Source organism: Microbacterium sp. AC026 (assembly GCF_979258475.1).
In genome coordinates, this window is record NZ_OZ409857.1 from 171,370 (window position 1) to 281,277 (window position 109,908).

General features: G+C 68.1%; 119 protein-coding genes, 1 tRNA gene, 1 other RNA gene and 7 pseudogenes (1 of these 128 only partly in view). 84 read left to right on the forward strand and 44 right to left on the reverse strand.

What is annotated here, in order from left to right; all coding sequences use genetic code 11:
- From ACZZ93_RS00875 to ACZZ93_RS00890, 4 genes are all read right to left on the reverse strand, one after another.
- Nucleotides 1-609, reverse strand: partial view of an acyltransferase family protein gene (locus ACZZ93_RS00875; protein ID WP_463510287.1) — the 5' portion only. 708 nt of this gene lie to the left of the window's left edge; only the first 609 of its 1,317 coding nucleotides appear in the window; the start codon lies at nt 607-609; its stop codon lies off the left edge, out of view.
- A 109-nt stretch (nt 610-718) separates the two neighbouring features.
- Nucleotides 719-1,387 (reverse strand): response regulator, encoded by a 669-nt coding sequence (locus ACZZ93_RS00880; RefSeq protein WP_053096436.1) that lies wholly within the window; start codon nt 1,385-1,387, stop codon nt 719-721.
- The gene (locus ACZZ93_RS00885) at nt 1,384-2,649 is read right to left on the reverse strand and encodes a sensor histidine kinase (protein ID WP_463510288.1); all 1,266 of its coding nucleotides are present in this window, start codon (nt 2,647-2,649) and stop codon (nt 1,384-1,386) included. Before ACZZ93_RS00885 ends, ACZZ93_RS00880 begins: the two co-directional genes overlap by 4 nt.
- Nucleotides 2,650-2,654: 5 nt before the next feature.
- Complete coding sequence (locus tag ACZZ93_RS00890) at nt 2,655-3,275, reverse strand: DedA family protein (protein WP_463510289.1); 621 nt, start codon at nt 3,273-3,275, stop codon at nt 2,655-2,657.
- 197 nt (nt 3,276-3,472) lie between these two features.
- On the opposite strand from ACZZ93_RS00890, the gene ACZZ93_RS00895 reads away from it, so the two are divergent.
- From ACZZ93_RS00895 to ACZZ93_RS00910, 4 genes are read left to right on the forward strand one after another with little or no spacing between them, the layout of a single operon-like run.
- Nucleotides 3,473-5,071, forward strand: coding sequence for an ABC-F family ATP-binding cassette domain-containing protein (locus ACZZ93_RS00895; protein ID WP_053096429.1), 1,599 nt, complete (start codon nt 3,473-3,475; stop codon nt 5,069-5,071).
- Nucleotides 5,072-5,118: 47 nt separating this feature from the next.
- Nucleotides 5,119-5,736: a pyridoxamine 5'-phosphate oxidase family protein gene (locus ACZZ93_RS00900; RefSeq protein WP_463510290.1), complete on the forward strand. Its 618-nt coding sequence runs from the start codon at nt 5,119-5,121 to the stop codon at nt 5,734-5,736.
- Nucleotides 5,733-6,173: a cupin domain-containing protein gene (locus ACZZ93_RS00905; protein WP_463510291.1), complete on the forward strand. Its 441-nt coding sequence runs from the start codon at nt 5,733-5,735 to the stop codon at nt 6,171-6,173. The genes ACZZ93_RS00900 and ACZZ93_RS00905 overlap by 4 nt, the downstream gene beginning before the upstream one ends.
- On the forward strand, nt 6,170-6,937 hold the full coding sequence (locus tag ACZZ93_RS00910; protein WP_463510292.1) for a LamG domain-containing protein: 768 nt from the start codon (nt 6,170-6,172) through the stop codon (nt 6,935-6,937). Before ACZZ93_RS00905 ends, ACZZ93_RS00910 begins: the two co-directional genes overlap by 4 nt.
- Nucleotides 6,938-6,943: 6 nt before the next feature.
- Here ACZZ93_RS00910 and ACZZ93_RS00915 read toward each other — a convergent pair whose 3' ends face one another.
- From ACZZ93_RS00915 to ACZZ93_RS00930, 4 genes are read right to left on the reverse strand one after another with little or no spacing between them, the layout of a single operon-like run.
- The gene (locus ACZZ93_RS00915) at nt 6,944-7,744 is read right to left on the reverse strand and encodes an SURF1 family cytochrome oxidase biogenesis protein (protein WP_463510293.1); all 801 of its coding nucleotides are present in this window, start codon (nt 7,742-7,744) and stop codon (nt 6,944-6,946) included.
- A gap of 8 nt (nt 7,745-7,752) precedes the next feature.
- On the reverse strand, nt 7,753-7,947 hold the full coding sequence (locus ACZZ93_RS00920; RefSeq protein WP_187249736.1) for a hypothetical protein: 195 nt from the start codon (nt 7,945-7,947) through the stop codon (nt 7,753-7,755).
- The gene (locus ACZZ93_RS00925; RefSeq protein WP_072591374.1) at nt 7,944-8,300 is read right to left on the reverse strand and encodes a DUF3099 domain-containing protein; all 357 of its coding nucleotides are present in this window, start codon (nt 8,298-8,300) and stop codon (nt 7,944-7,946) included. The genes ACZZ93_RS00920 and ACZZ93_RS00925 overlap by 4 nt, the downstream gene beginning before the upstream one ends.
- 51 nt (nt 8,301-8,351) lie before the next feature.
- Nucleotides 8,352-8,762, reverse strand: a complete 411-nt coding sequence (locus ACZZ93_RS00930; protein WP_463510294.1) for a DUF4190 domain-containing protein — start codon at nt 8,760-8,762, stop codon at nt 8,352-8,354.
- A gap of 349 nt (nt 8,763-9,111) precedes the next feature.
- Here ACZZ93_RS00930 and ACZZ93_RS00935 point away from each other — a divergent pair, with 349 nt between their 5' ends.
- Nucleotides 9,112-9,819 carry a beta-ketoacyl-ACP reductase gene (locus ACZZ93_RS00935; protein ID WP_053096412.1) on the forward strand — a complete coding sequence of 236 codons (708 nt, stop codon included), beginning with the start codon at nt 9,112-9,114 and terminating at the stop codon, nt 9,817-9,819.
- Nucleotides 9,820-9,840: 21 nt separating this feature from the next.
- On the opposite strand, the gene ACZZ93_RS00940 is transcribed toward ACZZ93_RS00935, so the two are convergent.
- The 3 genes and pseudogenes from ACZZ93_RS00940 to glgC form a co-directional block, all read right to left on the reverse strand.
- The gene (locus ACZZ93_RS00940) at nt 9,841-10,539 is read right to left on the reverse strand and encodes an alpha/beta fold hydrolase (protein WP_463510295.1); all 699 of its coding nucleotides are present in this window, start codon (nt 10,537-10,539) and stop codon (nt 9,841-9,843) included.
- Between the two features lie 32 nt (nt 10,540-10,571).
- Nucleotides 10,572-11,206 (reverse strand): annotated as a pseudogene (serB, locus tag ACZZ93_RS00945) (phosphoserine phosphatase SerB).
- Nucleotides 11,207-11,267: 61 nt separating this feature from the next.
- Nucleotides 11,268-12,509, reverse strand: coding sequence for a glucose-1-phosphate adenylyltransferase (gene glgC, locus ACZZ93_RS00950; RefSeq protein WP_053096406.1), 1,242 nt, complete (start codon nt 12,507-12,509; stop codon nt 11,268-11,270).
- A 69-nt stretch (nt 12,510-12,578) separates the two neighbouring features.
- Between glgC and glgA the strand changes: the two genes are divergently transcribed.
- The 3 genes from glgA (at nt 12,579) to ACZZ93_RS00965 (ending at nt 14,915) form a co-directional block, all read left to right on the forward strand.
- Nucleotides 12,579-13,763 (forward strand): glycogen synthase, encoded by a 1,185-nt coding sequence (gene glgA, locus ACZZ93_RS00955; protein ID WP_295101054.1) that lies wholly within the window; start codon nt 12,579-12,581, stop codon nt 13,761-13,763.
- 17 nt (nt 13,764-13,780) lie between these two features.
- Nucleotides 13,781-14,566: an ABC transporter ATP-binding protein gene (locus ACZZ93_RS00960; RefSeq protein WP_463510296.1), complete on the forward strand. Its 786-nt coding sequence runs from the start codon at nt 13,781-13,783 to the stop codon at nt 14,564-14,566.
- Nucleotides 14,567-14,657: 91 nt separating this feature from the next.
- Nucleotides 14,658-14,915, forward strand: a complete 258-nt coding sequence (locus tag ACZZ93_RS00965) for a type B 50S ribosomal protein L31 (protein ID WP_042537536.1) — start codon at nt 14,658-14,660, stop codon at nt 14,913-14,915.
- Nucleotides 14,916-15,011: 96 nt separating this feature from the next.
- Here the strand turns inward: ACZZ93_RS00965 and ACZZ93_RS00970 are convergent, their stop codons facing one another.
- The 3 genes from ACZZ93_RS00970 to ACZZ93_RS00980 are packed head-to-tail and all read right to left on the reverse strand — an operon-like array spanning nt 15,012 to nt 18,599.
- Nucleotides 15,012-15,293: a hypothetical protein gene (locus tag ACZZ93_RS00970; protein WP_056278870.1), complete on the reverse strand. Its 282-nt coding sequence runs from the start codon at nt 15,291-15,293 to the stop codon at nt 15,012-15,014.
- A gap of 53 nt (nt 15,294-15,346) precedes the next feature.
- A complete protein-coding gene (locus ACZZ93_RS00975; protein ID WP_285363208.1) occupies nt 15,347-16,594 on the reverse strand; it encodes an alpha/beta fold hydrolase in 1,248 nt (415 codons plus the stop codon).
- A 1-nt stretch (nt 16,595) separates the two neighbouring features.
- Nucleotides 16,596-18,599 (reverse strand): DUF262 domain-containing protein, encoded by a 2,004-nt coding sequence (locus tag ACZZ93_RS00980; protein WP_463510297.1) that lies wholly within the window; start codon nt 18,597-18,599, stop codon nt 16,596-16,598.
- A 176-nt stretch (nt 18,600-18,775) separates the two neighbouring features.
- Between ACZZ93_RS00980 and ACZZ93_RS00985 the strand changes: the two genes are divergently transcribed.
- Entirely contained in the window at nt 18,776-19,549 is a 774-nt protein-coding gene (locus tag ACZZ93_RS00985; protein ID WP_053096395.1) for a hypothetical protein, read from the forward strand.
- 188 nt (nt 19,550-19,737) lie between these two features.
- Nucleotides 19,738-20,241: a DUF3145 domain-containing protein gene (locus tag ACZZ93_RS00990; protein WP_053096393.1), complete on the forward strand. Its 504-nt coding sequence runs from the start codon at nt 19,738-19,740 to the stop codon at nt 20,239-20,241.
- Nucleotides 20,242-20,380: 139 nt separating this feature from the next.
- Here ACZZ93_RS00990 and yczR read toward each other — a convergent pair whose 3' ends face one another.
- Nucleotides 20,381-21,784, reverse strand: coding sequence for a MocR-like transcription factor YczR (yczR, locus tag ACZZ93_RS00995; RefSeq protein WP_463510298.1), 1,404 nt, complete (start codon nt 21,782-21,784; stop codon nt 20,381-20,383).
- Between the two features lie 95 nt (nt 21,785-21,879).
- On the opposite strand from yczR, the gene yczE reads away from it, so the two are divergent.
- Complete coding sequence (yczE, locus tag ACZZ93_RS01000; protein ID WP_072591365.1) at nt 21,880-22,536, forward strand: membrane protein YczE; 657 nt, start codon at nt 21,880-21,882, stop codon at nt 22,534-22,536.
- A gap of 63 nt (nt 22,537-22,599) precedes the next feature.
- Here yczE and ACZZ93_RS01005 read toward each other — a convergent pair whose 3' ends face one another.
- The 6 genes and pseudogenes from ACZZ93_RS01005 to aceE all read right to left on the reverse strand — a co-directional run bounded on the left by ACZZ93_RS01005 (nt 22,600) and on the right by aceE (nt 30,232).
- Nucleotides 22,600-23,838, reverse strand: coding sequence for a beta-ketoacyl-[acyl-carrier-protein] synthase family protein (locus tag ACZZ93_RS01005; protein ID WP_056278865.1), 1,239 nt, complete (start codon nt 23,836-23,838; stop codon nt 22,600-22,602).
- A gap of 90 nt (nt 23,839-23,928) precedes the next feature.
- Nucleotides 23,929-24,177: an acyl carrier protein gene (locus ACZZ93_RS01010; protein WP_017202249.1), complete on the reverse strand. Its 249-nt coding sequence runs from the start codon at nt 24,175-24,177 to the stop codon at nt 23,929-23,931.
- 68 nt (nt 24,178-24,245) lie between these two features.
- Nucleotides 24,246-25,247 carry a beta-ketoacyl-ACP synthase III gene (locus tag ACZZ93_RS01015; RefSeq protein ID WP_053096388.1) on the reverse strand — a complete coding sequence of 334 codons (1,002 nt, stop codon included), beginning with the start codon at nt 25,245-25,247 and terminating at the stop codon, nt 24,246-24,248.
- A pseudogene (locus tag ACZZ93_RS01020) lies at nt 25,244-26,163 on the reverse strand (ACP S-malonyltransferase). Before ACZZ93_RS01020 ends, ACZZ93_RS01015 begins: the two are co-directional and overlap by 4 nt.
- A 105-nt stretch (nt 26,164-26,268) precedes the next feature.
- Nucleotides 26,269-27,474, reverse strand: a complete 1,206-nt coding sequence (locus tag ACZZ93_RS01025) for a PucR family transcriptional regulator (RefSeq protein WP_056278864.1) — start codon at nt 27,472-27,474, stop codon at nt 26,269-26,271.
- Between the two features lie 31 nt (nt 27,475-27,505).
- Nucleotides 27,506-30,232, reverse strand: a complete 2,727-nt coding sequence (aceE, locus tag ACZZ93_RS01030; protein ID WP_053096386.1) for a pyruvate dehydrogenase (acetyl-transferring), homodimeric type — start codon at nt 30,230-30,232, stop codon at nt 27,506-27,508.
- A 153-nt stretch (nt 30,233-30,385) separates the two neighbouring features.
- Here aceE and ACZZ93_RS01035 point away from each other — a divergent pair.
- Nucleotides 30,386-30,458: transfer RNA gene (locus ACZZ93_RS01035), tRNA-Val, on the forward strand.
- Between the two features lie 221 nt (nt 30,459-30,679).
- Nucleotides 30,680-31,084 carry a hypothetical protein gene (locus tag ACZZ93_RS01040; protein WP_295103555.1) on the forward strand — a complete coding sequence of 135 codons (405 nt, stop codon included), beginning with the start codon at nt 30,680-30,682 and terminating at the stop codon, nt 31,082-31,084.
- Nucleotides 31,085-31,138: 54 nt separating this feature from the next.
- Here the strand turns inward: ACZZ93_RS01040 and ACZZ93_RS01045 are convergent, their stop codons facing one another.
- Nucleotides 31,139-31,975 (reverse strand): alpha/beta fold hydrolase, encoded by an 837-nt coding sequence (locus ACZZ93_RS01045; RefSeq protein ID WP_072591362.1) that lies wholly within the window; start codon nt 31,973-31,975, stop codon nt 31,139-31,141.
- A gap of 330 nt (nt 31,976-32,305) precedes the next feature.
- On the opposite strand from ACZZ93_RS01045, the gene ACZZ93_RS01050 reads away from it, so the two are divergent.
- The 3 genes from ACZZ93_RS01050 to ACZZ93_RS01060 all read left to right on the forward strand — a co-directional run bounded on the left by ACZZ93_RS01050 (nt 32,306) and on the right by ACZZ93_RS01060 (nt 35,777).
- Nucleotides 32,306-33,259, forward strand: a complete 954-nt coding sequence (locus tag ACZZ93_RS01050; protein ID WP_463510299.1) for an MFS transporter — start codon at nt 32,306-32,308, stop codon at nt 33,257-33,259.
- On the forward strand, nt 33,241-33,423 hold the full coding sequence (locus ACZZ93_RS01055) for a hypothetical protein (protein WP_463510300.1): 183 nt from the start codon (nt 33,241-33,243) through the stop codon (nt 33,421-33,423). Before ACZZ93_RS01050 ends, ACZZ93_RS01055 begins: the two co-directional genes overlap by 19 nt.
- Before the next feature lie 62 nt (nt 33,424-33,485).
- A complete protein-coding gene (locus ACZZ93_RS01060; RefSeq protein WP_463510301.1) occupies nt 33,486-35,777 on the forward strand; it encodes a helix-turn-helix domain-containing protein in 2,292 nt (763 codons plus the stop codon).
- A 21-nt stretch (nt 35,778-35,798) separates the two neighbouring features.
- Here ACZZ93_RS01060 and ACZZ93_RS01065 read toward each other — a convergent pair whose 3' ends face one another.
- Nucleotides 35,799-36,869 carry a PucR family transcriptional regulator gene (locus tag ACZZ93_RS01065; protein WP_463510302.1) on the reverse strand — a complete coding sequence of 357 codons (1,071 nt, stop codon included), beginning with the start codon at nt 36,867-36,869 and terminating at the stop codon, nt 35,799-35,801.
- A 233-nt stretch (nt 36,870-37,102) separates the two neighbouring features.
- On the opposite strand from ACZZ93_RS01065, the gene ACZZ93_RS01070 reads away from it, so the two are divergent.
- Genes ACZZ93_RS01070 through ACZZ93_RS01080 form a run of 3 tightly spaced genes read left to right on the forward strand, consistent with a single transcriptional unit; the run spans nt 37,103 to nt 40,749 of the window.
- Nucleotides 37,103-37,825, forward strand: a complete 723-nt coding sequence (locus ACZZ93_RS01070) for an alpha/beta fold hydrolase (protein ID WP_463510303.1) — start codon at nt 37,103-37,105, stop codon at nt 37,823-37,825.
- A complete protein-coding gene (locus ACZZ93_RS01075; protein WP_463510304.1) occupies nt 37,818-39,491 on the forward strand; it encodes an MFS transporter in 1,674 nt (557 codons plus the stop codon). Before ACZZ93_RS01070 ends, ACZZ93_RS01075 begins: the two co-directional genes overlap by 8 nt.
- Entirely contained in the window at nt 39,481-40,749 is a 1,269-nt protein-coding gene (locus ACZZ93_RS01080) for a cupin domain-containing protein (protein ID WP_463510305.1), read from the forward strand. The genes ACZZ93_RS01075 and ACZZ93_RS01080 overlap by 11 nt, the downstream gene beginning before the upstream one ends.
- Here the strand turns inward: ACZZ93_RS01080 and ACZZ93_RS01085 are convergent.
- Both ACZZ93_RS01085 and ACZZ93_RS01090 read right to left on the reverse strand, forming a co-directional pair.
- On the reverse strand, nt 40,712-41,965 hold the full coding sequence (locus ACZZ93_RS01085; RefSeq protein ID WP_463510306.1) for an NAD(P)/FAD-dependent oxidoreductase: 1,254 nt from the start codon (nt 41,963-41,965) through the stop codon (nt 40,712-40,714). The two genes, ACZZ93_RS01080 and ACZZ93_RS01085, sit on opposite strands and share 38 nt — an antisense overlap.
- Complete coding sequence (locus tag ACZZ93_RS01090) at nt 41,962-42,264, reverse strand: UBP-type zinc finger domain-containing protein (protein WP_463508103.1); 303 nt, start codon at nt 42,262-42,264, stop codon at nt 41,962-41,964. The genes ACZZ93_RS01085 and ACZZ93_RS01090 overlap by 4 nt, the downstream gene beginning before the upstream one ends.
- A 227-nt stretch (nt 42,265-42,491) precedes the next feature.
- Between ACZZ93_RS01090 and ACZZ93_RS01095 the strand changes: the two genes are divergently transcribed.
- Together ACZZ93_RS01095 and ACZZ93_RS01100 are read left to right on the forward strand one after the other, a co-directional pair.
- The gene (locus tag ACZZ93_RS01095; protein ID WP_463511714.1) at nt 42,492-43,439 is read left to right on the forward strand and encodes a Dyp-type peroxidase; all 948 of its coding nucleotides are present in this window, start codon (nt 42,492-42,494) and stop codon (nt 43,437-43,439) included.
- A gap of 61 nt (nt 43,440-43,500) precedes the next feature.
- Nucleotides 43,501-43,845 (forward strand): DUF7882 family protein, encoded by a 345-nt coding sequence (locus ACZZ93_RS01100; RefSeq protein WP_463510307.1) that lies wholly within the window; start codon nt 43,501-43,503, stop codon nt 43,843-43,845.
- 9 nt (nt 43,846-43,854) lie between these two features.
- On the opposite strand, the gene ACZZ93_RS01105 is transcribed toward ACZZ93_RS01100, so the two are convergent.
- Entirely contained in the window at nt 43,855-44,583 is a 729-nt protein-coding gene (locus ACZZ93_RS01105; RefSeq protein ID WP_463510308.1) for a GAF and ANTAR domain-containing protein, read from the reverse strand.
- Nucleotides 44,584-44,596: 13 nt separating this feature from the next.
- On the reverse strand, nt 44,597-44,932 hold the full coding sequence (locus ACZZ93_RS01110) for a DUF7882 family protein (protein ID WP_463510309.1): 336 nt from the start codon (nt 44,930-44,932) through the stop codon (nt 44,597-44,599).
- Nucleotides 44,933-45,193: 261 nt separating this feature from the next.
- On the opposite strand from ACZZ93_RS01110, the gene ACZZ93_RS01115 reads away from it, so the two are divergent.
- The 4 genes from ACZZ93_RS01115 (at nt 45,194) to ACZZ93_RS01130 (ending at nt 48,086) form a co-directional block, all read left to right on the forward strand.
- On the forward strand, nt 45,194-45,979 hold the full coding sequence (locus ACZZ93_RS01115; protein ID WP_463510310.1) for a hypothetical protein: 786 nt from the start codon (nt 45,194-45,196) through the stop codon (nt 45,977-45,979).
- Nucleotides 45,957-46,370, forward strand: coding sequence for a phage holin family protein (locus tag ACZZ93_RS01120; RefSeq protein WP_463510311.1), 414 nt, complete (start codon nt 45,957-45,959; stop codon nt 46,368-46,370). Before ACZZ93_RS01115 ends, ACZZ93_RS01120 begins: the two co-directional genes overlap by 23 nt.
- Nucleotides 46,367-46,930, forward strand: a complete 564-nt coding sequence (locus ACZZ93_RS01125) for a DUF3618 domain-containing protein (protein WP_320488465.1) — start codon at nt 46,367-46,369, stop codon at nt 46,928-46,930. Before ACZZ93_RS01120 ends, ACZZ93_RS01125 begins: the two co-directional genes overlap by 4 nt.
- Nucleotides 46,931-46,994: 64 nt before the next feature.
- Nucleotides 46,995-48,086: a YihY/virulence factor BrkB family protein gene (locus ACZZ93_RS01130; protein ID WP_431738229.1), complete on the forward strand. Its 1,092-nt coding sequence runs from the start codon at nt 46,995-46,997 to the stop codon at nt 48,084-48,086.
- A gap of 4 nt (nt 48,087-48,090) precedes the next feature.
- On the opposite strand, the gene ACZZ93_RS01135 is transcribed toward ACZZ93_RS01130, so the two are convergent.
- Complete coding sequence (locus ACZZ93_RS01135; protein ID WP_072591351.1) at nt 48,091-48,297, reverse strand: hypothetical protein; 207 nt, start codon at nt 48,295-48,297, stop codon at nt 48,091-48,093.
- 102 nt (nt 48,298-48,399) lie between these two features.
- Between ACZZ93_RS01135 and ACZZ93_RS01140 the strand changes: the two genes are divergently transcribed.
- The 11 genes from ACZZ93_RS01140 (at nt 48,400) to ACZZ93_RS01190 (ending at nt 56,567) form a co-directional block, all read left to right on the forward strand.
- The gene (locus tag ACZZ93_RS01140; RefSeq protein WP_072591350.1) at nt 48,400-48,774 is read left to right on the forward strand and encodes a thiol-disulfide oxidoreductase DCC family protein; all 375 of its coding nucleotides are present in this window, start codon (nt 48,400-48,402) and stop codon (nt 48,772-48,774) included.
- A 70-nt stretch (nt 48,775-48,844) separates the two neighbouring features.
- A complete protein-coding gene (locus ACZZ93_RS01145) occupies nt 48,845-49,138 on the forward strand; it encodes a DUF7882 family protein (protein WP_463510312.1) in 294 nt (97 codons plus the stop codon).
- Between the two features lie 83 nt (nt 49,139-49,221).
- A complete protein-coding gene (locus tag ACZZ93_RS01150) occupies nt 49,222-49,440 on the forward strand; it encodes a DUF2795 domain-containing protein (RefSeq protein ID WP_187249711.1) in 219 nt (72 codons plus the stop codon).
- Nucleotides 49,441-49,626: 186 nt separating this feature from the next.
- Complete coding sequence (locus tag ACZZ93_RS01155; protein ID WP_072591349.1) at nt 49,627-49,965, forward strand: DUF7882 family protein; 339 nt, start codon at nt 49,627-49,629, stop codon at nt 49,963-49,965.
- 92 nt (nt 49,966-50,057) lie between these two features.
- Nucleotides 50,058-51,062, forward strand: coding sequence for a glycosyltransferase family 2 protein (locus tag ACZZ93_RS01160; RefSeq protein ID WP_463510313.1), 1,005 nt, complete (start codon nt 50,058-50,060; stop codon nt 51,060-51,062).
- Nucleotides 51,063-51,081: 19 nt separating this feature from the next.
- Nucleotides 51,082-52,719, forward strand: a complete 1,638-nt coding sequence (locus ACZZ93_RS01165; protein WP_053099140.1) for a sodium-dependent transporter — start codon at nt 51,082-51,084, stop codon at nt 52,717-52,719.
- Complete coding sequence (locus ACZZ93_RS01170; RefSeq protein WP_072591348.1) at nt 52,716-52,850, forward strand: methionine/alanine import family NSS transporter small subunit; 135 nt, start codon at nt 52,716-52,718, stop codon at nt 52,848-52,850. The genes ACZZ93_RS01165 and ACZZ93_RS01170 overlap by 4 nt, the downstream gene beginning before the upstream one ends.
- A 100-nt stretch (nt 52,851-52,950) precedes the next feature.
- Complete coding sequence (locus ACZZ93_RS01175; protein ID WP_463510314.1) at nt 52,951-53,637, forward strand: hypothetical protein; 687 nt, start codon at nt 52,951-52,953, stop codon at nt 53,635-53,637.
- Nucleotides 53,638-53,707: 70 nt separating this feature from the next.
- Complete coding sequence (locus ACZZ93_RS01180; RefSeq protein WP_463510315.1) at nt 53,708-55,327, forward strand: glycoside hydrolase family 65 protein; 1,620 nt, start codon at nt 53,708-53,710, stop codon at nt 55,325-55,327.
- Nucleotides 55,328-55,469: 142 nt separating this feature from the next.
- Nucleotides 55,470-56,147 (forward strand): DUF6766 family protein, encoded by a 678-nt coding sequence (locus ACZZ93_RS01185; RefSeq protein ID WP_295101365.1) that lies wholly within the window; start codon nt 55,470-55,472, stop codon nt 56,145-56,147.
- A gap of 87 nt (nt 56,148-56,234) precedes the next feature.
- Entirely contained in the window at nt 56,235-56,567 is a 333-nt protein-coding gene (locus ACZZ93_RS01190) for a hypothetical protein (protein ID WP_463510316.1), read from the forward strand.
- 13 nt (nt 56,568-56,580) lie between these two features.
- Here ACZZ93_RS01190 and ACZZ93_RS01195 read toward each other — a convergent pair whose 3' ends face one another.
- From ACZZ93_RS01195 to ACZZ93_RS01210, 4 genes and pseudogenes are all read right to left on the reverse strand, one after another.
- Complete coding sequence (locus tag ACZZ93_RS01195) at nt 56,581-57,387, reverse strand: SDR family oxidoreductase (protein ID WP_320488455.1); 807 nt, start codon at nt 57,385-57,387, stop codon at nt 56,581-56,583.
- Between the two features lie 46 nt (nt 57,388-57,433).
- Nucleotides 57,434-58,810 carry an ABC transporter substrate-binding protein gene (locus tag ACZZ93_RS01200; protein ID WP_463510317.1) on the reverse strand — a complete coding sequence of 459 codons (1,377 nt, stop codon included), beginning with the start codon at nt 58,808-58,810 and terminating at the stop codon, nt 57,434-57,436.
- Nucleotides 58,811-58,843: 33 nt separating this feature from the next.
- Nucleotides 58,844-59,803, reverse strand: a complete 960-nt coding sequence (locus tag ACZZ93_RS01205) for a carbohydrate ABC transporter permease (RefSeq protein WP_431738222.1) — start codon at nt 59,801-59,803, stop codon at nt 58,844-58,846.
- Nucleotides 59,804-59,813: 10 nt separating this feature from the next.
- A pseudogene (locus ACZZ93_RS01210) lies at nt 59,814-60,731 on the reverse strand (carbohydrate ABC transporter permease); the annotation flags it as partial.
- A 131-nt stretch (nt 60,732-60,862) separates the two neighbouring features.
- Here ACZZ93_RS01210 and ACZZ93_RS01215 point away from each other — a divergent pair.
- The 3 genes from ACZZ93_RS01215 to ACZZ93_RS01225 all read left to right on the forward strand — a co-directional run bounded on the left by ACZZ93_RS01215 (nt 60,863) and on the right by ACZZ93_RS01225 (nt 62,745).
- On the forward strand, nt 60,863-61,570 hold the full coding sequence (locus ACZZ93_RS01215) for a GAF and ANTAR domain-containing protein (RefSeq protein WP_400341080.1): 708 nt from the start codon (nt 60,863-60,865) through the stop codon (nt 61,568-61,570).
- Entirely contained in the window at nt 61,567-62,295 is a 729-nt protein-coding gene (locus ACZZ93_RS01220; RefSeq protein ID WP_463510318.1) for an ANTAR domain-containing protein, read from the forward strand. The genes ACZZ93_RS01215 and ACZZ93_RS01220 overlap by 4 nt, the downstream gene beginning before the upstream one ends.
- A 102-nt stretch (nt 62,296-62,397) precedes the next feature.
- Complete coding sequence (locus ACZZ93_RS01225; RefSeq protein WP_463510319.1) at nt 62,398-62,745, forward strand: hypothetical protein; 348 nt, start codon at nt 62,398-62,400, stop codon at nt 62,743-62,745.
- 22 nt (nt 62,746-62,767) lie between these two features.
- Here the strand turns inward: ACZZ93_RS01225 and ACZZ93_RS01230 are convergent, their stop codons facing one another.
- The 4 genes from ACZZ93_RS01230 to ACZZ93_RS01245 all read right to left on the reverse strand — a co-directional run bounded on the left by ACZZ93_RS01230 (nt 62,768) and on the right by ACZZ93_RS01245 (nt 65,250).
- On the reverse strand, nt 62,768-63,055 hold the full coding sequence (locus tag ACZZ93_RS01230) for a DUF6510 family protein (RefSeq protein WP_463507912.1): 288 nt from the start codon (nt 63,053-63,055) through the stop codon (nt 62,768-62,770).
- Entirely contained in the window at nt 63,055-63,780 is a 726-nt protein-coding gene (locus tag ACZZ93_RS01235; RefSeq protein WP_463510320.1) for a ferredoxin reductase, read from the reverse strand. The genes ACZZ93_RS01230 and ACZZ93_RS01235 overlap by 1 nt, the downstream gene beginning before the upstream one ends.
- Nucleotides 63,777-64,277: a molybdopterin-dependent oxidoreductase gene (locus ACZZ93_RS01240; protein ID WP_463507914.1), complete on the reverse strand. Its 501-nt coding sequence runs from the start codon at nt 64,275-64,277 to the stop codon at nt 63,777-63,779. Before ACZZ93_RS01240 ends, ACZZ93_RS01235 begins: the two co-directional genes overlap by 4 nt.
- A gap of 259 nt (nt 64,278-64,536) precedes the next feature.
- Nucleotides 64,537-65,250, reverse strand: coding sequence for an alpha/beta hydrolase (locus ACZZ93_RS01245; RefSeq protein WP_463510321.1), 714 nt, complete (start codon nt 65,248-65,250; stop codon nt 64,537-64,539).
- A gap of 138 nt (nt 65,251-65,388) precedes the next feature.
- On the opposite strand from ACZZ93_RS01245, the gene ACZZ93_RS01250 reads away from it, so the two are divergent.
- Nucleotides 65,389-66,207 carry an MmyB family transcriptional regulator gene (locus tag ACZZ93_RS01250; RefSeq protein WP_463510322.1) on the forward strand — a complete coding sequence of 273 codons (819 nt, stop codon included), beginning with the start codon at nt 65,389-65,391 and terminating at the stop codon, nt 66,205-66,207.
- Here ACZZ93_RS01250 and ACZZ93_RS01255 read toward each other — a convergent pair.
- Nucleotides 66,183-66,719 carry an MmyB family transcriptional regulator gene (locus ACZZ93_RS01255; protein ID WP_372983475.1) on the reverse strand — a complete coding sequence of 179 codons (537 nt, stop codon included), beginning with the start codon at nt 66,717-66,719 and terminating at the stop codon, nt 66,183-66,185. The genes ACZZ93_RS01250 and ACZZ93_RS01255 overlap by 25 nt on opposite strands.
- A 222-nt stretch (nt 66,720-66,941) precedes the next feature.
- Here ACZZ93_RS01255 and ACZZ93_RS01260 point away from each other — a divergent pair, with 222 nt between their 5' ends.
- Nucleotides 66,942-67,685, forward strand: coding sequence for an alpha/beta fold hydrolase (locus ACZZ93_RS01260; protein ID WP_463510323.1), 744 nt, complete (start codon nt 66,942-66,944; stop codon nt 67,683-67,685).
- A 66-nt stretch (nt 67,686-67,751) separates the two neighbouring features.
- Nucleotides 67,752-68,504: an MBL fold metallo-hydrolase gene (locus ACZZ93_RS01265; RefSeq protein WP_463510324.1), complete on the forward strand. Its 753-nt coding sequence runs from the start codon at nt 67,752-67,754 to the stop codon at nt 68,502-68,504.
- A gap of 24 nt (nt 68,505-68,528) precedes the next feature.
- On the opposite strand, the gene ACZZ93_RS01270 is transcribed toward ACZZ93_RS01265, so the two are convergent.
- From ACZZ93_RS01270 to ACZZ93_RS01280, 3 genes are all read right to left on the reverse strand, one after another.
- On the reverse strand, nt 68,529-69,095 hold the full coding sequence (locus ACZZ93_RS01270) for a hypothetical protein (RefSeq protein WP_372983478.1): 567 nt from the start codon (nt 69,093-69,095) through the stop codon (nt 68,529-68,531).
- Nucleotides 69,096-69,097: 2 nt separating this feature from the next.
- On the reverse strand, nt 69,098-70,246 hold the full coding sequence (locus ACZZ93_RS01275) for a zinc-dependent alcohol dehydrogenase (RefSeq protein WP_053096347.1): 1,149 nt from the start codon (nt 70,244-70,246) through the stop codon (nt 69,098-69,100).
- 132 nt (nt 70,247-70,378) lie between these two features.
- Entirely contained in the window at nt 70,379-71,260 is an 882-nt protein-coding gene (locus ACZZ93_RS01280) for a manganese catalase (RefSeq protein WP_215174776.1), read from the reverse strand.
- Nucleotides 71,261-71,477: 217 nt separating this feature from the next.
- Between ACZZ93_RS01280 and ACZZ93_RS01285 the strand changes: the two genes are divergently transcribed.
- From ACZZ93_RS01285 to ACZZ93_RS01450, 34 genes and pseudogenes are all read left to right on the forward strand, one after another.
- Nucleotides 71,478-72,335, forward strand: a complete 858-nt coding sequence (locus ACZZ93_RS01285) for a sigma-70 family RNA polymerase sigma factor (RefSeq protein ID WP_261987778.1) — start codon at nt 71,478-71,480, stop codon at nt 72,333-72,335.
- A 117-nt stretch (nt 72,336-72,452) separates the two neighbouring features.
- Entirely contained in the window at nt 72,453-73,277 is an 825-nt protein-coding gene (locus tag ACZZ93_RS01290; protein WP_053096345.1) for a flagellin N-terminal helical domain-containing protein, read from the forward strand.
- Between the two features lie 102 nt (nt 73,278-73,379).
- Entirely contained in the window at nt 73,380-74,741 is a 1,362-nt protein-coding gene (fliD, locus tag ACZZ93_RS01295) for a flagellar filament capping protein FliD (protein ID WP_463510325.1), read from the forward strand.
- A 41-nt stretch (nt 74,742-74,782) separates the two neighbouring features.
- Nucleotides 74,783-75,196, forward strand: a complete 414-nt coding sequence (gene fliS, locus ACZZ93_RS01300; protein ID WP_053096343.1) for a flagellar export chaperone FliS — start codon at nt 74,783-74,785, stop codon at nt 75,194-75,196.
- Between the two features lie 6 nt (nt 75,197-75,202).
- Nucleotides 75,203-75,481 carry a hypothetical protein gene (locus ACZZ93_RS01305; protein ID WP_463510326.1) on the forward strand — a complete coding sequence of 93 codons (279 nt, stop codon included), beginning with the start codon at nt 75,203-75,205 and terminating at the stop codon, nt 75,479-75,481.
- A 109-nt stretch (nt 75,482-75,590) separates the two neighbouring features.
- Complete coding sequence (gene flgB / locus ACZZ93_RS01310; protein WP_053096341.1) at nt 75,591-75,938, forward strand: flagellar basal body rod protein FlgB; 348 nt, start codon at nt 75,591-75,593, stop codon at nt 75,936-75,938.
- On the forward strand, nt 75,935-76,327 hold the full coding sequence (gene flgC, locus ACZZ93_RS01315) for a flagellar basal body rod protein FlgC (protein ID WP_053096340.1): 393 nt from the start codon (nt 75,935-75,937) through the stop codon (nt 76,325-76,327). Before flgB ends, flgC begins: the two co-directional genes overlap by 4 nt.
- Nucleotides 76,327-76,644 (forward strand): flagellar hook-basal body complex protein FliE, encoded by a 318-nt coding sequence (gene fliE, locus ACZZ93_RS01320; RefSeq protein WP_056278838.1) that lies wholly within the window; start codon nt 76,327-76,329, stop codon nt 76,642-76,644. The genes flgC and fliE overlap by 1 nt, the downstream gene beginning before the upstream one ends.
- Nucleotides 76,645-76,646: 2 nt before the next feature.
- The gene (gene fliF / locus ACZZ93_RS01325; RefSeq protein ID WP_400341068.1) at nt 76,647-78,287 is read left to right on the forward strand and encodes a flagellar basal-body MS-ring/collar protein FliF; all 1,641 of its coding nucleotides are present in this window, start codon (nt 76,647-76,649) and stop codon (nt 78,285-78,287) included.
- Between the two features lie 220 nt (nt 78,288-78,507).
- Nucleotides 78,508-79,365, forward strand: a complete 858-nt coding sequence (locus ACZZ93_RS01330) for a flagellar motor switch protein FliG (RefSeq protein ID WP_463510327.1) — start codon at nt 78,508-78,510, stop codon at nt 79,363-79,365.
- A 134-nt stretch (nt 79,366-79,499) separates the two neighbouring features.
- Entirely contained in the window at nt 79,500-80,138 is a 639-nt protein-coding gene (locus ACZZ93_RS01335) for a FliH/SctL family protein (RefSeq protein ID WP_463510328.1), read from the forward strand.
- A pseudogene (locus ACZZ93_RS01340) lies at nt 80,138-81,462 on the forward strand (FliI/YscN family ATPase). Before ACZZ93_RS01335 ends, ACZZ93_RS01340 begins: the two are co-directional and overlap by 1 nt.
- 417 nt (nt 81,463-81,879) lie before the next feature.
- Nucleotides 81,880-82,257, forward strand: a complete 378-nt coding sequence (locus tag ACZZ93_RS01345) for a hypothetical protein (RefSeq protein ID WP_463510329.1) — start codon at nt 81,880-81,882, stop codon at nt 82,255-82,257.
- Nucleotides 82,254-83,702, forward strand: a complete 1,449-nt coding sequence (locus ACZZ93_RS01350) for a hypothetical protein (protein ID WP_463510330.1) — start codon at nt 82,254-82,256, stop codon at nt 83,700-83,702. Before ACZZ93_RS01345 ends, ACZZ93_RS01350 begins: the two co-directional genes overlap by 4 nt.
- 12 nt (nt 83,703-83,714) lie before the next feature.
- Nucleotides 83,715-84,197: a flagellar hook capping FlgD N-terminal domain-containing protein gene (locus ACZZ93_RS01355; RefSeq protein WP_463510331.1), complete on the forward strand. Its 483-nt coding sequence runs from the start codon at nt 83,715-83,717 to the stop codon at nt 84,195-84,197.
- 30 nt (nt 84,198-84,227) lie between these two features.
- Nucleotides 84,228-85,393, forward strand: a pseudogene (locus ACZZ93_RS01360) (flagellar hook protein FlgE).
- A 120-nt stretch (nt 85,394-85,513) separates the two neighbouring features.
- Complete coding sequence (locus ACZZ93_RS01365) at nt 85,514-85,729, forward strand: flagellar FlbD family protein (protein WP_042541095.1); 216 nt, start codon at nt 85,514-85,516, stop codon at nt 85,727-85,729.
- Between the two features lie 2 nt (nt 85,730-85,731).
- Nucleotides 85,732-86,529: a motility protein A gene (locus ACZZ93_RS01370; protein ID WP_187249883.1), complete on the forward strand. Its 798-nt coding sequence runs from the start codon at nt 85,732-85,734 to the stop codon at nt 86,527-86,529.
- A complete protein-coding gene (locus ACZZ93_RS01375) occupies nt 86,526-87,335 on the forward strand; it encodes an OmpA/MotB family protein (RefSeq protein ID WP_463510332.1) in 810 nt (269 codons plus the stop codon). The genes ACZZ93_RS01370 and ACZZ93_RS01375 overlap by 4 nt, the downstream gene beginning before the upstream one ends.
- 6 nt (nt 87,336-87,341) lie before the next feature.
- On the forward strand, nt 87,342-88,262 hold the full coding sequence (locus ACZZ93_RS01380) for a flagellar motor switch protein FliM (protein ID WP_463507926.1): 921 nt from the start codon (nt 87,342-87,344) through the stop codon (nt 88,260-88,262).
- Entirely contained in the window at nt 88,262-88,918 is a 657-nt protein-coding gene (locus ACZZ93_RS01385) for a FliM/FliN family flagellar motor switch protein (RefSeq protein ID WP_056278829.1), read from the forward strand. Before ACZZ93_RS01380 ends, ACZZ93_RS01385 begins: the two co-directional genes overlap by 1 nt.
- 2 nt (nt 88,919-88,920) lie before the next feature.
- Entirely contained in the window at nt 88,921-89,352 is a 432-nt protein-coding gene (locus tag ACZZ93_RS01390) for a flagellar biosynthetic protein FliO (RefSeq protein WP_463510333.1), read from the forward strand.
- Nucleotides 89,353-89,480: 128 nt separating this feature from the next.
- Nucleotides 89,481-90,329, forward strand: a complete 849-nt coding sequence (gene fliP, locus ACZZ93_RS01395) for a flagellar type III secretion system pore protein FliP (RefSeq protein WP_285365412.1) — start codon at nt 89,481-89,483, stop codon at nt 90,327-90,329.
- Nucleotides 90,326-90,601 carry a flagellar biosynthesis protein FliQ gene (gene fliQ, locus ACZZ93_RS01400; RefSeq protein WP_042541106.1) on the forward strand — a complete coding sequence of 92 codons (276 nt, stop codon included), beginning with the start codon at nt 90,326-90,328 and terminating at the stop codon, nt 90,599-90,601. The genes fliP and fliQ overlap by 4 nt, the downstream gene beginning before the upstream one ends.
- Nucleotides 90,601-91,362 (forward strand): flagellar biosynthetic protein FliR, encoded by a 762-nt coding sequence (locus ACZZ93_RS01405; protein WP_042541108.1) that lies wholly within the window; start codon nt 90,601-90,603, stop codon nt 91,360-91,362. Before fliQ ends, ACZZ93_RS01405 begins: the two co-directional genes overlap by 1 nt.
- Nucleotides 91,359-92,462: an EscU/YscU/HrcU family type III secretion system export apparatus switch protein gene (locus ACZZ93_RS01410; RefSeq protein WP_056278827.1), complete on the forward strand. Its 1,104-nt coding sequence runs from the start codon at nt 91,359-91,361 to the stop codon at nt 92,460-92,462. The genes ACZZ93_RS01405 and ACZZ93_RS01410 overlap by 4 nt, the downstream gene beginning before the upstream one ends.
- 52 nt (nt 92,463-92,514) lie before the next feature.
- Nucleotides 92,515-94,580: pseudogene (locus tag ACZZ93_RS01415) on the forward strand (flagellar biosynthesis protein FlhA).
- Nucleotides 94,581-94,669: 89 nt separating this feature from the next.
- Nucleotides 94,670-94,918 (forward strand): carbon storage regulator CsrA, encoded by a 249-nt coding sequence (csrA, locus tag ACZZ93_RS01420; protein WP_463496894.1) that lies wholly within the window; start codon nt 94,670-94,672, stop codon nt 94,916-94,918.
- 141 nt (nt 94,919-95,059) lie between these two features.
- Nucleotides 95,060-95,521 (forward strand): flagellar export chaperone FlgN, encoded by a 462-nt coding sequence (flgN, locus tag ACZZ93_RS01425; protein WP_222839304.1) that lies wholly within the window; start codon nt 95,060-95,062, stop codon nt 95,519-95,521.
- 7 nt (nt 95,522-95,528) lie between these two features.
- A complete protein-coding gene (gene flgK, locus ACZZ93_RS01430) occupies nt 95,529-96,935 on the forward strand; it encodes a flagellar hook-associated protein FlgK (RefSeq protein WP_463510334.1) in 1,407 nt (468 codons plus the stop codon).
- Nucleotides 96,936-96,951: 16 nt separating this feature from the next.
- Nucleotides 96,952-97,839: a flagellar hook-associated protein FlgL gene (flgL, locus tag ACZZ93_RS01435; protein ID WP_072591334.1), complete on the forward strand. Its 888-nt coding sequence runs from the start codon at nt 96,952-96,954 to the stop codon at nt 97,837-97,839.
- The gene (locus ACZZ93_RS01440; RefSeq protein WP_463510335.1) at nt 97,836-98,234 is read left to right on the forward strand and encodes a flagellar assembly protein FliW; all 399 of its coding nucleotides are present in this window, start codon (nt 97,836-97,838) and stop codon (nt 98,232-98,234) included. The genes flgL and ACZZ93_RS01440 overlap by 4 nt, the downstream gene beginning before the upstream one ends.
- A gap of 240 nt (nt 98,235-98,474) precedes the next feature.
- Complete coding sequence (locus ACZZ93_RS01445; RefSeq protein WP_053096320.1) at nt 98,475-98,789, forward strand: HU family DNA-binding protein; 315 nt, start codon at nt 98,475-98,477, stop codon at nt 98,787-98,789.
- 170 nt (nt 98,790-98,959) lie between these two features.
- Nucleotides 98,960-99,763 (forward strand): sigma-70 family RNA polymerase sigma factor, encoded by an 804-nt coding sequence (locus ACZZ93_RS01450; RefSeq protein ID WP_053096318.1) that lies wholly within the window; start codon nt 98,960-98,962, stop codon nt 99,761-99,763.
- 33 nt (nt 99,764-99,796) lie between these two features.
- Here the strand turns inward: ACZZ93_RS01450 and ACZZ93_RS01455 are convergent, their stop codons facing one another.
- Nucleotides 99,797-100,885, reverse strand: coding sequence for an AAA family ATPase (locus tag ACZZ93_RS01455; protein ID WP_053096315.1), 1,089 nt, complete (start codon nt 100,883-100,885; stop codon nt 99,797-99,799).
- A gap of 131 nt (nt 100,886-101,016) precedes the next feature.
- On the opposite strand from ACZZ93_RS01455, the gene ACZZ93_RS01460 reads away from it, so the two are divergent.
- Nucleotides 101,017-101,391, forward strand: a complete 375-nt coding sequence (locus ACZZ93_RS01460) for a hypothetical protein (RefSeq protein ID WP_463510336.1) — start codon at nt 101,017-101,019, stop codon at nt 101,389-101,391.
- A gap of 29 nt (nt 101,392-101,420) precedes the next feature.
- Here ACZZ93_RS01460 and ACZZ93_RS01465 read toward each other — a convergent pair whose 3' ends face one another.
- Nucleotides 101,421-102,254 (reverse strand): zinc-ribbon domain-containing protein, encoded by an 834-nt coding sequence (locus ACZZ93_RS01465; protein ID WP_463510337.1) that lies wholly within the window; start codon nt 102,252-102,254, stop codon nt 101,421-101,423.
- A gap of 101 nt (nt 102,255-102,355) precedes the next feature.
- Here ACZZ93_RS01465 and ACZZ93_RS01470 point away from each other — a divergent pair.
- A pseudogene (locus ACZZ93_RS01470) lies at nt 102,356-103,245 on the forward strand (TIGR01777 family oxidoreductase).
- A 27-nt stretch (nt 103,246-103,272) separates the two neighbouring features.
- Here ACZZ93_RS01470 and ACZZ93_RS01475 read toward each other — a convergent pair.
- Complete coding sequence (locus tag ACZZ93_RS01475; RefSeq protein WP_463510338.1) at nt 103,273-104,037, reverse strand: SDR family oxidoreductase; 765 nt, start codon at nt 104,035-104,037, stop codon at nt 103,273-103,275.
- 45 nt (nt 104,038-104,082) lie between these two features.
- Here ACZZ93_RS01475 and ACZZ93_RS01480 point away from each other — a divergent pair, with 45 nt between their 5' ends.
- Entirely contained in the window at nt 104,083-104,973 is an 891-nt protein-coding gene (locus ACZZ93_RS01480) for a helix-turn-helix transcriptional regulator (RefSeq protein ID WP_463511715.1), read from the forward strand.
- A 54-nt stretch (nt 104,974-105,027) separates the two neighbouring features.
- Here the strand turns inward: ACZZ93_RS01480 and ACZZ93_RS01485 are convergent, their stop codons facing one another.
- Entirely contained in the window at nt 105,028-105,867 is an 840-nt protein-coding gene (locus ACZZ93_RS01485; protein WP_463510339.1) for an aldo/keto reductase, read from the reverse strand.
- A 22-nt stretch (nt 105,868-105,889) separates the two neighbouring features.
- On the opposite strand from ACZZ93_RS01485, the gene ACZZ93_RS01490 reads away from it, so the two are divergent.
- From ACZZ93_RS01490 to ACZZ93_RS01510, 5 genes are all read left to right on the forward strand, one after another.
- On the forward strand, nt 105,890-106,312 hold the full coding sequence (locus ACZZ93_RS01490) for a YchJ family protein (protein ID WP_463510340.1): 423 nt from the start codon (nt 105,890-105,892) through the stop codon (nt 106,310-106,312).
- Nucleotides 106,313-106,346: 34 nt separating this feature from the next.
- Nucleotides 106,347-107,078 (forward strand): zinc ribbon domain-containing protein, encoded by a 732-nt coding sequence (locus tag ACZZ93_RS01495; protein ID WP_463510341.1) that lies wholly within the window; start codon nt 106,347-106,349, stop codon nt 107,076-107,078.
- 25 nt (nt 107,079-107,103) lie between these two features.
- On the forward strand, nt 107,104-108,801 hold the full coding sequence (locus ACZZ93_RS01500; RefSeq protein WP_463510342.1) for a bifunctional 3'-5' exonuclease/DNA polymerase: 1,698 nt from the start codon (nt 107,104-107,106) through the stop codon (nt 108,799-108,801).
- Between the two features lie 30 nt (nt 108,802-108,831).
- Nucleotides 108,832-109,188, forward strand: an RNA gene (gene rnpB, locus ACZZ93_RS01505) — RNase P RNA component class A.
- Between the two features lie 61 nt (nt 109,189-109,249).
- Nucleotides 109,250-109,774, forward strand: a complete 525-nt coding sequence (locus ACZZ93_RS01510) for a hypothetical protein (RefSeq protein ID WP_400341057.1) — start codon at nt 109,250-109,252, stop codon at nt 109,772-109,774.
- Nucleotides 109,775-109,908: the final 134 nt, after the last annotated feature.

A 109,908-nucleotide genomic window follows, 5' to 3' on the forward strand; every position in this document is an offset into this window, starting at 1 on the left:
ATTCACGAACCCCAGTCCCTCGACCCCGGTGCTCGCCCGGGCCACATCGACGCAGACCGATGCCCACACGAGGGCTGCGACGGTGACCAGGGGCCTGCGCGAGTGGGCTCTCGAGAGTGCCGGGAGGAGCGCCTGGCAGCCCAGGAAGACTGCGAGGAACCACAGCGGCTGGCTGTAGCGGAAGCCGGCGGTGGCGATGATGTCGGCGGGAACACCTGCGACGCGAAGAGCGGCGAGCGCGACGCCGACGACGGCGATGGCGAACAGTGCGGGCCGGAGCAGGCGATGCACGCGGGCTGCGATGAAGTCGGATGCGGTGCCGCCGCGCGCCTGCGACCGCCGGAAGGCGATGTGACCGGCGAAGCCTCCGATGATGAAGAACAGCGGCATGACCTGGAGGACCCAGCTCACGGGGATGATCCACGAGGTGCCGTCGCTCGCGTTCGCGAAGACCGGGCTGCCGTCGGCGATCGTGACGCCCACCATGATGGCGTGAAGCAGCACGACTCCTGCGACGCAGATCGCTCGCAGCAGGTCGATCGCGGCATCACGACCGGCCGGCAGCGGGGAGCGGGGAGCGATGCGGGGCGGCGCTTCGACGATGGCCATGGAGTCCTCCTCGGATGGGTGTCCGAGGAGCGTATGGACGCGGTGCCGGTCGGGGATCACCCTCCGGGCTGGTTCGCACCCCTACTGCGGTGTGACCCGGAGCAGCGGCTCAGGAGGGCTCGACGAGACCCGTGTCGTAGGCGAGGATCACGGCGTGCACGCGGTCGCGGAGTCGGAGCTTGGCGAGCACCTTGCCGACATGCGTCTTCACGGTCTGCTCGGCGATGAAGAGGTCGGACGCGATCTCGCTGTTCGACCGTCCGCGACCGATGAGCACCAGCACCTCCCGCTCCCGATCGGTCAGGTCCGCGAGCGAGGTCGCCGCCTTCGCGGTGCGGGGCCGACGTCCGGCGAACTGCTCGATCATGCGCCGCGTCACACTGGGGGCGAGCAGGGCATCGCCGCCGGCGACGACGCGCACGGCGTGCACGAGCTCCTCGGGAAGAGCGTCCTTCAACAGGAATCCGCTCGCGCCGGCCTCGAGCGCGTCGTAGACGTAGTCGTCGATGTCGAAGGTCGTGAGCATGAGGATCCTCGGCACATGAGCCGCAGGGTAGGCGGGTCCGAGGATGCGCCGAGTGGCCTCGATGCCGTCGACCTGCGGCATCCGCACGTCCATCAGGATGACGTCCGGATCGAGGCGGGCAGCGAGGGTGATGGCTTCGGCTCCGTCGGCCGCCTGGCCCGCGACACGGATTCCCTCGTGCGCATCGAGCAGAGCGGCGAATCCGGCGCGCACCATCGCCTGGTCGTCGGCGATGAGGACGCTGATCGTCACGGGTTCTCCTGGTTAATCGGAGCGGTGGTCTCGCTCGATGGACGCTCGTGCAGCGGGAGGGAGGCGATGACCTCCCACCCGCCCTCGGTGGTGGGGCCGGCGGCGAAGGACCCGCCGAGCAGTTCGACGCGCTCACGCATGCCGCGAAGTCCATAGCCTCCGCTGGGGTGAGCCGGTGGGGTGGTGGCGCGGCCGTTGCGGACGCGGATGCCGATGGCGTGGAGATCCGCCTGCAGGCGCACCGTGACGGCGGCGCCGGACGCGTGCCGTACCGCGTTGCTGAGCGCCTCCTGCGCGATGCGGAAGGCGGCGATCTGCACGGCCTGCGGGGCGTCGGTGAACGCGCCCGTCATCTCGAGCCCCACCGTCACGCCGGCGCGCCGGATCGTGTCGACGAGGGCCGGGATGTCGTCGATGCTCTGCTGCGGCGCCAGCTCGGCCGCCTGGTCCTCGGTGCGCAGCACGCCCAGCATCCGCCGCATCTCGGTGAGCGATCCCCGCGCTGTGGCCGCGATGCTCTCGAACTCCGACGTCGCCGCGTCGCCGATCTCGGGCAGTCGGTATCGAGCAGTGGACGCCTGCACCTGGATGACCGACATGCTGTGGGCGATGACGTCGTGCAGTTCGCGAGCGATACGGGTGCGCTCCTCGACGAGCGCGCGGCGGGACTCTTCGAGGGCTGAATGCTCCCGTTCCTTCGTGAGCTCGGCAGATACCCTCACGCGTCCTGCGACCAGTATGGCGACCAGGAACACGGCTGCGGCCACAGAAGTCGTCACGATGAGATCTGCCGTGGCGCTGCCTGCCGTCGCCGGAGTGGCGACGATCTCGGGGCGCAGCAGCGGGGCCGTGAGGGAGAGCAGCGCGCCGACGCCGAGCGGGACGACGCCCAGGCGCGCGCCGTGGACGAAGGTCACGACGCCCACGAAGAGGACGAAGGTGACGAGCGCGGGCACCGACCACGGCCACGGCGCCTCGGTCGCCTGATCGGGCACGACCAGCAGCGGGAGCGTGAACGCCGCAGAGCAGAACATCGCGATCGCCCACCGCGGATACCGCAGGGAGAGCAGCGGTGCCGAGCAGAGTGCGGCGCCGAGGATGAACGTCAGCGGCAACGCGGTGCCGTACAGCACGGTCTGCAGCGACACGAGCACCGCGAAGAGCGCCAGGCTCGCCACGGCGAGCGCGGCGAGCGCGGCCGTTCGACGGCTGATGCGGGGAGTCCGCGGTGTGCGGGGTGTGCGGGGCAGGCGACGTGCCATGAGTGTCATCCTGCCAGTTGCGAGATGGGGGCGCGTCGACGCCGGGCAGCCGTGACGCGGTCGATGACCAGTCCGATGATGAGAGCGACCCCGATGCCGATCCCGGCGCTGGCGAGGGGCTGATCTTCGATCCATGATCCGGCGAGCAGCCCGATCGCCAGGCTCAGCGCGCTCCAGCTGAGACCGGCCGCGACGCTCAGGGGAAGGAAACGCGTCCAGGGGAATCGCAGCGCGCCCGCCGACATGTTCACAGCGACACGGCCGACAGGGATGTATCGAGCGCCGAGGATCAGAGCCGCACTGCGCTGGTCGAGGGCGCGTTCCGCGTGGGCGAAGGCCGAGGCGATCCGCGGTCGACGCATCCACGCCCAGCGGGTCGTGCCGAGTCGACGACCGAGCACGAATGCGATGTTGTCGCCGATGGTCGCGCCGACGGCGGCGACGAGCCCGAGCGGGATCAGCGCCCATGGCTCTCCTGAGGATGCCAGCACGGCGGCTGCCGCCACGAGCACGGTCTCACTCGGAACAGGCGGGAAGAAGCCGTCGATGATCGTCACCGCGAGCAGCACGGCATACAGCCAGGGGGAGGCGACGGTCTGCAGGATGAGCTCGTTGATGACGTCCACCTGAGCAGGCTAGAAAGCGGAGGGCACGCAGGGCATCACCCTGAGGTATCGATCGCATCCACCCGCAGAGGTAGATCTGTGCACAGGCCGACGACTGCACCACGATCCGTACGTCGACTGAACACCCAGCCGAGCGATCTATACTGGGAGTTTGGCCCCTCGGCCTGAACCCCCTTGAAAGAACGGACATCCCGCCTGTGCTTGCCGTGCACGAACTCGAGATCCGCGTGGGCGCACGCCTCCTGATGGAGAACGTGTCGTTCCGTGTGAGCGACGGAGACAAGATCGGTCTCGTCGGCCGCAACGGTGCAGGCAAGACCACGCTCACCAAGGTGCTCGCCGGCGACGTCCTTCCCTCCGGGGGCACGGTGACGCGCTCCGGAGAGCTCGGCTACCTGCCCCAGGATCCCCGTTCGGGCAACCCGGAGGATCTGGCGCGCACGAGGATCCTCGATGCCCGCGGACTCGGACAGCTGAATCTCGGCATGACCGAGGCCTCGCTGGCCATGGGCTCGGAAGACCCCGCCGTGGCCGAGAAGGCGATGAAGCGCTATGCGCGCCTCACCGAGCAGTTCGAGGCACAGGGCGGATACGCCGCAGAAGCCGAGGCGGCATCCATCGCCAACAACCTCTCGCTGCCCGACCGCATCCTCGATCAGCCGCTCTCGACGCTCTCGGGCGGACAGCGTCGTCGCATCGAGCTCGCGCGCATCCTGTTCTCGGATGCGGAGACGATGATCCTCGACGAGCCGACCAACCACCTCGACGCCGACAGCGTCGTGTGGCTGCGCGAGTTCCTCAAGAACTACAAGGGCGGGCTGATCGTGATCAGCCACGACGTCGAGCTCGTCGGCGAGACCGTCAACCGCGTCTTCTACCTCGACGCGAACCGCCAGATCATCGACACCTACAACATGAACTGGAAGAACTACCTGCGCCAGCGGGTGGCCGACGAGGAGCGCCGCAAGAAGGAGCGAGCCAACGCCGAGAAGAAGGCCACCACGCTGCAGCAGCAGGCGGCCCGTTTCGGTGCGAAGGCGTCGAAGGCCGCTGCCGCTCACCAGATGATCGCGCGCGCCGAGAAGCTCCTCGCGGGTCTCGACGAGGTCCGCCAGGAAGACCGGGTGGCGAAGCTCCGCTTCCCCAAACCCGCCGCCTGCGGCAAGACCCCGATGATGGCGACGGGGCTGTCGAAGTCGTACGGATCGCTCGAGATCTTCACGGATGTCGACCTCGCGATCGACCGCGGATCGAAGGTCGTCGTGCTCGGACTCAACGGTGCGGGCAAGACCACGCTGCTGAGGATGCTCGCCGGAGTGGACGAGCCGGACACGGGCCAGCTCGAGCCGGGCCACGGGCTCAAGGTCGGTTATTACGCGCAGGAGCACGAGAACCTCGACGTGAACCGCTCGGTGCTCGAGAACATGGTCTCGGCCGCTCCGCACATCACCGAGATGGAAGCGCGCAAGGTGCTTGGATCCTTCCTCTTCACCGGCGACGATGTGCTCAAGCCCGCCGGGGTTCTCTCGGGCGGCGAGAAGACGCGTCTCTCGCTGGCGACCCTCGTGGTCTCCTCCGCCAACCTGCTGCTGCTCGATGAGCCCACCAACAACCTCGATCCCGCGTCTCGCGAGGAGATCCTCGGCGCTCTCGCGCACTACGAGGGTGCAGTGGTCCTCGTCTCGCACGACCCCGGTGCGGTGCAGTCGCTCAACCCGGAGCGCGTGCTGATCCTTCCCGACGGTGTCGAGGACCTCTGGAGCCAGGAGTACCAGGACCTCATCGAGCTCGCGTAACGCGTCCGGGGTGGGCCACGTCCGACGGGAGTGGCATAGTCGACAGGGTGACCCATGACGACTCCGACCTCGCCCTCGATCCGCTCAACGACTGGCTCAGAGGACGCCACGCTCTCACCGGCGTCGCTCCGGACTGGAACATCCGCGACCTGCCGGATGACCCGGCGGTCCTGTTCGCCGAGTGGTTGCGCGCCGCCGCCGCAGCCGGGGTGGCGGAACCGCACACGGTGACGCTGGCGACGGTCGACGCGGACGGGATCCCCGATGCGCGCACGCTCATCCTGAAGAGGATCGACGAACGAGGGTGGGCCTTCGCGAGCACGCGGTCGTCCCGTAAGGGGGCGCAGCTCGGCGCAGTGCCGGCAGCGGCCCTGAACTTCTGGTGGCAGCCGCAGGTCCGTGCAGTCCGCGTGCGCGGCCGCGTGGAGGAGGCGACGCCCGAGGAGAGCGCCGCCGACCTCGCCGCTCGCTCGGCGGCCGCACAGGCCGGCATCGCCGACGGGGACTGGATGCTCTGGCGCATCGTCCCGAGCCGCATCGAGTTCTGGCAGGGGGAGACCGATCGGAACCACACCCGTCTCGTGTACGAGGCATCCGCGGATGGCTGGAGCCGGGCGCTCTCCGGTCGCGCCGCTGACCGCATCGAGGAGGAGGCTCGCGCATGAGCGACTTCCAGGTCATCGAGATCGGTGCGCTGGACGAGTGGCGTGAGCACCACGGCGGCTTCGATGCCGCGCGCTCCCGCGACGGTCGCCGCGTCGTCGACCACGAGCTGACGATGCAGTTCATCGGACTCACCGCGAACGCCCTCGCTCCGGGTGAGGAGGCGGGGTACTGGCACGTTCATTCACGCATCGAGGAGCTCTACGTCTTCCTCGAGGGGCGCGGGCAGATGGGTCTCGACGACGAGATCGTCGAGGTCGGCCCCGGCACCGTGATCCGAGTTGGTCAGGGGGTCGCCCGCACCTGGCGGTCTCACCCTGGCAGTGCGGGGAGTTCCGCTGGCTGTGCATCCGGGCCGGAGGCCAGGAGCTGCCGCATCTTCCCGATGACAGCGCGCGCCTGCCTGACCGGCCGCTGCCCTGGTCCGACTGAACGATGAGCGAGGTTCTCCCGCCTCCGCCGTCAGGGGTCCCGAGCTTCGCCGACGACTTCTCGACGGGGCTCGACGACGAGAAGTGGGTCGCCCACTACCTCCCGCATTGGACGGTTCCCGAGAGGTCGGCGGCGCGATATGAGATCGTCGACGCGGGGCTGCGCCTGCGTATCGACAGCGATCAGCTCGATTGGCGGAAGGAGGATGCCCCGCTCCGTGTGTCGAATGTGCAGACCGCGGTGTTCTCCGGATCCGTCGGGTCGGCGCGCGGCACGCACCGACATCGTCCGGACGGTCTGGAGGTGCGAACGGAGACGCCTCTGCACTTGCTGTTCGCTCCCGCCCGCGGACGCATCGATGTGACCGTCGCCGCGAGCACCGACGAAGGATGCATGCTCGCCGCCTGGCTCGTCGGGATCGAACACCTCTCGGAGAGGGATGCCGGCGAGATCTGCATCTTCGAGATCGACGCGGATGCGGTCTCGAATACGACTCGAGCGCGGACCGGCATCAAGGCGCACGGTGATCCGCGTCTGCAGACCGACATGGCCGAGGTGGTGCTCCCGTTCGACGCGAGTGAGCAGCACACCTGGACAGTCGTCTGGGGTGACGGCGAGACGGTGATCGGCTGCGAGGGGAGGGTGCTGCGGCGGATCCCGCAGTCGCCCGACTATCCGCTGATGCTCCTCATCGATCTCTTCGAGATCGGGACGCCCTCGGGCCGCTACCCCAAGTCCGCCCTCGTCGTGGACGTGCGGGCCTGGGGCTGACGCGCCTCAGCGAGCGTCGAGGAGCTCGTCCTCGACGTCGGCATCGCTGTCACGGCGCCGGGACTTCTTGACGGGTGCCGGCATCCCCTCCACCTCTTCGCGGTGCTTCACGATCTCGGTGCGGATGATGTAGCCGATGAACACGAAGCCCATCAGCGCGAACAGGATCCACTGGATCGCATACGACAGATGCGGGCCGGGGTCGTCGGTGGGGGAGTCGAAGCGGCCCAGGGTGCCTTCGCCCGCCGGTTCCTCGCTCACGATCTGCCCGTACGCGCTCGTGATCACGTCTCCGTCGACCAGCTCGGCGATCGAGGGGAGGTTGATCGTCGGCACCTGGCCCTCGGGAGCGCCGCGTCCCGAGGCCGGCAGCTGCTCTCCGGGACGCAGACGCACGGTGACCTCGACCTCTCCGCTCGGAGGCGCAGGAACGGCATCCGGGGAATCACCGTCGCCGGGCGGCACCCATCCGCGGTCGACGATGAACACACGTCCGTCGACATCGCGGAACGGCACCAGAACCTCGAACGCACTCGTGCCGCCATGGGGCCGATTGCGCACGAGGAGCTGGTCATCGGCGATGTACTCGCCGTTCAGGACGACGGGATGCCAGACGTCGCCGGGCTCGAGCGCTCCGTCGGCGCCGATGAGGTCGGACAGCGGGACGGGATCCGCGTCATAGTTCTTCTCGACGAGAGCGATCTGCTCGGATCTCGTCTCGTTGCGCTCGAACTGCCAATTCGACAGGAAGGCGCACCCGACCGCGAAGCCGATCGCGATCAGCACGTACACGGTCCATCGACCCATCCGGGCACTCACGAGGGCACACCATCTCTCACTGTCACGGGGAAGTCTCTGGCCGCCAGGTAGTCGTGGAGGAACGAGACATGCTCGTCGCACGCGAGCCAGATCTTCTCACGGTCGGCGGCATGGATACGCGGATTGCGCCACACCACCTGCGTGGTCGCCGCGCTCCGGCATCCGGCACGCGAGCACTCCAGTCCACTCACTCGCGATCCTGGCGGCTTTCGTGGATGGTGATGACGTGAGGCGGCGGATCCTGTTCGACTGGAAGCGTCGGGGCCGGGGCAGGTGCCTCCAGCTGCTGCACGGGAGATTCCGCCGTCGTCTCGGTGCTGTCGCTTCCTGCGTTCGCGAACACCACCGCGATGTAGGGAAGGAGCGCGGCCGCGAGCGCGAAGACCCATGTGTACCAGCCGTAGGGCTGCACGAACATCATCAGCGCGAAGCAGACGATGCGGATCGTCATGGTGAGCGCGTATCGGCGCACGCGGTGGTCCGCCTCGTCTTTCGGCGACTGCGGAAGCGAGGTGACAGCAGGGACCAGTGGCTTGCTCTTCACGATGAGTCCAGCCTACGCCGGTGCGGGCACCACGGCGCGCCCGTCTGCCGCTCAGGTCGAGAAGAGGAAGGGCAGAGTGAAGGCGCCGAAGAACAGGAACCCGATGACCGTCATGACGATGCCGATGACGAGCACCGCGACCATGATGTACCCCATGATGAGGCCGGCGAAGGCCATGCCGCGTCCGCCGATCGAGGGGTTCGCCTTCGTCTGCCGGAGCGCCATGTGGCCGGTGATCACGGCGACGATCGAGGCGAGCAGAGGCACCACGGCCCAGAAGAGCACGACTCCGGCGATTCCGCAGATCAGCGACGTGACCGCGAGTCCGCTCGCCGGGCGAGGTGCGGGATAGTTCGGTGCCGTGTAGTTCGGTGCCGCGTAGTTCGGGTATCCGGTGGCGGGTTGGCCGGGAGCGGACGTCGGGTAGGGCGACGCTGCAGGCGCTGAGCCGTAGGGGTGCATCGATCCGCCGCCGTGGACAGGCTGGCTCGGCGCGAAGGAAGGCGCGGCGCCCGGGTACGCCTGGGTGGGCGACGCCGGAGGGGCAGTCGGGTACGACGGCGGCTGCGCCGCCGGAGAAGCTGCCTGGTAAGGCTGTGCGAGTGGTGCCGACGCTGCGGGCGGCGGGGAGTCGGCTGCGGTCCGCCCGAAGGGGTGGGGATGCTGTTGTCGCTCACGGTGGCGCCTTTCGTCGGGTTCAGCGTTCCAGTCGCGGCGTCCGTCTGTCAAACGACGCCGGTCGGACGGCGGCATCCTCGGTAGGATCGAGGACGACCAGGCCCCGACCCCAGCGGCCAGATCAGGAGTGGAAATGAGTTCTCGCGTCGTCCTCGTCACCGGCGGCAACCGCGGCATCGGCCGCGCCATCGCAGAGCGATTCGTCCGTGACGGATACCGCGTCGCAGTGACGGCGCGGAGCGGGGAAGGCCCCGACGGCACGTTGACGGTCCGCGCGGACGTCACGGACGCTGCGGCTCTCGACGCGGCATTCACCGAGGTCGAGCAGCAGCTCGGGCCGGTGGAGATCGTGGTCGCCAACGCCGGGATCACCAAGGACACTCTCCTCCTTCGCATGAGCGAGGACGATTTCGACAGCGTCGTCGCCACCAACCTCGGCGGAACGTTCCGTGTCGTCAAGCGCGCGTCCAAGGGCATGCTGCGGGCTCGTTTCGGACGCGTCATCCTCATCTCGAGCGTCGTGGGCCTGTACGGCTCGGCGGGGCAGGTGAACTACTCCGCATCGAAAAGTGCACTCGTGGGCTTCGCGCGATCGCTGACCCGCGAACTCGGCGGACGCGGCATCACCGCGAACGTCGTCGCGCCGGGCTTCATCGAGACCGACATGACCGCAGAGCTGCCCGAGGAGACTCAGAAGCAGTACAAGGCGAACATTCCCGCCGGACGCTTCGCCACTCCTGACGAGGTCGCGGGTGTGGTCACCTGGCTCGCGGGCGACGACGCCGGCTACATCTCGGGCGCGGTCATCCCCGTCGACGGCGGCCTCGGGATGGGGCACTGAGCCGAGACCGACGCCCTGTCGTCACCGACGGGAGACCGCCGCGTCGATGAGCTCGGCCAAGCGGCCCGGAACCGAGAACTGCGGCCAGTGACCTGAGCCGATGCGGATGACCTCGGCATCGCCGATCGCTCGGAATTCATCCGCGTACGGGCCCCACTGCGCGAGCTCCGACTCGAGAGTCTCCTGATCCATCGCGCCCATCAGCAGTGTCACGGGTACCCCGTGGCGCTGCTCCGAGCGCAGCTCGATCGGATCGGTGGGCACCCGCGCGGGAACGCTCCGAGCCAGCGGACCGGTGCGGGCGCGGGTCGAGTCGTCGAGGTCGTCGACGTCTTCGGCGGGGAAGTAGTCCCACCCGGGGAAGGGGACGACGCCGTCGACGACCTCGAACTCGCTGATGCCGAACCCGGAGGGCGGCGGCACCGTGTCGACGAAGACGACCCGCGAGACGAGGTCGGGCCGTGCGTCGGCGACGCCCCAGGCGACGTTGCCGCCGCCGCTGTGACCGACGACGGCCACGGGTGCCCCGATGTCGTCGACCGCGGCCACGGCGGCATCGACCCACTCGGCGATTCCGATGTCGGAGGAAGCGGCGGCGGGGAGACCGACGCCGGGCATCGTCAGGGGATGCACCGAGTGCCCCGCGCGTTCGAGGTCGGCGGTCACCTCGCTCCAACTGGACGCGTCGAGCCAGAGACCGGGGATGAGGATGATGTCCATGCCCCGACGCTAGACGGGGCCTCGGACATCCGCTAGGGCAGCAGCGCGATGACGTCGGAGAGGTCCTGCGGGCCGATCACGAGACTCGCCGCCGCGCGTACGGCAGGCTTCGCATTGAACGCCAGTCCGAGACCGGCGACGGCCATCATCTGCAGGTCGTTGGCTCCGTCTCCGATCGCGATGGTGGCGTGACGGGGGACCCCGAGCTCGTCGGCCCATTGCTGCAGTGAGGCGGCCTTCACCGCGGCATCCACGATCTCGCCATCGACGCGGCCGGCCAGGGCGCCGTCCACGATCTCGAGGCGGTTGGCGCGCCACCGGTCGACGCCGAGCCCGGGCGCGACGTCGTCGAGGATCTCGTGGAACCCCCGGACACGACTCCCACGACACCGCCGCGCTCATGGACGGCCGCAGTGAGCTCGCGCACCCCAGGGGTCGGCTCTATGCGCGCCAGCACGCGCGCGAAACCCGACACCGGCACGCCTTCGAGCGCAGCGACGCGGGAGCGCAGGCTCGTGGCGAAGTCGATCTCGCCGCGCATCGCGGCCTCCGTGGCCGCCTGCACCTCGGGGCCCCGCCCGACCTCATCGGCGATCAGTTCGATCACCTCGTTGCGGATGAGGGTGGAATCGGCATCGAGGACGACGAGGAAACGCGCGGCAGTCACGCCTTCGAGCCTATCGACAGCAGAACGGCCCGCTGTGCAGCCGCGTATCGCGGCGACACCGTCACCTCTCGATGAACAGGCCCTTGCCCACCACGGTGATGCCGGACTCGGTCACGGTGAACCCGCGAGCCAGATCTCGCTCGCGGTCGACGCCGACGGTCGCACCGTCCGCCAGGACCACGTTCTTGTCGAGGATGGCTCGATGGACTCTCGATCCCGCTCCCACCCGCACACCGTCGAAGACGACGGAGTCGGTGATGGTGGATCCTCCTCCGGCGAGTGTCCACGGACCCACGACGCTGCGCTCGAGATGAGTGCCCGAGAGCACGGATCCGAGCGACACGATCGAGTCGATCGCATTGCCGATGCGCCCGACGGAGTCGCGCACGAACTTCGCGGGCGGCGAGTTCACGGCCTGCGAATGGATCGGCCACTCCATGTTGTAGAGGTTGAAGATCGGAAGCGTGGAGATCAGGTCCATGTGCGCGTCGAAGAAGGAGTCGATCGTACCCACGTCGCGCCAGTACGAGCGGTCGCGCGGCGATGAGCCGGGGACGTCGTTCCGCTTCATGTCGTAGTAGCCGGCCTCGCCCCGATCGACGAAATACGGCACGATGTCGCCGCCCATGTCATGCCCGGAGGTCGGCGACTCGCCGTCTGCCTCGACCGCGGCGATCAGCGCATCCGCGTCGAAGATGTAGTTGCCCATCGAGGCGAGCACTTCGTGCGGCGAGTCCTCGAGGCCGGCGATGTCGGTCGGCTTCTCGAGGAACTGCTTGATGCGGCCGGACTCGGTGTCGGCGTCGATGACCCCGAACTGGGACGCCATGGCGAGCGGTTGGCGGATGCCCGCGACGGTGGCCTTCGCGCCGGACTCGATGTGGGCGTCGAGCATCTGTCGGAAGTCCATGCGGTAGACGTGGTCGGCGCCGATCACGACGACGATGTCGGGCTTCTCGTCGTTGATGAGGTTCAGGCTCTGCAGGATCGCATCGGCCGAGCCCGAGAACCAGCGCTTTCCGAGACGCTGCTGCGCGGGCACCGAGGTCACGTACGAGTCGAGGAGAGCCGACATGCGCCACGTCTGCGAGATGTGGCGATCGAGACTGTGCGACTTGTACTGCGTGAGCACGACGATCTGGCGCAGACCCGAGTTGATGAGGTTCGAGATCGCGAAATCGATCAATCGGTACTGTCCGCCGAAAGGCACTGCAGGTTTGGCCCGATCGGCCGTGAGGGGCATGAGACGCTTTCCCTCGCCGCCGGCGAGGATGATGCCGAAGATCTTCTTTGGTGCGGACATGCACCAACCATAGATGCGATTCGGCTCGGCTAACTAGCATCTGGACAACTGAGTCACTACCGTCTAGACATGCGCGTCGAGATGATCACGAAGGAATACCCGCCGGAGATCTACGGAGGTGCCGGTGTGCACGTCGCCGAGCTCGTCACGGCCCTGCGGCAGAATATCGATGTACAGGTCAGAGCCTTCGGAGCTCCTCGTGACGAGGCGGGAACTTTCGCCTACCGGACACCTGCAGGACTGGCCTCCGCGAACCCCGCGCTGCAGACGCTCGGGACGGACCTCGAGATCGTCGCGGCGATCTCGGACGCCGATCTCGTGCACAGTCACACCTGGTACGCGAACTTCGCCGGGCACATCGCCTCGCAGCTTCACGGCATCCCGCACGTCCTCACCGCGCACAGCCTGGAACCGCTCCGCCCGTGGAAGGCCGAGCAGCTCGGCGGGGGATACGCGGTGTCGAGCGGAATCGAGAAGCTCGCGTACGAGAACGCGGCGGCGGTGATCGCGGTCAGCGCCGGCATGCGCGAGGACATCCTGCGGAGCTACCCGTCGGTCGACCCGACCCGGGTGCGCGTGATCCACAACGGCATCGACGTGGATCGCTGGCGGCCGGTGCAGAACCCGGCGTTCCTCGAGTCGGTCGGTATGGATCCGACCAGGCCGTCCGTCGTGTTCGTCGGCCGGATCACCCGGCAGAAGGGCCTGCCGTACCTCCTTCAGGCCGCTCGTCTGCTGCCCCCGGAGGTCCAGCTCATCCTCTGCGCCGGCGCGCCGGACACCCCCGAGATCATGGCGGAGGTGCAGGAGGGCGTACGACTTCTCCAGCAGACCCGCGAGGGCGTCGTCTGGATCGATCGGATGCTGCCGCGCGACGAGCTGTCGGCCATCCTCACCGCGGCGACGACATTCGTGTGCCCGTCCGTCTACGAGCCGCTGGGAATCGTGAACCTCGAGGCCATGGCCTGCGGCGCTGCCGTCGTCGGCACGGCGACCGGCGGCATCCCCGAAGTCGTCGACGACGGGGTCACCGGCCGCCTGGTGCCGATCGAGCAGCTCCAGGACGGCACGGGGACGCCGGTCGATCCGGAGCGCTACGTCGCCGACCTCGCTGACGTGCTCACCGAGGTGACGTCCGATCCCGAGCGAGCCCGTGCCTACGGCGCGGCCGGCCGGGAGCGGGCTCGCGACGAGTTCAGCTGGGGCGCGATCGCCGACACCACGCGCGCGCTGTACGCGGAGCTGACCGCCTGAGCCGATAGGCTGGAGGCATGTCGAGCGCTCTGGAATTCACCGACGTCGTCGTGCGCCGCGAGGGGCGCAACATCATCGATCACGTGACCTGGCAGGTCGACGATGATCAGCGGTGGGTGATCCTCGGACCCAACGGTGCAGGCAAGACGACGCTGCTCCAGCTGGCTGACACGCTGATGCACCCGACGTCCGGAACCGTCACGGTGCTGGGAGAGACCCTCGGACGCACGGATGTGTTCGAGCTGCGCCCGCGCATCGGCTTCGCGTCCTCCGCGATGGCGAAGCGCGTGCCGCGCGAAGAGACGGTTCTGAACACGGTGCTCACAGCGGCATACTCCGTGCTCGGGCGATGGAACGAGAGCTATGAGGACATCGACGAACGTCGTGCGCTGCGCGTCCTCGGCGACTGGCGACTCGACCACCTCGCCGACCGGACCTTCGGCACTCTGAGCGACGGCGAGCAGAAGCGCGTGCAGATCGCCCGCGCCGTGATGACCGACCCCGAGCTGCTGCTGCTCGACGAGCCGACCGCGTCTCTCGACCTCGGCTCTCGCGAGGAGCTCCTTGCGCTCCTGAGCGGCTATGCGTCGTCGCCGACGACGCCGGCGATGCTGATGGTCACGCACCACGTCGAGGAGATCCCGGTCGGATTCACTCATGTGCTGCTGATGCGCGACGGGCGCATCGTCGCCGCCGGGCCCGTCGCCGAGACTCTGACGGCCGAGGCTCTGACCGAGACGTTCGGCATGCCGATCGTCCTCAGCAGCGAAGAGGGTCGCTATGCGGCCCGCGCGGCATCCTGATGCGCATCTGATAGAATCGATCCTTGGTGCTCTCTGCACCGCAGACTTCCCTCGTCCCTGGCACAATCCAGGGCAGCAACTAAGGAATCCCATGAAGACTGACATTCACCCCGTGTACAAGGCTGTCGTGTTCCGCGACCTCGGCTCGGGCGAGACGTTCCTCACCCGTTCGACTGTCTCGAGCGACAAGACCATCGAGCTCGACGGTGTCGAGTACCCGGTGATCGACGTCGAGATCTCCTCGGCATCGCACCCGTTCTACACGGGCAAGCAGCGCATCATGGACTCGGCCGGTCGCGTCGAGAAGTTCAACCAGCGCTTCAAGGGCTTCGGCGGATCGTCCAAGTAACGACCCCCGCGATCGAAGGCCCCGTGTTCCTCGGAACACGGGGCCTTCGTCGTCTGCAGTGGGTTCGTCTTCTGCGGTCGGATCGCGCGCGAGTCGTCAGACGTCGATGACGATGCGCTCTCCGTCGATGCGGCCCAGCGGGTCGCCAGGGGCCGGTGCGGGGGCGGTGCGCTGAGTCTGACGGTCTCGCTCGGCACCGGCTTCGTGCGCCGACGGCATCCACACCGCGTCGAACGATCCGCCCAGGCCGCCGCCCGCGCTCTCGTACTTCTTCTCGAGCGGAGTACGGGAGTAGACCGCCACGATCACCACCACGACCGCGGTCGCGGCCACGAGGAGGATCGCGATCGTCAGCAGGGTCCCGAGAATGTCGGCCATGACTCCAGGCTAGGCGGGACGGCGCCGATCGGCATCCGTCTGCAGGAGGATCCTCAGCGGATGCGTCGGCCCTGGGCGAGATCGATGAGATGCGTCAGTACGGGACCCGACCGCAGGCCGTTGTGCTCGTGTTCGCTCGTCACCCAGAGCTTCACGCCCGGCAGCAGGCGCGCGGTCTCGAGGGAGTACTCCAGCGGCACGTAGACGTCGTTCACGTACACGGCGGCCGCGCCCGTCGCACCCGAGGTGGCGATGGCGACCTCGTCGTAGATGCGCGGCCACTCGAACTCGGCGAGCGCGAGCGTCACATCGCGCCACGGCCGGAAGGCCGGCACGGTCTCGGTCCAGTCGCGGCGGATGTGCTCTCCGGTGAACAGCGTGACGTCGTCCCGGAAGTCCTGGGGCTCCGTCCGCTCGGCGGACCAGCGGGTCGCGTGTCCGCTGGCGTAGCTCGACTCGTGGAAGACGAAGTAGAGCGGGTTGCGCCCGCTGTAGGGCAGCGCGTGCATGAGGTCGTGGCGGAACGCGTTCGATGCGGCATCTCGCTCCAGGAGCGACCACAGGGTCTGCCAGCCCTCGTTCGTGCCGAGCGCCGAACCCACAGAGCGCAGTCGAGACGGCGAGACCACCTCGCCGTCGGGGAGCACGATGTCGCCGGCCGCTGCCCGGTCGACCAGACCCCGCATGACGTCGCGATGCTGCGGGAATCGCCGGTAGTACTGCTCGGAGGCCGCGCGCATCTTGTCATAGCAGAGCGCGTACACCTCGTCAGGATGACGATCGACGGCGCTCAGGCCGCCCGTGATGAAGACGTCCGCCAGCGAGTCCGCATCGGTGGAGAGATAGGCCAAGGTCGTGAACCCGCCGAACGACTGGCCGAGCACGCTCCACGTCTCAGCACTGAGGTGCTCGCGCATCGCCTCGCAGTCCCGGACGATCGAGTCCGCGCGGAGATGGGTCAGGTACTCGGCCACTGCCTCGGAGCCTCGTGCGAGGTCGCCGTCGCCCACGGGCGTGGACAGGCCGGTGCCGCGCTGGTCGAGCATCACGACGCGGTAGTGCGCGAGGGCCTCGTCGAGCCAGGCGGGGGAGGATGAGGCGTGGAAGGGTCGCGGCGCTTCGTGACCGGGGCCGCCCTGCAGGTAGACGAGGAAGGGGAGTCGCTCGCCTCCCTCGCGGGTGACGACGCGGGCGAAGATGTCGATCGTGCGGGTGTCTGCGGCGTCGCCCCAGACGAGCGGCACGGTCAGCGTGTGCTCCTCGATCGTGAGGTCGAAGAGGCGGTGGATGGTGGTGGTCATGTCACATCACATTCCCGATATAGGAGTACTTGACGAAGACCTCCGAGGCGATGTCGGCCTCGTGGAGCACGCCCTGCACTGCGTTCATCATGTAGTTCGAATCCCACCCCATGTAGAGGTGGTGCGTCTCGTCCAGCTGGTCCCACTGACCCTTCCAGGCCATGGTGTCGTAGATCGGACCGCCGTGAGCGGCGCAGTACGACACGGCGGCCGCGCGGGTGTCGGTCCAGGAGCGGCGGAAGACGCGGTTGAAGAGGTGCTTGACGTCGAAGACCTCCCAGCGCTCTCCGCGGTATTCGACGTACTCGAACTCGCGTTCCCACCCGGCGGGCCATCCACGGCGGCGGACGGCATCGAGGATGGGAGTGAGGCCGTCGTCATCGATCTCCGGCAGTGCGGGGCGGGCCCAGATCCGCAGCAGGTCGGCGGTCAGGCGGATCGTGCGCTGCGAGATGGCCGCGGTGCCCCAGGTATCGGTGGCCGCGAGCGCCTTCGTCTCGGCGATCGTGCTGCGGGCGTACGCGGAGTCGCGCTTGACGGAATAGGACTCTCCGAAGACCCGCTCCGCCAGTCGCTGCTCGAGAAGCGTGAGGTTGCCGAGCGTGGGTGCGAGAGCGCGATGCGCGTTGCGTTCGTCGTCCGAGTACTCGATCCACTGGCGCACGCCGTCGCCGGACCAGCTGTCGCTGGGCACCGTGGGCACGATGTGCTCGACATCGAAGTCGATCGGGTCGTCGACCCCCTCGATGCGGCCCAGCACGTATGCCGGGTGCGCGAGCTCGCTGTACTTCACCACCGCACTCACCCGTTCGTCAGACGGGGTGATGCGGGCGAAGGCGCGAGCCAGGGCGTCGCGCCCATGCGCACGTGCGCGGCAGAGACGGGCGACCAGGCGCTCGTTCGGAAGATTGACGAGCGTCCGCCGCAGGTACATCGCCTGGATCCACTCGAGAGTCTCGACGAGCTCATCCCGCTCGATCAGACCTCGGGCGTGCTCGCTGTAGACGCTGAGGACGAGAGGGTAGGACGCCCGGCCGAAGGTGTTGACGTAGCGCAATTGCCGGGCGATCTCCGGGTCCTGCTCGCGCGAAGGATCGAGCAGGATGCCGTAGATCTCCGCGTAGTGGCGCCAGACCTCAGCATCCGCCTGCAGATGGTCCAGGTCGACGCGAGGGAACGACTGCCGGAACGCGCTGTAGACGCCGTGCTCGCCGTTTGCGGCGACCTCCCGTCCCGTCGTCATCACCAGGTAGTGCCGCCAGAAGGCTCCGATCGCCTCTCCGGTGTTCCGTTCGATCGGAAGCCAGAACCGCTCCTCGACCTCGAGCTGCTCCGTGTGGGTCAGGCCCATGAGCATGTAGTTGTGGATGAGCTCGTGGTCGCGCAGCGGCTCGCCCGTCGAGTTCAGGCTCGCGAAGATCTGCTGGGCGTTCGCGTCGGCACCGAGCGTGATCGACACGTGCTCGAGCTTCTGCAGGCCGGCCCAGATGAGCGGGGCTTCATCGGCGTGCACCTGGCTGCGGAAGAACGCGTAGTTGTCATCGAACCGCGACTCGCGGTCGGCGTGACCGTCGCGTTCGAGCACCACGGATTCGTAGAGCTCGGCCCATGCGTCGTGCGGGCGCAGCTTCGTGCGGGTGGGGTCGTCGGGGCGCACGAGCACGCGGTCGAGGTCGGCGGCGAGCCGAGGGTCGGAGTCCTGGATGGCATGCCGAAGGGCCGCGACCAGCAGCATCAGCGTGGTGATGCGCTGCTGCCCGTCGATCAGGACGAGGTCGGTGTCGGCATCGCTGTCGTCGGCCGCCGACAGGATCGACCCGATGAAGTGGCGGTGGGATGAGTCCTCGCGGGCGACCGCACGGACGTCCGAGAGAAGCTGCTCGCACCCGCCGATGTCCCACCGGTACTGGCGCTGGTACACCGGCACGACGATGGTCGTGGAGTCCTCTGCGAGCCACTCGATCGTGTTGACAGCTGTCGCCTCGACGTTGGTCGCAGTGCTCATGCTGGTGTCTCGTCCTCCCGTAACGCCCGGCGCCGAGGAGTCGCCAGGCGCCCGATTCAGTCTATTCGCTTATTCACGGCGGCCCTCGGCGGCGCTCCAGAGGTGCCCTGTTAGGCTTGCCTTATCAGGGCCTGTTAAAACGTGCTGGCCCCCGATGAAGGGACATGACCTAGATCATGGGATACATCAAATCGAAGGCGCTCGAAGACAAGGGCTTCGTCGTGCTCGACAGCTACGACCAGGAGCTCGACCCCAAGGAGTGGCTCGACATCGAGTACAACGACTGGAAGTCGTCGGGCGACACCCGCTTCGCGCCGCTCGCCAGCGCCAAGGGCGAGATCGAGTGCAACGGCTTCTGGAACCACAAGCCGCCGCGCACCGACAAGGACGGCGTCTGGATCGACTCGCAGACGGCGAAGGCTCCGAACCTCACGCGTCGTGCACAGGAGCCCGGCGCCAACGTCGGTCGCTGCCGCGTCATCGAGCTGCAGCCGACCCCGTACGGCGAGTGCCTGTACAACCTCCACCAGGACGACAACAACCGCCTGAACCCCGACGGCACCGGATGGGTCGTGCGCGGATTCTTCAACCTCAGCGACGACAAGGACAGCTTCTTCGTCCTGCGCGAGAACCGCACGGACCCGAGCATCGAGTACCGCATCGCCCTGCCCGCCGGTGCACAGCTCATCGTCGACACGCAGCGTCTGTGGCACGCCGCGACGCACGTGGGCACCGAGCCCCGCTACTGCCTCATCACGTCGTGGACGTCCGGCCCTGAGCTCGACGCCTACATCGAAAAGTACCACGGCACCCAGGACGTGCCGAACGTCGAGGTACCGCAGGAGGTCCTCGAGGCGGGCTACGCCGAGCAGGCTCGCCGTGACGCCGCCCGTGCCGCGTACTACGCCGCCAAGGGGCAGCAGGTCAAGCAGGCCATGAGCGAGGCCTGAGCCTCATCCGAATCAGGACCGGCGACGGTCCGAAGGCCCCGGTCCTCGCGACCGGGGCCTTCTTCGTGGAATCACATGCTTGTGATTTCGCCTGGTCTGGGCGAGAATAGCCCCATAACCGCATATTCACGCCAGTTCTCGGTGTTTCAGGTCGTTGGGGAAGACGCACCTGATGAAACGGAGAGATCATGGCGACGGCTTACGCACGCGGAGTGGTGTTCATCCACTCTGCACCTCGCGCGCTCTGCCCGCACCTGGAATGGGCGGTAGGACGCGCCATCGGTCGTGCGGTGAACTTCGACTGGAGCGACCAGCCCGTGCTCGACGGCGCACGCCGCGCCGAGTTCTACTGGGATGGTCCGGTCGGCACGGGCGCTGCTCTCGCGACCGCGATCCGCGGCTGGGAGCATCTCCGCTTCGAGGTGACCGAGGATCCGACTCCTCGCAGTGACGGCGGGCGCTGGCTGCACACTCCCGACCTCGGGATCCACTACGCCCAGACGGATGCGGCCGGCAACATCGTCATCGGCGAGGACCGCATCCGCTACGCGATGGAGATCGCGGCCGGGAGCGCGACCGAGCTGCAGCGTGAACTCGACATCGCACTCGGCTCGGCCTGGGACGAGGAGCTGGAGCCGTTCCGCCACGCGAGCGATGACGCGCGTGTCGTGTGGCTGCACAAGGTCGGCTAGGCAGCCGCCCACAGACCTGGAAGGGGAAGGCGCGAGTATCGGATGCCGGTGAGCGATCCCGGACGCTGAGAAGGCGAATTCCCTTTCCATACATGACGAGGACCCCGCCCCTGGACAACAGGGACGGGGTCCTCGTCCGTCAGATGACGGCTGACCGGGCCATGTCGGTGCGGGCGGTGGTTCCGCCGGACATCACGTCGTCCCACGCGAGCCGCAGTCGCTGCATCGCCTCGGCGGTGCGCTCCGGGGGCAGCGTGATCGGGATGCGCAGGCGCCGCTCGAGCACGCCACCCGTGGAGAAGCGAGGTCCGGGCGGGAGGATCAGCCCGTGATCACGTGCGGCCAGCGACAACTCCGTCGAGACGGGAGCGCCGAGATCGAGCCAGGCGGACAGTCCGCCGTTCGTCTGAGGCATCGAGAGGCTCTCGATCGATTCGAGTCCCGCCGCCACGGCATCCCGTCCCGCGTGCAGGCGTGACGCGACGTGCGCGGTGAGAGCGGGCATCTCGCGCAGCAGCTCGACGGCGATGCACTGCTCGAGCAGCGCCGTGCCGAGCTCGAACGAGGGGCGGACGGCGAGCAGGCGGGTGATCATCGCGCGGTCGGCACGGATCCAGCCGATGCGCATGCCGCCCCAGGCGATCTTCGACATCGAGCCGACGGTGATGACGCGCGGGCCGAACGCCGCGAGAGGACGTGGAGTCCAGCCTCGATCGATGTCGAGCTCCGCGGTCGTCTCGTCGACGACGAGATGCGTCCCGACGCTCTGCGCCGTCGCCGCTATGCGTGACCGGGCCGCGTCGGGCAGCGTCGCGCCGGTGGGATTATGGAAGTCGGGGATCAGATACGCCAGGTGGGGGCGACTGCGAAGAAGCGTGTCGGCGATGTGGCGCTCATCCCACCCGGTGACATCCACCGGAGTCGGCACCAGTCGGTAGCCATGGCGGTGGAGCGCCTCGAGAGCGTGCGGGAAGGTCGGCTGCTCGACGAGTGCACGCTCTCCGCGTCGGCCGATCGTCGCGAGCACCAGGTTGAACGCGTGGAGGGCGCCGGACGTGATCATGATCTCGTCGGCATCCGTCGGGAGCCCCCGCTGCGTGAAGCGCTCGGCGACTGCGTCACGCAGTTCAGGGAGGCCCGGCAGCGAGTATCCGCTCGTGCCGCGCAGCGCGGCCAGACGGGGGAGCGATCGTACCGTCGCGTCGTACAGCCCCGGCGTCGAATCCATCGAGGCGATCGACAGATCGATCGCCGAGGCGTCAGCCATAGGACCGACACGTGCTGCGGTGTGCGGAAGTGTGACACGGGTGCTGCCTCCGTGCCGACGCGAGACGTAGCCGTCGACCTCGAGGAGCCCGTACACGCGGGTCGTGGTGGAGCGGGACCGTCGCAGCTCGAGGGCGAGCGCTCGCTCGGACGGCAGACGCTCGCCCACCGTCAGTCGACCGTCGAGGATCAGCGCACGGATCTGTTCGGCCAGGGCCTTGGCTGTACCGCCGGCGACGTTCTGTGCGCCGAGCTGCTGGACGAGTCGTGAGGTCATCTGTCCAGCATGCCGCAAAGTGGCCTGAGGAAAGCAGGCCACTTCTCGTCGAGTGGACGTCTGGCGCGCATCCGCGGCGGGTGCACGATGGAGGGATGCAGCTCCGTTCCGTCTTCCTCCCCATCGCAGCCACCAGTCGTCGTGACGTCGTCGAGCGCATCGTCCAGTTGCTCGTCGGGCTGTTCCTCTACGGTGTGGCACTTGGTCTGATGGTGCGGGGAGGCATCGGCGTCGCGCCCTGGGATGTCCTCGCTCTCGGCATCGCCGGCAACGCAGGCATCGGCTACGGGGTGGTGACGGTGCTCGTCTCCGTGCTGGTGCTGCTCCTGTGGATCCCCCTGCGGCAGCGCGTCGGTCTCGGCACGCTGCTCAATGCACTGCTCGTCGGACCGAGTGCAGATCTCGCACTCTTCCTCCTCCCCGTGCCCCCGTCGGTGTGGGTGGGTGCCCCGATGTTCGTGGCGGGGCTGCTGCTCCTCGCGTTCGCCACCGGGCTCTACATCGCCGCGGACTTCGGTCCCGGCCCGCGCGACGGCCTCATGACGGGTCTCGTCGGGCGAACGGGCTGGCCGGTCTGGCTCGTCCGCACTCTGATCGAGGGCAGCGTGCTGCTGATCGGGTTCCTGCTCGGCGGACCTGTGGGCGTGGGAACCGTGCTCTTCGCGTTCGGAGTGGGGCCGCTGATCGGGTGGTTCCTGCCCTGGACGACGAGGGTGCGGGCGGCTCGCTCACGACAGCTCGCCCGCGCGTAGTCCCACCGCTGTCGACGACAACGGCCCCCGGGATCACCCGGGGGCCGTTCTCTTCCACCTCAGTCAGTCGGCGCTTGCGAACACGGCAACGGCGTTGTGCCCGCCGAAGCCGAACGAGTTGCTGATCGCGTAGAGCTGACCGTCGCCGAGGGGCTGCGGTTCACCTGAGAGCTTGAACGGCACAGCCGGGTCGGGCTCGGTCATGTTGATGGTCGGCGGAGCGACGCGGTCCCGCAGGGCGAGCAGCGAGAAGATCGCCTCGAGGGCTCCGGTGCCGCCGAGCAGGTGCCCCGTCGACGCCTTCGTGGCCGACACGGGGATCTCATCGATCCGGTCGCCGAAGACCTTCTTGAGTGCGACGTACTCGTTGGGGTCGCCGACCGGGGTCGACGTCGCGTGGGCGTTGATGTGGGCCACCTGGTCGGCGCTGATGCCGGCCTCGTCGAGAGCCTGGGTGACGGCGCGGGCGGCACCGGTGCCCTCGGGGTCATTGCCCGTGATGTGATAGGCGTCTGCCGTGACGCCACCGCCGAGCACGTAGCCGTAGATCTTGGCGCCGCGCGCCCGGGCGTGCTCCTCGGTCTCGAGGATCAGCGCCGCAGCGCCCTCTCCCATCACGAAGCCGTCACGGTCGATCGCGCCGGGGCGCGAGGCGGTCGCCGGGTCGTCATTGCGCCGCGACAGGGCCTGAGCCGAGGCGAAGGACGCCATCGTGATCGGGTGGATGGCGGATTCGGTGCCACCCGCGATCACGACGTCGGCGAGACCGTCCTGCAGGTGGTGGAAGGCGTGGATGATCGACTCGGTGCTCGATGCGCAGGCACTCACGACGGTCTGCGCGTAGGCGCGAGCCTGGAACTGCAGCGACAGGTTGCCGGCAGCGGCGTTCGGCATCAGCATCGGAACGGTCAGGGGCATCACCCGGCGCGGTCCCTTCTCGCGCAGGGTGTCCCATGCGTCGAGGAGGGTCCAGAGGCCGCCGATGCCGGTGGCGAAGTCGACACCGAGGCGCTCGGGTGCGACCTCGGGCGAGCCGGCATCCGCCCAGGCCTCGCGCGCCGCGATGAGCGCGAACTGCGACGACGGGTCGAGACGCTTCGCCTCGTGGCGGGGAAGGACCTCTTCGGGGCGGACGATCGCCTCAGCGGCGAAGGTCACGGGGAGTTCGTACTGCTGCACCCAGTCGTGCTCGAGAGTGCGGGTGCCGGACTGGCCTGCGAGCAGGTTCGTCCAGTTCTCGGGAGCTGTCCCGCCGATGGCGGACGTGGCGCCGATGCCGGTGACGACGATGCGCTTGGTCATGTGTGGTTCCTTGTCAGGCGGGTCGAGCAGAGGGCGGGCAAGGCGGAGGATGCCACGCCCCGCAGATGCGGGGGTGGCATCCTGCGTGGATTACTCCTGGCCTGCGACGATGAAGTTGACGGCGTCGCCGACGGTCTTGAGGTTCTTGACCTCGTCGTCGGGGATGGTGACGCCGAACTTCTCCTCGGCGTTGACGACGATCGTCATCATCGAGATCGAGTCGATGTCGAGGTCGTCGGTGAACGACTTCTCGAGGGCGACCTCGGAGGCGTTGATGCCGGTCTCGTCGGTGATCAGCTCTGCGAGGCCAGCGAGGACCTCATCGTTGGTGAAAGCCATGTGGTCTTCCTCTTTCTTACGGGTTGTATTCGGAACCGTGGAACAGTCTAGGGAAAGTCGGCGCGTTGTCAGGGAAGGACGACGACCTGAGCGGCGAACACGAGACCCGCGCCGAAGCCGATCTGCAGTGCGAGGCCGCCCGAGAGCTCGGGGTGCTCGGCCATCAGACGGTGACTCGCGAGCGGGATGGAGGCCGCCGACGTGTTGCCGGTGGTCTCGATGTCGCGGGCGATCACGGTGCTCTCCGGAAGCTTGAGCTGCTTCGCGAACTCGTCGATGATGCGCATGTTCGCCTGGTGCGGGATGAAGGCGGCGATGTCCGTCGGCTCGACGCCGGCCCGGTCGAGCGCCTCGCGCGCGACCTTCGCCATCTCCCAGACCGCCCAGCGGAAGACCGTCTGGCCCTCCTGACGAAGGGTGGGCCACGGCACCTCGCCGTCGCGGAACTCGGTGAGCGTCGCATTCATGCCGACAGCGTCGGCCTTCGACCCGTCCGATCCCCACACTGCGGGCGCGATGCCCGGCGTGTCGCTCGGGCCGATGAGCGCGGCTCCGGCACCGTCGCCCAGCAGGAAAGAGATGCTGCGGTCGGTCGGATCGACGACGTCGGACAGCTTCTCGGTTCCGATCACGAGCGCGTAGCGGGCGGCGCCGGACCTGATCAGCGCATCCGCCTGGGTGATCGCATAGGCATAGCCGGCGCAGGCGGCGTTCACGTCGTAGGCCGCGGCGGGGTTCGCACCGACGCGGTCGGCGACGATCGCGGACACCGACGGCGACTGCTTGGGGTTGCTGATGGTGGCGACGATCACGAGGTCGACCTGGTCAGCGGGGATCCCCGACTTCTCGATGGCCTCAGCGCCGGCGATCGCGGCGAGATCGATCGCGTCCGTGTCCTTGTCCGCGCGAACACGTGTGACGATGCCGGTCCGCTGGCGGATCCACTCGTCGCTCGAGTCGATCGGTCCGATGAGGTCCTCGTTCGGCACGGCGTTCTCGCCCCGGGCAGCGCCGAAGGAGTAGATGCGGGTGTAAGCGGGACCGGTGATCTGGTTCAGGGTGGGGCTCATGCGGCTTCTCCGTTCAGCAGCGCGACGGCCGCATCGAGATCATCGGGGGTCTTCACGGCGACGGTCGGCACGCCGCGCAGGCCGCGCTTGGCGAGACCGGTCAGCGCGCCCGCCGGGGCGAGCTCGATCAGGCCGGTGATGCCCTGGTCGGCGAACGAGGCCATGCATAGGTCCCAGCGCACCGGCGAGGAGACCTGGTCGACGAGATAGGTCAAGGCCTGCGAACCGTCACGGACGACCGAGCCGTCGCGGTTGGTCCACAGTGTGATGTCGGGATCTGCGGGAGTCACGGTCGACACGGCGTCACGCAGTGCGGCGACGGCCGACCCCATGAACGAGGTGTGGAACGCGCCCGCCACCTGCAGAGGGATGACGCGGGTGCCCTTGACGGGCTCGGTGGCGAGAGCGTCGAGCCCGGCGAGCTCACCGGCCACGACGAGCTGGCCGCCGCCGTTGTAGTTGGCGGGGGAGAGGCCGAGCTCGCTCAGACGGGTGAGGATGGCCTCCTCGTCTCCGCCGAGCACGGCGCTCATGCCGGTCGGAGTCTGGGCGGCGGCATCGGCCATCGCGCGGCCGCGGATGCCGACGAGGCGCATGCCGGTCTCGGCATCGATCACTCCGCTGCCGACGAGTGCGGCGATCTCGCCGACGGAGTGTCCGGCGACGCCGTCTGCTCGGCGTCCCGCGCGAGCGGTGAGTGCGGCGGCGGCGATGAGGGACGCGGCGACGATCAGCGGCTGGGCGATGCGCGTGTCGCGGATCGTGTCAGCATCCGACACCGTTCCGTGCTGCCGGAGGTCGACCTCGGAGGCCTCGGAGTACGAGGCGAGAGTCTCCGTCACGCCGTCCAGCTCGAGCCAGGGGAGAGGAAACCGGGGGTCTGCGAGCCCTGTCCAGGGCATACGACGACAATCACCACCCCAGTCTGCCAACGATCTGACAGAAGTGGTGGATGATCCATCACAAGATTCCGAAGAACCCTTGTGTGTGGCGTACAGCTGAAGGGCGTCTGGTGCGGCGATCAGCGTGAGGGACGCCGCAGCGGAGGGCGACGTCGCACCTGCTCGGCGGCGCCGATCGAACCGAGGATGAGCGCAGTCTGCAGGATCAGAGCCTCGCGTGGGCCCGTGGCGTCCCAGCCGATGACCTCGCTGACGCGCTTCAGGCGATAGCGCACGGTGTTCGGGTGCACGAACAGCTCGCGGGCGGTCGCCTCGAGCGAGCGACCGTTGTCGAGGTAGCTCCACAGCGTCGTCACCAGGTCGGTCGAATGCGCCTGCAGCGGTCGGTAGATGCGCTCGATCAGCGTCTGCTTGGCGAGCGGATCACCGGCGAGGGCACGCTCGGGAAGCAGGTCGTCGGCGTCGACGGGCCGCGGAGCGCTCCGCCACGCCCGCGCCACGGCGAACCCGGCGAGGGCGGCTCGGGCGCTCTGGCTCGCGTCGACGAGCGCGGCGACCGCGGGGCCGAGCACGACGTAGCCCGGACCGAAGGAGGGCTCGAGGCGCGTCGCGATCTCTTCGAAGCCGAGTTCCTCCTCTTCGCCCTCCGCGAGCTCCTGGCCGGCGACGCGTGCCCGCCCGATGACGAGAACGAGGCGCGAGCCCTGCACGCCGATCAGCACATCGACCGCGAGCTTGCGTGCCGTGCGACGCACCAGATCGACATCGAACTGCGGGGGAGTCGTGCCCACCAGCACCGCGACCTCGCCGTGTCCGTGCCAGCCCAGCGCGGCGATGCGACTCGGCAGCTCTTCGTCGGCTTCGCCGGTCAGGATCGAGTCGACGACGAGCGCCTCGAGCCTGGCATCCCAGAGGCCGCGGGCCTCAGCAGCGCGGGCGTAGACGTCGGCCGCGGCGAAGGCCACGTCGCGAGAGTAGAGGAGGATCGCCTCGCGGAGATCTGCACCCCGACCCGCGACCCTCTCTTCCGTCACCTCGACGGTGACGCGGATCAACTGGAGGGTCTGCTGCAGGCTGACGCTGCGGAGCAGCTCGCGCGGTGCCGCCGCGAAGATGTCGGCGGCGATCCACGGCGTCGACGTCGGGTCCTCGTACCACTGGATGAACGAGGTGATGCCCGCCTGGGCCACCAGCCCGACCGCCGAGCGGCGGGCTGGTGGCATGTCGGCGTACCACGGGAGGGTGTCCTCGAGGCGCTTGATCGTCACCGAGGCGATATCACCGGAGATCCGGCGCAGCCAGGTGAGCGTGGCGGACTTGTCCATGCCGCGCGAAGAGGAACCCGTCACCGATGACTCAGCTTTCGCCGCCCGCGTTGCCGCTGGTGCCGGCGTTCACGTCGAGCAGGCTGTACTTCTGGATGGCCTGCGCGGCGAGAGAGCGGTCGACGACCCCGTCTTCGGCGAGCGACTGCAGCGTGCGGACGACGATCGACGGACCGTCGATCTTGAAGAAGCGACGAGCGGCCGCACGCGTGTCGGAGAAGCCGAATCCGTCGGCACCGAGCGTCGCGAAACGCTGCGGGACCCAGGGACGGATCTGGTCCTGCACGGCGTGCATGTAGTCGCTCACCGCGACGACGGGACCCTCGGCACCCTGCAGCTTCTGGGTGAGGTACGCGGTGCGGGGCTCTTCTTCGGGGTGCAGGAAGTTGTGCTCGTCGGCGGCGAGGCCGTCGCGGCGCAGCTCGGTCCACGAGGTGACCGACCAGACATCGGCGATCACGCCCCAGTCGTTCTTCAGCAGCTCCTGTGCTTCGAGAGCCCAGGGGAGTCCGACGCCCGAGGCGAAGAGCTGGGCACGCGGGCCCTCACCCTCGCCGACGGAGATGCGGTGGATGCCGCGCACGATGCCGTCGACGTCCACGTTCTCCGGCTCGGCCGGCATCACCATCGGCTCGTTGTAGAGCGTGATGTAGTACATGACGTTCGGGTCTTCGTGGTTGCCGCCGTACATGCGCTCGAGACCGGAGCGCATGATGTGCGCGATCTCATAGCCGTAGGCCGGGTCGTACGAGACCGTCGCCGGGTTGGTGGCGGCGAGCAGGTGCGAGTGGCCGTCGGCGTGCTGCAGGCCTTCACCCGTGAGGGTGGTGCGGCCGGCCGTCGCCCCCATGATGAAGCCGCGCGCCATCTGATCACCGGCGGCCCACTGGGCATCACCGGTGCGCTGGAAGCCGAACATCGAGTAGAAGAGGTAGATCGGGATCAGCGGCTCGCCGTGCGTGGCGTACGACGTGCCGGCCGCGGTGAACGCCGCGAGGGCGCCCGCCTCGTTGATGCCGACGTGCACGATCTGTCCCTGAGGGCTCTCCTTGTAGGCGAGGAGGAGCTCGCGGTCGACCGAGGTGTAGTGCTGGCCGTTCGGGTTGTAGATCTTCGCCGAGGGGAAGTACGCGTCCATACCGAACGTGCGGGCCTCGTCCGGGATGATCGGGACGATGCGGTGCCCGAAGTCCTTCGAGCGCAGCAGGTCCTTCAGCAGACGGACGAACGCCATGGTCGTGGCGATCTCCTGCGTGCCGGAGCCCTTCTTGGGAAGCGCGTAGGCCGTGTCGTCGGGGAGCGAGAGTCCCACGTGAGTGGAACGGCGCTCGGGCAGGTAGCCGCCGAGAGCCTGGCGGCGCTCGAGCATGTACTGGATCGTCTCGTCCTGCGGGCCCGGGTTGTAGTACGGGGGCAGGTAGGGGTTCTCCTCGAGCTGCGCATCCGTGATCGGGATGTGCATCGCGTCGCGGAACGTCTTGAGGTTGTCCAGCGTCATCTTCTTCATCTGGTGGGTCGCGTTGCGGCCCTCGAAGTGCGGACCGAGGCCGTAGCCCTTGACGGTCTTCGCGAGGATGACGGTGGGCTTGCCCTTGTGCTCGGTCGCGGCCTTGAACGCGGCGTAGACCTTGCGGTAGTCGTGGCCACCGCGCTTCAGGTTCCAGATGTCGTCGTCGGAGTAGTCCTTGACGAGGGCCGCGGCACGCTCGTCGCGGCCGAAGAAGTGCTCGCGGACGTACGCGCCGGACTCGGCCTTGTAGGTCTGGTAGTCGCCGTCGGGGGTGACGTTCATCAGGTTGAGCAGCGCACCCTCGGTGTCGCGGGCGAGCAGGTCGTCCCATTCGCGACCCCAGACGACCTTGATGACGTTCCAGCCCGCGCCGCGGAAGAACGACTCGAGCTCCTGGACGATCTTCCCGTTGCCGCGCACCGGACCGTCGAGACGCTGGAGGTTGCAGTTGACGATGAACGTCAGGTTGTCGAGCCCCTCGTTGGCTGCGACCTGCAGCTGTCCGCGGCTCTCGACCTCGTCCATCTCACCGTCGCCGAGGAAGGCCCAGACGTGGGACTGCGAGGTGTCCTTGATGCCGCGGTTCTCGAGGTACTTGTTCGACATCGCCTGGTAGATGGCGTTGATCGGACCGAGTCCCATGGAGACGGTGGGGAACTGCCAGTACTCCGGCATCAGACGCGGGTGCGGGTACGACGGGATGCCGTGCGGCGCGTGCGACTTCTCCTGACGGAAGCCGTCGAGCTGGTCTTCGCTCAGGCGGCCCTCGAGGTACGAGCGCGCGTAGGTGCCGGGGGAGGCGTGGCCCTGGATGAAGATCTGGTCGGCGCCACCGGGGTGGTCTGCGCCCTTGAAGAAGTGGTTGAAGCCGACCTCGTACAGAGCGGCCGACGATGCGTAGGTCGAGATGTGGCCGCCGACGCCGATGCCGGGGCGCTGCGCGCGGTGCACGGTGATCGCGGCGTTCCAGCGGATCCACGCACGGTAGCGGCGCTCGATCTCTTCGTCACCCGGGAACTCGGGCTCGTTCTCCGGCGCGATCGTGTTGATGTAGTCGGTGGTCGGGACCATCGGCACGCCCAGGTGCAGCTCCTTCGAGCGCTTGAGCAGGCTGAGCATGATCTCGCGGCCACGACCGTGGCCCTTCGCGTCGACGAGCTCGTCGAGAGACTGCTGCCACTCGCCCGTCTCTTCCGGATCGCTGTCGAGGGGGCCCTGGGAATACGGATCCTGGTCGTGCACAGTCACGGGGAGCCTTTCGTCAAGCTGGCAGGTCATGCCAATGAAACGGGAAGCGACGCGGGCAGCCTTGTCGGCTGTGCACAACGCGTGCCGCCCTCAGCCTATCCCTCTTCCACGACATCAGCGCGCATCGGGTCATCTGTAGACTGGGACGCACCAGGGCCTTTAGCTCAGCTGGTAGAGCGCCACGTTTACACCGTGGATGTCGTCGGTTCGATCCCGGCAGGGCCCACCGCATCGATCACCTCTGCAGGCGGACGATCCTCCACCCCGTGTCTCCGACGGGGCGCAGAACTCTACTCCGCAGCGTCGACAATGGCCAGGGCCGGCTGATTTCTTCCTGCGGCGTCGCGCCGCTCGTAGAGTTCTCCGTGGACTCTGAGCGGCTTGCGGACGTCGAGGCGATGCCGGGAAGGAGGCCACGTGGACATCTGTCGAGAGTGTCGATTCGTCGTGGCCAATCCGGTGGGCCGACTCACCGTCTCGCGTGTGGGACTGCTCTCCGACGCCCGGTTCCCCGGCCGGAGCATTCTGAGCCTCCGCGATCACTACGACGACATCGCCGACGCGCCGGCGGAGATCGCCGAGCTCTTCCTGGTCGACATCCAGTTCGCCTCTCGCATCATCCGCCGAGCGACCGGAGCCGATCGGGTCGACGTCGTGCTCTCCGGAGCTGCAGGGCCGCATGTGCATGCGCACCTCGTCCCGCGCCGCCGAGACCGCGACCCTCGTCCTGACCACGGCCCCGACGAGGACCCGAGGGCGTGCCGGCCGCTCGAGCCGCTTCCTGAAGCGATGGCCGTCGGACTGCTCGCCGCGGCCTTCGACGTGGCCGGGGCCGGTCTCGCCGGGACATAGCGATGGCGCACCCGGACTCTCGGTCCGGATGCGCCATCGTGTGCCGCGTGGGCGCTACTGCTGGATGAAGGCGAGGATGTCGGGGTTGATCACATCGGCGTGCGTCGTCAGCATGCCGTGGGGGAACCCGGGGTAGATCTTCAGGGTCGAGTCGCTCAGGAGCTCCGCCTGCTTCAGAGCGGCATCCTTGTACGGCACGACCTGGTCGTCGTCGCCCTGGATCACGAGGACCGGAACGGTGATCGCGGTGAGGTCTTCGGTCTGGTCCGTCTCGGAGAAGGCCTTGATCCCCTCGTAGTGAGCGAGGGCGCTGCCCGTCATGCCCTGTCGCCACCAGTTGTCGACCACGGGCTGCGACAGCGTGACACCATCACGGTTGAAGCCGTAGAAGGGCCCGGAGGCGACAGCCTGGAAGAACTCGGCGCGATTCGCGGCGAGTGCCTCGCGGAAGCCGTCGAAGACCGAGATCGGGGTGCCCTCGGGGTTGCTGTCGGTCTGCACCATCAGCGGCGGCACCGACGAGACGAGCACCGCCTTGGCGACGCGGCCCTGCGGCTGTCCGTACTGCGCGACGTAGCGCGCGACCTGGCCGCCGCCCGTCGAGTGCCCGATGTGGATGGCGTTGCGGAGGTCGAGGTGCTCGACGACGGCCGAGGCATCGCTGGCGTAGTGGTCCATGTCATGGCCGGTGCCGATCTGCGACGACCTTCCGTGGCCCCGGCGGTCGCTCGCGATGACGCGGTAGCCCTTGTCGAGGAAGAACAGCATCTGCGCGTCCCAGTCGTCGGACGAGAGCGGCCAGCCGTGGTGGAACATGATGGGCTGCGCGTCGGGGCTGCCCCAGTCCTTGTAGTAGATCTCTGCGCCATCATCCGTGGTCACGAACGCCATGATCAGCCTCCAGGTTTCCGCCGTCCCGAGAGAGATCCCGGACGACTGTCGAACGCCCCACGTCAGCTTCGTGGGAGCGCGACCACGCTAACCCGTCCGTCCTCACGGCGCGCTCGACATCTGTCCAGAATCCGTCCCCGCCGTTTTCGACATCTGTCCGGTGCGGCATCGAGGCCGCATCGATAGCGTCTCGACCATGTCGAACTCCCGGATCTCGCACGGGGCGGGATTCTGGGTGGTCGCGTCCGCCTTCCTGCTCGTGATGGCGTACGCGACCGTGCCGACCCTCTGTACCCGCTGTACCAGGAGGTCGACGGGTTCCCGGTCTCGGTGATCACCCTGATCTTCGCGGCCTTCGCCGTCGGCGTCGTGCTCAGCCTCTTCCTGCTCGGGCATGTCAGCGACTGGATGGGGCGACGGCGGATGCTGGTGATCGCGATCCTCATCGCGGCTCTCAGCGCCGTCCTGTTCCTCGCATGGCACGAGGTGCCGGGACTGCTCGCCGCGAGGCTGGTGAACGGCGCGAGCGTCGGCATACTCACCGCCACCGCCACCGCGCATCTGGGTGAGCTGCGGGCCCAGGCGCGCCCCAGCGAGAACGCGATCGTGGCCGCATCCGTGGCGGGTGCCGCCAATCTCGGCGGACTGGCGCTCGGACCGCTGATCGGCGGTCTGTTCGCCGAGTTCCTGCCCGCGCCGCTGGTGCTGCCGCACGCGGTCTTCCTCGGGGTGCTCATCGCGGCCGCGATCGCGGTGTCCGGTGTCCCGGAGACGGTGACACCACCCGGCGAGCCGAGACGGTACAGGCCGCAACGAATAGCCGCACCGCCGCGATCGAGGGCGGCATTCATCGCCGCGGGCTTCGGAGCATTCGCCGGATTCGCCCTGTTCGGCCTGTTCACCTCTCTCGCGCCCACCATCCTCATCAGCACGTTCGGCGAGCATGACCACCTTCTCGCCGGGATCACCGCGTGCTCGGTGTTCGCTGCCGCGGCAACCGGCCAGGTGGCTCTCGCTCGGGTGCCGCTGCGCATCCAGCTGACGGTCGCGGCTGTCTGCTGCGCATGCGGGCTCGTCGCCGTCGCCGCAGGAACGCTGGTGCCGTCGCTCGCGGTGTTCCTCATCGGAGGCGTCGTCGCAGGCGTCGGCGTCGGGCTGCTGTTCAAGTCTTCGGTCGCGACGGCCGCGGGCCTCGCCGAGCCGGGACGACGGGGGAGACGCTCGCGCTGGTCTTCCTCATCGCCTACTGCGGCCTCGCGCTTCCGGTGCTCGCGATCGGAGTGATCCTCACGTTCGCATCGCAGACCACGGTGCTCCTCGTCTTCATCTCGATCGTGTCGGTCGCGACCGTCTCGGCGGCGGTCGTCATGCGTCGCGCGCTCGTCGGCCAGGAGCCCGGCGCGAGGGCCGGACGTGCAGTGTCCGGTCCCGACGAAACCGCCCCGTAACCGGCGCGCCATCATCCCGCCGACGAGACCTGCCAAGCTGAGATCAGCGAAAGGCGGACGTCGTGACACAACCCTCACCCTTCGGGCTGATGCTGCGCTCGTTGCGCGTGGGCCAGAACCTGACTCTCGAAGCGCTCGCGTCTCGATCCGGGGTGAGCGTGCGCACGATCGGCGACCTCGAACGCGGAGCGAGCGCCTCGCCGCAACGGCGCACCGTCGATGCGCTCGCCGACGGACTCGGACTCGATGTGGCCGATCAGCATGCGTTCCTCCGCGCTGCGCGTGCCCGGCCCCGTGCCGCCGTCGCGACAGAGCCCGCGGGGGCCATCGCCCCGCACCGGGTGTTCGACTTCTCGGGCCGGCAGGCCGAGATCGATGAAGCACTTCGCATCCTGCACGGCCCTCAGCCCGCAGATCGGCAGCGACCGGCGCTGGTCATCAGCGGCGCGCCGGGAATCGGCAAGACGACCGGCGCCGTCGAGATCCTGTCGCGTGGAGGAGAGGCCGACCGCCGTCCGCTGGTCTTCGTGGGGCTGGACGGCTTCAGCTCGTCTCCGCTGACACCGCTCCAGGTGGTCACCGCCATGCTGCGTCAGCTCCCCGGAGCGGAGCAGAAGCCGCCTGCTGATCTGGCGACGGCGCGGACGCAATGGCAGGCAGCGGTCGCGGAGGCTCCCGTCCAGGTGCTGCTCGACAACGTCGCGAACGAGGCGCAGATCCGTCCGATCCTGTCGATCTGCGCGGGGGATGTCGTGGTCGTGACGTCGCGCCGCAGTCTCGCAGGCCTCGAAGGGGTGCGGCGCCTGCGGCTGGGGCCCCTGCAGCGGGACGAGAGCATCGCGTTCCTCGGTCGTCTCATCCCGCATGACGATGCCTCCGATCTGGATGCGCTGAGTGAGATCGCGGCCCTGTGCGACGACGTGCCCCTCGCGCTTCGAGTGGTCGGCAACCGCATCGCCAGTCGCCCCTCATGGACGGCCGCCGATCTCCTGAGCCGCCTGCGCACGTCGGAGGACAGGCTGCGCATGCTCGTCGCCGGTGACCTGGCCGTGGAAGCGGCCATCTCTCTCTCCTACGAGGAGCTGGACCCGCGCACTGCCGCGCTGTTCCGGTGGATCTCGCTCATCGACGGTCGCACCTTCGGGGCCCATCTCGCCGCGGCTGCCGTGCGATCGTCAGATGTGGCCGAGGTGGAGCGACGGCTGGACGACCTCACGGACCTGGGAATGCTCGAGGCGCGCGGTGGCGACCGCTACCGTCTGCACGACCTGATGCGTCTCTTCGGGCTGGGCAAGCTGCGCGATGCTGTCGGATCCGACGAGATCGCGCGGCGGCACGCCCATATCCGCGCGTGGCTGCTGGGGAGTCTGGAGCGCGCCGGCGCCTGGTACGAACCGGGAAGGGATGCGAGCGCAGTCTCACGCAACGGCCGCAGCTTCATCGATGCCGAGGCCGCCGCGGTGTGGATCCGCGAGGAGGTCGAGCACTGGTGGCCGGCGTATGCGGAGGCAGCGGAGCTCGGCGAGGACGCGATGGTCTGCGACGTCGCGGATGCGCTGCACTGGTACTCCGACATCTGGATCACGTGGGGACACTGGCATCGATTCTTCTCTCTCGCGGCTGCGGCGGCGAAGAGGCTGGGCGACCCGAGAGCAGAAGCCGCGCAGCTGGGGTACGTCGCGTGGGCGGAGATCGTCGAGGTCGGTGACCGGGCGCACGCGGTGCTCACCGGGCATGCCGCGCTGGAGGCGGCCACCCGCGCGGGTGATGCCGCGCAGCAGGGCTGGGCGCACTACTACATCGGGTGGGCGAGCTGGACGCTGGATCGTCTCGTCGAGGCCGACGAGGCGGCCGCGGCCGCCATGGTCGCCTTTCGCGCGGCTCAGGAGACGACAGGGGCGGAGAACGCGCAGGTGCTCTCGTCGATGGTCAAGGCCCGACGCGGCAAGTACCTCGAGTCGATCCCTGAGACGGAGGCGACGCTCGCGCGCGTCCGATCCGCCGAGACCACGGACAGTCTGACCAGCATCGTCACGCAGTTCGCGGCGTGCCTCGACCTTGTCGACGCCTATGTCGCCGTCGGACGACACGAGGACGCGGTCCGAGTCGGCGCGCTGGGCATCGAGATCGCACGATCGCTCAAGGACGACACCCGTGTGCTGCTGATGATGCGCCGACACATCCGTGCGCTGATCCACGCGGGCGACGGCGAGGCTGCGATCGCCGAGGCGGATGAGGCTCTGGCCATGCTGGGGCCGGGGAGCAGCGAGGCGTTCATCTTCGACAGAGTGCGCCGGGAGGTGTCGCTCATCGGCACGTCTCGCGCACCCGGTTCAGAGGGCGATGCAGCGTGATCGTCCGGCGGGGTCCCGCGGTCACAGGCGGCCGGTCGACTCCCAGAGCCTGATGAGCTTCAACGACAGATGGAGAGTGCTGCGCGCGACGCCGTCGTCGAGCGCCTCTCTGACCACCTCGGGCAGACGCTCGAGCCGGTAGTAGAGCGTCGTGCGATGGACGAACAGGATGCGGCACGCCGCGACGACGTTCGCCCCCACGTCGAGATACGTCTCGACGGTCACCCGCTGGCTGTCGTCTCGTTGGGAGTAGAGCGCATGCGCGGCGGGCGAGATGATCCGGAGTGCTGCCGGATCGGCTGACGCCGAGGCGAGCAGCCGCCACCCGCCGAGAGCGCTCGAGTCGACCGAGGGGTGGAACTGCGGGAGGGCGGCCGCGAGAGAGGCGGCGATGACGGCCTCGTCGGCGGCGCTGCGCAGGTCCGACGCGCCCTGCGCAGGGGAGGCGGTGCCGATTCCGAGAATGCGGATGCCGCGTCTCGCCGCCTCGTCGAGGAGGAGGTCGGTGAGGCCGCTGTCGGACGGCTGTCCCACGAGCAGGACGACACCGCGCTCCAGCCCGATGAAATGAGCCGGCACGGGCCGGAGGTGCGTCAGGTGACGTCCGAAGGCGATGCGGTCGACATCGCTCACCGTCGCATCGATGAGGACGGCTCGAGCGACCGTGCCGGGGCCCGGCCGGAGCCACCGCTGCTGGACGGCGTGCGCGAAGGCGCCGCGACGCACGGACTCGTCGGCGTGCAGCAGATCGACCAGGATCGACTCTCGATCGACACGCGACGAACCAGGGGCCCTGCGCAGGGCGATACGGGTGAGGGCGACGGCCGCATCGATCGCCTCGAACTCGCTCGCCGTGAGCTGCGGCCCATCTCCGAGGTCGATCTCGATGACGGCGACCGGGACACCGTCGTCATGCACCGGAACGGAGAGGAGCGAGGCGGATGCCTGAGGTGATGCGGACAGCCCGCCGTCGGACGCCGCCGGACCGAACTCGTGCACGACCACTCGGCGGTGCAGGGATGCTGCGAGTTGGAGGGCGATCTCCGGCAGCGCCGTCGAGGCTGCGGGGGTCGTCGTATCGCTGATCGTCATGGGTCGCTCCTGTGCGGGGGATGGGCTCACCGTGTCGCTCTGCGTCGATGGACGCGGACGTCACATCCACCGAACTCGAGTACGCCCCATAGAAGCGTCTTCCGAGCGGCCGCACCAGGCGGAAAGCAGGCAGAAGTGAGGAACGACCGTCTTCGACTCCTGTCGCATGGTCGTGAGTCTGACGGTTCATAGATTCGTATTCAGCGGACGAAGGGACACGAGGTGACGCGATGATGAGCAGCAGCACGGTCGTCCTCGTGCACGGAGCCTTCCTCGACGCATCCGGTTGGTGGCCGGTCGTGCTCCGCCTGCTCGACGGCGGACACCGGGTGCTCGCTCCTCCGGTGACCGGCCGCAGCTTCCGCGGCGACTGCGACTACATCCGCACGATCGTCGAGCACGTCGACGGAGAGGTGCTGCTCGTCGGACACGGGTATGGCGCGGCCGTCATCACGGTCGTCGCCGAGGCGGCGAACGTCTCAGGGCTGCTCTTCATCGCGGGCTATGCGCTGGAACGGGGCGAGAGCATCGCCGAGATGCGAGACCTCTTCGCGCCGGCAGAGGCATCCGCGCATCTCGTGGCCACCGTGTTCCCGGGTGAAGACGGCGCACGGCGAACGGAGCTGACCGTCGCACCCGACCAGTTCGCGCGCCTTCTCGCGCAGGGCCTTCCCGCCGACGAATCGGGAGTCCTCGCGGTCTCACAGCGCCCGATCTCCGACTCCGTGTTCGCCGAGCGGGCGTCCGGCGCGGGCTGGAGCGTGACGCCGAGCTGGGGCGTCGTGGCGACTCACGACCGTCTCATCAGCCCGCACCTCCAGCGCTTCGGATATCGGCGAGCGGGATGTCGAGCGGTGAGGGAGCTGGACGCACCGCACCTGGTCACGCAGACGCACGCCGCGGAGATCGTGCGGTTCATCGACAGCATCCTCGACGAGATCGAGACCCGTGGCTGAGCAGCAGGGGAATGCTGTCGACCCCCGCCCCGGTTGGACGGCGGGGTTCGCGCCGCTCGCTGTGCCGATCTTCCGCCTGGTGTGGCTGGCATCGATCGTCAGCAACATCGGCAGCTGGATGCAGACCGTCGGCGCTCAATGGCTCCTGGTGCAGGACGACAGCTCGCCGCTGCTCGTCGCGCTCGTGCAGACGGCATCGGCAGCGCCCGTGCTCCTGTTCGCGATCCCGGCCGGCGTCATCGGCGAGTTCCTCAACCGTCGGCGCGTCCTTCTCTGGTCGCAGACGGTCCAACTCGCCGTCGTGCTGGGTCTCACGTATCTGACCGCGGTCGGCCAGACGACCACGACCATCCTGCTGGCGTCGACGTTCGTGCTGGGGACGGTCTCGGCCATCCAGCTGCCGGCGTTCCAGGCACTCGTGCCGGACATCGTGCCGCCGAAGCTCCTGATCGATGCGGCGAGCCTCTCCTCGATCGGCGTGAACATCGCCCGCGCGGTGGGACCGGCGATCGCCGGCCTCGTGGTCGCCCAGTTCGGCGTCGCGGCGGTCTTCCTGCTCAATGCGCTCTCCTTCCTGGTGTTCCTGGGCGTGCTGCTCTTCTGGAAGACCTACAGTCCGCCGGTGGCTCGGCCCGAGCCCTTCGTCGATGCGACGCGGGCCGGCATCCGCTACATCCGCCACTCGCGGATCGTCCGCCGCATCCTGCTGCGGCTCGCCGTCTTCCTGATACCGGCGAACGCGCTCTGGGCGCTGCTGCCGACCATCGCCAAGAACTCGCTCGGGTTCTCTGCGAGTGGCTACGGCCTTCTGCTGGCAGCGCTGGGAGCAGGATCGATCGTCGGTGCGTTCGTGCTTCCGTGGGCGCGGCGCGTCGCAGCGGTCAACGGTGTGGTGCTGACCTCGTCCGTGGTCTTCGGGGCGGGACTCGTGGTCCTCGTGACCTCGCCGACCCTGTGGATCACCTTTCCGGCGCTCGTGGCGACCGGTCTCGCCTGGATCGGGGTGATCGCGACCATCAACGGCACGGTGCAGGCGTTCCTGCCCGTCTGGGTGCGTACGCGCGGCCTGTCGTTCTACCAGCTCGTCCTCTTCGGCTGCACGGCCGCCGGGTCTGCGGGCGCGGGCGTGCTCGCGTCCGTGTGGGATCCCGGGCTCGTGGTCATCGGGGCCGGGATCCTTTGCGGCCTGGGCGGACTCTCCCTGCTCGTGTGGCCCATGCCGGCGACGAGCGGCATCGGCCGCGGCATCGTGGAGGTGCCGGGGGTCGAGGACGGGCCCCGCCCGGACGGTGCTGACGACGCGCCCGTTCTGGTGGTCATCCGGTATCGCATTCCGGTCGAGCGGAGACAGGAGTTCCTCGACACGATGACCGGCGTGCAGCAGACCCGTCTGCGGACGGGGGCGCGGGGGTGGCAGGTGTACGTCGACGCCGACGACCCGGGGTCGGTCATCGAGGCGTACTCCGTCGGCTCGTGGCGCGAGCACGTGAGTCAACACGAAGGTCGCACCACCGAGTTCGACGCCCAGCAGATCGCCCGTGCGCGCGCGATGAGCACCCAGGAGCTCGAGGTGACGCACCTGCTCGCCATCCCCCTGCCTCACCACCGCGGCGTCGAGAAGCGCCGCACCCGCGACAAGAGACGGAGCATCCCGCATGGAACGTGACGACAACCCCACCACTCACCCCGAGATCCCGTCGCTGGGCGACCCCGATCTGCCGCAGGAGGGGGAGGTGAACATCGCCGACCGCCCGCAGAGCAACACGATGACCGGTCCGCAGAACGAGGTCATCGAGTCGCAGTTCCCGAACCAGATGCACGCGCCGGCGACGGACATCAGCACGCAGCCGTTCTTCTGGTCCTCGTTCAACATCTCACCCCGCCGGGTGCAGCGCGGCGGCTGGGCGCGGGAGCTCACGAAGCAGGACTTCCACATCTCCGACGAGATCGCCGGGGTCAACATGTACCTCGAGCCGGGCGGCATCCGCGAACTGCACTGGCACCAGACCGCCGAATGGGCGGTCATGACCCGCGGCAAGGCGCGCGTGACGACTCTCAGCAGATCGGGTCTGCCCGCGGTGGAGGATGTCGAAGAGGGCGACCTGTGGTTCTTCCCGGCGGGCACCCCGCACTCCCTGCAGGGTCTCGGGCCCGACGGGGCGGAGTTCGTGCTGGCGTTCGATGACGGCGACCAGTCCGAGTCGAACACACTGCTGCTGACCGACTGGTTCGCACACACCCCGCCCGAGGTCCTCGCGAAGAACTTCGGCGTCGCGCAGTCGGTCTTCTCCGACATCCCGCTGCACAACCTCTGGATCTTCCCCGGCGAAGAGCCACCCGCGCTCGACATCGACCAGGCCGCCGCGGGCGTGGAATGGGGCATGGAACCGGTCATCTTCCGACTGTCGCGTTCGAAGCCGCTGTATGAGAACTCCGGCGGATCCATCCAGATCGCCGACTCGACGAACTACGCCTACTCCAGCACCGTCGCTGCAGCCCTCGTGACGGTCGAGCCGGGGTCGATGCGCGAGCTGCACTGGCACCCGAACGCCGACGAATGGCAGTACTACCTGCGCGGCTCCGCCCGCATGACCGTGTTCAACACCGGCCCCCATGCGAACACGACCGACTTCCGCGCCGGTGACGTGGGCGTGGTCAGGAAGAATCTCGGCCATTACATCGAGAACACCGGTGACGACGTGCTGCAGTTCCTCGAGGTGTTCCGCACCGACAAGTACGAGGAGATCTCGCTCGCGAACTGGCTCTCCCACGTGCCCCCGCAGCTCGTCTCCGCACACCTGAACATCGACCCCGCGGTGCTGGCCATGTTCCCCGCGGAGCACAGGGCATCACACCACTGCGCTGATCGGCGCCCTCCGAGCGCGATCAGCGTTGAGCGCCTTCGGCGAGGTATCGGTGGATGAGGGTGACGGCCATCGCGCCCTCGCCGACGGCGGATGCGACGCGCTTGACGGAGTTCGCACGGACGTCGCCGGCCGCGAAGATCCCGGGCACGGATGTCTCGAGGTAGTAGGGCGAGCGATCCAGCGGCCACTTCTGCAGGTCGTCGGAGGAGAGGTCCACGCCGGTGAGTAGGAACCCGCGACTGTCGAGCTGCACATCCGTCGTCGCCGCCCACTCGGTGTTGGGAGCCCCGCCGATGCAGACGAACAGGTGGGTCGCGGGCACGCGTGTGGTCCTGCCCGCCTGGTCGAGGGTGATCTCCCGCAGATGCTCGTCTCCATCGACCGCGACGACGCGGGAGTGGACGAGGATGGTGACGTTGCTCTGCGCGGCGAGCCGGTCGAGCAGATAGGCCGACATGGTCGACGAGAGCGAGGGGCCGCGGACGACGACAGTGACGTGCGCCGCGTGGGCCGCGAGGTTCATGGCCGCCTGTCCTGCGGAGTTGGCGCCGCCGACGACGTACACGTGCTGACCGATGCAGGCGGAGGCTTCGCTGGTGCCCGCGCCGTAGTAGATGCCGGCACCGCGGAAGCCCTGCTCGCCGTCGAGGCCGAGTCTGCGCCATTGCACGCCGGTGGCGCAGAGCGCCGCGCGTGCATGGATCTCCGACCCGTCGGCGAGCCGAGCCCGCACGTCGTGGTCCCTGAACGTGCGGGCGATGCCGTACCTCATGACGATGAGTTCGGCGCCGAAGGAGAGCGCCTGCCGGCGGGCGCGCTCGGCGAGCTCCGCCCCGGAGATCCCCCCGGGGAAACCGAGGTAGTTCTCGATGAGGCTGCTGAAACCGGCCTGCCCGCCGAGGGCGTCGCGCTCTACGACGGCGACGCTGAGACCCTCGGATGCCGCGTAGACGGCGGCCGAGAGTCCGGCGGGTCCTGCTCCGTAGATGATGAGGTCGTACGTCGACTGCGCCGGAGGCTTCACCCAGCCGAGAGCCGCAGCGACCTGCTCGGGATTCGGGTCCTCCAACACGGCGCCTTCGGGAAGGACGACCAGCGGTAGCCGCCTGCCGGTCAGGTCGATTCCTGCCGCCGCGGCGGCACCCCGGGGAACCATGATCGGCAGGAACGGAACCTCGCTGCGGGTCAGATAGTCGCGCAACGCGAAAGCCTGCGGCCCGTCGGCGTCGGCGATGAGACGCAGGGGCGACCGCTGGTCGGGTGCCTCGGTCACGCGTCGCCTGCGAGCTGCTCCTGCCAGTCCGCAGGCACGCGCTCAGCCGGGCCGGGGGTGGTCTGCGACCGCGGATGGCTGTGCGGGGGAGCGAGGACGGGACCGTCGAAGGCTGTCTCGGTGCCGAAGTCCCAGAACCAGTCCTCACCGGGCTCGAAGCTCTGGATCACTCGATGGCCGCTCGTGTGCGCGTGCTTCGTCGCATGCTTGTGCAAGGAGTCGTCGCAGCATCCGATGTGCCCGCAGTAGGCGCACCGGCGCAGATGCAGCCACCACGAGCCGATCGCCTCGCAGTCCAGACACCCCGGGCCGGAGGGGGAACGTCCGCCCGGATGAAGTCGCTGACGTCGCTCATGGGTGCATCTCCTGTCGTCGGTATGCCGTCGGGGTCATGATGTCGGGATTCCGTGTCGTACTCAAGGGTGCCCGCGGGAGTCCTCATGTTCCTTCGACACCCGTCGAAGCCGTGCTCGTCGACATCCTCTAGGTTCGGGGAGGTGAGCACCTCTCCTCCCGCCGGGTCCCGATCGAATCGCAGAAGGTCGATGCGCCGCTGACGTCCAGCGCGACGTTCCTCGTGTTGCAGATCGCTGACGGAGCGGATGCCGCGTCGACCGCGCGCGACGCGATCGCCGGTATCGACGACCTCGTGAAGAACGTCGGATTCCGTGATCTCGACGCGATGCTGTCGTGCACGGTCGGCATCGGAGCCGCGGCGTGGCCGCGCCTCACCGCGCGCCGGGTTCCGGCCGAGCTGCACCCCTTCGCACCGGTCGTCGGCCCGGTGCACACCGCGCCGGGCACGCCCGGGGATCTCCTCTTCCATATCCGTGCGAACCGCCAGGATCTCGTGTTCGAGTTCGAGCGCCAGTTGCTCGACGTGCTGGGCGACGCCGTGACCGTGGTCGACGAGACCTCGGGATTCCGGTATTTCGACGTGCGCGACCTGCTCGGCTTCGTCGACGGGACCGCGAACCCGGTGGGGAACGCCGTCGCCGAGTCGACGCTGGTGGGCGCAGAGGACGGTGATCACGTCGGGGGCAGCTACGTCGTCGTCCAGCGATATCTGCACGACCTCGGTCAGTGGCAGGCGCTGACGACCGAGCAGCAGGAGGCCGTGATCGGCCGCAAGAAGGCCGACAATGTCGAGCTCGACGATGCGGCCGTCGGGCAGAAGTCCCACAAGACCCTCGCCACGATCGTGGTCGACGGTGTCGAGCACGACATCCTTCGTGACAACATGCCTTTCGGCAGCCCGGGCTCGTCGTCCTTCGGCACCTACTTCATCGGATACTCGCGCTACCTGTGGGTCATCGAGAAGATGCTCGAGAACATGTTCATCGGTGACCCGCCCGGCGCCTACGACCGACTCCTGGACTTCTCCCGCGCCACGACCGGCAGCACCTTCTTCGCGCCGTCCGCGGACTTCCTCAGCGGGCTCGCCGACGAGCCGATGCCCGTGCAGCGCATCTGACGGCAGACGAGCGGACAAGAGTCACCTCCCATCTCGCGCCGCACGCGCGTAGCGTTGATTCATGGGAAGACTCTTCTACGGAGCCGCTCAGCCGCCGATCCTCATCGAGGACCGAGCGTTGGCTCACCTCAAGATCGTCGTCACGACGAAGCTGCGCCGCAACGAGAGCTTCACCCTGTCGTGGATCCACAAGGACGGCGAGGCCCCCGGTCGATCGACCATCTGGCTGCATCCGTCGATCCCGCTGCGCTTCGTGTTCGACGAGACGGAGGCGCCGACGCTGAACCGTCGGTGGATCGAGGAGCTCTCTCAGACGCTCAGCAGCACGGGCGGCGTCTGTCTGACTGCGGAGATCATCGATCCCACCGACGGCGCAGAGTCGGAAGGCGCAGGCGGAGGGCGGTGACCGAGTCGCTCACAGGGTGAGGCGGCGGTCGACGATCTGCTGCGCGACATCGTGCAGGCGCGCACCGACAGAACGCGCGCGTCGTCGAAGGATGGTGAAGGCATCGTCGATGGAGACGCTGCGCTGAAACGACAGCGCGCCCTTCGCCTGCTCGATCACGATCCTGCTGTCGAGCGCGTGCTGAAGCTGCGCGGTGCGGTCGGCGTGCGCGCGGAGCGTGCGATGCTGCACCAGACCGATCGTGGCGAACTCGCCGAGTGCCTGAGCGACGGCCGCATCCTGGTCGGTGAGCACACCGACCCGATCGAAGAACAGGTTCAGCGCACCGAGGTGCTGATCGCGAAGCGAGAGCGGCACCGCGTAGCCAGCGCGAAGGCCGCGTCGCACCGCGAGAGGAGCGAACTCGGGCCAGCGATCGGCGCTCGCCCGCAGATCGGGTGTCTCCACCACGCGCCCGGACCGGAAGCTGTCGAGGCAGGGGCCCTGCTCGATGCCGAGCTCTGCCTCCTCCACATCGCTCGCGCGCTCACTCGTCGAGCCCAGCACGTGGAGTTGTCCTCCGGCGTCGGCCAGGACGATGCCGGCGTCGACCGCAGGGGTGAAGTGCGTCGCGGCCTCGACGAGAAGGTCCACGGTGTCGATGACGTCATAGTCCGGATCCAGAGCGTCAGCCAGGCGGCGGAAGACAGCGGTCAGGTCGTTCGGCGAGTGCGGGTCGCGGATCACATCGAACGGCATTCGGATGCGATCCTCAACTCACGCCCACGGCATGGCCCTGCTCTGCGCTCACGTTCTCGGGTTCGTGAACCAGATACAGTCCGGACGGCGCATTCGCGGTGAACGCGAGCGCGTCGATCCAGTGCCGATTGAGCTCGGGGACTTTGCCGCCGGTGTACTTGAAGACGAGGTTGCAGCCGGGGTGCATCCAGACCGAGCTCCGACCTCCGCCGATGCTGGCGTCCTCCCTCCAGGTGAAGAGGAACGGCTCGCCGCGGCGCAGCTTCGTCGTCATCACGATCTGCAGATGATGGAGCGCGCGGTCGTCGATCTCCATCTTCTGATTTCCCTCGTACACGAACTTGCCCATGATGGGACGTCCCTTCGTAGATCTCCTTCTGTGCCCAGACCTACAGGGGTGGGGTGCCCCCCGCAAGGCCCTTGCAGACCGATCGAGAGTGTTCCTGCGCCGTTCGCAGGCGTCTCGGTCGGACGCCTTTACACCCGAGACCTCGATTTCGGCAAGGGTGCTGGAACGGCTTTCTCACCCCGTTAGACCAGTGCTCACCAATCCAGCGGATCGGTCGACGAAGTCGTTCGATCCGAGACGACCCCGCACGAAGGAGCACTGATGTCGGACACTTATGGCACGACGAGCCTGAGCGGCTCGGACGCGCATCACGAGCAGGATTCAGGGAAGGCGGAGGCTGCCAAGAACGAGGCGGCCGGTCTTGCCGACACGGCCGGCGCTCAGGCGAAGGACGTGATGGGCACCGCCAAGGCAGAGGCGGCGAGCGTCGTCGGCGAGGCCAAGACGCAGGCGAAGGACCTGTACGCGCAGACCACCCGTGAGCTGAAGGAGCAGGCGCACACGCAGCAGCAGCGCCTCGCCGGTGGGCTTCGGTCGGTCAGCGACGAACTCGGTTCGATGGCTGCGAACTCGGAGGGCAGCGGTGTCGCGAGCGATCTGGTGCAGCAGGTCGCCGGACGGCTGTCGGGCGCGGCGAGCTGGCTCGGGGACCGGGATCCGGCCTCCGTGCTCACGGAGGTGAAGCGGTATGCGAGACGCAAGCCCGGAACCTTCATCCTCGGGGCGGCGATCGTCGGCGTCGCCGTCGGCAGGCTCACCCGAGCGCTGGCATCGAACGCCTCGGCAGATGACACGCATACATCTCCACGGCCGGTGACGCCGCCCCGTGAGGTCCACCCGGACCCGGCCGTACCGGTGCCGGTCGGCTCTCCCGCGGGCGGTGCCGCCGACAGCGGCGGGGCGACGGCTGCAGACCTCGCAGGCGCTCCGACACGCACGGAGACAGAAGGTCTCACACCTCCGACCCGTCGCGGCGGCGCACAGACCGCCTGGACCGGATCGGGCGCACTCGGGGAGGGTGGCGATGAGCGACCCCACACCCTCTGAGACGAAGGCCGCGTCGAGCTCGCTCGGCGATCTGCTGGGTGAGGTCTCGCGAGACCTGTCGACGTTGATGCGTCAGGAGCTCGCACTCGCTCGCGCGGAGCTGCGGGAGACCGCGACGAAGTCCGCGAAGGGCGCGGGCATCATGGGTGCCGCCGGCTATGCGGCGCTGATGGCGGTGTTCTTCCTGTCCGTCGCACTGTGGTGGGCGCTGGGCTCGCTCATGGGGCGCGGCTGGTCGGGCGTCGTCGTGGCCGTGATCTGGGCGATTGTCGCGCTGATCCTGTTCGTGGTCGGCCGAAGCCAGCTGAAGCAGGTCCAGGGCATGCCGCAGACCGTCGACACGGTCAAGGAGATTCCAGAAGCACTGAAGAGAAATGAGGAGAACCGATGAGTGATTCACCCGATGAGATCCGCGCGAACATCGAGCGGACGCGACAGGAGCTGGGGTCGGATGTCGACGCGCTCGCCGACAAGGTGACGCCGTCGAAGATCGTGGACCGGCAGATGGGGAAAGTGCGCGGTGCCTTCACCTCGGTGCGCGAGCGCGTCATGGGGTCGGCGGACGATGCGGGATCCACGCTCTCGGACGCCGGTGACCGCGTGACCGAGGTCAAGGACCGCGCCATCGCGAAAGCCGAGGGCAATCCGCTCGCGGTCGGCCTGATGGCCTTCGGGGCGGGGCTGCTGATCGCATCGCTCGTTCCGGCGTCGTCGAAGGAGCAGCAGCTCGCGAAGACGGTCAAGGACCAGGCCCAGCCGCTCCTCGATGAGGTCACGGACGTGGCCAAGGAGGTCGGCGAGCATCTGAAGGAACCGGCACAGGCGTCGGTCGAGTCCGTGAGGGAAACGGCGCAGGAATCCGTGGCTGTCGTGAAGGACGAAGCGCAGACCGCGGCCGGTGAAGTGACCGATCAGGCGCAGCAGGCGCGCGAGAACATCGCGGGCAGCTGACCGCCATCGACCAGACGGACCCGTCGCACGCGGGTAGGCGACGGGTCCGTCCGTCATGAGAGGAATGAAGATGTCGCAGCCGCACACGGAGGCCCGAGACGGGAATGTCGATCCCGAGGCCTCGAGCAAGCCGGACTCCCCGGACGATCTCCACGGACGATCATGGAAGTACGTGGCGAAGAAGGCCTTCCGTGAGTTCTCGTCCGACCAGTGCACCGATATAGCTGCCGCGCTGACGTACTACGCGGTGCTGTCTATCTTTCCCGGTCTGATAGCGATCTTCTCCCTCCTCGGCGTCGTCGGTCAGGGACAGGCCGCCGGGGAAGCGGTGATCGGCATCGTCGAGCAGGTCGCCCCGGGCGACACGGCGGACGCTCTTCGGGGCCCGATCGAACAGGTCGCGGACTCGCCGGCCGCCGGGTTCGCGCTGATCAGCGGCATCCTGCTCGCCGTCTGGTCGGCGTCCGGGTACGTCGGTGCCTTCAGTCGAGCGATGAACCGCATCTACGAGATCGACGAGGGGCGACCGTTCTGGAAGCTCAAGCCTGCACAGCTGCTCGTGACGGTGATCACCATCGTGCTGTTCGTCATCGCGGCGATCATCCTGGTGGTGTCGGGGCCGGTCACACGAGCCATCGGCGACTCACTCGGACTCGGCACCGTGCCTCAGGCCATCTGGTCGATCGCGAAGTGGCCTCTGTTGGGGTTCATCGTCGTCCTCGCCGTCGCGATCCTCTACTACGCCACGCCCAACGCGAAGCAGCCGCGCTTCCGGTGGATCAGTCTCGGAGCGCTTCTCGCGATCATCGTGCTGGCTGTCGCCACGGCGGGCTTCGCCTTCTATGTGGCGAACTTCTCGAACTACGACCGCACTTACGGCTCCCTCGCGGGCATCGTGGTGTTCCTGCTGTGGCTGTGGATCGCCAACCTGGCGCTTCTCGTCGGAGCGGAGTTCGACGCCGAACTCGAGCGAGGTCGCCAACTGCAGGCGGGCATCGCCGCAGAGCGGGAGATCCGCCTTCCTCCGAGGGACACACGCAAGAGCGACAAGGCCGCAGAGAAGGAGCGGCAGGACATCGACGAGGCCCGCCGCATCCGCGAGCATGCCGATGCAGAATCGGGGCACCGCGAATCCGACGGGTCCGACCGTCGATGACCGATCAGCGTGCGGTCGGCGGAAGCTTGTCCACGCCGTGCCGGTTCGGCTTGTCGGGCTCCGCGGCGGTATCGGGAGACACGTGCGCGGGTCCGGTCGGCCCCGCTTCGGACGTCGGATAGTGCGGCTCGTCGATCTCGACGGCCTTGTCTCGCTCGTCGAGAGGAGGCAGATGGTCGAGCGGTTGCTTGATGTCGTCTGGGTGGCTCATGCCTACAGGCTCCGCCACCGGTGACGTGGGCGAACAGGGGCTTGTCATCGAAAGGATGATGTGGTGGGCGACTGCTCTCCGGTGAGGCGTAGGGTCGATCCCATGCACGCCCGGCCACTTCTCGTCTATGACGGCGATTGCGCGTTCTGCACCACGTGGGTGCAACGACTCGAACGCTGGCTCGGCAGGTTTCCCGAGGCTCAGCCGTGGCAATGGCTCGACCTCGATGAAATCGGACTGAGTTCCGCGGATGTCACCCGCTACGCGTGGCTGCTGGTCGGCGCGCGTCGGATGCGCGGACATGCTGCCTTCGCAGGATTGCTCCGCATGCAGCGATCCCGGCAGCTGCGCTTCGCCGGCGTGCTCCTCGTCACGCCCCCGTTCTCCTGGGTCGCTGCGCTGGGCTATTCGCTGATCGCGCGCTTCCGACACCGTCTTCCCGGCGGCACGGCCGCCTGTGCGCTTCCGCGGGCCTGAGACAGCACCCGACGATCCTCCGGTTGTCAACGCCCCTTCACCCGGGCGGGCGCTCACCTAGCATCGCCGGATGGGACGCCTCAGGTATGACAGCACACTCAACCCGATCGTCATCGACGATGTGACGCTCGCGCACATGAAGATCGTCGTCGGCACGAAGCTCAGGCGGCAGGAGAGCTTCATGATGTCCTGGATCCCGGGAGACGATTCCCGCGACGGCCGACTGACCGCATGGATTCATCCGAGCATTCCGCTCGTCCTGGCGTTCGACAGCGTCGAGCCGATTCACGTGGATGCCGAGCGCGTGTCACGGATGATGAACAGCCTCAACGCTCACGGAGAACTGCTGATCGAGGATATGTAGGCCGCTCAGACCACTTACATCGGGATCCCGTCGGCTGTCAAGAGAGGCGAAGTTCGGGCCGCGCGGTCCGAAGAATGAACCGCATGAACCCATCGCCCCATGCGCTTGCCGCCCACCCCTCCTCCGACATGAGACTCGCACGGACCCTCCGGAGCATCGACTACCCCGCGACCAAGGACGATCTGCTGAGGATCGCCGTCGTCGATCATCTCGAGGTCGCGACCATCGACGCCATCCACGAGCTGCCCGCCCGCGACTATCACGGAGTCGCCGAGGTGCTGAAGACGCTCGATGGCGCCTGACTGACCCGCGGGCACCGCGCAGGGTGAGGGCGAACTTGTCAATACCCTGCGATAGCGCCCGCTGTCTTCCTAACCTGGCACCATGTCCGACCTCACCGGCGCGCCACTGACGCTCACGTGGCCGCACGAATCTGATACATCGTCGCCGTCGCGACTCACCATGCACGCGCCGCAGGGAGGTGCATGATGGGCAGATTCATCTATGAGGGCTCGATCAGGATCGAGATCGAGGATCGCGCGCTCAGTCACCTGCAGCTCGTTATCACCGCGAAGCTCCGACGAGCCGAGCCCTTCAACTTCAGCTGGCGCGAGGATCAGAGCATCGGGGGAGGCCGCACCACCGTCTGGCTGCACCCGGGGAGTGCGCTGGTCTATCGGTTCCTCGGCAGCAGGCAGCCATCGATCAACCGGCGGTGGGTCGATGCGCTCGCATTCACCGCGAATGCCCCGACCGGGCTGTACCTGGTCGCAGAGCCGGATGAGCTGTCATCGGGGGAGAAGCTCGGAGTGCCCGCCGACCTGTAGCCGCCAGCTGCCGCGATCCTCGGTGCGAAGACGGGCTGAGGATCTTGTCAATACCCGAGAAGAGGCGAGCGGACGCGATCTATCGTGCCGCCATGAACGGCGCTCCACTCCTGGACATCGAATACGTCCTCCCGCTGCGATGGGGGAGTGACGAGACGATGGACGATCTCACGGCCTACCTCACGCGTCTGCGCGCGTGGGCGGACGTGACGGTGGTCGATGGATCCGACCCCGACCGCTTCGCCTCGCACGCGTCGGCCTGGTCGAACCTCGTCCGGCACATCCCGTGCGACGAGACCACGGGAGCGAACGGCAAGGTGCGGGGCGTGCTCACGGGCATCGCATCCGCTCGGCACGAGCGTGTGGTCATCGCCGACGACGACGTGCGGTACGACTATCGCGCGCTCGCCGCGGTGGTCTCCGAGCTCGAACGCGCGACCCTCGTGAAGCCGCAGAACCATTTCGCTCCGCTGCCCTGGCATGCCCGGTGGGACACCGCTCGCAGCCTCCTCAACCGCGCCCTCTCGGACGACTACCCCGGAACCTACGCTCTGCGGCGCTCGGCACTGCTCTCGGCAGGCGGATACGATGCGGACACGCTCTTCGAGAATCTCGAGATGGAGCGCACCGTCCGCGCGACCGGCGGTCGAATCCACTCCCGACCCGACATCTACGTCATGCGGCGCCCACCCACCGCCCGGCACTTCCTCTCGCAGCGGGTCAGACAGGCGTACGACAGCTGGGCGCAGCCGCTGCGCCTCGCGATCGAGGCGGCGATCCTTCCCACGGTGTGGATCCTGCGCCACCGACCGGGCTCGCTGGCGCTCGTGCTGCTCATGATCGTCGTGCTCGCCGAGCGCGGCCGACGACGGCTCGACGGCCGTTCGGTGTTCCCGGCGACCAGTGCATTGTGGGCGCCGCTGTGGGTCGCCGAGCGTGCGGTGTGCTCGTGGCTCGCCATCGTCGCGAGGCTGCGCGGAGGGGTGCGGTATGGGGGAGCACGTCTGAGTGTTGCCGCCCATAGTCGGCGCCGCATCCTGATGACGATCCGAGAGCGGAGAGATCGGCACGAGAATCGCCACGTCTCGTCACGCTGACTCCGGTAACCTCATGCGCATGGCCACCGCAACGACGCAGACCCCGAAACGCGAGGCCTTCGGCTCGCGCAACGTCTTCATCCTCTCTGCGATCGGCTCTGCCGTCGGGCTGGGGAACATCTGGAGGTTCCCCTACGTGGCGTACGAAGGCGGAGGCGGGGCGTTCCTCATCCCGTATCTGTGTGCGCTTCTCACTGCCGGAATCCCGCTCCTCTTCTTCGACTACGCGATCGGCCACCGATTCCGCGGCTCCGCGCCGTTGGCCTTCCGACGGATGCACCGCAGGGCCGAGCCACTCGGCTGGTGGCAGGTGCTCATCTGCGTGGTGATCGCGGTCTACTACGCGGTGATCATCGCGTGGGCTGCGATGTACACCTGGTTCTCGGCGCAGCTGACCTGGGGGCCGGGCAACGAGAACGACTTCTTCTTCATCGACTTCCTCCGCTCGGCCGATGTCGCCGAGGTGGGCATCTCGACGGACTTCGTGCCGCAGGTCGGCCTCCCGCTCGTGGCGGTCTGGCTGATCGTCATCGTCATCATGGCGCTGGGTGTGAAGCGCGGGATCGGCCGGGCGAACATGATCCTGATGCCTCTGCTCACGGTGATGTTCGCGATCCTCGTGGTGCAGTCGCTGTTCCTGCCAGGCGCCATGGACGGGCTGAACGCCTTCTTCACCCCCAACTGGGAAGCGCTGGGCGACCCGGCCGTCTGGGCATCGGCCTACGGCCACATCTTCTTCTCGCTGTCGGTGGCCTTCGGCATCATGGTGACCTACTCGTCGTACCTGAAGCGCAAGACCGACCTCACCGGTTCCGGTCTGGTCGTGGCGTTCGCGAACTCCGGCTTCGAGATCCTCGCGGGAATCGGCGTGTTCGCGGCCCTCGGCTTCATGGCGCAGGCGCAGGGGACCGAGGTGGCCGGTGTCGCGTCGTCGGGAATCGGCCTGGCCTTCATCGCCTTCCCCACGATCGTCTCTCAGGCGGCAGGCGGCTCGATCATCGGCGTCCTCTTCTTCGGAGCGCTGGTCTTCGCGGGGGTGACCTCGCTCATCTCGATCCTCGAGGTGATCGTCGCGGCGCTGCAGGACAAGCTGGGCTGGGCGCGCATCCGCACGACGCTCACGGTGTCCATCCCGCTCGCGATCGTCTCGTTGGCACTGTTCTCGACGACCACCGCGCTGTCCGTGCTCGATACCGCTGACGCCTTCGTCAATGCTTTCGGCATCATGGCCGTCGCACTGGTCGCGGTGATCGTGGTCGCATGGCTGCTGCACAAGCTGCCGGCACTCGTCGACCACCTCGATCGTCGGTCGAGCTTCCGGGTCGGGCGAGTGTGGATGCTGCTCGTCGGCGCGCTCGCGCCCCTCGTGCTCGGGTACCTGCTCGTCACCGAGCTGATCTCGAAGATCTCCGAGCCGTACGGCGGCTATCCGGGATGGTTCCTCGCCGTCTTCGGATGGGGCATGGTCATCGCGCTCGTCGTGATCGCACTGCTGCTCTCGGCGCTGCCATGGAGTGGCCGCTCCCACGCCAAGGATGATCCCGAGTACGACGAGTTCCTCACCGAGGAAGACTACGAACCGGATGCCGAGACCTCGTCGATCCCGCTGATCGCGACCTCGGAACCGCACGCGACGGAGAAGGGAGCGGGCGCATGACCACGACAGCGGTCGTCATGATGATCATCGCGATGGTCACGATCTGGGGCGGCCTCATCGCCGCCGTCGTGAACCTCGCTCGTCACCCCGAGGCCGCGGATTCGGAGCCGGCGCCGCCCGTCGAGCTCTGACCGTCTTACCTGCAGGAGGAGCGGGAATCAACCCGCTCCTCCCGGTCTTCGATCCTGACTACGTTCTCTTCCGGAAGCACTGTCGACGGAAGAGGAGCCCATGAGCAGGACGCGGCCGCGATTCGATATCGACGAGTGGAGCATCGGTGCCGACGGCATCGACGTCGAGAACCTCGCCCATGAGGAGTCCGTCTTCGGACTCTCGAACGGTCATGTGGGCTGGCGGGGGAACCTCGACGAAGGCGACCCGCGCGGCGTCGCGGGAAGCTATCTGAACGGCCTCTTCGAAGAGCACCCGATGCCGTATGCCGAAGAGGGATACGGCTACCCCGAGTGCGGGCAGAGCGTGATCAACGCGGCCAACGGCCAGCTCATCCGGCTGATCGTCGGGGACGAGCCGTTCGATGTCCGTCGTGGATCGCTCACGTCGCACACCCGTCGTCTCGACTTCCGCGCGGGAACTCTCGAACGCGAGGTCGAGTGGACCAGTCCGACCGGCCAGCGGGTGCGGATCCGGTCGACGAGGATCGTCTCCTTCGCGCACCGCTCCGTCGCAGCGGTGCACTACCGTGTGCAGGCGCTCGGCGGTCCGGCGGAGGTCACCGTCATCTCCGAACTGCTGGCGAACGAGCCGCTGCCGATCACGCACGACGACCCCCGGGTGCAGGAGCTGCTGAGCGAGCCGCTCGAGGGGTGGCCGCGGCAGCCGACGCGGCTGCCGCCACCCTCGTACATCGCACGAGGAAGAGCGGGCTCACGACCGCTGTCGCGATGGACCATCGCGTGAGCGGTTCTCCCGGAACGAGCCGAGCGTCGAGACGGATGTCGATGCGACGGGCGACCGTGCGCGTACCACGGTGCGCGCATCCCTGGCTGCCGGAGAGACGCTCGAGATCGTCAAGCTCGTCGGTCATGAGTTCTCGTCCGACCTCTCGACCGCCGCCCTGCGGGACCGGGCCGAGACGGCGGTCGGCGACGCGCTGCGGGCCGGATGGGACGCACTGGTCGCCGATCAACGGGCACGGCTGGACGACTTCTGGGAGTGCGCCGACGTGCGGGTCGACGGACCGGCACGGCTGCAGCAGGCCGTGCGCTTCGCGCTCTTCCAGGTGTTCCAGGCCTCCACCCGCATGGAATTGCGATCCGTTCCGGGCAAGGGGCTGACCGGCTCCGGATACGAGGGGCACACCTTCTGGGACTTCGAGGCGTTCGTGCTCCCCGTCCTCACCTCGACCCTCCCGCACGCCGCCGAACAGGCGCTGCGATGGCGACATTCCGTGCTCGACCGCGCTCGTGACAGGGCGGCGCAACTGCATCTGCAGGGTGCCGCATTGCCGTGGCGAACCATCGACGGCAGAGAGTCGTCGGGGTACTGGCCTGCCAGCACGGCCGCGTTCCACATCAACGCCGATGTGGCCGGAGCGGTTCTGCACTACGTGCGGGCGACGGGCGATGTCGACTTCGAACGGGAGGCCGGCCTCGAGATCCTGGTCGAGACCGCTCGCCTCTGGGCCTCGCTCGGTCGGTGGGATGCGCACGGCGGCTTCCACATCGACGGCGTCACGGGGCCGGACGAGTACTCGGCCATCGCGAACGACAACGTCTTCACGAACCTGGCGGCTCAGAAGAACCTTCGAGGGGCGGCGGCCGCTGCCCGACGGCATCCGGAGGTCGCGTCGGAGCTGGAGGTCGCAGACGACGAGATCGCGAGGTGGGAACTCGCTGCCGCGGCGATGACGGTGCCCTTCGATGACGAACGGGGCGTGCACCCGCAGTCCGCCGGCTACACCGACCTCGAACGGTGGAACTTCGAGTCGACGGCGCCGGACGAATACCTGCTGCACGACCACTTCCCGTACTTCGACCTCTACCGCAAGCAGGTCGTGAAGCAGGCCGATCTGGTGCTCGCCCTGTTCATCTCGCATGAGTCGTTCACCGCGGAGCAGAAGGAGCGTGCGTTCGAGTATTACGAGGCGATCACCGTGCGGGACTCATCGCTGTCGGCGGCGGCGCAGGCCGTGGTCGCCGCAGAGGTCGGTCACCTGGATCTCGCGCTCGACTACCTCGCCGAGGTCGCGACTCTCGATCTCGACGACCTTCATGGCAACACCGGTCAGGGGCTTCATGTCGCCGCTCTCGCGGGGGTCTGGACGGCCATCACCGCGGGCTTCGGCGGGATGCGCGACAGCGACAGCGGCCTGCGGTTCTGCCCGCGTCTTCCGTCCGAGATCGACGGGCTCGAGTTCGGGGTGCGCATCCACGGCTGCGTCCTGCGTGTCGATGTCCGCCAGGCGGAGGCCACCTATCGGCTCGCCGCGGGCGACCCGCTCACCATCACCCACTACGACGAGCCGGTGACGCTCGACGCCGGACATCCCGTCACACGAGGGATCCCACCATTGCCGCCGCGGGGGCCGCATCCCCGGCAGCCTCGAGGACGAGCGCCCCGACCGGCGCTCGAGGCGTTCAGCGGCTGAGGTGACAGAGAGAGGAGACAATCATGTCGGATCGAACCATCGGTCGCGCATCGATGCGAATGGCGTTCTGGTCATGGACGCTCATCATCGTGGTCGGGCTGGCGACCATGATCGCCCTGCCTCTGACGGGGAAGTGAACGAGATGCGTCGCTTCGTCAGAGACGGGGGACTCAGCCTCGTCTTCCTCGCGATCTTCGCGCTCAGCCTGATCGGGCAGTCGATCGCGGGACACGCCTACAACAACCAGGAGCTGGCTCAGCACGGTCAGCCGCCCACTCCGTATCTGGAGTTCATCACCTCCTCCGACTTCCTCGTCGATGTGGCGGAGAACTGGCAGTCGGAGTTCCTGCAGTTCTTCCTCTTCATCCTCGCGACCATCTGGTTCATCCAGCGAGGATCACCTGAATCCAAGAAGCCGGGCGACGAGGGAGTGGGGTCGGACGCCGATCAACTCGTCGGAGAGCACGCGCATGTCGACTCCCCGCGCTGGGCGAAGGTGCACGGACTGCGCGGGTGGATCTACTCCAACTCGCTTCTGCTCGCGATGGGAACGATCTTCCTGCTCTCGTGGCTCGCCCAGTCGCTCGCCGGCCATGTCGTCGCCAACGAGCAGAACGCGCAGCACGGCCTGCCACCGGAGACGTGGATCGACTATGTCGTCTCGGCGGAGTTCTGGAACCGCACGCTGCAGAACTGGCAGTCGGAGTTCCTGGCTGTCGGCGCGATGGTCGCCTTCTCGATCTATCTGCGGCAGCGCGGCTCGAGCGAGTCGAAGCCCGTTGGCGTGCCGCATCACGTGAGCAGCGTCGAGTCCGAGTAGCGAGGACCTTATCGCGTCGATCGTCAAGCCCCTGTCTGCAGCGAAGTCGACAGGGTTGCCTGGCATGAGATTGATCGAGAGGAGCGGATGATGAAGCACGTGAAGTACGCCGAGAAGTCGGTTCTCGTGGGTGATGACGCAGCGGACACGCTGATGGACTACGCCCGGGTGCTGGCGAGCGAGGGGAGTGCCGACACGGTGACGCTGCGGGTCGTCAGCCCGGACGGGAACATCGTCGACGCGTCTTTCCTGCTCACCCCGAGCACCGAGCTCATGGTCGAGTCGACCAATTCCCAGCTCGAGGAGCCGGACAACTGGGAGACCGTGCAGGAGATGCGCGACCGCATCGCGTCGTCGCGCTCCACCGTCGTGACCGAGACGGAGCCCCCGTGGATCCTCGAGAGCACTGAGGAGATCTAGCCGCGCGCGGGGCTCAGGCCTTGCGCCACTCGTGCGACTCGATGCTCGCGCCGGCCTGCGGCCCCATCTGCAGCATCCCTCCGTCGATCACCACCGATGCTCCGGAGATGTAGGCGGCCGGCGGCGACGCGAGGAAGGCGATCAGCGCGGCGACCTCGCGTGCGTCCCCCGGGCGTCCCAGCGGGATGCCGGGGCGGTCCTGCGTGTGAGGATCCACATCCGTCTGCCCGGTCATCGGGGTCGCGATCTCGCCGGGGGCGACGCTGACCGCGCTGATCCCCGCCGAGCCCAGCTCGAGGGCGAGGTTCTTCATCAGTCCATCGAGTCCGTGCTTCGCGGCGTCGTACGCGCTCGAACCGACCATCGGCTGATGCGCATGCACGCTGGTCACGGCGATCAGACGGCCGCCGTTGCCCGCCGCGACCATCGCGCGCGCGGCGCGCTGCAGGCAGACGAAGGCGCCGGTGAGGTCGGTGTCGATGACGTGCTTCCAGTCATCCAACGAGAGGTCGAGGAACGGAGTCGACGTCCCGGTCCCCGCGTTGTTCACGAAGACGTCGAGGCCGCCCAGTTCCGCGATCAGGCCGTCGATCACGTCGCCGCACGCGGGGATGTCGGCGACGTCGAGCTGCCCCGTGATCGCCCGCGCTCCGTGGGTGCGCACCTCTTCGGCGGTCTGCTCGGCGCCCGCCTGATCGGAATGCCACGTGATCGCCACGTCCATCCCGGCGGTGGCGAGCGCCACCGCCGTGGCGCGTCCGATTCCCGAATCGCCGGCGGTGACGATCGCCCTACGGGGTGTGTGTGCGTGGTCGGTCATGCCGTTCTCCTCATCGTCGGGTCTTCTCATCCACCGGGCCTGGCGATCAGCCGGCCGTCTTCTCGTATGCGCGCATCGCCGCGTCCTGCGCGTCAGCCAGGGCATCCTCGATGGACTTGTCGCCGAGCAGCGCCGCAGTGATGGCGTTGTTGAGCTCGTTCTGGATCTCCTGACCGGCGGGCGACGAGCCGAACGACTCTCCGTACTCGACGACGTCGTAGTAGGTCGAGATCACCTGATCGAATCCGGCGTTGCCGCTCTCGGTGACCCACTGATCGCGGATCTCCTGGTCAGATGCCGGCGACCCGGTGAAGAGGCCGGTGTTGATGCCGCCGTCCTGCTCGCGGACCTCGGCGCGCGCCTCGCCAGCCGCGTTCCAGGCCTCGTCGGAGGTGAGTTCCACCATCCATGCGCAGGCAGCTGCGGGGTTCTCCGCACCGACCGGGATCACGAACGCCGTGCCTGACGCGACCGAGAAAGGCTCGCCGTCCGATGAGCGGAACGGGACCGCTTCGAGCTCGAGCTGGTCGACATACGGGGAGAGCACGTTGGGGTACCACTGGGCGTTGACCTGACCGCCGACCTGTCCCGCCACGTACTGGTTGTTGTCGCCGAAGGTGTCGAAGGAGTCGGTGAAGCTCTTCACCGACGCGAATCCGCCCTGGGCGTCCGTGATCTCCTTCAGCATCTCCACCCCGGCGACGTTGCTCGGATCGTCGAGCGTGGGAGCCCCTTCTTCATCGTTGAGCTGCCCGCCCATCGCCAGCACCCAGAGCCCGCCCTGGCCGGTCGCGACCGGGTCGAAGCCCAGGCGGGTCGGCACTCCTCCCGACTCCTGGTAGATCTTCTCGATCGCTCCCATCAAGGCATCCGGCTTCGACGTGTCGAACTCCTCGGCCGAGACACCGGCCTCGGCGAGCACCGCCTTGTTCAGCAGGATCGCCGGCGGCTGGTAGAACTGCGGCACGGCCCACACCCCGTCCTCGTACGTCACATCGTCGACGACGAAGGGATACCAGTGCTCGCGCGGCGAGACGTCGTGCGCCTCGAAGCACGCGTCCAACGGCATGATCAGATCCTGTGCCGCATACGTCGTGACGTAGCGTCGGTCCATCTGCACGACATCGGGCACATCGCCGCTCGCGATGCGGGTGGTGAACTTCTGCGCGTCGAACGCCGTGGCGTCGAGGTCGACCTCGACATCCGAGAGCTGCTCGGCGGCATAGTCCATGCGCGAGGTGCCGACATCATCGGCGTTCTCGAAGCCCCAGGCCTTCAGGGTTCCGGTGGCGTCCGCGCCGAAGTCGACCGACTCTGCGGCGCTCTCGCCGCTTCCCCACCGCACCCGCTGAGCAGCAGAGCGGATGCCGTCACGGCGGCGGCGGCTCCGAGGATTCGTGTCTTCATGTCGTTCTCCATTCATGTGGGGGCGGATACCCGCCCTGCGGGATAGGGATCAGCCCTTGCGCCCCTGCGTCGCGACGCCCTCGATGAAATACCGCTGGCCGAAGGCGAAGAGCAGCAGCATCGGCAGGGTCACGATGAGCGATGCCACCATCACGTATTGGTAGTCGCCGTGACCACCGGCCGTCGGGCTGTACTTCGTCATCGCGTAGGCGATGCCGAGAGGTGCGGTGAACTCGTCGACGGACCCGGCGTTGAGGTAGATCAGAGAAGCCTGCAGGTTGTTCCAGCTGGCCTGGAACTCGAAGAGGAACACGATCACGAACGACGGGATGGAGAGCGGCATCGCGATGCGCCAGAACAGGCCCCAGGCGCTCGCTCCGTCGAGTCGCGCGGCCTCGAACAGCTCTCGGGGAAGTCCGAGGAAGAACTGGCGCTGCAGGAAGATGTAGAAGGCGGAGCCGAACAGGTTCATGCCCCACAGCGGAACCCAGGTGCCGAGCATGCCGGTCTGCTTCCAGATGAGGTAGACCGGGATCATCGTCACCGCTCCCGGCAGCATCATCGTCGCCAGCACCAGTCCGAACAGCAGCTTGCGGCCCGGGAATCGGAAGTAGGCGAACCCGAAGGCCACGATCGAGCTCGAGATGGCGACGGTGCCCGCAGCGAGCAGGGCGATGGCGACGCTGTTCCACACCCAGCTCAGCAACGGCAGCTGATTCCACACCTCGATGTAGTTCTCGGGAACGAAGGTGCGCGGGAAGAGACTGTTGTCGAACACCTCTCCCCGGGGCTTCAGGCTCGCGGCGATCAACCAGACGAAGGGGTAGAGGAACAGCAGGCCGAAGCCGATCAGAACGATCGTGAGCAGGATGCGTGCGAGCAGGCTCTTCGGTCGAGCGAGGCGTCGACGTCTGCGCGGCTGCCCGGGGGTCGTGACCGAGACCGTGTCGGTGCGGGGCTCCGGCCCGGGAGGCGGGGTGAGCGGGACAGGTCGGATCGTCGTCGACATCAGCGGTCTCCTCGTAGTAGACGAAGCGGTTGCCGACCTTCACCTGGATGAGCGTGATCAGCATGATGATCACGAACAGCAGCCAGGCCATCGCGGCCGCGAAGCCGAAGTCGAACTGGCGGAAGGCCTGCTGGAACAGGTAGATGGCATAGAACAGCGATGCCTCGGGGGAGGCGTTGCTCTGATCTCGCCAGAACAGCAGATAGGCCTGGTCGAAGATCTGGAAGGCCGCGATCGAGAGGACGATGACGTTGAAGAACATCGCTCCCGAGATCATCGGCAGAGTGATCGAGAAGAACCGGCGGATGGGCCCCGCGCCGTCGAGCGACGCCACCTCGTAGAGTTCGATCGGCACGTTCTTGAGCGCGGCGAGGAAGATGACCATCGTTCCGGCGACCGTCCACAGCGTCATGATGACGATGCTCGGTTTGACCCATGCCGGGTCGACCAGCCACTGCGGCCCCGAGAGGCCGAACACGCGGAGGAACTGGTTGATCGCCCCCGAGTTGCCGTTGAGCAGGAGGAAGAAGACGGCGGCCGTGGCGACGGCGGGGGTCATCTTGGGCAGGTAGTAGAGCACGCGGAAGAAGCCGGCGCCGCGGCCCACCCGGTTGAGCAGCAGTGCGAGGACGAGCGCGAAGATGATCTCGAGAGGCACGGCCATCACGACGTAGAACAGCGTGTTGGCGAGAGAGAGCCCCACCCGAGGGTCGTCGAAGAGCTCGGCGTAGTTGGCGATGCCGATCGGACGCGCCGAGTTGGTGGCGAGGTTGTAGTTGCTGAACGAGATGTAGAGGCTGTATGCCATCGCACCCGCCGTGAAGATCAGGAATCCCAGGATCCATGGCGAGATGAACAGGTATCCGGCCAGGACCTCACGCCTGTTGTACGGATCGCGCTGCCGTCGCTGCGGGTGTGCCGTCTTCATGAGACGAGAAGTTAGACGCGCGGGGAGAAACCGGCCCGGGGCTTGTCACCGACCGGTTGTTGTGCAACTCTCGGACTTCGTAGGTGCCTCCACCGCGCGGGCAGTCCGGTGGCGGTATCGTGAAGAGCACTATGAGTGAGTCATTCGACGATGCGCTGAACGATCTGGAGCGCTCCGGTCGTCAGCTGGACGCGCTCAGTGGTTTCTTCGTCGATCGGTTCCCGGTCACGGGTGCCGCGGTCTCGACCGTAGGGGACGTGCTCGGGAGCGAGACGATCTCCGCGACCGACGACGTGGCGGCACGCCTGGATGAGCTCCAGTTCGACCTCGGCGAAGGCCCGTGCTGGGAGGCCATGCGCACCTCTGCCGCTGTCCTCGAGCCCGACTTCCGGCACCGCGGCGTCTCTCGGTGGCCCGCCTTCGCCTCGGCTGTGGAGGACGACGCGGAGGTCGCGTCGATGTTCGCCTTCCCGCTGTCTGTCGGCGAGATCAAGATGGGAGCCGTCGACCTCTACTCGACAGCACCCGTGGCGCTCACTCCGAGCGAGTGCACGCAGGCGCGCGCCATGGCGGATGTGGTGAGCCGGCATGTGCTGAGGGACGCGCTGTCGGACTTCGCGGACAACGACGCGCAGACGGGCATCTACTCTCGACGAACCGTGCACCAGGCGACCGGCATCGTGCTCGCGCAGCTCGACATCGGTCCGGACGACGCGCTGCTCATGCTTCAGGCGCGGGCGTTCTCGACCGGGCAGCGCGTCATGGAGGTCGCGCAGGCGGTGGTGGACGGCTCTCTCCGCTTCTCGCGCACGTCAGGCGGCATCGAGGCGGGCTCATGACGACGCCTACCCGCGAGGCTCAGTTGTTGGAGCTCTTCGCCACCCTCGCCGACACGATGGTCGACGACTACGACGTCGTGGATCTGCTGCAGACACTCGTGGATGCGTGCCAGGAGCTGCTGGATGCGAGCGACGCCGGCATCCTTCTCGCCGACCCCTCCGGTGAACTCGAACTCGTCGCATCCACGAGCGAGGCGACCGAGCTCGTCGAGGTGATCCAGCTCGCCGCAGAGGCGGGACCCTGCACCGAGTGCTTCCTGACGGGGACAGCGGTGTCGGTTCCCGACATCGCCGCCGGTTCAGAGAAGTGGCCGGTCTTCCGCCAGGCGGCGTTGGAGAACGGCTTCGCGTCGATCGAGGCGATACCGATGCGGCTGCGGAACACGACGATCGGCACCCTCAACCTTCTCCGATCCGATACCGGGTCGCCGCCCCCTGAAGACCTCTCCGCGGCGCGAGCGTTCGCCGATGTGGCAACGATCGGGATCCTGCACGAGCGCAGCCTCCGAGAGCAGGAATCGCTGTCGTCGCAACTGCAGACCGCACTGAACAGCCGGGTGATGATCGAGCAGGCCAAGGGTGTTGTCTCGTTCACGGCGGGGGTGCCGATCCCCGATGCCTTCACGCTCATGCGCACCTTCGCCCGTGATCGCGGCCTGCGTCTGAGCGAGGTGGCTGAACGCATCGTGCGGCGGGACATCAGGCTTGAATCACCTGAATCCTGAAAGCGCAAGGGGGTCGACCTCGCACACGATCGGGCCTAGCGTGAAATCGCTGCCCCGGACCCGGTAGCGGAAATGCAACCGTCGAGAGTCCCGGGAGTGATCATGAAGTCCCTCATCACCCAGGTCGGCACCTACCTGACGGGTGACGCGACCGCAGACGCGGTGCTGGAGTACTGGAAGGCGTTGGCGGAGGAGCGGCGCTCGGATGTCGTGGAGATCCCCGTCGTCGGCCCCGCGGGCGGTCGGTCGAGTGTGCGGGTGACGCTCGGTGCCATGCTGCCGATCGCGGTGGCGCACGCGGAGTTGTCGCCGCAGATCGAGGACGATGATGGCGCAGCTGAGGGGATCCGGGCCCGTGCTCTGGCGCTTGTGCCGACGGCGACCAAGGCATTCGAGCCTGACGACGTCCGTGAGGTGTTCGACGCCGAATGCGACTCGGGCCCCGTCTGAGCGCCGGTCGCCGACGAGCGAGCTAGTCGCCGTCGGAGGCCCACTCCAGGCGGGACAGAGCCCCGACATCGAGCGAGTACCGCCCGTCGATCTGAATACAGGTCAACAGGGTGTGTCCGCATCCGCGACACAAGAGGATCACGCCGGCCGGATCCAGTTCTGCGACGGCGTCGCCGAGCACGGCCTTGCGATCGCAGCGCGTGCAGGTGGCCCGAGCACCGGTCATGTCCCTGCCGAACACTTCGATCAGGATCCCGCCAGCGGCGTTGCCGTCGACTCTCGTGCGATGGCCGGGGTGGGCAGCGTCCATCAGGCACCTCCGAAACGCTCGGTACGGATGCGGTCGGGCGGATGCCCCGCCGCGACGAGCAGATCGGCGACCGCCTCGACGAAGCCGGTCGGCCCGCAGACGTACACCGAGGGGCGCTGCGCAGCGGGGATGGCCGAGGCCTCGAGCGTCGCGGCATCCACCCTGCCCGCGGGGCGAGCGAAGCCGACCGGTGCCGAGCGGCTGTACGCCCAGTCGACGCTGAAGGCGTCGTCGGCGAGATCGCCCAGTTCGGCCGCGTAGAAAGCATCGTCCGCGGAACGCACCGCGTACAGGAGCCGCATCGGTGCGGAGCTGGCCGAGCGCGCATGCTCCCGGGCCATCGCGAGGAGCGGCACTATCCCTGAACCGCCCGCGATGAGCTGAACGGGCTCGGGCTGGGCAGGGGTCCACACGAAGTAGGCGCCGATCGGACCGCGGACCTCCAGCTCGTCGCCGGGCCGGACGTCCTCGACGAGATACGGAGAGACCTCGCCATCCGGCACCTCGTCGACGGCCAGCTCGAGCACGTCACCCTCTCCGGACGATGCGAGCGAGTACGACCGCACGGCCTGATAGCCGTCCTCAGCGGTCAAACGCACGTCGACGTGCTGTCCGGCGAGATTCCCCGGCCACCCGTCGACCCGGAGGGAGAGCACGCGGCCATGGGGTGTGGCTCGTCGGACCTCGATGACACTGGCGACAAACCACAGCGACGACGAGGTCACCAGTAACGCTCCTCTTTCCACGGATCGCCGTACATGTTGTATCCGTTCTGCTCCCAGAACCCCGGTTCGTCGTTCTCGAGAAGATCCAGGCCGTGGACCCACTTCGCGGATTTCCAGAAGTAGAGGTGGGGGACGAGGAGCCGGGCGGGGCCGCCGTGCTCTGCGGCGAGCGGCTCGCCCTCGAACTCGAATGCGATCCACGCCTTGCCGCCGGTCAGGTCGGCGCGGGGAACATTCGTCGTGTACCCGCCGTAGGAGAAGACCCGGGTGAAGTCGCCGTCTCCGGCATCCTGCAGCAGATGATCGAGCGAGACTCCGCGCCACTGCGTGCCCAGCTTCGACCACCGCGTCACGCAGTGGATGTCGGTGGTGATCGTATCGATCGGGAGCGCCTGCAGCTCATCCCACGACCAGGTGCGGCGAATGCCGTCGAGCCCGACGACCGCGAACTCCCAGGTGTCGGTCGGGACTCGGGGTGTCGGTCCGGCCGAGAGCACCGGGAAGTCCTCGGTGAGGTACTGACCCGGGGGAGCCGGTCATCCGACTCGCGTCGCCGGGCGCCGAAGCCGCGGGAGATCACAGCCATGATCGCCTTCTTTCGTTGGTCCCACTCATTCCACCCGATTGAACGGGCGGACGCCTCCTGCAGGTGTCGAACGCGGCACGCGCGGGTCGCCCCGATTCTAGGACCGTGGGGCGCGGTGTCGCACCATTCGAGGGCGGAGAGCGCCGGACGGCGTCTCCGCCCTCGAGAGGTCAGACGACCTCGGCAGCCGCCTCGACGATGAACTGGATGACGTCCTGGGGGAGGGCGCGCATCACGAGGTGCGGTGCGTCGAGTTCGATGACGCGACGGAAGTTGCCGCGGGTGTAGCCGAAGCGCTCGACGTCCGGGTTGATGGTGTGGTCGGCAGCGGACACGATGCCGAAGGCAGGCTTGGTCTTCCACGCAGCGACCGGTGCGGCCTCGCTGAACGCAAGGGCTGCGAGGGGGCGCTGTGCGACGGCGAGGACCTCGGAGATGGCGGGGTCGATGCCGGCAGCGAAGACCTGCGGGAAAGCCTCGACCTTGACCGAGACGTCCGTGCCGTCCTCAGCGCCGGGGTTCGGGAACGGAGTGTAGACGAGGTTGGCGGCCAGCTCGGAGTCGGGGAACCCGCCCTGCAGCTGGCCGAGGCTCTCGCCTTCTTCGAGTGCGTAGCCCGAGAGGTAGACCAGCCCCACGACGTTGTCCGCAGCACCGGCGACCGTGATCACTGCGCCACCGTACGAGTGGCCGACCAGGAGGACGGGCCCCTCGATCTTCTCGACGACAGAGCGGATGTACGCCGAGTCGCCGAGCAGACTGCGGTTGGGGACGGCGGGGACGACGACCTCATGGCCGAGATCGAGAAGACCGCGAGCGACGGGCTCGAAGCTCGCGGCGTCGGCGAATGCGCCGTGGACGAGGACGATGGTGAGGTTCGACATGATTTCCTTTCGGGGGTGGTGGTTATGACGCTAGGTTCGGCGGCCGATCCTGTGGTGTCCCTCCCAGGGTCCCCATCCGGCGGGCGTGCTGCGTCCTACTATTTGAGCGAGAGTGCGGGATGACACCAGCGGGAGAGCATGAACGAACAGCGGACGCCGGTGTCGGAGTATCTGCGGGCTCGGCGCAATGTGCTGCAACCCGAGGACGTCGGCCTGCCCCGTACCCCGGGACGACGCGTCGTCGGGCTTCGCCGCGAAGAAGTGGCGGCACTCGCAAGGATCAGCCCGGAGTACTACGTGCGGCTCGAACGCGGCCATGACCACCAGCCGTCTGCGCAGGTGCTGCTGGCGCTCGCCCAGGCGCTGAAGCTGGACGACGCCGCCACGACGTATCTGCTGCGGTTGAACAGCGGGTGGAGTCCGTCTGCGATGGAGCGATCACCTGCCTCCCAGAAGATCCCGGAGTCCGTCACAGCGCTTCTGAAAACACTGCAGGACGTGCCCGCAGTCGTCGTCGACGGCAACCAGGACGTACTCGCTGCCAACCCCCTCGCGCAGGCTCTCCAGCCGGCTTCGATGCAGTCGGGACGGAATCTCCTCCTGGCGACTTTCAGTGCCGGCGCGCGGGACCGGGTCGGTGAGACCTGGAGGAGTCTGGCCGAAAGGCTTGTGGCGTCATTCCGTCTGCGGAGCAATCCGAACGATCCTCGTTTTCGGGAACTCCTCGCGAACCTGCTTATTCAGGATGCCGACTTTCCGGGGATCTGGGCACGGCACGAGGTCGCGGATCTCAGCTTCGACACCACCCAGCACAGGATCGAGCCGTTCGGAGTGGTGATGGTCACCTGGCAGCACTTCCAGGTGCCCGGTACTGACACCTATCTCGTGCTGTTCGCGGATCCACCGGGCTCGCCTGCCGCGGCGGCCATCCGCTACCTCGCCGAGTCGATCCGCTGAGCGGGCACCTGTCGGGTGCGTGACCACAGTTCGCGCACTGCGGCCGCCGAAGAGTCGTCGGCGGGAATCCACAGCAGCACTCTGTGGTCGCTGCCATCCGCCGATATCCGCGCCTCGTACTGCTGCCGTCCTGTCATCGGGTGGAACACGTCGATGAGCTGCGAGGCGGGGCACTCATCGAGCTCGGTCCGCGCCCACTGCTCCCTGAATTCCTGGCTGTGCGCCCCGAGCTCGCCGATCAGGTGCGCGAAGCGGGGGTCCTGTCCGAATTCGACGAGGTTCGCGCGCAGCAGGCCGGCGACCTGTCCGGCGATCTCACTCCAGCGCCCCAGCGTCTCGGCCGCTTCGGGATTCAGGAAGAATGACCGCGCGAGGTTGTTTCCGACGGTGAACGCGGCCGTCAGGGCCATCGCCAGAGGCGTCGTCGACACGACATCCAGATGACGGTTCACGACCACCGTGATCTGGGGTGATGGTGATCCGGAGTGCTCCATTGCTGTCTCGCGATCCATGACGGCCACGATACCTTCGGCCTCGGGCCCCACAGGGTCCCTCTCAAGGCCTGCCACGGGGCGTCCAGGCGTGCACAATGCCCTGCAGGCCCCGCCGAGTCAGGGGCTGCGATTATCGTGTCTTCTCATAGTCCGCCGCCAGCCAGTCGTGTCGCATGGGAAAGGTGTCGAGTGAGCCGTCATACTCCACTCGGATCCGAACGCACGCTGACCGTGCGCGGGATGCGGTTCCGCGTGATCGAGAGCCGGGCGGACGACGCGACCGAGACGATCGTGCTGATCCACGGCATCGGGATGTCTCACCGCTACTTCGCGCGACTGCACCACGTGCTCGCTCGGTCGGTTCGCGTCGTGTCCCTCGACCTGCCGGGGTTCGGTGGGCTCCCCAAGCCCGGCCACGACATCACGATCGAAGAGATGGCCGACGCCATCCGAGAGCTGGTGGTCGCAGTGAGCAGCCGCCCGGTGATTCTCGTCGGCCACTCGATGGGAGTCCAGTGGGCAGTCGAGACCGCGGTTCGCCATCCGGCGCGGATCGCCCGAGTGGTCGCGATCGGGCCGGTCGTCGACGACGCGCATCGCAGCCTCGGCGCACAGGCGCGTGCGCTGGCTGTCGACACGTTGGGGGAGACCCCGGCCACGAACGTCATCGTCTTCAGCGACTACGTGAGGTGCGGCCCGCGCTGGTATCTGCGACAGGCTGCTCACATGCTGCGTTATCCCACCGAGGATCGGGTGGGGAGTCTCACCGTGCCGCTGCTCGTCCTCCGCGGAGCGAAGGACCCGATCGCCGGTGCCGCATGGTGCGATCGCCTCGCGTCCAGCGCCCGCGACGCGGACATCGTCGCGATTCCCGGCAGACATCACGTCGTACAGCGATCTGCGCCGGATGCGGTTGCAGACAGCATTCTGGAACCGACACCGGGATGGCGGTCGGGGCGACCGTCGGAGTCGCCGCGCCGATAGTGCTCCTTCGATCAGCGCGATGTCAAGACCGTCTCCGACGAGAGTCGGGATTCGTAGCGTGGCCGCATGAATCGCACTCGATCCTTCACCGAGGTGGCACCCGGCTTCTTCTGCGTATCGGTCGCCGAGGTGAACTGCTACCTGATCAAGACAGGCGATGGACTCACGCTCGTCGACGCCGGACTGCCCGGCAGTCGACGACCGCTGCACGCGCTGCTCGAACACCTGGGCGCCCGCGAGTCGGACATCGACGCGGTCATCCTCACCCACGGGCACTTCGATCACGTAGGAGTCGCCTCGAGCATCCGCGCTCACGGGGCGACGGTGCTCGTGCATTCCGCGGACGCGCGCCTCGCCCGGCATCCGTACAGCTATCGACCCGCGAGTCCGCGGGTGCCCTATCTGCTCTCGCACCCGCGCGGCATCCCCGTGATCGCTCGGATGGCGGCGCACGGGGCGCTCGGCGTGCGCGGCGTGGACGCCCTCGGTCGGATCCACCACGGGCAGCGCGTCGACGCCCCCGGTGCGCCGACCGCGCTCTGGACTCCCGGTCACACGGCAGGGCACTGCGCCGTGTTCTTCGAGGACCAGGGGATCCTGCTCTCGGGCGACGCGCTCGTGACCCTCGATCCCTACACCGGCGAGGCAGGTCCCCAGATCATCGCGCGCGCCGCGACCGCCGACACCGCACGGGCGCTCGCCTCGCTCGACACACTCGCCGAGACGTCGGCTCAGCTCGTGCTGCCCGGACACGGCGTGCCCTGGCGCGACGGGATCGCGGCGGCGGTCGCGGAAGCCGCACGACGCGGCGCCCACTGAAGACGGGCGCCGCGCCATCCGTGCTCAGCGCGATCGACGGGCGCGCTGCACCGCTGCCGCCGTCGCCGCGACGGCGAGGATCCACGGGCCCGCGACGATGATGGGGTCGAGCCAGGCGTGCCGCAGATCGCGGCGTCCGCGTCCGAATCGAGATGCGATCGGGCGGTGGCGCGGTTCGGAGGTCACACCGGTCAGGGTCACGGGATCGTCGGGCCGGGTCGTGAGGAAGGACCTGGCGTGAGCGGTGACGGCATCGATCCGGTCGCCGAGCACGAGCAGCAGCCACCGGGTGTTCTTCGTCTCACTGAACCGGTCGTACGCGAATCGACGGATCACGCCGGAGACCCCGTGCAGCGGCTGGGCGGTGCCGAACACGGGAGGGAGCATCGAATGCTCGATCGACTTCTCCCGCCGGGGGTCTTCGTCCTGACGCTCGGGGAACGTCCACCGAGCCCCCGTGTCCGGAAGGTCATCCCGCTGGTCCCAGGTTCTGCGGTGCTCAGGGTCGAGATCGGCGCCCCACCCGGGGATCCGCTCGCGCAGCTCGTCCGCGGAGGGCGCGAGGCCCGGACGATCGGCCGTGTAAGGCATGATCACTCCTCTCCGACGACCACGAGCGGTTTGACGCAGTCGTCCAGCTTGGCGGAGAACACGTGATAGGCCTCCGCGATGTGCTCTAACGGGAACCGGTGGGTGAGAAGCTCCGACGGGCGCACATGGCCGTCCCGGATGTGTTCGAGCAGCCGTGGCCACTGGCGCTTGACCGGAGCCTGATTCGCGCGGAGGGTGAGCCCCTTGTTCACGACATCGCCCATGCGTACAGCCGAGGTGAGCGGGCCGTAGGCACCGATGACCGAGACGGTGCCGCCCTTGCGCACGGAGTCGATGGCCCAGTTGAGTGCGACGGGTGACCCGCCCTGGAGCTTCAGCTTCGCGCCGGTGACGTGCTGGACGACGCTGCCGTCCGCTTCTGCGCCCACGGCGTCGATCACGACGTCGGCCCCCAGATAGCCCGTCGCCTTCTTCAGCGCGAGCACGATATCTCGCGCCTCGGCGAGATGGATGGTCTCGGCGTGGGCGAACGTGCGCGCTTTCTCGAGTCGGTAATCGATGTGGTCGACGACGATCACGCGTCCCGCGCCGAGGAACCACGCCGAACGCGCGGCCGCCAGGCCGACTGGACCCGCGCCGAAGACGACGACCGTGTCGAGCGGAGCGATCTCGCCGAGCTGGGCACCGAAGTACCCGGTCGAGAACGCGTCGGTCAGCAGGAGGGCGTCCTCCGAACTCAGCCAGTCGGGGATGACGGACGGGCCCACGTCGGCGAACGGGACGCGCACGAACTCCGCCTGACCGCCGTCGTATCCTCCCGTGCTGTGCGAGTAGCCGTAGATCCCGCCGACCGCGGTCGCGTTCGGATTCACGTTGTGGCAGTTCGAGAAGAGCCCGCGACTGCAGAAGAAGCACGAGCCGCAGTAGATGTTGAAGGGAACCATGACCCGATCGCCGCGCTGCAACGTCTGGACCGAGGAGCCCACCTCTTCGACGACGCCGACGATCTCATGCCCGAAGGTGTGACCGATGCGCGTGTCCGGCATCATGCCGTGGAACAGGTGCAGGTCGGAACCGCAGATGGCCGCCCTCGTCACCCGGACGATCGCGTCGTTCGGGTGCTGGATGCGTGGCTCCGGTTTCTCTTCGACCCGCACCTTGTACGGGCCGCGGTAGGCCATCGCCTTCATCTCGGTGCCTCCGTCTGTCGGTGCAGTGTGGTCATGGTCGTGCGCTCCTTCGACTCGCTTATCGGGTTATCCGTCGGCTCCCCGCCGGTCGGGGTCGGCCCCCAGCGCCGACCCCGACCGGACGTCGTAGCCTCACTCCTTGTTCGTCATGTCCTGAACCGCTCCCGCCACCTTCTCGACGACGTTGGGCAGCTCCGTCGTGCCGTAGAAGCGCGAGTCGGGGTGCGTGGGCGGAGGCATCGGCGCGGTGGTCGTCGGACCCTCGTGATAGCTGAACTCGCCGTGGCCGTCAGGAGTGGGTCCGCTCGCCCAGCTGCCCTCTGCGGCGGCGGGGCCGTCGCTGAAGTTCAAGTACTGGTACGAGACGTCGCGGTGCTCCTTCGACAGCGGGAAGTTGCTCGGGACGGGAAGGGTCTCGGCGCCTTCGGCCTTGAGCTCCTCGACGGCAGCGAGCCACTGGTTCTGGTGCATGGTGTCTCTCGCGAGCAGGAAGCTCAGAAGATCCCGCACTCCGTGATCGTCGGTCATGTGGTACAGCCGGGCGACCTGCACGCGGCCCTGCATCTCGGCGTTCGCGTTGGCGGTGAAGTCGGCGAGCAGATTCCCGCTCGATGTGATGTACGAGCCCTGCCACGGGTTGCCGTTGCTGTCGACGGGTCGCGCTCCGGCGCCCGCGACGATGCCCTGCTGGACGTCGGTGCCTCCGATGATCGCGGCGACCGTCGGGTCGTCCTGGACGGCATCCTCGGTGATTCCGAGCGGCGACTTCTCGAGCAGCTGCGCGATCATGATCGCGAGCATCTCGACGTGACCCATCTCTTCGGCACCGATGCCGAAGACCAGGTCGCGGTACTTGCCGGGGATGTGCATGTTCCACGCCTGGAACTGGTACTGCATGGCGACCGTGATCTCGCCGTACTGGCCGCCCAGGACCTCCTGGAGCTTTCGGGCGTAGACGGCATCCGGGGCTTCGGGGGTGGCGGTGAACTGAAGTTCCTGACGATGGAAGAACATGGCTGCCTTTCTGGTCGGATCGTGATGGGTGCCCATGAGACCGGTTCTCGCTGCGACGGAATAAGGGCTTCACAGACCGCCGGGCGACGAGGATAATCCGCGAACCGGGTCCGGAGAACTGAGCGACTCGAGGATCGAGTTCCGCGTTTTTCCCTCATAAACGTGTTGTTCGTGCTAGCTTCACTCGTAAAACAGTTGTTCTAGCCACGGAGTCACATTGCTGAGTAGTTCTGCTGTTTCCGCTGATTCCACTCAGCCCCCGGAAGCCCCCGCTTCGCCCGAGAAACTCGCACGCGACAACATGCCGCTCGCCACCTTCCTGGCTGTGGAGAAGGCGCGGTCGGCGACGCACGTCGATCTGGACGACCTTCTCTCCGCCGCCCGCCTGGGCCTCGCCCGCGCGGCCATGTCGTATGACGCCGCGCGGGGCATTCCTTTCGGTGCGTTCGCGAGCAGCCAGATCAACTGGGCGATGCTGTCGGAGATGCGTCGCGCCGACCCCGCCGGCGAGCGAGGACGCGACAAGATCGAGCGCGTGAGAGTCGCCGCCGAGACGGTGCTCGCCCGCACCGGCCGAGCCGCGAGCACGGCGGAGCTCGCGCGGGAGTCGGGGCTCACCGCCGAGGTCGTCTCGGAGATGATGAAGCTCGACGAGATGGTGCGCACCGCGATCAGCTTCGAGGAGCACTTCGACGCCGAGACCGGCCGACAGGCGGTCGATCTCACCGACAGCGTCATCCTCCCCGAGCACGCCGTCGAGCAGTCCGAGACGCGAGCGATGATGAACCGAGTGGTCGACGCTCTGCCCACGGCGATGCAGCAGGTCGTGCGCGGCATCTATCTCGAAGACCGCATGGTGAAGGACATCGCCGAAGAGCTCGCCGTCAGTCATGCCTATGTGTCGAAGCTGCGCTCGCGTGGTCTCGAACTGATGCGCGAGGCCATGGAGGCCTGGGAGAACGGCACGACGGGTGACCGATCGACCAAGGCCAGGGCCGAGTTCTTCGAGGCGCTCTTCGGGCCCGTCCGCGCCGAGATCCGCGACCGGTCGAGCGAGCTCCTCGCTGCCGTGTGACGCGACCCGTGGAATCTTCCGGATCCGTGGTTACGCCAGCGGCCGATGTCGCGAATATCGGTTGTGCAGGCCCACGGATGGGCCCGCGTCCAGCCCCATAACCACGGAGGAATTCTCATGGGTCTTCAGATCGCAACCAACGTCGGTGCACTCAACGCGTACCGCAACCTCTCTGTCAACCAGAACGACGTCTCGAAGTCGCTCGAGAAGCTCTCGAGCGGTCTGCGCATCAACCGTGCAGCCGATGACGCCGCCGGCCTCGCCATCTCCGAGGGCCTGCGTTCGCAGGTCAACGGTCTGAACGTCGCAGCCCGCAACGCTCAGGACGGCATCTCGGTCATCCAGACCGCAGAAGGCGCGCTCACCGAGGTCCACTCGATCCTGCAGCGTGTCCGCGACCTCGCGGTCCAGGCCGGCAACGACTCGAACAACACCGAGTCGCGCGACGCCATCAAGACCGAGATCGACTCGCTGGGCGAGGAGCTCACCCGCGTCGCCGCCAGCACGAACTTCAACGGGATCAAGCTGCTCGACAGCGCGAACACCCTGACGTTCCAGGTCGGCGCAGGCTCCGAGGCCGCCGAGGACCAGATCGGCGTCACGCTGACCGACTTCTCGGGCCTGGGCGCCACGATCGGCGCTCTGACGGTCGACACCGCGGCCAACGCACTCACCTCGATCGGCGCGATCGATGACGAGATCACCGCCGTCTCGACCGCTCGTGCGGGTCTCGGTGCGGTGCAGAACCGCTTCGAGTCGACGATCAACTCGCTGCAGGTCTCGGCCGAGAACCTCGCCGCAGCGAAGAGCCGCATCGCGGACACCGACATGGCCGCCGAGATGGTCAAGTACACCGCCTCGAACATCCTGCAGCAGGCCGGCACCGCCATGCTCGCTCAGGCGAACCAGTCGGGCCAGGGCGTCCTGCAGCTTCTCCGTTGAGTCGCTGCGCCTGAGGCGCACACGGCGCCCGGGCGGAGTCACCTCCGCCCGGGCGCCTTCCTGTAGGACACCCTTGACCGCAACGCACGGAAGACGACCGGGATGAAACTCGACGGACTGGTATCAGGGCTCAAGACCGAAGAGCTCATCAAGGCGCTCATGGACGTCTCGGCGATCCCGAAGACGCTCATCACGAACAAGATCACCGACCGCAACTCGGTCATCACCAACCTGCAGTCGCTGAACAAGACGCTGCAGGAGCTCGTCGACAAGGCCAAGACCGCCGCGGGACCCAGCTCTCTGGCATCCTTCACCGCGTCCTCGTCGTCCGAGACGGTCACGATCACCGCCGGCAGCAAGGCGACCGCATTCTCGACCGCCATCGTGGTGGATGCCGTCGCCACAGCGCACTCCGTCGTCACCGCTGCCGCAGGAGGAACAGCGTGGGGCGGCACCTTCACCCTCGTGGGATCCGACGGCGAATCCGTCGAGGTCACTCCGCTGGGCACCGGTCCGCAGGACCTCGCGAAGGCGATCAACGCGTCGAAGGCCGGCGTGAGCGCGACCGTCGTGCCCGCGGGAACGGATGCCGACGGCAAGCCGCTCTCGCGCATCCAGCTCACCTCCGCCGAGACGGGCGCGGCTGGTTCCTTCACCCTGCACCGCGGAACCGCGGCGGAGGTCACCTCCGGAACCGCGGTCGATCTCGGTGCCGCCCCCGGCGCCGCACTGCTCACCCAGGGCGCGGATGCCCGCATCCGCCTCTTCGCCGGCACCGACGCCGAGCAGACCCTGAACAGCGCGAGCAACACCATCACCGTCGGAGAGGGCATCGAGGTCACGGTCACGAAGGCCAGTGCCGACCCTGTCACCGTGACCGTCGCACGCGATGCGAAGAAGCAGAGCTCGACGGCGGAGGCGTTCGTCAAGGAGATCGCCGCGCTGCTGGTGCGCATCGACAACGGCTCGAAGGCGACCATCGGCGAGGTCGGCGAGACCACGACCCTCGGCGTCTTCACCGGCGACAGCACGGTGCGAAACCTCCGCGGCGCGCTGGCGACCGCCGTGCAGCATCCGATCGACGGCATCTCGCCCTCGACGATCGGCATCACCGTCAGCGACAAGGGCGTGCTCTCGTTCGACGCCGAGAAGTTCGCTGCAGCTCTCGCAGAAGACCCAGAGGGCACGCAGGAGCTGTTCTCGGCGGTCTCGGCGCGAGTGCAGGACGTGACGACCCAGTACTCCGACAAGTACGACGGCCTCCTGACCAAGCGCATCACCGGCCAGGAGGACGAGGTCAAGACGCTCAAGACCCAGGTCGAGCGCTGGGACATCCGGCTCGAACAGCGCCGCGCCACCCTCGAACGCACGTACGCGCAGCTCGAGGTGCAGCTCTCGAAGCTGCAGTCGCAATCGTCGTGGCTGACCAGCCAGCTCGCCGGACTCACCCCGTCAGATTCCTGACCTCGTCCTCGTGACATCGCATCGCATCGGAGCACGTACTCATGGCACTCACCTCACTCGACCGGGCCAAGCAGCAGTATCTGGAGCAGCAGGTGGCCTCCGCCACGCCTGAGCGCCTTCTCGTGTTGCTCTACGACCGCCTCCTGGTCGATATCGAGCGCGCGGACGCCTGCCAGGAAGCGGGGGATTGGGCGGCTGCGGGGAATCACCTCGTGCACGCGCAGCAGATCGTCGCCGAGCTCAACGGCTCGCTCACCGATGAGTGGGACGGCTCCGCAGAGCTGCACGGCGTGTACACCTACCTCACGGGACGCCTGATCACCGCCAACATCGCTCGAGACCGCGCGGCCACCGCGGAATGCCGAGCTCTCGTCGTGCCGCTCCGCGAAGCGTGGCATGCGGCGGCTGCGGCGGTCTCGTCGACCGCGCAGACCCCCATCACGGCCCTGGCCTGAGCGACCGTGCCCGACACTCTCTCGGCCTGGCTGACGGTGCTCGACCAGTTCGAGCGCGCCCTCGACGCCGCCGACGAGCACCTCGACGAGCAGTCCTTCGAGGCGCCGGACGGCCCCGTCCCCGAGGAGCTGCGCGAGCGTGCCGAAGCCGTGCTCGCGCGGCAGCAGCTCATGATCGGCGCACTCGTCACATCGCGCGCCAATGTGGCTCGCGAGATCGCCGCACTGCGGCGCGTGCCGACCTCCACCCAGAATGTGCCGGCATACCTCGACGTCGAGGGTTGAGCACAGCGGTTACGTGACTGCCCGGGTGTCGCGATAGTCGGCACAGAGCACGGATCGCTCGACGATTGGCCAGGGATCGGCCTCTCCACCAACATCCCGGAGTGCCCCCGTGCTCGAATCCGTCACGTCCTCTGCGCTCATCAGCGCGCTCGACGGGCTGGCCCTGCGCCAACGCTCGATCGCTGAGAACATCGCCAACGTCAACACGCCGGGCTACCAGGCCCAGCGCGTGCGGTTCGAGGATGAACTTCGTTCTGCCGTCCAGGGCGGCTCGGGAAGCGTCGCCGCGACGGTCGAGCGCTCGCTCGAGCCGACCAGGCTGAACGGCAACAACGTCAACCTCGACACCGAGACGCTCTCGAACATCGACACCGTGCTGCGTTTCCAGTTCGCGAGTCAGGCGATCGGCGGTCAGGCGGCCTCGATCACCAAGGCGATCGGGCAGGCCTCCGCATGACCTTCGACGCGATCGGCATCGCCGGCACCGGCCTGACCGCGCACCGCAAGTGGCTCGACGCGCTCAGCGACAACATCGCCAACGTGAACACCGCGACACCCGCAGGCCAGGAGGCGTTCCGGGAGAAGTTCGTGACCGTGCAGGCCGGCACCGACAGCCCCGGCGTGTACGTCGCCGGCGTCGTCGAATCCGAGGCCGACGCGAAGCTCGTGTACGACCCCGAGCACCCCTATGCGAACGAGGACGGCTACGTGCAGTACCCGAACGTCGAGCTCGGCGACCAGATGAGCATGCTGATCCTCGCCCAGCGCGGATACGAGGCGAACGCCGCTGTCGTCGACCGGGCGAAGACGACCTACGAGGCAGCGCTGCAGATCGGCCGCAACTGATGTCGGGCATCGAGGCCATCGGCGCCTCCGGTGTCGCGCCGCTCTCGGCGCTCAGCTTCGAGACGGGCCCGGACGCGACCAGCGCTCCTGCCTCCGGCAACGCCTTCGCCACGACGCTCTCGGGGGCGATGGAGAACCTGCAGCAGCTGCAGTCGACGTCGAACGAGCTCGCGGTGCAGGCGGTCACGGGAGACCTGCAGGACATCCATCAGGCGATGATCGCGTCGACGCGCGCCTCGGTGACGCTCGACCTGGTGGTGGCCGTGCGTGACCGCAGCGTCTCGGCGTTCAACGAGATCATGAGGATGCAGGCCTGACGATGCCCAAGATGCTCACGACCTACTACGACCGCGCCAAGCAGGTCGTCTCAGGATTCTCCCTCGCACAGCGCACGATCGCCATCATCGGTGTCGCGCTGCTCGTGATGGGCGCCATCGCCCTCGGCGCGTGGCTCACCAAGCCGCAGATGAGCCCGCTCTTCACCGGCCTGAGCGCCGGCGACGCGTCGGCCGTCGTCGAGCAGCTGAAGTCGGCAGGCGTGACCTACGAGCTCGCCGAGGGAGGCGCGACGATCCTCGTTCCCGACGACCAGGTCTATCCGCAGCGTCTCGCGGCGGCATCCGCCGGGCTGCCCGGCGACACCAGCGAGGGCTACACCCTGCTCGACGAGATGGGTGTGACGGCGAGTGAATTCCAGCAGTCGGTGACCTACAAGCGTGCCATCGAGGGCGAGCTGGCCAGCACGATCGGCGCGATGGAGGGCATCTCGACGGCGTCGGTGCAGCTGGCGATCCCGGAGGAGAGCGTCTTCGTCTCGGAGCAGCAGAGCCCGACCGCATCCGTGTTCGTGAAGACCCGCAACGGCTCAGGGCTCAGCGACGAGAAGATCGAGGCGATCGTGCACCTCACGAGCGCCGCCGTGCCGGGGATGACGCCGGAGGACGTCGCGGTGACCGATCAGGACGGCCGCGTGCTCTCGGCGGTCGGCACCGGGCTCACCGGGAACTCCTCGAAGCAGGCGACGGAGCATGAGGCCAAGGTCGCGGCATCCGTCAGCAAGATGCTCGAGACGATCGTCGGGCCCGGCAACGCGACGGTGACGGTATCGGCCGATGTCGCGAACTCCACATCCGAGCGCATGGACGAGACGTACTCGGCCCCCGAGGGCGAGCTGAGCGCATCGGAGCAGACCAAGACCGAGACCTACAACGGCGGCGAGGGCGGAGGTGCCGGCGTGCTCGGCCCCGACAACATCGCGGTTCCCAACGGCGCCGAGGGGACCGGCGCCTATGAGTTCGAGGAGACCTCTCGCAACAACGCCGTCAACAAGTCGACGGAGAAGACCATCACCCCCGCCGGAGAGGTGACGCGGCAGACCGTCAGCATCGCGCTCAACCGCGGGACGGTCACCGGAGTGACGGCGAACCAGATCGAATCGCTCGTGGCATCTGCGGCCGGGATCGACGTCGAGCGCGGCGACGAGATCGCCGTCGAGTTCGTCGAGTTCAATCAGGCGGGTGCGACGGCGGCGCAGACAGCGCTGCAGGCGGCGGAGGCCGAGCGCGACGCGCAGTTCCAGCAGGAGCTGCTGCGCTCTGCGATCATCGGCGGCGCGATCCTGCTCGCGGCGATCATCCTGATCGTCTTCCTCATCGTGCGCCGCAAGATGAAGCGTCGGGTGATGTACACCGAAGACGGACCGATCGAGTACTTCGCGACGGTCACCGAGAGCGAGGAGCAGAAGCTCCGCTCGCTCAGAGGGCTGAAGGAGGCCGAGGCGATCATCGCCCCGGCGCCGACCAAGCTGCTGCCGTCCGCGTCGGCCGATCTCGACGATGAGCCCGAGCCCGACAAGGTGCTGGTCGAGCGCCGTCGCCGGGAGATCGACGACCTCGCCAAGCGCGAACCCGACACGATCGCCAGCGCACTGGCCGACCTGATGGATGAGGCGACCGTATGAGCGCGCTGACCGAGCTGCTGGACGCGCAGGCCGACACGGTCGAGGTGTCGGCCGTCGAGGCGCCGGCGCCCGTGGCTGCGCCGGAGATGAGCGGACTGCGCAAGGCCGCGATCGTCCTGATGAACATGGATCGCGCCGCCAGCGCCGAAGTGCTCCGCCACCTCGGCGAGGAGCGGTCCGAGATGCTCGCGGCCGAGCTGACACAGCTCGGGGAGTGGACGTGGCCTCGACGGCCCGTGCTCTCGGCGAGTTCCGGCGCATCGCCACCGGCGGCTCGGTGCCGTCGCGCGGCGGACAGGAGCTCGCCACCGGACTGCTCGAGACGGCATTCGGTCGCGATAAGGCGGTCGGGATGGTCGGTCGAGTCATGTCGCAGGGGTCGGTCTCGTTCGACTTCCTCAATGCGGCGGACCCGGCCCAGCTCGCCACGATCATCGAGGGTGAGCTTCCGACCACCGTCGCCGTCGTGCTGGCCAACCTCAGAGCCGATCGTGCGGCGGCGGTTCTCGCCGCCCTGCAGGATCCCCTGCGCACGGACGTCGCTCAGGCGATCGCGACGATGGGCACCGCCACGCAGGAGGCGATCTCGATCGTGGCCGACTCGCTGCGCTCACGCACCGGCGTCTTCGCGATGCGCGACAACCATGAGTCCATCGGAGGCGTGCAGCCTCTCGTCGAGATCATCAACCGCTCGGACACCGCGCTCGAGAAGTCGCTCCTCGCAAGCCTCGAAGGCCGTGATCTCGCCCTGGCCGACGATATCCGCAGCCGCATGGTCACGTTCGCCGACATCGCGCGCCTCGAGGATCGCGACGTCCAGCGGGTGATGCGCGGTATCGACCTGCGCATGCTCGCCCTCGCGCTGAAGGGCGCGGACGACCAGATCACCGACAAGGTGAAGAGCAACATGACGGAGCGCAACCAGGAGAACCTCGCTGAGGAGACCCGAGTCCTCGGTCCCGTGCGCATGCGTCAGGTCGATGAGGCCAGAGCCGAGATCGTGCGCATCATCCGCGACCTGGAAGCCGCGGAGGAGATCACGATCTCGCGCGAAGACGAGGATGAGCTCATCGAGTGATCCCTCTGACGGCAGGTGAGTCGGCCGATCCGGTTACGGACGCAGCCGGGTGTCGCGATAGTGGGTCTGGAGCACGGATCGCTCGACCTACGGGCCACGGACAGGCCTCGCCCTTCGATTCCGAGGTGTCCGCCGTGCTCGATTCCGCCTTCACGCCACTGGTCGTGCCGCGCGTCGGCGAGACGCCCATGGACCTCCGCGGCGAGGCCGACAGGGCCCGCACCCGTGGCTATGCCGACGGCTTCGCCGAGGGCCGCAGGCTCGCCCTCGACGAGGGAGAGGTGCAGCACGCCGCGCAGCAGCAGCGGATGCACGAACTCCAGGAGCTGTACCTGCATGAGCGCGGCTCGGGTCTGCGCGCGTTGGAGAGCGCGCACGCGGCCCTCGACCGCCGCATCGACGAGCTGAGCATGCTCGCCGCCGATCGCATCGAAGAGCTCGCCGTCGCCCTCGCCACCACGATCCTCGGAGCAGAGCTGTCGGATCCGGCACGTTCGGCGGCGCATGCGCTGCGCCGGGCGCTCACGGAGATGCCGGCGGAGCGCTGGACAGAGGTCGCCTTCAGCGAGCAGGACGTCGCAGTCCTGCAGGACGAGATGTCGTCGATCGACGCGTTGCGCGGCATCCGGATCTCCGCCTCTCCGGCCGTGGACAACGGCGGCGCCATCGTCGAGATCGAGAACGGGGCCGTCGACACGCGCATCACGTCGGCGCTCGCCCGCGCGGCCGCAGCACTCGACGGCGACGAACAGGATGCCGAGGTGATCGTGTGATCACCGCGACGCGGTCGTGGAACCGTGCGCTCCTGGCAGCGCGCCCGGAGCGCTCAGGAACCGTGAAAGCCGTGCGAGGGCTCGGCGTCGAGGTGCTGGGCATCGACGGCGCGGTCGGCGACCGCATCCGCATCGACGCGACTGACGGCCGTGTGGTGGATGCCGAGATCGTCGCCGTCGACGGAGCCGCCGCCCGCTGCATGCCGCTGGGCAGGCTCGACGGGATCACCGCCCGTGCCCGGGTGCGGCACGGGGAGCGCCGCTGCAGGTGCCGACCGGACGAGCGCTGCTCGGACGCGTGCTCGACGGACTCGGGCGACCGATCGACGGCAAGGGGCCGCTCGACCGGGGTGTCGCTCCCGTCTCGCTCGACCACGATGCGCCGAGCGTCATGGATCGCCAGCGCATCGATCGTCAGCTCGGCCTCGGCGTCCGCGTGCTCGACACGATGACGCCGGTGGGCTCGGGGCAGCGTCTCGGGCTCTTCGCCGGCTCCGGCGTCGGCAAGTCGTCGCTGATGTCGATGATCGCCCGTGGCTCCACTGCCGATGTGAACGTCATCGCCCTCGTCGGGGAGCGCGGTCGTGAGGTGCGCGAGTTCCTCGAGGACGACCTGGGCCCCGAGGGTCTGGCACGGTCGGTGGTGGTCGTCGCGACCTCGGATCAGCCCGCGATGGCGCGCCTGCGCTCGGCATTCGTCGCGACCAGGATCGCCGAGGCGTTCCGCGACGACGGCCTCGACGTGGTGCTGATGATGGACTCCCTCACGCGCGTCGCCATGGCGCAGCGCGAGATCGGGCTCAGCGCAGGCGAACCGCCCGCCACCCGCGGGTATCCGCCATCGACGTTCTCGGTGCTGGCCCGCCTGCTCGAGCGCGCAGGAACCGGACCCGTCGGATCGATCACCGGCCTGTACACGGTGCTCGTCGACGGCGACGACCACAACGAGCCGATCGCGGACGCCGCGAGAGGAATCCTCGACGGCCATGTGGTGCTCGACCGCGCGCTGGCGATCCGCGGACACTTCCCCGCTATCGACGTGCTCGGCTCGGTGTCTCGCGTCGTGTCGAAGATCACCACTCCTGAGCAGCGTCAGGACGCGGTGATGCTGCGCAGCGTCCTGGCGGCTCGTCGCAGCGCGAACGACCTCATCGAGATCGGCGCCTACCGCCAGGGAGCGAACCCGATGGTCGACGCCGCCCTCGCGCACGAAGGCGCGATCTCGCGCTTCCTCACCCAGCGGATGGACGATCTTGCGGCGTCCGACGACTCCTGGCGGCGGCTCGCCGCCCTCACCACCGACTTCGGAGGACTCACCCCATGACCTTCCCACTGGCTGGCCTGCTGCGCGTGCGCGGCGCCCAGGAGCGTGTCGCCGCCGAGCAGCTGTCGCGTGCGAGCGCGGAACGGGCGCAGGCCGAGCTCGACGAGCAGACCGCGATCTCGAGCCTCGCCGACATCAGCGCGCAGATCGACGATCCACGAGCGCTGATGGCCATGGCCGCCGCTCGCGCCGCGGGACGCAGCACGCTCAGCGATCTGCAGGCGCTCGTCGAGATGAGGCGCGGCACGGAGTCGGAGGCGAAGTCGGCCCACGTCGAAGCGCGGCGCGACCTGAAGGGGCTCGAGCGGCTCGAGAGCACCCACCGCGTGGAGGCGACCAAGGCCGAGCTCGCCGCGGAGCAGTCGGCGCTCGATGAGATCGCTGTGGTCCGCACCGCGCGACGTGAGGGAGCGCCGCATGACCGGGCTCGCGGCGGTGATCGCCCGCGTCGACGCGATCGAGACGCAGATCGTGTCGCTGGATCCGGCAGGCCGCGCGGCGGCGGCGTCGGCTGCAGCGACCGCGACCGCGACCGCGGCGACCGCCGAGACATCGGCGGCGAGCGCGACGACGTTCGCTGGAGTGCTCGAAGCGGCGAAGGCGGCCTCGACCCCGGAAGCACCCGCTGCCGGCCAGAGCCCCCAGACTGTGGCGGCGGCGGCAGCCGGCACGGGAGCGGGCGGCGACGCGAGCGCTGAGGTCATCTCGGCGCTGCAGACGCTGTTCTCGGCCAATGCCACCGGCGCAGACGGCTCGACGGCGTCGATGCAGAAGATCATCGAGATGCTCCGATGACCGCCGTGGGGCTGCTCGCGACGGTGGCGGGTTCGGGAACCGGCGAAACGGAGACAGGTGGACGATCTTCGGCCGTTTCGGGCTCTCTGTTCGGCGACGCGCTGATCGCCGCTGGCCTCGTGCTCGACGGTGCGACGGATCAGGACGCAGCGACGCTCACGCCGGACGGACAGGACGCGCCGACTGCCGAGGAAACTGCGGCATCCGACGACGCGAGCGGGGCAGAGGCGCCGATCGCGACCATGATGCACCTCACCGCGCAGTTCGCTCCGGCCGCGGCTGCGGCGGCCCCTGCATCCACGTCGACGCCTGCGCAGAGGACGCCGGATGCGACGACGCTCGATGGGACGACGCTCGTGCAGACGGCGCCGGAGGCGTCGGAGGCAGCGGGGAGCGCCCGCAGCGCTCTCCCCGCTCCCGCCGCAGCGTCGGGTGAGGCGCGCCCTGCCGAGCTCCCCACAGGCCCGGCCGCGGCAGCCGTCGAGACGGGCGCGACGGTGACCTCCCCGCCTCTCGGCGTGTCGGCGCCGGAACGGACTCCTGCGCCCGAGATCTCATCGGCATCGGCATCGGCATCGGCGTCGGCGTCGGCGAGGGGCGCTGACGGGGCGCCTCCTGTGGCCGGCGCCCGAGTGCGCCCGGAGACCCTGTCGAGCGACGCTCCCCGTGACGCTCCGGTGACGGGTCAGCAGGACCCGGCGGAGGGCGTTGCCGACCCGGCGACATCCTCCGCTGCCGCTGCGGCTCCGCGGTCCGAGTCCCCGCGGAACGCGGCACCGTCGACTCCGATCCCGACCACCGTCGGCGTCTCCGCTGCGTCCGTGATGGGCGGCCAGGCAGAGCCGCTGTCGGCGAGCGACTCCGTCGACCCACTGCCGGGTCCGCAGCCCGGCTCGCCTTCTATGACTCTCGCTGCGGTCGCATCTCCGGCCGCGGCGACGGCCATGCCCGTGTCCTCGCCCGAAGCGGCCGTATCGACCAACCGGGCCGTCGCCGCGCAGGTCGCACCCGTGGTGGTGAGCATCGCGCAGCGCCCGATGGGCACCCATCAGCTCACGATGACGGTGAACCCGGACAGCCTCGGCGCCGTCACCGTGCGCGCGCACATCAGCGCGGCGGGCGAGGTGCAGGTCGAGGTCAGCGGCGCCACCGATGCAGGGCGCGACGCGCTGCGGACCATGCTCGTCGACCTTCGCCGTGATCTCGCCGCGGTGATGCCGCACGCGACTCTCAACGTCTCCCACGGGGCATCGGCGGACACCGCCGGAGACCGCGGCCAGCAGGGCGCGGGCGATGCGTCACCGGAGCAGGGCTCCGGTGATCGCGACGCGCAGCGCGGACGCTCCGACCAGCGCCGCGGGGCCGAGCAGAGCCCCGATCTTTCCCGCATCATCCCGACGACGTCCTCTGCCGCATCCGGTGCAGGGCTCGACATCTTCGCCTGAGAGGACGACCGAATGACTGTCGACGCAGTGACCGCACCGAGCTCCATCCACACGGGAGGCACGACCGATCCCGCAGCCCGCAAGCAGGTGCTCGACGGCGAGGTGTTCCTCAAGCTGCTGGTGACGCAGCTGACCCATCAGGACCCCTCGAGCCCGATGGACACGAACGAGATGATCTCGCAGACGACCCAGCTCGCGATGATGGAGCAGCTCACCACGCTCGCCGACAACGGCGCCGAGGCCTTCGCCCTGAACATGCGTCAGGCGGCGAGCGCCCTGATCGGTCAGGAGGCGAGCTACAAGGACGCCGACGGCAAGACCGTCTCGGGCATCGTGACCAAGGTCTCGTTCGACGGACCGATCCCGCAGGTGACCATCGGCGACAAGACGGTCGCGCTCGACGTCATCACCGGAGTCGCGACCGCACCGACCACCCCCGCACCGACCACCCCCGCACCGACCACCCCCGCTGCGCCCACCCCCGCCGCAGTCTGACCCCGTCTCACCCAGGAAGAGAGAAACCCCATGCTTCGCTCGCTCTACTCCGGAATCTCCGGTCTCCGCTCGCACCAGACCATGCTCGACGTCACGGGCAACAACATCGCCAACGTCAACACGGCAGGGTTCAAGGGCTCGTCCGTGCTGTTCCAGGACTCGCTGTCCCAGCTCATCGGCAACCCGGGCATCCCCGACGACGAGGTCGGCGGTCGCAACCCCGCCCAGGTCGGTCTGGGCGTGCAGGTCGCCGGCGTGCGCACCAACTTCGCTCAGGGTTCGGCCCAGGCGACAGGCCGCGGTGGCGACCTGATGATCTCGGGCGACGGCTTCTTCGCGGTCCGAGCCGGCGGAGAGACCCTCTACACGCGGGCGGGCGGCTTCTCGTTCGACCCCACCGGCAAGATGGTGACCGCCGACGGCTCGATCGTGCAGGGCTGGTCGGCGCAGGACGGCGTGGTGAACACGGGGCAGGCGACGGGCAACATCGTGCTGCCGCTCGAGGCGGTGTCACCTGCGAAGGCGACGACCTCGGCGACGGTGACCGGCAACCTGCCCTCGACCGCCGCGGTCGGTGACGAGCTGGTGCGCGACGTGACCGTCTACGACGCCCAGGGCACGCCGTCGACCCTCAGCCTGACCTTCACGAAGACGGCGGCCGGATGGGACGTGACCGAGCCGACCAGTGGCGCGACGGGGCGCTGACCTTCACCGACGGCAAGCAGGCCGGCGCAGGCCTCACGCTCGCAGCCGGCGCCGTGAGCGTCGACCTGGGTGCGGTCACGGGCTACGCGAACATGTCGACGGTCGCCGTGACGGAGCAGGACGGATCGGCTGCCGGCACGTTGAAGTCCTACAGCATCACCGGCGACGGATCCATCGTCGGCACGTTCAGCAATGGTGCGACGCAGACGCTCGGCAAGATCGCCATGGCGACGTTCGCGAACCCCGAGGGGCTGGAGAAGGCGGGCGGCACGGCCTACCGCGCATCCGTGAACTCCGGAGCTGTGCGCATCGGGGAGCCGGGCCAGGCCGGTTTCGGCAACCTCGTCTCGGGTGCGCTGGAGATGAGCAACGTTGACCTCTCGCAGGAGTTCACCAACCTCATCGTCGCCCAGCGCGGGTTCCAGGCCAACGCGCGCATCATCACCACGAGCGACGAGGTCCTGCAGGAGCTCACGCAGCTCAAGCGCTGATCGCGTGCGCCGACTCGGTCGGACACGCGCGACGAGGCCCGCCCCTGGTTACCGGGGGCGGGCCTCGTCGCGATAGTCGGAGCAGACTTCCCCTCTCATCCGAAGCCCGGAGAACCCCCGATGATCATCGTCACCCGCCTCGACCGCACCCGGTTCGCGGTGAACCCCGACCTGATCGAACGCATCCACGCCTCGCCGGACACCACTCTGCACATGGTCGACGGTCATGTGTACGTGGTCGAGGAGGATCTCGACGCCCTGATCGATCTGATCGTCGCGTACCGGGCGCGCGTGCTCGGCGCAGCCCAGGCACTGACCTCGCAGACGGGGGCATGACGGTGGATCCCGCATTCATCATCGGGGTGATCCTGGCGTTCGGCGCGCTGGTGGCGATGATCACGATGGAGGGGGCGAGCTTCGAGGCTCTGCTCATTCCGGCGCCGATGATCCTCGTGCTCGGCTCGACGATCGGCGTCGGCATCGCCAGCCACACCCTCCGCGACACGATCCTCGCTGTGAAGAGCCTCGGGCGCATGGTCAGGGGCCCGAAGATGACGCCGGAGGCGGTCATCCCCTTCCTTGTGGGGTATGCCGAGAAGGCCAGGGGCGAAGGTCTGCTGGCACTGGAGCAGGAGCTCGACTCGGCACCCGATGCCTTCACCCGACAGGCGCTGCAGGCCCTCGCCGACGGAACGGATGCCGAGGATCTGCGCACGGTCATGGATGACGAGATCGCCGCGACATCGTCGCGCAACCGCGTGGCATCGAAGTTCTTCGGCTCGCTGGGCGGATATGCGCCCACGATCGGGATCGTCGGCACCGTCGTCTCGCTGACGCACGTGCTCGAGAAGCTCGACGAACCCGACCACCTCGGGCCGATGATCGCCGCGGCCTTCGTCGCCACGCTCTGGGGTCTGCTCTCGGCCAACTTCATCTGGAACCCGATCGCCGGTCGCCTCGGACGGATCGGAGCCGTCGAGCTCGAGCGGATGACCCTGGTCTCGGAGGGCATGCTCGCCATCCAGGCCGGAAGCGCACCGCACCTGCTCCAGGAGCGTCTCGAGGCGCTGTCGACCGTGAAGCCCAAGGCCACCAAGAAGAAGCGCGAGCCCGAACGGGCAGAGGGCGTGCAATGAGCACAGCCCGTCGAGCTCGCGGTCGCGGGCACGAAGATGACTCGCACGACGAGCCGGACGAGCGCTGGGCCGTCTCGTACGCCGACATGGTCACGGTTCTGATGTGCCTGTTCATCGTGCTCTTCGCCGTGTCGAACGTCGATAAGACGAAGTTCGAACTGCTCGCGAACAGCCTCGCCACGGGGTTCGGGCAGGAGAGCACCGAGGGCGGTGCCGACACGGCCGAGGGCGTGATCGTGCCGCCTGAACTGCAGGACGATGACGGGGTGGTCGACCTCGCGGCGCGGGCCGAGATCGAGTTCGAGTCGCTCGAGGGACTGCGCGATCGCATGAGCACCTCGCTAACGGCACAGGGCCTGCAGGACACGGTGCAGTTCGTCATCGACGACCGGGGGCTCCAGGTGGGGCTGGTCGGCGCAGAGACGTTCTTCGCCGACAACAGCACCGACCTCTCGGCGAAGGCGGACGCCGTGCTCGACACGATCGGAGACGTGCTCGTCACGGTCGACAACCAGGTGAGTGTCGAGGGGCACGCCGACCACCGCGTCTCCGCCGCACCCTTCGCCACCAACTGGGAGCTGTCCGGCGGGCGCGCGACCCAGGTGGCGCGGTTCCTCGTCGAGCACGAAGGCGTCGGAGGACCCCGTGTGAAGGCGACGGCGTTCTCGGACACCCGACCCATCGTGCCGGGCGACACCCCTCAGGCGCTGGCCAGCAACAGACGCGTCGACATCATCGTCGAATCGAACGAAGAAGAGCAGGTGAGAGCGCTGATACCCGCTCTTGCGGCTGCTGCGAACAACTGAGCTCACGTGAACACCACCGTCGAGGAGACCGTCATGACCGCATCCGCCGTGCTCGATGACCCCGCCCTGCGCCATCCGGCATACGATTTCGGACGCCCCGCCCAGCTCGGACGCGAGAGCACCCGCCATCTCGAAGCGGCCTTCGAGTCGTTCGCCCGGCTGTGGTCGTCCCAGCTCACGGCGAAGATCCGCGTGCGCGCCCACCTCGCACTCGAGACCGTCGAGCTCGTGTCGTACGAGGAGTACGCCGACACCCTGCCCGGGACGACGGCCATGGTCGCCGGCTCGTTCGCCGACCGCGACGAGCCGTGCGTCGTGCAGTTCGGCCTCGACAGCGCCCTGCTGTGGGTGGTGCAGATGATGGGCGGCAGGAGCACGTCGCTTCCCGAAGCCCGCACCTTCACGCCGATCGAGCTCGCCCTCGTCCGCAACCTGATGGAGGGCACCTTCGAGCACCTCCACGCCAGCCTCGGCGCCCTGCTCCCTGGTGCACCGCGCTTCACCGCGGTGCACTACAACCCCCAGTACATGCAGGTCATCTCCGCGACGGCGGCGGTGATCGTCGCCCGATACACCATGCGTCTCGGCGATTCCGAGTCGACCGCGACGGTGATGCTGCCAGCGACCGCGGTCGTCGACCGCCTCGCGGCCACGGGATCGGACGCGGCATCGGCGCATTCGACGGATCAGACCCTGGAGCAGGTGCGCAGCACGCCGTTGGAGCTGACGCTGCGCCTCGCGCCCATCACGATCGGCACCGGAGAGATCCTCGATCTCGCACCGGGCGACCTGCTGCGCCTGCCTCACCCCGAGACCCGGCCGTACGAGCTCATGGCCGGGCAGACCCGGATAGCTCTCGCGACACCGGGCAGCAGAGGCTCGCGCCTCACCTGCAAGATCACGACCACCCATGAGGAGACCCACTGATGAGCACCTTCCACGAGACCGCCATCGCCGCGGCGATCGCCGGCAAGCTGCCGTTCGGCTACCCCGTGATCCCCGCACCGTCGACCGACCCCGGCGCGTCGGGCGACGCGGTGGTCGTCACCTTCACGGGCAGCCCCGGGGCCCGCATCGCGATCCAGGTCGTCGACCCGTCGCAGCTCGAGGACGGCTCCAAGAACGCTCAGCTGGCCGATCGCCTGCACCCGATCTTCGAGGCGGCCGCCGCCGTGCTCGGCAGCGGCTCGCTCGGCGACGGAGCCGTGGTCGACGCCGCCGAGGTCTTCACCGACTCCGGGACCCAGGTGTTCGACATGGTCGACGCCGACGGCAGCGTCGTGGCGCGTGCATCCGTGCGCATCGACGGAGCCAGGGCGGCATCCGCGTCGGGTCCGCAGCGGCTCAACCGCATCGCGGGGGTCGAGATGGAGCTCGTGGTCGAGATCGGGCGCACGCGGATGCCGGTGCGCGACGTGCTCTCGCTCGAGCCGGGCCGTGTGGTCGAGCTCGACCGCGCCGCCGGGTCTCCCGCCGACATCAAGCTCAACGGCCGACTGATCGGGCACGGCACGGTCGTCGTCGCCGAGGGCGACTTCGCGATCCGCGTCGAGCGCATCCTCGACAGCGCCGAGACGGTCTGAGCGTGGACGACATCCTCGTCGCGCTCCGTGCGATCGTCGCGCTGGGAGCGGTGCTCGGGCTGCTGCTCTTCCTGAGCCGCCGCCTGCAGAAGTCGCAGGCGAAGGGCGTGAGTCCGCTGGCAGGGCTGATGCCGAAGAAGCTCGCCAAGCTGACCGAGCTCGTGCCGACGCGGCCCGCCGCGGCGCCGCGTGCGCGCCCGGAGAAGATCACCGTGGTGGCGAGGTCGGGCATCGGCGGCAAGGCACAGCTCGTCGTGGCGGAGTTCGGCGGCATCCGCTACGTGCTCGGCGTGACGGAGCACGGGATCAACGTCGTCGACACCCAGGAGGCTCCTCCTCTCGAGCAGGAGGAGGTCGTCTCCTCGGGCGTACGGTCCGCCTCCGTCGAGATGCCCGATGACATCGTCGACCGCGCACTGCGCTCGGTCGCCTGACCCGCGGTCAGCGCATCGGTCGACGCGGTTACCTGCACCTCGTGATGTCGCGATAGTCGACTGCGAGCACGGATCGCTCGACCCCCTGGCTACGGATCGGCCACGCCACCCATCTTCGGAGTGCCGCCGTGCCCGCATCCGCCGCAGTCGCCGCGCCGACGTCTGCGCGCGCACCGCGACTGCCTCGCCGCGTGTGGGTGCTGCTCGCCGCGGTGCTCGTCGTCGTGACCGCACTCGTGCTGCTGCAGGCCACAGGGGCGCACGCAGCGGCGATGCACGTCCCGACTCAGGTCGGTGACGGCGAGGGCGACGGCGTGACGATCAACGGCATCAACGGGGCGCCGTCCGACAGCATCATGACGTTGCTGGGCATCACCGTGCTCAGCGTCGCTCCGGCGCTGCTGCTGATGATGTCGAGCTTCACCAAGATCTTCGTCGTGCTGGCCCTCACCCGGAACGCGCTCTCGCTGCCGTCGATCCCGCCGAACCAGGTGCTGGCCGGTCTCAGCCTGTTCCTGACGCTGTTCATCATGTGGCCGGTGCTCACCGACATCAACACCGTCGCCGTCGCGCCGTTCACCGACGGCCAGATCGACTTCGGCAGGGCGTTCGAGCTCGCCCAGGAGCCCCTGCGGCAGTGGATGCTCTCGTACACGCGCGAAGAGGACATCGCGCTGATGCATCGCGCAGCGCAGATGGAGAACCCCACCGACGCCGCGAGCATCCCGCTGCAGACGCTCGTCCCGGCCTTCATGATCAGCGAACTGCGCGCGGCGTTCCTGATCGGGTTCATCATCTTCGTGCCGTTCCTCGTCATCGACCTGGTGGTCGCGAGCGCACTCATGTCGATGGGCATGATGATGCTGCCGCCCGTCATGATCTCGTTGCCGTTCAAGATCCTCCTGTTCCTGCTCATCGACGGATGGGGCATGGTCATCACCGCGCTCGTCCAGTCCTACAACGGGGGTGGCGGGTGAACCCCGAAGCGGTCATCGACATCGGTCAGGCGGCGCTCATCGTCGGTGCGAAGCTCTGCGCGCCCCTGCTCATCACCGCCCTGGTGGTGGGCTTCGCGATCTCGCTGCTGCAGTCCATCACCCAGGTGCAGGAGATGACGATCTCGTTCGTGCCGAAGCTCGTCGCCGTCGGCATCGCGCTCCTCGTCACGGGGCACTGGATGATCGCCGAGATGATCGCGTTCACGAACGAGATGTTCGCGCGGATACCGTCGCTGCTGAACGGCGGCTGATGAACATCCCGATCGATTTCACCTGGCTGGAGGCGACCTCGCTCGCCTGCGTGCGGATCACGGCATTCCTGGTGCTCGCCCCGCCGTTCAGTCACGGCACGATCCCGATGCGGATCCGCGCGATGCTCGGCGTCGGTCTCGCTCTCGCCGTGTCGCCGGTCGTGACCGCAGGATATGAGCGCCTCGACACCGGGGCCTTCATGCTCGCACTGGCAGGGCAGGCCCTCACGGGGGCGCTCCTCGGCTTCCTCGTGATGGTGCTCTTCAGCGCGATCCAGGGCGCCGGCCACCTCGTCGACACCTTCGGCGGGTTCCAGCTGGCTCAGGCCTTCGATCCCGGCATGGCGATCAACGGCGCACAGTTCACCCGACTGTTCCAGATGACCGCGATCATGCTGCTGTTCGCCTCCGACGGATACCAGCTCGTGCTCGGCGGTCTGTTCCGATCGTTCGACGCGGTGCCGGTCACCGGCATGATCGATCTCGCCAAGCCCGCTGAGGCGCTCGTCGGCGCTGCGGGACAGATGATGCTCAGCGCGGTGCAGATCGCGGGACCGCTGCTCATCGTGCTCTTCCTCGCCGACGTCGGACTCGGTCTGGTCAGCCGCGTCGCACCCGCCCTGAACGCCTTCGCGATGGGCTTCCCGATCAAGATCGGTCTCACCCTCCTGCTCGTCGGATTCGTCTACGCGGCGCTCCCGAGCGTGGTCGCCGTGATCGCCGAGGAGGCTGCGCGACTGCTCCTGGGGGTGACCCGATGAGCGAGACCGACACCGGCGAACGCACCGAGAAGGCGACCGAGCGTCGCCTGAAGGAAGCGCGGAAGAAGGGCCAGATCGGCCGCAGCCAGGACTTCACGGCCTGGGTCTGCATCGCCGCCGCGGCCGTCATGATGGTGCCGACGATCGCCTCGGGCACGCAGGTGGTCACCGAGCTCTTCCTCGCCGTGACGCCCGTCGCGATGAACCCCACCGACGGCGCCGCCATGGATGTGCTGAGCTCGGCCATCACCTCGCTCGGGGGCATCCTGCTTCCGATGCTGGTGGTGGTGCTGCTCGCCACCACGGCCACCGCGGTCGCGCAGGGCGGCATCCACCTGCGCGGGGTGACCATGCGCACCGAGCAGTTCAACATCGTGTCGGGCGTCAAGCGCGTCTTCGGCCGGCAGGCGCTCTGGGAGGGCGCCAAGGCGCTGCTGAAGACCGTGGCCATCGGGCTCGCACTGTGGATCGTCGTCTCGGGTCTCGTCCCGGTACTGATGGCCAGCGGCAGCCACAACATCACCTGGCTGCTCGAGCAGGCGGCCGGGGGAGCGGTCGCGCTGCTGCAGGTCGCCGTGGCGGTGGGCATCCTGCTCGCAGCGATCGACGTGGCGGTGGTCATGCGGCGCAACCGCAAGCACACGCACATGACGAAGAACGAAGCCAAGGACGAGCACAAGAAGACCGAGGGCGACCCGCTCGTGCGCTCCCAGCGCCGCTCGCGGCAGCTCGCCATGAGCCGCAACAGGATGATCGCCGCGGTGGGCGACAGCGACGTCGTGCTCGTGAACCCCACGCACGTGGCGGTGGCGCTGCGCTACGAGCCGGGCAAGTCGGCGCCACGGGTCGTGGCGAAGGGCGCGGGGATCGTCGCGCAGAAGATCCGCGAGAAGGCGGAGGAGAACGGCGTGCCGATGATCAGGGACATCCCTCTCGCACGCGCGCTGCACTCGGCCTGCGAGATCGGGCGGGAGATCCCCGAAGAGCTCTACACCGCGGTCGCCCAGGTGCTCGCCTTCATCGAGCACCTCAAACGTCGAGGCTCGGCCAGGGGAACGCACACGATGCCCTTCGCCAGCACCAGGGACCGCGGCCTGTGAGTCCGGCCGCGAGCACATCAGAACGAGCAGAGAGAATCAGAAGGCGAGACGCATGATCGGTCAGCTGTTGTCCAAGGGGGCTGTTCCCGTCGGTGTGGTGGGGATCATCCTCCTGCTCATCGTGCCCATCCCGACCGGTCTGCTCGACGTGCTCATCGTCCTGAACATCTCGTTCGCGCTGCTGATCCTCCTGACCGCGATGTTCGTGAAGAAGCCTTTGGACTTCTCGGTGTTCCCGAGTCTGCTGCTCGTCGCGACCCTCTTCCGGCTCGGCCTCAACGTCGCGTCGACCCGCCTCGTGCTCAGCGAGGCCCACGCGGGTCAGGTGATCCAGGCGTTCGGTCAGATCACCATCAGCGGCTCACTCGTGATCGGTGCCGTGATCTTCCTCATCCTCACCGTCATCCAGTTCGTCGTGGTCACGAAGGGCGCCGAGCGCGTCGCCGAGGTGGGCGCGCGCTTCACGCTCGACGCCATGCCGGGCAAGCAGATGGCGATCGACGCCGACCTGAACGCCGGTCTGATCACGGATGACGAGGCGCGCAGGCGACGCGCAGAGGTCGCCGCGGAGGCGGACTTCTACGGTGCGATGGACGGTGCGTCGAAGTTCGTCAAGGGAGATGCGATCGCGGGCATCGTGATCGTGGTCATCAACTTCGTCGGCGGCATCATCATCGGCATGGTGCAGCACGGCATGGACGTGGGCGAGGCGCTCGAGACGTACAGCATCCTCACCATCGGCGACGGGCTGGTGACCCAGATCCCCGCACTGCTCATGGCGGTGTCGACCGGCATGATCGTCACGCGTGAGAACGCGGAGGCCGAGATGGGTCAGGCCGCCGGCCGTCAGCTCATGCAGTCCCGCAACGCCCTGGTGATCACCGGACTCGCCGCCATCGCCATGGGGTTCATCCCCGGGATGCCGCTCGTGATCTTCCTGGCGATCGGAGCGGTCCTGCTGTTCGCGGCATCCCGCGTGAAGGCGAACGAGGACCGCGATGCCGCACGTGAGGCGGATGCCCTGCAGCAGGAGGCCGTCGAGGCCGGCACCGAGGGCCCGGAGGACCTCATGGACCGGATGCGCGTGCACGCCCTCGAGATCTCGCTGTCTCCCGACATCGTCGATCTCGCCTCAGGGGAGCGGGAGATCTGCTCACCCGGGTGAAGTCCCTCCGCCGCAAGCTCGCCCTCGACATCGGCATCCTCATGCCGCCGGTGCGCACGCGGGACAACATCGAGCTGCCCGCGCAGACGTACTCGATCCTCATCGCCGGGGTCGAGGCCGGACGCGGGTCGGTTCCTCGGGGCCACGTTCTCGCGATCGGCACGGGACTCGAGCAGCTTCCGGGCACGGCCGTGGTCGACCCGGTGTTCGGTCTCGAGGGCAAGTGGGTGCCCGCCGAGATGTCGCACGCCGCCGACATGGCCGGCGCGACGGTGATCGATCGGGCGAGCGTCATCATCACCCACCTCTCCGACATCGTGCAGAGCCAGGCCGACCGCCTGCTCTCCCTCGAAGACGTCCGTCAGCTGACCGAGCACTTGAAGCAGTCCAGCCCTGCGACGGTCGAGGAACTCACCCCGGCCGTGCTGTCGCTCGCCGCGATCCAGCGCGTGCTGGCGGGGCTCCTCTCCGAGCGGGTGCCGATCAACGACCTGGCGCGCATCTACGAGGCGCTCGCGCTCCGAGGCAAGACGTCGACGGAGACGGCGGGTCTCATCGACGCGGCCAGGGCGGCGCTCGGGCCGGCGATCGCCTCGCGCTTCGCCGAGGACGGACGCATCCGGGTCGTCATGTTCGAGCCGATCCTCGAGCAGCAGATGCTCGAGGGCATGCGCGTCGTCGACGGTCACCCGCAGATCGTGCTGACGCCGGAGGCGACGATGCAGGTGCTCGAGAACGTGCGTCGCACTGTCGCCGAACTCGACCAGGTCGGTCCGGAGCCCGTTCTGGTCTGCGCGCCGTCACTGCGACAGGCGGTGCGTCGGATGGTGTCATCGCAGGTCAGCGGCCTTCCGGTGCTCTCCTACGACGAGGCTGCGGCGGGCGGTCTCGCGACCGACGTGGTCGGCGTCGTCCGCATGACGCAGTCGGCTCTTCCCAGCGGCGCGTTGTAGCGTTCGATTCTGCTCATTTATGAGTTGAGTGCGATACGTTTGTGAGCAGAGGGCGCACCGGCGCTCACGCCATGGAAGGCAGACGACGCATGCTGGTACTGACGAGACGCGCCAACGAGAGCATCGTGATCGGCGACGACATCACCGTCACGATCCTCGCCGTGACGCCGAGCGGTGTCCGTGTCGGCATCGACGCCCCTCGCGACAAGCGCATCAACCGCGCTGAGATCGTCATCGCCGTGAGCGATGCGAATCAGGAGGCCGTGCAGACCTCCTCCGGCGACTCCGCCGAATCGCTCATTCTCGGCGCCCTGGGCAGAACCACCCCTGCTCCATGATCGGACGCTCGGAGTGTCATCTCCGAGACTCCGAGTTACTGCGTCGAGCGTTGTCGCGATAGTCGTTCATGTGACGGGCGATCCCGTCATGGAAACCGCGACATGACGAGGTGACGAATCGTGGCCGCTCACGACCTGAGCATGCAACTGATGCGAGAGCGCGATCTGCTGGAGGTGCTGCTGTTCAAGCTCGACGAGCAGCAGATGCTGCTCGCGACCGGACGCAACCGGTGGATCCACCATGCGGCGAACGAGATCGAGCGGGTCCTCGCGGCCATGCCGACCGTCGCACTGTCGCGCGACACGCTGGTCATCGCGGTGGCTGACGAGTGGGGCGTGCCCGAGGCGACGACGCTCCGCGATCTGATCGAGGCTGCGCCGACCGACGCGTGGCGCGAGATCCTGTCGGGTCATCTCGAGGCCATGACCACTCTGGCCGACGAGATCGGCGACATGAAGAAGGTCAACGAGCAGCGTCTGCGCACGGCGATCCGGGTGACGCAGGAGACGATCGCCGGCCTCGGGGTGCCGACCGGCGAATACGACACGCACGGCGACGTCGTCCGCGGCGCGGACGCCCGACTTCTCGACACCAGGGTCTGAGGTAACCATGTCTTCCTTCGCAGGGCTCCGCCTCGCAGAATCCGCGCTCTCGGCCGCACGCGCGGGGATGACCGTCACGGGTCAGAACATCGCCAACCAGACGACTCCGGGCTACACGCGCCAGCGGGTGGAGCAGACCTCGCTCTCGGCGCCGGGGCAGACGGGGCTCTGGCCATCCGGCATCGCCATCGGCGGGGGAGTGGGCGTGACCGGGATCGCGAGGCTCGGCGACGACATCCTCGATGCCCGTGTGCGCGACGCGCTGTCGACCTCCGGCTTCTGGTCGGCTCGTGCGACGGCAGCGAGCCGCGCAGAGGACGTGCTGGCCGAACCCACGAAGGACGGTCTCGCCGCGAACCTCAACAGGTTCTGGTCGGGCTGGTCCGACCTCGCCAACACGCCGGATCCGGCAGCGGCGCAGGTCGTGCTCTCGAATGCCGACGTGCTCATCGGACAGATCGCGGAGGGCTACCAGACCATTGCGGGGCAGTGGAACGACCTGCGCAGTCAGGTCGACGGTCAGCTCGCCGACGTCAACGCCGCTGCGAGCCAGGTGGCCACTCTCAACGGACAGATCAGGGAGGCGCTGCAATCGGGGCGCAACGCCAACGAGCTCATGGACCAGCGCAGCGTCCTCGCCCAGCAGCTCTCGTCGGCCGTCGGTGCGAAGGGCATCGTCGAGCCGGACGGCACACTGACTCTTCGCGTCGACGGCAATGCGCTCGTGTCGGGCGACAGCAGCCGAGCGCTCGTCGCGAGCGGACCGCGTGACATCGCGGACGCAGGTCGGATCACCGTCTCATGGGCGGATCGACCGAACCTCGCGGTGCCGATCACGGGTGGCGTCGTCGGCGGCACGATCAGCGCTCTGGCCCCCGCGTCCGACGGGGGGACGCTCGCCGGTGTCGCGGTCGCCTACAACGAGACGGCGACCGCGCTCGCGACCGCCGTGAACGATGTGCACCGCACCGGCGTCACCTCGTCGGGAGCGGCCGGAGGCGACTTCTTCGCGCTCGACGGTTCGGGTCCGGCGGCGCTGGGACTCCGTGTCGTCCCGACGGGACTCGATCAGCTGGCACTGGCAGCGCCGGGTGCGGGCGCGAAGGACACCACCATCGCCGACCGCATCAGTGCGCTGGGGACATCTGCGGCGGGGCCCAGCAAGACGTGGTCGACGTTCGTCACCGGCTTCGCAGTCGCCGTCGCCGGGGATCTGCAGCGCGCGGACATCGCCGATATGGGCGCGGTCGCGGCGGTCACCGCGCAGCAGTCGAACGCCTCGGTGGACGGCGATGAGGAGACGATCAACCTCCTGACCTACCAGACCGCATACCAGGCGGCGGCTCGCGTTCTGACGGCCGTCGACGAGGCACTGGATCTGTTGATCAACCGCACCGGCCTCGTCGGCCGCTGACTCTGGGGAGAGTGAAATGATCGGTCGAATCACGACCAGCACCATGACGCAGCAGTCGCTGCGCACACTGCAGACCAACCTCGCGGATCGCGCACGGCTGCAGGATCAGGCCGCGTCGCAGCGCGCCTTCCGCTCGCCGAGCGACGATCCGGCCGCCGCGGCCACGGCGCTCGGTGTGCACGGTGATCAGGCGCGCGTCGCTCAGTTCGCCCGCAACCTCAGCGACGGGATGGCGTGGGTGACCACGGTCGACACCGCTCTCGGCGCGAGCGCCGATCTGCTCAACCGCGCGCGTGATCTCACCGCACAGGGAGCGAACTCGGGCGCGCTGAGCCCGACCGCTCGCGAGTCGATCGCCCAGGAGCTCGAGTCGATCAGCGCAGAGCTGCTCGCCAAGGCGAACACGAGGGTGCTCGGCCGCAGCGTCTTCGCGGGAACGAGCGATGCGGGAGCCGCGTTCGATCCCACCACCTTCAGCTTCAACGGCGGCGCGGGCGACGGCGTGCATCGCCGCATCAGCGAGAACGAGACCGTGCGCGTGGACTTCGACGGCGCTCAGGCGTTCGGCGAAGGGGCCGACAGCGCCTTCGCCCTGCTGAACGACATCGCGGCGGAACTGCGCAGCGGTGCCGAGGTCGGCTCGCGTCTCGGCGACATCGATGCGCGGCTGAAGGACGTCACCGCGGCTCGCGGATCCACGGGCGCTCGTCAGGTGCAGATCGAGCGGGCGTCGGCGCAGAATCTCTCCTCGTCGATCGACCTCGAAGCGCGCCGTGCCGAGGTCGAGAACGTCGACAGTCTCGAGGTACTCGTGCACCTGCAGTCGGCCGAGCTCGTGTTCCAATCCGCCCTGCAGGTGACGGCCCGCTCGCTGCAGACCAATCTGATGGAGTTCCTGCGATGAGCGCACCCACTGACCGGACGACGGCGACGGTCGACGTCGAGTTCGCTTCGCCGATGCCCGGACTCGCTCCGCACACGTCTTTCACCCTCGAGCAGATCGACGGAGCGGAGGGCCTGCACGCGCTGCGCGCGACGGATACCGACGTCCGCCTGTTCCTCCTCGACCCGCGATCCGGGGACTACGGCTACGAGCCGAGCATCCCCGCGGACGTGCGGTCCGAGATCGGCGCCGCCGACGAGTCGGAGATTCGGGTGTTCGTCGTGGCGAACCCCTCTGCCGACGGCGTGTACATCAACCTGCGTGCGCCGATCCTGATCCACACCGGATCCGGCCGTGCCGCACAGGCGATCCTCGAGGATCAGCGCTACCCGATCCGCGCCCTGCTGGGTGCCTGAGCAGGGCGTGACGTTCGACGGCTCTTTCGACAGGTGGACTCCCGGCAGGGGGAAAATTCCGAGATTCACCGCATATACCAAGGAAGAGCATCTATCCTCTAAGAGCACAGGCTGGGGTACTGGCGGGATCCCGGCGTCGTCGCAGGAGATCGGGACCTGGGGCACGTCATGGATGCGGTTGGTAGGGGTACAGCGCACGACGCTCGGTGACGAGCGACATTCCATGGGACGGAAGACGACATGAGCACATCAAGGACGCTCGAGACGAATCGGGTGAGCAAGCGGGAGTTCGTGCAGAGATTCGCACGACGCGGTGGCATCTCGGTTCAGGCCGCACAGACGGCGTACAACGCGATGATCGACGAGCTCCTCGACCTCGTGGGCCGCGGGAACACGGTCACACTCACCAACTTCGGCAAGTTCTATCCGCAGACGCACAAGGGGCACCGGGTGCAGTTCGCGAAGGACGACGGAGACGCCGAGGTCAACGACTACACCGTGCTGAAGTTCTCCGCGACGCGCGAGGTGAACCGCCGCGTCAAGGTGAACGATTAGTCATCGTTATCTGAACGTAAACGAGAATCCCCGGGGGTTTTGGCCTCCGGGGATATTTCTTGCCCGTCGCACCCCTAGTCTGTAGTCAGATGTAGTTCTGGCCACTGGGGAGAGGCCGCGCTGTGAGTCGCTGGGGAGGGCTTGCACTTACAGTGAAAGAGGCGAATCCGATGCCTATGCGTGCCCGCAACCAGCTCGTGGTCGATCACCTGCACATCGTCGGTGCGGCGACGGCATATGTGGCGTCTCGACTCACGCATGTCTCCCGTGACGACCTCGCCTCTGCCGGTGCGTTCGCGCTGGTCCGCGCCGCCGAGAAGTTCGACGCGACCCTCGGCGTGCCCTTCGGCGCGTTCGCTCGAGGACGCGTCAACTGGGCGCTGAAAGACGAGCTGCGGTCGATGGACTGGGCGCCTCGAGATGTTCGGGTGCGAGCCAAGCAGACGACGAAGGTCCGACAGACACTCACGGCCGCCCTGGGTCGCACGCCCACTGTGGCGGAGATCGCAGCAGCCATGGGCGTCGACACCGCCGTCGCGCGCGAAGGGCTCGCCGACGCCGAGCGTCTGCTGACGAGTCTCGATGCGCCGGACGCGCCGGAGATCGTGTGGACCGGCTACCTGCCCGAGGAGCTCGCGATCGCCTCCGAGCGCGACGAGTTCCTGCGGCGCGCCGTCGACGCGCTGCCCGAGCGCAAGCGGGCGATCATCACGGCGATCTATTTCGAGGACCGCACGGTCAAGGATCTCGCGGAGCAGCTCGGCGTCTCCCACGCCGCCGTCTCGCAGCAGCGTGCGGAAGCGGTGCGCATGCTTCGAGATGCGCTGGATCGGCACTACGCCGACACCCCTCAGCGTGAGGCAGCACCGGCAGCGCGGTCCTCCGCGTCGGCGCTGGACGCGTACTTCGAGCGCCTCGCGGCCGGCGGTCAGCGGTTCACGCGCGCGATACTGTCGCACGCGGTCGGCGTCTGATCCGTCGCGCGCACGCGCGTGGCCGCAGGGCCGTCAGAGACCGAAGCCGTAGCTGGGCTGACCCACCAGGATGAGACTGACCGTCGTCGGGTAGACCTCGGGCTCTTCATCCTCATCATCGAGCAGCTCGAGCTTGTGGATCGGCACGAAGATGCCGCCGTCCGGCTCGAAGATGAGATCCTTCGGCACGAACGAGGCGAAGATCGACCGTGTCGCGTGGCGCAGCTCGAACGTGCGACCGACGTCGCCGCGCTCGAAGAGGTTCATCTCGACCTCATCCGACCACACTTTGCCGTCGGGGAAGCGAGCCTCGATGCGATAGGTGCTCGGTTCGACCGCCTTGATGTTGAGATCCTCCACGACGTCCGCGAACAGTGCGTCCGGCTGCTCGAGTTCGAAGGCGATGGCGCGGAGGTGGTCGTAGTTGAGGCGAGCGCGACGCGAGAACAGTGCGACGTTCTCGATCTCGTCCGGGTCCGCGTGGGGGGCCTGATCGATGAGGTACTGGCGCACCTCGTCGGGACCGGGGTACTCGAATCGCATGTGGTAGTGGAACCGGCCGGGGCGGTTGACGATGTACGTGCTGACGTCGCTGATGTCGTTCACCGTGAGGCAGTAGATGCGCTTCACGGACGAGAGGCCGTCGAACAGGGACAGGAACTGGTTCTGTCGATTGCCTCCCTCTGCGCCCCCGCGGCGGCCAGCGGGGAAGATCTTCTCGAACTCGTCGAAGATGATCAGACACTCGTCGAGGGTGTCCAGGAACTCCACGATGCCGTCGTTGTCCTCTGAGACGATCACGACGGGCAGGCACTGCTCGAGGGCCTCCTCGGCGACCATGCGAAGGAACAGCGTCTTGCCGATCCCCTTGTCGCCGGAGAGCATCACGCCCAGGCTGCGGTCCGAGAGGGCGTAGGACCGGAAGATCTTGTCGACCTTCCTGTCTCGGCCGCCGTAGACGCGCTCGGTGCCGACGGTGAGGTCGTCGATCTTGATCAGGCTGAAGCCCTCTTTCGAGGTGAAGTGCACCCGATAGGTGCCGAGAGGGAACTCATGATGCGTGCGGACGGCGTCGTCGTAGACGCGGACGTGTCCGCCCGTCTCGATGTAGGTGCTGGTCAAGATCCTTCTCCTTCGCTCCCCGTGTTGATATATCGGTTGAGATCGGACTGCCGTAAGGCGTTCGGCGAGATATTTTCGCAGTACCCTGAGCGGACAGCGGGCGTGGGGACGCCCGGGTCAGGGGAACCGCTATGGGGACGAACGCAGGCGAGCAGCCGATCGCGGGGTCGATCGTCATCGTGGTCGAGGCCGCGCCGCAGGGGCTGCTGCAGTACACGCTGGATCCTGACGAACGTCAGCCCGAATGGCAGGTGATCCTCATCGCCCATGACGATGCCGTGATGGGCGCCGCGACGACACCGGAGCAGACGGCGGAGCTGCTGGTGCGCGGCAGCGTCGAGTGCATCAAGCAGAGCATCCCGAGCCTCGAGGTCGGCGGACTCACCATGCGGCCGGAGCTCGGGCCGAACGACAACGCCCAGATCGTCGCCGCCGGCGAGGCCATCTTCCTGCAGTCCGAGTGGGATGCGGTCGTGAAGCAGGCGGGCGATCTCCCCGAGGTCTGACTGCGAGCGTGCCGCTCCCGACGGCACCGTCAGTCCGGCGTCAGGAACGCGTCGACGATCAGCGCCCCGCGGATCTCGCGAAGCTCGTCGATGATGCGATCGATTCCCCGCGCGGTCACCGAAGGCATCTGCAGATCGTGGGGTCCCAGTGGTTCGAGCCGTCCGGTGCGAACCCGGATGACCTCCCAGCCGGCGGAGCGCAGCGCGCGATCCTTGCGGAGATCGGTCTGCTCGCGGGTGCCGACATGCTCGAGTCCGTGGCGCCCGACCGTGTCGTACTCGATCGCGACACGGAGCTCCGGCAGCAGGATGTCCGGCCACACCTCGGTATGGCGGAAGAACGGGCGAGAGACTTTGATCGCGTTGACACCGGTCGTGACGGAGATGCGGGCGGCGAGCATCGCGCGGAGTCTGGCCTCGGCGGCGGATGCCGGTGCCGGGGCGCAGACGCTGGAGAAGGCTTCGCCGGAGGGGAGATCGGGCGTCTTGCTGCAGAGGGTGAGCGGGCGTTTCGGCCGCCGGGGTATCGCGCGGGCTTCGCCCAGCACGACCGGCTGGGGCCTGGCGAGCGTCGAGCATTCCGGGCACCACGCCGACTGGCGGCGCACCCGACCGGGGCGTTCGCGCTGCTCAGCGGGGGTGGCGGCGAAACGATGGCCCACTCGGCATTCCCAGCACAACAGCACATCGGCCGCCAACGGCACCTGCGAGAGGGCGATGCCGTGATTGAGTTCGGGGTGGTACTGGCGGATCAGTTCGGGGTAGGCGGCCCACTGCGAACGATAGGTGCCGATCTCGTAGGGCACCTCCCGTCCTCGCGAGAACTGGCGTCTCGCCCACCACGACTGCACGGGTTCGGTCACGTCGGGCAACCTACCGGGCGCTCCGGACATCGCCAGGAGGGGCTGGACGTGACAGACTCGCGGAGAGCAATGAGTCCGATGAACGGACAGAGGGAGTCGTCATGCCGCAGCGGATCGTGATCAGTGGCGCATCGGGCCTGATCGGCACGGCGCTCGCCTCGTCGCTGCGGTCGGACGGTGTGGAGGTGACGACCCTCGTGCGTCGCCCTCCGCGTGATCCCTCCGAGGTGCAGTGGATGCCGGGGGAGCGCGAGCTCGACCCCGATGTGCTGGCGGGCGCTGTCGCCGTGGTCGCGCTGGGTGGTGCGAGCGTCGGGCGTCTGCCTTGGACGCGACGGTATCGCCGCGAACTCGTCGAGTCCCGACTGACGGGCACCCGCACGCTCGCGACGGCGGTGCGCACCCTGCGAGACGATGCTCCGGCGTTCGTGTCGGCATCCGCTGTCGGCTACTACGGCTCGGCGCCGGGCGAGGTGCTGACCGAGGCGTCGCTCGCGGGCGACACGTTCCTGGCGCAGCTGTGCGTCCGATGGGAGCAGGAGGCGCTGCGCGCGGGGAGCAGACGACGGTCGCGCTGCTGCGCACCGCTCCGATCATCCATCGCAAGGGTGTGCTGAAGCCGCTCATCCAGCTCACTCGCTTCGGGGTCGCCGGTCCGATCGGGCCCGGCACCCAGATCTGGCCATGGATCTCTCTCGACGATGAGGTGCGCGGCATCCGACACGTGATCGACCAGCGCCTCGAGGGGCCCGTCAACTTCACCGGGCCGACACGTGCCTCGGCGAACGACATCGGTCGCGCCCTCGCGAAGAGGATGCGCCGACCGTTCTGGATCCCGGCTCCCGCCTGGGCCCTCCGGCTCGCGCTGAGTCGGTCGGCCGCCGATTCGCTGCTGCTCTCCGATGCGGACGTCAGACCCGGGGCGCTCGAAGGCTCGGGCTTCGAGTTTCGGCACACGACAGCCCAGCAGGCCGTCGACGCCGCGCTGTGATCGGGCGACGACGACTGCCGTGCAGGCTCAGTGCCCGTGCGGGTCGCGCCGATTGAGTGTCTCGACCACCTGCGCATAGTCTCCCCGTGCTTCGCCGTAGCGCAGGAACTTCACGTTCTCGACCTGGATCTCGGTCGCATCCGGCTGGGTCTTGATCAGGTCGACGACCTCGCTGACGAACTCGTCGAGCGGCATCGCGAACTCGCTGGTCTCCTGCCCCGGCATGAGCGAGGTGCGGACGGAGGGCGGTTCGAGCTCGAGCACGCTCACACTCGTGTCGGCGAGCTGCAGACGCAGAGATTCGCTGAGCATGTGGATGGCCGATTTGGTCGCGTTGTAGGTGGGCGTCACGCGGAGCGGCGCGAAGGCCAGACCGGACGACACGGTCATGATCGTCGCGTCCGGCATGGTGCGCAGGTGCTCGATGAAGGCCGCGATCAGCCGGATCGGACCCAGGAGGTTGGTGGTGACGGTGGCCTCGGCGTCGTCGAGGAACCCTTCGGGCGACGTCCAGTCCTCGACCCGCATGATCCCGGCCATCGGGATGACCACGTTGAGCGAGGGGTGAGCGGCCATGACCGTCTGCGCGGCCGCGCGGATGCTGTCGGCGTCCGTCGTGTCGATCCGGACGGTGTGGATGCCCGGGTTCGCCGCGGCGATCTCGTCGAGCAGCTCGGCGCGACGCCCGCCCACGATCACGGTGTTGCCCCGATCGCTGAGCCGCAGAGCGAGGGCGAGGCCGATACCGCTCGTGGCACCGGGGATGAAGATGGTGTTTCCGCTGATGTTCATACGTCCACTCTTCGTGCTCTCGCCCAGGCCCTCCAGAGATGGCGCATCCAGGGATCGGGCGTCCCTGGATGCGCGAGGCAGAGCACGAGATACTGCAGAGGTGGACAGAGAAGCACTGGCCGAGTTCCTCGTGCGTCGCAGGGAGCAGCTGAAGCCGTCCGACGTCGGCCTCGGTGCGGGGGCGCGTCGACGCACCCCGGGCTTCGACGCGAGGAGGTCGCGCAGCTCGCCGCCATGTCGACCGACTACTACGCGCGGCTCGAGCAGCAGCGCGGGCCGCAGCCCAGCGTGCAGATCCTCGGCTCGCTCGCACGGGCGCTGCGTCTGACCCCCGACGAGCGTGACTACCTGCATCGGGTCTGCGGACACAGCGCACCGGACCGCACGATCTTCACCGACTACGTGCATCCGGGGATGCTCCGCGTGCTCGACCGGCTTCACGACACGCCCGCATTCGTCGTCTCCGCGCTCGACGAGGTGCTGATCCAGAATGACGCAGCACGCGCTCTGCTCGGCGACGCGAGCGGTCTGGAGGGGATCGAGCGCAGTGGGATCTACCGCTGGTTCGCGCACCCGGACGACGAGCGCCGGCGGTACCCGGAGGAGGATCATCCGCGTCACAGTCGTGTGCTCGTGGCCTCCCTCCGATCCGCCTATGGCGCCCTGGGCGAGCGGTCTCGCGCCGGCGAGATCGTCCGCGAGCTCGCGTCGCTCAGCCCGGAGTTCGCACAGCTGTGGGAGGTGCACGAGGTCAGGCGGCGCTTCGAAGACCACAAGGTCCTGATCCATCCCGAGATCGGTCCGATCGAGGTCGACTGCCAGGCGCTTTTCACCGAGGACGAATCCCAGGCGCTCATCGTCCTGACAGCGGCGCCGGGCAGCGACGCCGAGAGCAAGCTCGAGCTGCTCAGAGTGCTCGGGACGCAGCGCGTCTGAGAGCCGTGACGCGCCGTCGTCCGAGGCTCTACGACCGAGACGCCTCAGGAGGCCTCAGGACTCCTCGTGCGATGCGGGATCCGCGTCGAACAGTCGCCCATCGGGGCGTCCGAGCGCCGTGATCGCCTCGACCTCCGCATCCGACAGCACCATCGCTCCGGCCGCGAGGTTCGACACCTGATGCTCGAGCGACGACGCCTTCGGGATCGCGACGGTCTCGCGTGCCACATGCCAGGCGAGCACGGTCTGCGCGGGGGAGATCCCATGGGCGGCAGCCACCTCGCCGATCACCCTCTCCTCGATGAGTTGCTTCGCCCGACTGAGAGGACTCCATGCTTCGGTGAGGATGCCGTGCTCCCGGTGGTAGGCGAGCTGATCGGTCTGCGGGAAGTACGGGTGCACCTCGATCTGGTTCACGACGGGCCTGACCCCGGTCTCCCGCTCGATGCGCTCGAGGTGCTCCGGCAGGAAGTTCGAGACGCCGATCTGCCTCACGACGCCGCGCTGCTGAGCGTCGACAAGCGCCTCCCAGGCCTGCACGTACTCGTCCTGCTGCGGGTTCGGCCAGTGGATCAGATGCAGATCGATCGCGTCGACCCCGAGCCGCGACCGGCTCTCCTCGATGCTCGTCCGCGCCTTCGCGCGCGGGTGATGGCGTCCGGGGAGCTTGGTCGTGACGATGAGCTCTGCGGCGTCCACGTCGGATGCGCGCACGCCGCGACCGACTGACCCCTCGTTCTCGTAGTTGAAGGCCGAGTCGATCAGGCGGTATCCGGCCCCGATCGCCGTGGTGACCGCATCCGCACCCGCGTCGCCGTCGAGCGCGTATGTTCCGAGTCCGAGAGCCGGAAGAGCGAAGCCGTTGTGTGCCGTGAAGTGAGGAAGAGCCGTCATGGCGCCAGCGTACGCTGGAGCGATGAGCGTGGTGCAGAGGATGGCGTCGGATGACGGTGTCCCCGATAATGCCGAGCGGTGTCCCTGTGGCTCCGGAGATCTCTTCGGCGGATGCTGCGGCCCGCTGCTCGGCGGCGCCGCTGCGCCGACGGCCGAACGCCTGATGCGCTCCCGGTTCACGGCGTTCGCGATCGGGGATGCCGCGTACCTCCTGGCGTCCTGGCATGCGTCGACCCGTCCGACCGACCTCGACCTCGACCTCGACGTGGTGTGGCGGCGGCTCGTGATCATCGATCGGGTCGACGGCGGACCCTTCGACCGAGAGGGCGTGGTCGAGTTCGAGGCGTTCTGGCGGCAGGATGCCGAGCGCGGTTCGCTGCGTGAACGGAGCCGCTTCGTGCGGGAGGAGCGCAGCTGGCTGTACCTCGACGGACAGGTCGGGTGATGGACGGGGCTGGGCAGCGACTAGATTTGAGAGCGTGAACGCCAGCCCAGAACACCAGCGCATCCTGCTCGACGTCGCCGACCTGGACCGGCGCATCGCGCAGGCTGAGCGCGCGCGCACCAAGCCGCCGCAGGCCGCTCGCATCGCCGAGCTCGTCGCCATCCGTCAGGAGCAGCTCCGAGAGCTGACGACTCTGACGGGTGTGCGCGATGACGTTCGCACCGAGCTCACGCGTCTCGAAGCCGATGTGAAGCTCGTCGAACAGCGTCGCGCCCGTGACGCCGATCGACTTGCCACGGCGACGAACTCGAAGGAGGCGCAGGCTCTCGAGCACGAGATCGCCAGTCTCGCCAAGCGCCAGAGCGATCTCGAGGATATCGAGCTCGACGTCATGGGGCGCGTGGAGGACGCAGACGCGGTGGTCGCCGCTCAGCAGGCACTGCTCGGGACGACCACCGCGGAGGGCACCGCGCTCACCGCTCAGGCCAAGGCCGACGTCGCCACTGCGACCGATCTGATCGCGCAGTTGACTCGCGACCGTGAGGCGGTCACGGCGACCCTTCCGGCGCCGCTCCTCGCCGAGTACACGCGTCGCGCTGCGAACAGTGCCGGTGCGGCGCTGCTCACCCGCGGAACGTGCGAGGGATGTCGGATCCTGCTCCCCGGCACCGACCTGAACGACATCCGCAATGCGGCAGACGACCTCGTGGTGTCCTGCCCCGAGTGCGGGTGCATCCTGGTGCGCACCGAGGAATCCGGGCTGTGATCCGCGCGCCGCGAGCGCGACGGCGGTGAGCTCGCGGCTCCAGACCGAACGTCGGATCGCCCTGGTCAAGGGCGCGACCGGCGCATACATCGCCGTGGAGCTCGACTCGGACGATGTCGAGGTCGCGCGCACAGAACTCTCTCCGACCGAGATGCCGGTGTGGGTGGCCGAGCAGGAACGCGTCGATCCGCCCCGGTGGGTGATCCGCAGCGCCCGGGAGATCTACCCCGTGCTGCTCGCCTCGGGTGTTCTTCTCGGCCGATCGCACGATCTGGTGCTCTGCCACGCGATCCTCCGCGACACCGACACCGTCGCTCGTCCGCTCGCACCGTCCGCATCGTGGGTGCGACGCGAACCCGTCGACGACGCACCGGCATTGTTCGAGGTCGCCGAGCACAGCGATTCGCACGACCCCGTGGCGGATGCGCTCGATCAGTACCGCGAGCAGCGCCGAGTCCTGCGCGACAGCAAGGACGGGCGGCTGACCCTGCTCACGTCGGCCGAGTCGGCGGGTGGCCTCATCGCCGAGGAGATGCGCGCTGCCGGCCTGCCGTGGAACGAGTCCGTGCACGACGGCATCCTCACCGAGATCCTGGGCACTCGACCGATCGCGGGTGGCCTTCCCAGCCGCATGGTGGCTCAGGGCGAGAGGGTGCGCTCGATCCTCAGCGACCCCACGCTCAACCTCGAGAGCCAGCCGAAGCTGCTGCGCGCTCTGCACCGCGTCGGCGTGCAGGTCGAGTCGACGAGCCGGTGGGAGCTCGCCCAGCACAGCCACGCCGTGGTCGAACCGCTCCTGGCCTACAAGAAGCTGTCTCGGCTGCTGAGCGCGAACGGGTGGGCCTGGCTCGCCGAGTGGGTGCACGACGGCCGGTTCCGACCGATCTACATCACGGGCGGCGTCGTGACGGGACGATGGGCATCGGCGGGTGGCGGCGCCCTCCAGCTGCCGCGCAATCTGCGCGCCGCCGTGCGCGCTGACGACGGATGGACGCTCGTCGTCGCGGATGTCGCCCAGCTCGAGCCGCGGATGCTGGCCGGCATGGCCGGTGACCGCGCGATGGCCCGGGCGGCCCAGGGCAAGGACCTCTATGAGGGTGTCGTCGAGTCCGGCGCGGTCGCCACGCGAGAGGAGGCCAAGTACGCCGTCCTCGGGGCGATGTACGGCGCGACCACTGGTGACAGCGGCAGGTTGGTCCCTCGATTGCGCAAGGTGTACCCGCGCGCGATGGCCCTCGTCGACCGCGCCGCCCGTTTCGGAGAGGACGGGGGAGTCGTCTCGACGTGGTTGGGACGATCGTCTCCTCGCCCGTCGACGGAGTCGGAGGCGATGCAGGCTGCGGCTACGGGCGCGGATGCCGACCCTGCCGAGGTCGCCCTCGCCCGGCGTCGGGCCCGCGACTGGGGCCGCTTCACGCGCAACTTCGTGGTGCAGGGGACCGCGGCCGAGTGGTCGTTGATCTGGCTGGCGGAGATCAGGCATCGCCTGCAACTGCTCCCCGTCGCGGAGCGCGAAGCGCCGGCATCCGGGATCTTCGGCTCCCGTGCACACCTGGCCTTCTTCCTGCACGACGAGGTGATCCTGCATGTCCCGCAGGAGCAGGCGGATGCTGCGGCCGACGCGGTGCGCGAGGCCGCGGCTGTGGCCACCCGCCGCCTCTTCGGCAACTTCCCGATCGACGTGCCGCTCGATCTCCGCATCGCGGAGTCGGCGGAGAAGTAGCGCAGCCTGGTCGTAGACTGGAGCTGTGAATGGGTCGACTGGACGGCCGCGTGGCGGGCAACCGCACCGAGGAACGTCCGGGCTCCTCAGGGCAGGACGGTGGGTAACGCCCACCCGGAGCAATCCGCGAGAAAGTGCCACAGAGAGCAGACCGCCCCGCAAGGGGTAAGGGTGAAAGGGTGGTGTAAGAGACCACCGGGGGCCATGGTGACATGGCCCGCCAGGTAAACCTCGTCCGGAGCAAGGTCAGACAGAGGATGTTGACGCGGCTCGCCGAGTCCTCGGGTAGACCGCTAGAGTGCCACGGCAACGTGTCGCCGAGAGAGATGGCCGTCGAAGGGGCGAAGAACCCCGGAACAGAACCCGGCGTACAGGTCGGCCCATTCGCACCCACCTCCTGAGCAGGGCCGCGCTGGCTTCCTGGCCGGATGCTCGATAGCGTTCGGGCATGTCGAACCGTCCTGCCGCCACGGCGCTCCTCGCGGCTCTGTCACTCGCAGCGCTCAGCGGGTGCACCGCCACGATGCCTGAGGTCGCAGCGACCACGGCAGCCGTTCAGCCCGCGGCTGTGCCGACGCCGAGCGACACGCCCGCGCCGACACCGACCCCACCCGCAGAGGCGAGTCGCTGCACGGTGCTGTCGATGATCTCGATCCCGGGATACAGCGAGGGAGACGAGGAACCCACCTTCTACGCGACATGGAACGGTGTCGCACCGGTGGACAACGGCGAGACCGACTTCGCTCGCGGCACGGTCACGCATACGTCAGACGGGCTCATCTCGACTTACACGGTCGCGGCGGGGGATGCGCCATCCGCCGTGAGGGAGCGGCTGTGCACGGACGTCTATGCGGCGATGACTTACAGCCGTCTGGGTTCGATGCTGTACCCCGGCGATGTGCTCACGCTGGGACCGGGAGCCATGGAGCCGCTCGTGACGGAGCCGTTCGTGAGCGAGCCGCAGCGTCAGTGAGAGCGGGGAGCGTGGCGATCGCAGTTGCATTGCCGAGCAAGTCTTTTGCTTAGCTAGTTATCTTGATATGTTGTGCGCGTGACCGCGACTTCTGGGTCACCTGCCAGTAGGTCCCCAGCATGCTGGCGAGCGCC

Coding starts and splice junctions, on each gene's coding strand:
- ACZZ93_RS01255 (WP_372983475.1), bottom strand. CDS start 66,719: ATGGATCGCGAGACAGCAATGGAGCACTCCGGATCACCATCACCCCAG.
- ACZZ93_RS01200 (WP_463510317.1), bottom strand. CDS start 58,810: ATGAATGGAGAACGACATGAAGACACGAATCCTCGGAGCCGCCGCCGC.
- ACZZ93_RS01195 (WP_320488455.1), bottom strand. CDS start 57,387: ATGACCGACCACGCACACACACCCCGTAGGGCGATCGTCACCGCCGGC.
- ACZZ93_RS01115 (WP_463510310.1), top strand. CDS start 45,194: ATGTCGGACACTTATGGCACGACGAGCCTGAGCGGCTCGGACGCGCAT.
- ACZZ93_RS01215 (WP_400341080.1), top strand. CDS start 60,863: ATGAGTGAGTCATTCGACGATGCGCTGAACGATCTGGAGCGCTCCGGT.
- fliD (WP_463510325.1), top strand. CDS start 73,380: ATGAAACTCGACGGACTGGTATCAGGGCTCAAGACCGAAGAGCTCATC.
- ACZZ93_RS01015 (WP_053096388.1), bottom strand. CDS start 25,247: ATGAGCCCCACCCTGAACCAGATCACCGGTCCCGCTTACACCCGCATC.
- ACZZ93_RS01345 (WP_463510329.1), top strand. CDS start 81,880: ATGACCGGGCTCGCGGCGGTGATCGCCCGCGTCGACGCGATCGAGACG.
- ACZZ93_RS01150 (WP_187249711.1), top strand. CDS start 49,222: ATGAACCCATCGCCCCATGCGCTTGCCGCCCACCCCTCCTCCGACATG.
- ACZZ93_RS00985 (WP_053096395.1), top strand. CDS start 18,776: ATGGGATACATCAAATCGAAGGCGCTCGAAGACAAGGGCTTCGTCGTG.
- ACZZ93_RS01135 (WP_072591351.1), bottom strand. CDS start 48,297: ATGAGCCACCCAGACGACATCAAGCAACCGCTCGACCATCTGCCTCCT.
- ACZZ93_RS01440 (WP_463510335.1), top strand. CDS start 97,836: ATGAGCGCACCCACTGACCGGACGACGGCGACGGTCGACGTCGAGTTC.
- ACZZ93_RS00935 (WP_053096412.1), top strand. CDS start 9,112: ATGAGTTCTCGCGTCGTCCTCGTCACCGGCGGCAACCGCGGCATCGGC.
- ACZZ93_RS01080 (WP_463510305.1), top strand. CDS start 39,481: ATGGAACGTGACGACAACCCCACCACTCACCCCGAGATCCCGTCGCTG.
- ACZZ93_RS01110 (WP_463510309.1), bottom strand. CDS start 44,932: ATGGGCAAGTTCGTGTACGAGGGAAATCAGAAGATGGAGATCGACGAC.
- ACZZ93_RS01405 (WP_042541108.1), top strand. CDS start 90,601: ATGAACATCCCGATCGATTTCACCTGGCTGGAGGCGACCTCGCTCGCC.
- ACZZ93_RS01250 (WP_463510322.1), top strand. CDS start 65,389: ATGAACGAACAGCGGACGCCGGTGTCGGAGTATCTGCGGGCTCGGCGC.
- flgN (WP_222839304.1), top strand. CDS start 95,060: ATGCAACTGATGCGAGAGCGCGATCTGCTGGAGGTGCTGCTGTTCAAG.
- ACZZ93_RS01160 (WP_463510313.1), top strand. CDS start 50,058: ATGAACGGCGCTCCACTCCTGGACATCGAATACGTCCTCCCGCTGCGA.
- ACZZ93_RS00940 (WP_463510295.1), bottom strand. CDS start 10,539: ATGGACATCATCCTCATCCCCGGTCTCTGGCTCGACGCGTCCAGTTGG.
- ACZZ93_RS01490 (WP_463510340.1), top strand. CDS start 105,890: ATGAGCGTGGTGCAGAGGATGGCGTCGGATGACGGTGTCCCCGATAAT.
- ACZZ93_RS01220 (WP_463510318.1), top strand. CDS start 61,567: ATGACGACGCCTACCCGCGAGGCTCAGTTGTTGGAGCTCTTCGCCACC.
- flgC (WP_053096340.1), top strand. CDS start 75,935: ATGACCTTCGACGCGATCGGCATCGCCGGCACCGGCCTGACCGCGCAC.
- ACZZ93_RS01450 (WP_053096318.1), top strand. CDS start 98,960: ATGCCTATGCGTGCCCGCAACCAGCTCGTGGTCGATCACCTGCACATC.
- ACZZ93_RS01145 (WP_463510312.1), top strand. CDS start 48,845: ATGGGACGCCTCAGGTATGACAGCACACTCAACCCGATCGTCATCGAC.
- ACZZ93_RS00965 (WP_042537536.1), top strand. CDS start 14,658: ATGAAGACTGACATTCACCCCGTGTACAAGGCTGTCGTGTTCCGCGAC.
- ACZZ93_RS01375 (WP_463510332.1), top strand. CDS start 86,526: ATGAGCACAGCCCGTCGAGCTCGCGGTCGCGGGCACGAAGATGACTCG.
- ACZZ93_RS01100 (WP_463510307.1), top strand. CDS start 43,501: ATGGGAAGACTCTTCTACGGAGCCGCTCAGCCGCCGATCCTCATCGAG.
- ACZZ93_RS01165 (WP_053099140.1), top strand. CDS start 51,082: ATGGCCACCGCAACGACGCAGACCCCGAAACGCGAGGCCTTCGGCTCG.
- fliE (WP_056278838.1), top strand. CDS start 76,327: ATGTCGGGCATCGAGGCCATCGGCGCCTCCGGTGTCGCGCCGCTCTCG.
- ACZZ93_RS00975 (WP_285363208.1), bottom strand. CDS start 16,594: ATGACCACCACCATCCACCGCCTCTTCGACCTCACGATCGAGGAGCAC.
- ACZZ93_RS00915 (WP_463510293.1), bottom strand. CDS start 7,744: ATGGGTCGATGGACCGTGTACGTGCTGATCGCGATCGGCTTCGCGGTC.
- ACZZ93_RS01270 (WP_372983478.1), bottom strand. CDS start 69,095: ATGCCTTACACGGCCGATCGTCCGGGCCTCGCGCCCTCCGCGGACGAG.
- yczE (WP_072591365.1), top strand. CDS start 21,880: ATGCAGCTCCGTTCCGTCTTCCTCCCCATCGCAGCCACCAGTCGTCGT.
- ACZZ93_RS01140 (WP_072591350.1), top strand. CDS start 48,400: ATGCACGCCCGGCCACTTCTCGTCTATGACGGCGATTGCGCGTTCTGC.
- ACZZ93_RS01385 (WP_056278829.1), top strand. CDS start 88,262: ATGAGCACCTTCCACGAGACCGCCATCGCCGCGGCGATCGCCGGCAAG.
- glgA (WP_295101054.1), top strand. CDS start 12,579: ATGCGCGTCGAGATGATCACGAAGGAATACCCGCCGGAGATCTACGGA.
- ACZZ93_RS01105 (WP_463510308.1), bottom strand. CDS start 44,583: ATGCCGTTCGATGTGATCCGCGACCCGCACTCGCCGAACGACCTGACC.
- ACZZ93_RS01410 (WP_056278827.1), top strand. CDS start 91,359: ATGAGCGAGACCGACACCGGCGAACGCACCGAGAAGGCGACCGAGCGT.
- ACZZ93_RS01260 (WP_463510323.1), top strand. CDS start 66,942: ATGCGGTTCCGCGTGATCGAGAGCCGGGCGGACGACGCGACCGAGACG.
- fliS (WP_053096343.1), top strand. CDS start 74,783: ATGGCACTCACCTCACTCGACCGGGCCAAGCAGCAGTATCTGGAGCAG.
- glgC (WP_053096406.1), bottom strand. CDS start 12,509: ATGTCCGCACCAAAGAAGATCTTCGGCATCATCCTCGCCGGCGGCGAG.
- fliF (WP_400341068.1), top strand. CDS start 76,647: ATGCCCAAGATGCTCACGACCTACTACGACCGCGCCAAGCAGGTCGTC.
- ACZZ93_RS01120 (WP_463510311.1), top strand. CDS start 45,957: ATGAGCGACCCCACACCCTCTGAGACGAAGGCCGCGTCGAGCTCGCTC.
- ACZZ93_RS01070 (WP_463510303.1), top strand. CDS start 37,103: ATGAGCAGCAGCACGGTCGTCCTCGTGCACGGAGCCTTCCTCGACGCA.
- flgK (WP_463510334.1), top strand. CDS start 95,529: ATGTCTTCCTTCGCAGGGCTCCGCCTCGCAGAATCCGCGCTCTCGGCC.
- ACZZ93_RS00885 (WP_463510288.1), bottom strand. CDS start 2,649: ATGGCACGTCGCCTGCCCCGCACACCCCGCACACCGCGGACTCCCCGC.
- ACZZ93_RS00960 (WP_463510296.1), top strand. CDS start 13,781: ATGTCGAGCGCTCTGGAATTCACCGACGTCGTCGTGCGCCGCGAGGGG.
- ACZZ93_RS01365 (WP_042541095.1), top strand. CDS start 85,514: ATGATCATCGTCACCCGCCTCGACCGCACCCGGTTCGCGGTGAACCCC.
- flgL (WP_072591334.1), top strand. CDS start 96,952: ATGATCGGTCGAATCACGACCAGCACCATGACGCAGCAGTCGCTGCGC.
- ACZZ93_RS00980 (WP_463510297.1), bottom strand. CDS start 18,599: ATGAGCACTGCGACCAACGTCGAGGCGACAGCTGTCAACACGATCGAG.
- yczR (WP_463510298.1), bottom strand. CDS start 21,784: ATGACCTCACGACTCGTCCAGCAGCTCGGCGCACAGAACGTCGCCGGC.
- ACZZ93_RS01485 (WP_463510339.1), bottom strand. CDS start 105,867: ATGACGGCTCTTCCTCACTTCACGGCACACAACGGCTTCGCTCTTCCG.
- ACZZ93_RS01230 (WP_463507912.1), bottom strand. CDS start 63,055: ATGGACGCTGCCCACCCCGGCCATCGCACGAGAGTCGACGGCAACGCC.
- ACZZ93_RS01175 (WP_463510314.1), top strand. CDS start 52,951: ATGAGCAGGACGCGGCCGCGATTCGATATCGACGAGTGGAGCATCGGT.
- csrA (WP_463496894.1), top strand. CDS start 94,670: ATGCTGGTACTGACGAGACGCGCCAACGAGAGCATCGTGATCGGCGAC.
- ACZZ93_RS01275 (WP_053096347.1), bottom strand. CDS start 70,246: ATGAAGGCGATGGCCTACCGCGGCCCGTACAAGGTGCGGGTCGAAGAG.
- ACZZ93_RS00970 (WP_056278870.1), bottom strand. CDS start 15,293: ATGGCCGACATTCTCGGGACCCTGCTGACGATCGCGATCCTCCTCGTG.
- ACZZ93_RS01245 (WP_463510321.1), bottom strand. CDS start 65,250: ATGTCGAACCTCACCATCGTCCTCGTCCACGGCGCATTCGCCGACGCC.
- ACZZ93_RS01225 (WP_463510319.1), top strand. CDS start 62,398: ATGAAGTCCCTCATCACCCAGGTCGGCACCTACCTGACGGGTGACGCG.
- ACZZ93_RS01155 (WP_072591349.1), top strand. CDS start 49,627: ATGGGCAGATTCATCTATGAGGGCTCGATCAGGATCGAGATCGAGGAT.
- ACZZ93_RS01205 (WP_431738222.1), bottom strand. CDS start 59,803: ATGTCGACGACGATCCGACCTGTCCCGCTCACCCCGCCTCCCGGGCCG.
- ACZZ93_RS01280 (WP_215174776.1), bottom strand. CDS start 71,260: ATGTTCTTCCATCGTCAGGAACTTCAGTTCACCGCCACCCCCGAAGCC.
- ACZZ93_RS01265 (WP_463510324.1), top strand. CDS start 67,752: ATGAATCGCACTCGATCCTTCACCGAGGTGGCACCCGGCTTCTTCTGC.
- ACZZ93_RS01510 (WP_400341057.1), top strand. CDS start 109,250: ATGTCGAACCGTCCTGCCGCCACGGCGCTCCTCGCGGCTCTGTCACTC.
- ACZZ93_RS01355 (WP_463510331.1), top strand. CDS start 83,715: ATGACTGTCGACGCAGTGACCGCACCGAGCTCCATCCACACGGGAGGC.
- ACZZ93_RS01445 (WP_053096320.1), top strand. CDS start 98,475: ATGAGCACATCAAGGACGCTCGAGACGAATCGGGTGAGCAAGCGGGAG.
- ACZZ93_RS00905 (WP_463510291.1), top strand. CDS start 5,733: ATGAGCGACTTCCAGGTCATCGAGATCGGTGCGCTGGACGAGTGGCGT.
- ACZZ93_RS01350 (WP_463510330.1), top strand. CDS start 82,254: ATGACCGCCGTGGGGCTGCTCGCGACGGTGGCGGGTTCGGGAACCGGC.
- ACZZ93_RS01025 (WP_056278864.1), bottom strand. CDS start 27,474: ATGGACAAGTCCGCCACGCTCACCTGGCTGCGCCGGATCTCCGGTGAT.
- ACZZ93_RS00990 (WP_053096393.1), top strand. CDS start 19,738: ATGGCGACGGCTTACGCACGCGGAGTGGTGTTCATCCACTCTGCACCT.
- ACZZ93_RS01185 (WP_295101365.1), top strand. CDS start 55,470: ATGCGTCGCTTCGTCAGAGACGGGGGACTCAGCCTCGTCTTCCTCGCG.
- ACZZ93_RS01475 (WP_463510338.1), bottom strand. CDS start 104,037: ATGAACATCAGCGGAAACACCATCTTCATCCCCGGTGCCACGAGCGGT.
- ACZZ93_RS01005 (WP_056278865.1), bottom strand. CDS start 23,838: ATGACCAAGCGCATCGTCGTCACCGGCATCGGCGCCACGTCCGCCATC.
- ACZZ93_RS01190 (WP_463510316.1), top strand. CDS start 56,235: ATGATGAAGCACGTGAAGTACGCCGAGAAGTCGGTTCTCGTGGGTGAT.
- ACZZ93_RS00910 (WP_463510292.1), top strand. CDS start 6,170: ATGAGCGAGGTTCTCCCGCCTCCGCCGTCAGGGGTCCCGAGCTTCGCC.
- ACZZ93_RS01460 (WP_463510336.1), top strand. CDS start 101,017: ATGGGGACGAACGCAGGCGAGCAGCCGATCGCGGGGTCGATCGTCATC.
- ACZZ93_RS01170 (WP_072591348.1), top strand. CDS start 52,716: ATGACCACGACAGCGGTCGTCATGATGATCATCGCGATGGTCACGATC.
- ACZZ93_RS00930 (WP_463510294.1), bottom strand. CDS start 8,762: ATGCACCCCTACGGCTCAGCGCCTGCAGCGTCGCCCTACCCGACGTCC.
- ACZZ93_RS01010 (WP_017202249.1), bottom strand. CDS start 24,177: ATGGCTTTCACCAACGATGAGGTCCTCGCTGGCCTCGCAGAGCTGATC.
- ACZZ93_RS01125 (WP_320488465.1), top strand. CDS start 46,367: ATGAGTGATTCACCCGATGAGATCCGCGCGAACATCGAGCGGACGCGA.
- ACZZ93_RS01290 (WP_053096345.1), top strand. CDS start 72,453: ATGGGTCTTCAGATCGCAACCAACGTCGGTGCACTCAACGCGTACCGC.
- ACZZ93_RS01065 (WP_463510302.1), bottom strand. CDS start 36,869: ATGACGATCAGCGATACGACGACCCCCGCAGCCTCGACGGCGCTGCCG.
- ACZZ93_RS01045 (WP_072591362.1), bottom strand. CDS start 31,975: ATGGCGTTCGTGACCACGGATGATGGCGCAGAGATCTACTACAAGGAC.
- ACZZ93_RS01130 (WP_431738229.1), top strand. CDS start 46,995: ATGAAGATGTCGCAGCCGCACACGGAGGCCCGAGACGGGAATGTCGAT.